General features: G+C 54.3%; 118 protein-coding genes and 1 tRNA gene (1 of these 119 cut by a window edge). 58 read left to right on the forward strand and 61 right to left on the reverse strand.

The features are described from left to right. The coding region (locus D7D48_RS00005; RefSeq protein WP_425452493.1) for a beta strand repeat-containing protein at positions 1-1,715 on the forward strand (1,715 nt) is incomplete at its 5' end. Positions 1,716-2,088: 373 nt separating this feature from the next. Here D7D48_RS00005 and D7D48_RS00010 read toward each other — a convergent pair. Both D7D48_RS00010 and D7D48_RS10470 read right to left on the reverse strand, forming a co-directional pair. Continuing rightward, positions 2,089-2,295, reverse strand: a complete 207-nt coding sequence (locus D7D48_RS00010; RefSeq protein ID WP_125229358.1) for a DUF6447 family protein — start codon at positions 2,293-2,295, stop codon at positions 2,089-2,091. Between the two features lie 292 nt (positions 2,296-2,587). Continuing rightward, a complete protein-coding gene (locus tag D7D48_RS10470) occupies positions 2,588-2,881 on the reverse strand; it encodes a DUF6447 family protein (protein ID WP_185739730.1) in 294 nt (97 codons plus the stop codon). Between the two features lie 496 nt (positions 2,882-3,377). On the opposite strand from D7D48_RS10470, the gene D7D48_RS00020 reads away from it, so the two are divergent. The 3 genes from D7D48_RS00020 to D7D48_RS00030 are packed head-to-tail and all read left to right on the forward strand — an operon-like array spanning position 3,378 to position 8,097. Beyond that, on the forward strand, positions 3,378-4,787 hold the full coding sequence (locus tag D7D48_RS00020) for a TolC family protein (protein WP_125229359.1): 1,410 nt from the start codon (positions 3,378-3,380) through the stop codon (positions 4,785-4,787). After that, the gene (locus D7D48_RS00025; protein ID WP_125229360.1) at positions 4,784-6,931 is read left to right on the forward strand and encodes an ATP-binding cassette domain-containing protein; all 2,148 of its coding nucleotides are present in this window, start codon (positions 4,784-4,786) and stop codon (positions 6,929-6,931) included. The genes D7D48_RS00020 and D7D48_RS00025 overlap by 4 nt, the downstream gene beginning before the upstream one ends. Next, complete coding sequence (locus D7D48_RS00030; protein ID WP_125229361.1) at positions 6,928-8,097, forward strand: beta-barrel domain-containing protein; 1,170 nt, start codon at positions 6,928-6,930, stop codon at positions 8,095-8,097. The genes D7D48_RS00025 and D7D48_RS00030 overlap by 4 nt, the downstream gene beginning before the upstream one ends. Before the next feature lie 794 nt (positions 8,098-8,891). Here the strand turns inward: D7D48_RS00030 and D7D48_RS00035 are convergent. Both D7D48_RS00035 and recJ read right to left on the reverse strand, forming a co-directional pair. After that, positions 8,892-8,966: transfer RNA gene (locus D7D48_RS00035), tRNA-Glu, on the reverse strand. Positions 8,967-9,032: 66 nt separating this feature from the next. After that, complete coding sequence (gene recJ / locus D7D48_RS00040) at positions 9,033-10,799, reverse strand: single-stranded-DNA-specific exonuclease RecJ (protein WP_125229362.1); 1,767 nt, start codon at positions 10,797-10,799, stop codon at positions 9,033-9,035. Positions 10,800-10,840: 41 nt separating this feature from the next. Between recJ and D7D48_RS00045 the strand changes: the two genes are divergently transcribed. Further along, the gene (locus D7D48_RS00045) at positions 10,841-11,332 is read left to right on the forward strand and encodes a flavodoxin family protein (RefSeq protein ID WP_125229363.1); all 492 of its coding nucleotides are present in this window, start codon (positions 10,841-10,843) and stop codon (positions 11,330-11,332) included. A 3-nt stretch (positions 11,333-11,335) separates the two neighbouring features. Here D7D48_RS00045 and glpX read toward each other — a convergent pair whose 3' ends face one another. Continuing rightward, positions 11,336-12,319, reverse strand: a complete 984-nt coding sequence (gene glpX, locus D7D48_RS00050; protein ID WP_125229364.1) for a class II fructose-bisphosphatase — start codon at positions 12,317-12,319, stop codon at positions 11,336-11,338. A 93-nt stretch (positions 12,320-12,412) separates the two neighbouring features. Here glpX and D7D48_RS10610 point away from each other — a divergent pair, with 93 nt between their 5' ends. Then, positions 12,413-12,538 (forward strand): hypothetical protein, encoded by a 126-nt coding sequence (locus tag D7D48_RS10610; protein ID WP_281274240.1) that lies wholly within the window; start codon positions 12,413-12,415, stop codon positions 12,536-12,538. A gap of 22 nt (positions 12,539-12,560) precedes the next feature. Here the strand turns inward: D7D48_RS10610 and D7D48_RS00055 are convergent, their stop codons facing one another. Next, a complete protein-coding gene (locus D7D48_RS00055; RefSeq protein ID WP_125229365.1) occupies positions 12,561-13,880 on the reverse strand; it encodes a homoserine dehydrogenase in 1,320 nt (439 codons plus the stop codon). A 189-nt stretch (positions 13,881-14,069) separates the two neighbouring features. Between D7D48_RS00055 and D7D48_RS00060 the strand changes: the two genes are divergently transcribed. Further along, positions 14,070-14,939 carry a 3-hydroxyacyl-CoA dehydrogenase NAD-binding domain-containing protein gene (locus tag D7D48_RS00060; protein WP_125229366.1) on the forward strand — a complete coding sequence of 290 codons (870 nt, stop codon included), beginning with the start codon at positions 14,070-14,072 and terminating at the stop codon, positions 14,937-14,939. A gap of 3 nt (positions 14,940-14,942) precedes the next feature. On the opposite strand, the gene metC is transcribed toward D7D48_RS00060, so the two are convergent. The 3 genes from metC to D7D48_RS00075 all read right to left on the reverse strand — a co-directional run bounded on the left by metC (position 14,943) and on the right by D7D48_RS00075 (position 18,548). Further along, a complete protein-coding gene (metC, locus tag D7D48_RS00065) occupies positions 14,943-16,166 on the reverse strand; it encodes a cystathionine beta-lyase (protein WP_125229367.1) in 1,224 nt (407 codons plus the stop codon). Beyond that, the gene (gene sseA / locus D7D48_RS00070; RefSeq protein ID WP_125229368.1) at positions 16,121-16,963 is read right to left on the reverse strand and encodes a 3-mercaptopyruvate sulfurtransferase; all 843 of its coding nucleotides are present in this window, start codon (positions 16,961-16,963) and stop codon (positions 16,121-16,123) included. The genes metC and sseA overlap by 46 nt, the downstream gene beginning before the upstream one ends. A gap of 61 nt (positions 16,964-17,024) precedes the next feature. Next, the gene (locus D7D48_RS00075; RefSeq protein WP_125229369.1) at positions 17,025-18,548 is read right to left on the reverse strand and encodes a cryptochrome/photolyase family protein; all 1,524 of its coding nucleotides are present in this window, start codon (positions 18,546-18,548) and stop codon (positions 17,025-17,027) included. Between the two features lie 161 nt (positions 18,549-18,709). On the opposite strand from D7D48_RS00075, the gene queF reads away from it, so the two are divergent. Both queF and D7D48_RS00085 read left to right on the forward strand, forming a co-directional pair. Next, a complete protein-coding gene (queF, locus tag D7D48_RS00080) occupies positions 18,710-19,168 on the forward strand; it encodes a preQ(1) synthase (protein ID WP_125229370.1) in 459 nt (152 codons plus the stop codon). Positions 19,169-19,379: 211 nt separating this feature from the next. Then, positions 19,380-20,459, forward strand: coding sequence for a serine hydrolase (locus D7D48_RS00085; RefSeq protein ID WP_245964281.1), 1,080 nt, complete (start codon positions 19,380-19,382; stop codon positions 20,457-20,459). 104 nt (positions 20,460-20,563) lie between these two features. Here D7D48_RS00085 and D7D48_RS00090 read toward each other — a convergent pair whose 3' ends face one another. After that, complete coding sequence (locus D7D48_RS00090; RefSeq protein WP_185739731.1) at positions 20,564-20,815, reverse strand: hypothetical protein; 252 nt, start codon at positions 20,813-20,815, stop codon at positions 20,564-20,566. Between the two features lie 239 nt (positions 20,816-21,054). On the opposite strand from D7D48_RS00090, the gene D7D48_RS00095 reads away from it, so the two are divergent. From D7D48_RS00095 to metH, 4 genes are read left to right on the forward strand one after another with little or no spacing between them, the layout of a single operon-like run. After that, positions 21,055-22,053 (forward strand): ArsR/SmtB family transcription factor, encoded by a 999-nt coding sequence (locus D7D48_RS00095; protein ID WP_125229373.1) that lies wholly within the window; start codon positions 21,055-21,057, stop codon positions 22,051-22,053. Further along, positions 22,050-22,991 (forward strand): methylenetetrahydrofolate reductase, encoded by a 942-nt coding sequence (gene metF, locus D7D48_RS00100; protein WP_125229374.1) that lies wholly within the window; start codon positions 22,050-22,052, stop codon positions 22,989-22,991. Before D7D48_RS00095 ends, metF begins: the two co-directional genes overlap by 4 nt. Further along, the gene (locus D7D48_RS00105; RefSeq protein ID WP_125229375.1) at positions 22,988-24,034 is read left to right on the forward strand and encodes a homocysteine S-methyltransferase family protein; all 1,047 of its coding nucleotides are present in this window, start codon (positions 22,988-22,990) and stop codon (positions 24,032-24,034) included. The genes metF and D7D48_RS00105 overlap by 4 nt, the downstream gene beginning before the upstream one ends. A gap of 22 nt (positions 24,035-24,056) precedes the next feature. Further along, entirely contained in the window at positions 24,057-26,681 is a 2,625-nt protein-coding gene (gene metH / locus D7D48_RS00110; protein ID WP_125229376.1) for a methionine synthase, read from the forward strand. A gap of 42 nt (positions 26,682-26,723) precedes the next feature. Here metH and D7D48_RS00115 read toward each other — a convergent pair whose 3' ends face one another. The 8 genes from D7D48_RS00115 to D7D48_RS10550 form a co-directional block, all read right to left on the reverse strand. Then, positions 26,724-27,488 carry a TIGR02186 family protein gene (locus tag D7D48_RS00115; RefSeq protein ID WP_185739732.1) on the reverse strand — a complete coding sequence of 255 codons (765 nt, stop codon included), beginning with the start codon at positions 27,486-27,488 and terminating at the stop codon, positions 26,724-26,726. Next, positions 27,485-28,399 (reverse strand): sulfite exporter TauE/SafE family protein, encoded by a 915-nt coding sequence (locus tag D7D48_RS00120; RefSeq protein WP_125229377.1) that lies wholly within the window; start codon positions 28,397-28,399, stop codon positions 27,485-27,487. The genes D7D48_RS00115 and D7D48_RS00120 overlap by 4 nt, the downstream gene beginning before the upstream one ends. A gap of 51 nt (positions 28,400-28,450) precedes the next feature. Beyond that, the gene (locus tag D7D48_RS10475) at positions 28,451-29,104 is read right to left on the reverse strand and encodes a hypothetical protein (RefSeq protein ID WP_125229378.1); all 654 of its coding nucleotides are present in this window, start codon (positions 29,102-29,104) and stop codon (positions 28,451-28,453) included. Positions 29,105-29,475: 371 nt separating this feature from the next. Continuing rightward, complete coding sequence (locus D7D48_RS00130) at positions 29,476-30,876, reverse strand: glycosyl transferase family protein (protein WP_245964282.1); 1,401 nt, start codon at positions 30,874-30,876, stop codon at positions 29,476-29,478. Between the two features lie 74 nt (positions 30,877-30,950). After that, positions 30,951-31,373, reverse strand: a complete 423-nt coding sequence (locus D7D48_RS00135) for a hypothetical protein (RefSeq protein WP_125229379.1) — start codon at positions 31,371-31,373, stop codon at positions 30,951-30,953. 52 nt (positions 31,374-31,425) lie between these two features. Next, a complete protein-coding gene (locus D7D48_RS00140; protein WP_125229380.1) occupies positions 31,426-31,761 on the reverse strand; it encodes a hypothetical protein in 336 nt (111 codons plus the stop codon). A gap of 49 nt (positions 31,762-31,810) precedes the next feature. Further along, positions 31,811-32,329 carry a response regulator transcription factor gene (locus D7D48_RS00145; protein WP_125229381.1) on the reverse strand — a complete coding sequence of 173 codons (519 nt, stop codon included), beginning with the start codon at positions 32,327-32,329 and terminating at the stop codon, positions 31,811-31,813. Between the two features lie 43 nt (positions 32,330-32,372). Next, the gene (locus tag D7D48_RS10550) at positions 32,373-32,552 is read right to left on the reverse strand and encodes a hypothetical protein (protein ID WP_245964407.1); all 180 of its coding nucleotides are present in this window, start codon (positions 32,550-32,552) and stop codon (positions 32,373-32,375) included. Between D7D48_RS10550 and nhaA the strand changes: the two genes are divergently transcribed. Beyond that, positions 32,530-33,666, forward strand: a complete 1,137-nt coding sequence (gene nhaA, locus D7D48_RS00150) for a Na+/H+ antiporter NhaA (RefSeq protein ID WP_245964384.1) — start codon at positions 32,530-32,532, stop codon at positions 33,664-33,666. The genes D7D48_RS10550 and nhaA overlap by 23 nt on opposite strands. Next, positions 33,663-34,976: a hypothetical protein gene (locus D7D48_RS00155; RefSeq protein ID WP_185739733.1), complete on the forward strand. Its 1,314-nt coding sequence runs from the start codon at positions 33,663-33,665 to the stop codon at positions 34,974-34,976. The genes nhaA and D7D48_RS00155 overlap by 4 nt, the downstream gene beginning before the upstream one ends. Positions 34,977-35,109: 133 nt before the next feature. Here the strand turns inward: D7D48_RS00155 and D7D48_RS00160 are convergent, their stop codons facing one another. The 5 genes from D7D48_RS00160 to ykgO all read right to left on the reverse strand — a co-directional run bounded on the left by D7D48_RS00160 (position 35,110) and on the right by ykgO (position 39,194). After that, the gene (locus D7D48_RS00160; protein ID WP_125229382.1) at positions 35,110-36,039 is read right to left on the reverse strand and encodes an electron transfer flavoprotein subunit alpha/FixB family protein; all 930 of its coding nucleotides are present in this window, start codon (positions 36,037-36,039) and stop codon (positions 35,110-35,112) included. Beyond that, on the reverse strand, positions 36,036-36,782 hold the full coding sequence (locus tag D7D48_RS00165) for an electron transfer flavoprotein subunit beta/FixA family protein (protein WP_125229383.1): 747 nt from the start codon (positions 36,780-36,782) through the stop codon (positions 36,036-36,038). The genes D7D48_RS00160 and D7D48_RS00165 overlap by 4 nt, the downstream gene beginning before the upstream one ends. A gap of 167 nt (positions 36,783-36,949) precedes the next feature. Next, a complete protein-coding gene (gene sucC, locus D7D48_RS00170) occupies positions 36,950-38,158 on the reverse strand; it encodes an ADP-forming succinate--CoA ligase subunit beta (protein WP_125229384.1) in 1,209 nt (402 codons plus the stop codon). Between the two features lie 175 nt (positions 38,159-38,333). Next, positions 38,334-38,945, reverse strand: a complete 612-nt coding sequence (locus tag D7D48_RS00175) for an HAD family hydrolase (protein ID WP_125229385.1) — start codon at positions 38,943-38,945, stop codon at positions 38,334-38,336. Between the two features lie 123 nt (positions 38,946-39,068). Further along, positions 39,069-39,194 carry a type B 50S ribosomal protein L36 gene (gene ykgO, locus D7D48_RS00180; RefSeq protein WP_125229386.1) on the reverse strand — a complete coding sequence of 42 codons (126 nt, stop codon included), beginning with the start codon at positions 39,192-39,194 and terminating at the stop codon, positions 39,069-39,071. Between the two features lie 153 nt (positions 39,195-39,347). On the opposite strand from ykgO, the gene D7D48_RS00185 reads away from it, so the two are divergent. The 12 genes from D7D48_RS00185 (at position 39,348) to D7D48_RS00240 (ending at position 50,415) form a co-directional block, all read left to right on the forward strand. Then, positions 39,348-39,941, forward strand: a complete 594-nt coding sequence (locus D7D48_RS00185) for a DUF4136 domain-containing protein (protein WP_185739734.1) — start codon at positions 39,348-39,350, stop codon at positions 39,939-39,941. A gap of 25 nt (positions 39,942-39,966) precedes the next feature. Then, entirely contained in the window at positions 39,967-41,103 is a 1,137-nt protein-coding gene (locus tag D7D48_RS00190) for a M14 family metallopeptidase (RefSeq protein WP_125229388.1), read from the forward strand. A gap of 98 nt (positions 41,104-41,201) precedes the next feature. Beyond that, positions 41,202-41,885: a 2,3-diphosphoglycerate-dependent phosphoglycerate mutase gene (gpmA, locus tag D7D48_RS00195; protein ID WP_125229389.1), complete on the forward strand. Its 684-nt coding sequence runs from the start codon at positions 41,202-41,204 to the stop codon at positions 41,883-41,885. 103 nt (positions 41,886-41,988) lie between these two features. After that, entirely contained in the window at positions 41,989-42,477 is a 489-nt protein-coding gene (gene purE, locus D7D48_RS00200) for a 5-(carboxyamino)imidazole ribonucleotide mutase (protein WP_125229390.1), read from the forward strand. Positions 42,478-42,486: 9 nt separating this feature from the next. Further along, positions 42,487-43,557 carry a 5-(carboxyamino)imidazole ribonucleotide synthase gene (locus D7D48_RS00205; RefSeq protein WP_125229391.1) on the forward strand — a complete coding sequence of 357 codons (1,071 nt, stop codon included), beginning with the start codon at positions 42,487-42,489 and terminating at the stop codon, positions 43,555-43,557. Between the two features lie 23 nt (positions 43,558-43,580). Continuing rightward, a complete protein-coding gene (locus D7D48_RS00210) occupies positions 43,581-44,078 on the forward strand; it encodes a dihydrofolate reductase (protein ID WP_125229392.1) in 498 nt (165 codons plus the stop codon). A 23-nt stretch (positions 44,079-44,101) separates the two neighbouring features. After that, complete coding sequence (locus D7D48_RS00215; RefSeq protein WP_125229393.1) at positions 44,102-45,280, forward strand: dipeptidase; 1,179 nt, start codon at positions 44,102-44,104, stop codon at positions 45,278-45,280. Then, a complete protein-coding gene (locus tag D7D48_RS00220) occupies positions 45,277-46,206 on the forward strand; it encodes a bifunctional riboflavin kinase/FAD synthetase (protein ID WP_245964283.1) in 930 nt (309 codons plus the stop codon). Before D7D48_RS00215 ends, D7D48_RS00220 begins: the two co-directional genes overlap by 4 nt. A gap of 91 nt (positions 46,207-46,297) precedes the next feature. Next, the gene (gene ileS / locus D7D48_RS00225) at positions 46,298-49,066 is read left to right on the forward strand and encodes an isoleucine--tRNA ligase (protein ID WP_125229394.1); all 2,769 of its coding nucleotides are present in this window, start codon (positions 46,298-46,300) and stop codon (positions 49,064-49,066) included. A 112-nt stretch (positions 49,067-49,178) separates the two neighbouring features. Then, complete coding sequence (gene lspA / locus D7D48_RS00230; RefSeq protein ID WP_425452536.1) at positions 49,179-49,724, forward strand: signal peptidase II; 546 nt, start codon at positions 49,179-49,181, stop codon at positions 49,722-49,724. Continuing rightward, positions 49,721-49,978: a DUF3035 domain-containing protein gene (locus D7D48_RS00235; protein WP_125229396.1), complete on the forward strand. Its 258-nt coding sequence runs from the start codon at positions 49,721-49,723 to the stop codon at positions 49,976-49,978. Before lspA ends, D7D48_RS00235 begins: the two co-directional genes overlap by 4 nt. A gap of 23 nt (positions 49,979-50,001) precedes the next feature. After that, the gene (locus D7D48_RS00240) at positions 50,002-50,415 is read left to right on the forward strand and encodes a DUF3035 domain-containing protein (RefSeq protein WP_125229397.1); all 414 of its coding nucleotides are present in this window, start codon (positions 50,002-50,004) and stop codon (positions 50,413-50,415) included. A 21-nt stretch (positions 50,416-50,436) separates the two neighbouring features. On the opposite strand, the gene dxs is transcribed toward D7D48_RS00240, so the two are convergent. The 3 genes from dxs to D7D48_RS00255 are packed head-to-tail and all read right to left on the reverse strand — an operon-like array spanning position 50,437 to position 53,300. Next, entirely contained in the window at positions 50,437-52,368 is a 1,932-nt protein-coding gene (dxs, locus tag D7D48_RS00245; RefSeq protein ID WP_125229398.1) for a 1-deoxy-D-xylulose-5-phosphate synthase, read from the reverse strand. Between the two features lie 54 nt (positions 52,369-52,422). Next, the gene (locus D7D48_RS00250) at positions 52,423-52,881 is read right to left on the reverse strand and encodes a Fur family transcriptional regulator (protein WP_125229399.1); all 459 of its coding nucleotides are present in this window, start codon (positions 52,879-52,881) and stop codon (positions 52,423-52,425) included. 35 nt (positions 52,882-52,916) lie between these two features. After that, the gene (locus tag D7D48_RS00255; RefSeq protein WP_125229400.1) at positions 52,917-53,300 is read right to left on the reverse strand and encodes a MerC domain-containing protein; all 384 of its coding nucleotides are present in this window, start codon (positions 53,298-53,300) and stop codon (positions 52,917-52,919) included. A gap of 124 nt (positions 53,301-53,424) precedes the next feature. On the opposite strand from D7D48_RS00255, the gene D7D48_RS00260 reads away from it, so the two are divergent. From D7D48_RS00260 to rpsI, 3 genes are all read left to right on the forward strand, one after another. Continuing rightward, positions 53,425-54,483, forward strand: coding sequence for a COX15/CtaA family protein (locus tag D7D48_RS00260; RefSeq protein WP_125229401.1), 1,059 nt, complete (start codon positions 53,425-53,427; stop codon positions 54,481-54,483). Positions 54,484-54,626: 143 nt separating this feature from the next. After that, on the forward strand, positions 54,627-55,106 hold the full coding sequence (gene rplM, locus D7D48_RS00265; RefSeq protein ID WP_125229402.1) for a 50S ribosomal protein L13: 480 nt from the start codon (positions 54,627-54,629) through the stop codon (positions 55,104-55,106). Continuing rightward, a complete protein-coding gene (rpsI, locus tag D7D48_RS00270) occupies positions 55,106-55,597 on the forward strand; it encodes a 30S ribosomal protein S9 (protein ID WP_125229403.1) in 492 nt (163 codons plus the stop codon). Before rplM ends, rpsI begins: the two co-directional genes overlap by 1 nt. Positions 55,598-56,018: 421 nt before the next feature. On the opposite strand, the gene D7D48_RS00275 is transcribed toward rpsI, so the two are convergent. After that, positions 56,019-56,330: a hypothetical protein gene (locus tag D7D48_RS00275; RefSeq protein WP_125229404.1), complete on the reverse strand. Its 312-nt coding sequence runs from the start codon at positions 56,328-56,330 to the stop codon at positions 56,019-56,021. 426 nt (positions 56,331-56,756) lie between these two features. Between D7D48_RS00275 and D7D48_RS00280 the strand changes: the two genes are divergently transcribed. Continuing rightward, positions 56,757-57,638, forward strand: coding sequence for an alpha/beta hydrolase (locus tag D7D48_RS00280; RefSeq protein WP_125229405.1), 882 nt, complete (start codon positions 56,757-56,759; stop codon positions 57,636-57,638). A gap of 3 nt (positions 57,639-57,641) precedes the next feature. On the opposite strand, the gene D7D48_RS00285 is transcribed toward D7D48_RS00280, so the two are convergent. From D7D48_RS00285 to D7D48_RS00300, 4 genes are read right to left on the reverse strand one after another with little or no spacing between them, the layout of a single operon-like run. Beyond that, positions 57,642-58,424: an FkbM family methyltransferase gene (locus tag D7D48_RS00285; protein ID WP_125229406.1), complete on the reverse strand. Its 783-nt coding sequence runs from the start codon at positions 58,422-58,424 to the stop codon at positions 57,642-57,644. A gap of 33 nt (positions 58,425-58,457) precedes the next feature. After that, entirely contained in the window at positions 58,458-59,894 is a 1,437-nt protein-coding gene (locus D7D48_RS00290; protein WP_185739735.1) for a lipopolysaccharide biosynthesis protein, read from the reverse strand. Continuing rightward, the gene (locus tag D7D48_RS00295) at positions 59,785-60,945 is read right to left on the reverse strand and encodes a hypothetical protein (protein WP_185739736.1); all 1,161 of its coding nucleotides are present in this window, start codon (positions 60,943-60,945) and stop codon (positions 59,785-59,787) included. Before D7D48_RS00295 ends, D7D48_RS00290 begins: the two co-directional genes overlap by 110 nt. Positions 60,946-60,950: 5 nt before the next feature. Then, positions 60,951-61,634 (reverse strand): HAD family hydrolase, encoded by a 684-nt coding sequence (locus tag D7D48_RS00300; protein ID WP_125229409.1) that lies wholly within the window; start codon positions 61,632-61,634, stop codon positions 60,951-60,953. A gap of 82 nt (positions 61,635-61,716) precedes the next feature. Between D7D48_RS00300 and D7D48_RS00305 the strand changes: the two genes are divergently transcribed. After that, entirely contained in the window at positions 61,717-62,502 is a 786-nt protein-coding gene (locus tag D7D48_RS00305) for a nucleotidyltransferase family protein (RefSeq protein WP_125229410.1), read from the forward strand. 22 nt (positions 62,503-62,524) lie between these two features. Here D7D48_RS00305 and rpoN read toward each other — a convergent pair whose 3' ends face one another. From rpoN to D7D48_RS00330, 5 genes are all read right to left on the reverse strand, one after another. Beyond that, entirely contained in the window at positions 62,525-64,018 is a 1,494-nt protein-coding gene (gene rpoN / locus D7D48_RS00310) for an RNA polymerase factor sigma-54 (protein ID WP_125229411.1), read from the reverse strand. Between the two features lie 29 nt (positions 64,019-64,047). Beyond that, positions 64,048-64,827, reverse strand: coding sequence for an LPS export ABC transporter ATP-binding protein (gene lptB / locus D7D48_RS00315; RefSeq protein WP_125229412.1), 780 nt, complete (start codon positions 64,825-64,827; stop codon positions 64,048-64,050). Between the two features lie 119 nt (positions 64,828-64,946). Then, positions 64,947-65,474, reverse strand: a complete 528-nt coding sequence (locus D7D48_RS00320) for an LptA/OstA family protein (RefSeq protein ID WP_125229413.1) — start codon at positions 65,472-65,474, stop codon at positions 64,947-64,949. Positions 65,475-65,481: 7 nt separating this feature from the next. Then, the gene (gene lptC / locus D7D48_RS00325) at positions 65,482-66,117 is read right to left on the reverse strand and encodes an LPS export ABC transporter periplasmic protein LptC (RefSeq protein ID WP_125229414.1); all 636 of its coding nucleotides are present in this window, start codon (positions 66,115-66,117) and stop codon (positions 65,482-65,484) included. A gap of 25 nt (positions 66,118-66,142) precedes the next feature. Further along, entirely contained in the window at positions 66,143-66,760 is a 618-nt protein-coding gene (locus D7D48_RS00330) for a ribonuclease D (RefSeq protein WP_125229415.1), read from the reverse strand. Between the two features lie 215 nt (positions 66,761-66,975). Between D7D48_RS00330 and D7D48_RS10615 the strand changes: the two genes are divergently transcribed. After that, entirely contained in the window at positions 66,976-67,773 is a 798-nt protein-coding gene (locus tag D7D48_RS10615; protein ID WP_125229416.1) for a cold-shock protein, read from the forward strand. A 67-nt stretch (positions 67,774-67,840) separates the two neighbouring features. Here the strand turns inward: D7D48_RS10615 and D7D48_RS00340 are convergent, their stop codons facing one another. After that, positions 67,841-68,305 carry a Dps family protein gene (locus D7D48_RS00340; protein ID WP_125229417.1) on the reverse strand — a complete coding sequence of 155 codons (465 nt, stop codon included), beginning with the start codon at positions 68,303-68,305 and terminating at the stop codon, positions 67,841-67,843. 374 nt (positions 68,306-68,679) lie between these two features. On the opposite strand from D7D48_RS00340, the gene rpmG reads away from it, so the two are divergent. The 13 genes from rpmG (at position 68,680) to D7D48_RS00405 (ending at position 80,493) form a co-directional block, all read left to right on the forward strand. Next, positions 68,680-68,847: a 50S ribosomal protein L33 gene (rpmG, locus tag D7D48_RS00345; RefSeq protein ID WP_125229418.1), complete on the forward strand. Its 168-nt coding sequence runs from the start codon at positions 68,680-68,682 to the stop codon at positions 68,845-68,847. 194 nt (positions 68,848-69,041) lie between these two features. Next, positions 69,042-69,311, forward strand: a complete 270-nt coding sequence (locus D7D48_RS00350; RefSeq protein ID WP_125229419.1) for a DUF3572 family protein — start codon at positions 69,042-69,044, stop codon at positions 69,309-69,311. Then, positions 69,308-69,964 (forward strand): HAD family hydrolase, encoded by a 657-nt coding sequence (locus tag D7D48_RS00355; protein ID WP_425452495.1) that lies wholly within the window; start codon positions 69,308-69,310, stop codon positions 69,962-69,964. Before D7D48_RS00350 ends, D7D48_RS00355 begins: the two co-directional genes overlap by 4 nt. Then, positions 69,961-70,425, forward strand: a complete 465-nt coding sequence (locus D7D48_RS00360) for a RidA family protein (protein ID WP_125229420.1) — start codon at positions 69,961-69,963, stop codon at positions 70,423-70,425. The genes D7D48_RS00355 and D7D48_RS00360 overlap by 4 nt, the downstream gene beginning before the upstream one ends. Next, on the forward strand, positions 70,425-71,558 hold the full coding sequence (locus D7D48_RS00365) for a GNAT family N-acetyltransferase (RefSeq protein WP_125229421.1): 1,134 nt from the start codon (positions 70,425-70,427) through the stop codon (positions 71,556-71,558). The genes D7D48_RS00360 and D7D48_RS00365 overlap by 1 nt, the downstream gene beginning before the upstream one ends. A 68-nt stretch (positions 71,559-71,626) precedes the next feature. Next, positions 71,627-72,838, forward strand: a complete 1,212-nt coding sequence (locus D7D48_RS00370; RefSeq protein WP_125229422.1) for an acyl-CoA dehydrogenase family protein — start codon at positions 71,627-71,629, stop codon at positions 72,836-72,838. 122 nt (positions 72,839-72,960) lie between these two features. Then, positions 72,961-73,719 (forward strand): crotonase/enoyl-CoA hydratase family protein, encoded by a 759-nt coding sequence (locus D7D48_RS00375; RefSeq protein WP_125229423.1) that lies wholly within the window; start codon positions 72,961-72,963, stop codon positions 73,717-73,719. 1 nt (position 73,720) lies between these two features. After that, positions 73,721-75,256: an acyl-CoA synthetase gene (locus D7D48_RS00380; RefSeq protein ID WP_125229424.1), complete on the forward strand. Its 1,536-nt coding sequence runs from the start codon at positions 73,721-73,723 to the stop codon at positions 75,254-75,256. A gap of 35 nt (positions 75,257-75,291) precedes the next feature. Continuing rightward, complete coding sequence (locus D7D48_RS00385; protein WP_125229425.1) at positions 75,292-76,713, forward strand: aldehyde dehydrogenase family protein; 1,422 nt, start codon at positions 75,292-75,294, stop codon at positions 76,711-76,713. A 99-nt stretch (positions 76,714-76,812) separates the two neighbouring features. After that, positions 76,813-77,982 (forward strand): acetyl-CoA C-acetyltransferase, encoded by a 1,170-nt coding sequence (locus D7D48_RS00390; RefSeq protein ID WP_125229426.1) that lies wholly within the window; start codon positions 76,813-76,815, stop codon positions 77,980-77,982. 55 nt (positions 77,983-78,037) lie between these two features. Beyond that, the gene (locus tag D7D48_RS00395; RefSeq protein ID WP_125229427.1) at positions 78,038-78,820 is read left to right on the forward strand and encodes an SDR family NAD(P)-dependent oxidoreductase; all 783 of its coding nucleotides are present in this window, start codon (positions 78,038-78,040) and stop codon (positions 78,818-78,820) included. A gap of 134 nt (positions 78,821-78,954) precedes the next feature. Beyond that, positions 78,955-79,827, forward strand: a complete 873-nt coding sequence (locus tag D7D48_RS00400; RefSeq protein ID WP_125229428.1) for a crotonase/enoyl-CoA hydratase family protein — start codon at positions 78,955-78,957, stop codon at positions 79,825-79,827. 27 nt (positions 79,828-79,854) lie between these two features. After that, positions 79,855-80,493, forward strand: a complete 639-nt coding sequence (locus D7D48_RS00405) for a TetR family transcriptional regulator (RefSeq protein WP_125229429.1) — start codon at positions 79,855-79,857, stop codon at positions 80,491-80,493. A gap of 28 nt (positions 80,494-80,521) precedes the next feature. Here D7D48_RS00405 and D7D48_RS00410 read toward each other — a convergent pair whose 3' ends face one another. Then, a complete protein-coding gene (locus D7D48_RS00410; protein WP_125229430.1) occupies positions 80,522-81,715 on the reverse strand; it encodes a CaiB/BaiF CoA transferase family protein in 1,194 nt (397 codons plus the stop codon). A 75-nt stretch (positions 81,716-81,790) separates the two neighbouring features. On the opposite strand from D7D48_RS00410, the gene D7D48_RS00415 reads away from it, so the two are divergent. The 5 genes from D7D48_RS00415 to D7D48_RS00435 all read left to right on the forward strand — a co-directional run bounded on the left by D7D48_RS00415 (position 81,791) and on the right by D7D48_RS00435 (position 87,069). Next, positions 81,791-83,281 carry a hypothetical protein gene (locus tag D7D48_RS00415; RefSeq protein ID WP_125229431.1) on the forward strand — a complete coding sequence of 497 codons (1,491 nt, stop codon included), beginning with the start codon at positions 81,791-81,793 and terminating at the stop codon, positions 83,279-83,281. Between the two features lie 61 nt (positions 83,282-83,342). After that, entirely contained in the window at positions 83,343-83,768 is a 426-nt protein-coding gene (locus tag D7D48_RS00420) for a hypothetical protein (protein ID WP_245964284.1), read from the forward strand. Between the two features lie 113 nt (positions 83,769-83,881). Then, positions 83,882-85,879: a threonine--tRNA ligase gene (gene thrS, locus D7D48_RS00425; RefSeq protein ID WP_185739737.1), complete on the forward strand. Its 1,998-nt coding sequence runs from the start codon at positions 83,882-83,884 to the stop codon at positions 85,877-85,879. Between the two features lie 21 nt (positions 85,880-85,900). Beyond that, on the forward strand, positions 85,901-86,317 hold the full coding sequence (gene copM, locus D7D48_RS00430) for a CopM family metallochaperone (protein ID WP_125229432.1): 417 nt from the start codon (positions 85,901-85,903) through the stop codon (positions 86,315-86,317). 35 nt (positions 86,318-86,352) lie between these two features. Then, the gene (locus D7D48_RS00435) at positions 86,353-87,069 is read left to right on the forward strand and encodes a sulfite exporter TauE/SafE family protein (protein ID WP_245964285.1); all 717 of its coding nucleotides are present in this window, start codon (positions 86,353-86,355) and stop codon (positions 87,067-87,069) included. Between the two features lie 3 nt (positions 87,070-87,072). Here the strand turns inward: D7D48_RS00435 and uvrB are convergent, their stop codons facing one another. Next, positions 87,073-89,259, reverse strand: a complete 2,187-nt coding sequence (gene uvrB, locus D7D48_RS00440; RefSeq protein ID WP_125229434.1) for an excinuclease ABC subunit UvrB — start codon at positions 89,257-89,259, stop codon at positions 87,073-87,075. Between the two features lie 165 nt (positions 89,260-89,424). Between uvrB and D7D48_RS00445 the strand changes: the two genes are divergently transcribed. The 4 genes from D7D48_RS00445 (at position 89,425) to D7D48_RS00460 (ending at position 92,873) form a co-directional block, all read left to right on the forward strand. After that, positions 89,425-89,982, forward strand: coding sequence for a DUF3617 domain-containing protein (locus tag D7D48_RS00445; RefSeq protein WP_125229435.1), 558 nt, complete (start codon positions 89,425-89,427; stop codon positions 89,980-89,982). Between the two features lie 77 nt (positions 89,983-90,059). Then, positions 90,060-91,136 carry a serine hydrolase domain-containing protein gene (locus tag D7D48_RS00450; protein ID WP_185739738.1) on the forward strand — a complete coding sequence of 359 codons (1,077 nt, stop codon included), beginning with the start codon at positions 90,060-90,062 and terminating at the stop codon, positions 91,134-91,136. 48 nt (positions 91,137-91,184) lie between these two features. After that, the gene (locus D7D48_RS00455; protein ID WP_245964286.1) at positions 91,185-92,519 is read left to right on the forward strand and encodes an amidohydrolase; all 1,335 of its coding nucleotides are present in this window, start codon (positions 91,185-91,187) and stop codon (positions 92,517-92,519) included. Between the two features lie 33 nt (positions 92,520-92,552). Next, positions 92,553-92,873: an HNH endonuclease gene (locus D7D48_RS00460; protein WP_245964287.1), complete on the forward strand. Its 321-nt coding sequence runs from the start codon at positions 92,553-92,555 to the stop codon at positions 92,871-92,873. Between the two features lie 30 nt (positions 92,874-92,903). Here the strand turns inward: D7D48_RS00460 and D7D48_RS00465 are convergent, their stop codons facing one another. The 4 genes from D7D48_RS00465 to D7D48_RS00480 form a co-directional block, all read right to left on the reverse strand. Then, positions 92,904-93,893, reverse strand: a complete 990-nt coding sequence (locus D7D48_RS00465) for a TerC family protein (protein ID WP_125229437.1) — start codon at positions 93,891-93,893, stop codon at positions 92,904-92,906. A 73-nt stretch (positions 93,894-93,966) separates the two neighbouring features. After that, entirely contained in the window at positions 93,967-94,161 is a 195-nt protein-coding gene (locus tag D7D48_RS00470) for a DUF465 domain-containing protein (protein ID WP_125229438.1), read from the reverse strand. 236 nt (positions 94,162-94,397) lie between these two features. Next, positions 94,398-95,237, reverse strand: a complete 840-nt coding sequence (gene dapD / locus D7D48_RS00475; protein WP_125229439.1) for a 2,3,4,5-tetrahydropyridine-2,6-dicarboxylate N-succinyltransferase — start codon at positions 95,235-95,237, stop codon at positions 94,398-94,400. Further along, positions 95,234-95,908 (reverse strand): pyrimidine 5'-nucleotidase, encoded by a 675-nt coding sequence (locus D7D48_RS00480; protein WP_125229440.1) that lies wholly within the window; start codon positions 95,906-95,908, stop codon positions 95,234-95,236. Before D7D48_RS00480 ends, dapD begins: the two co-directional genes overlap by 4 nt. 104 nt (positions 95,909-96,012) lie before the next feature. Here D7D48_RS00480 and D7D48_RS00485 point away from each other — a divergent pair, with 104 nt between their 5' ends. Further along, entirely contained in the window at positions 96,013-98,397 is a 2,385-nt protein-coding gene (locus tag D7D48_RS00485) for a S8 family peptidase (RefSeq protein ID WP_245964388.1), read from the forward strand. On the opposite strand, the gene D7D48_RS00490 is transcribed toward D7D48_RS00485, so the two are convergent. The 9 genes from D7D48_RS00490 to D7D48_RS00530 form a co-directional block, all read right to left on the reverse strand. Then, positions 98,394-98,750 carry a HesB/IscA family protein gene (locus tag D7D48_RS00490; protein WP_125229442.1) on the reverse strand — a complete coding sequence of 119 codons (357 nt, stop codon included), beginning with the start codon at positions 98,748-98,750 and terminating at the stop codon, positions 98,394-98,396. The two genes, D7D48_RS00485 and D7D48_RS00490, sit on opposite strands and share 4 nt — an antisense overlap. Beyond that, positions 98,747-99,202 carry an SUF system Fe-S cluster assembly protein gene (locus tag D7D48_RS00495; RefSeq protein ID WP_125229443.1) on the reverse strand — a complete coding sequence of 152 codons (456 nt, stop codon included), beginning with the start codon at positions 99,200-99,202 and terminating at the stop codon, positions 98,747-98,749. Before D7D48_RS00495 ends, D7D48_RS00490 begins: the two co-directional genes overlap by 4 nt. After that, positions 99,199-100,407 (reverse strand): aminotransferase class V-fold PLP-dependent enzyme, encoded by a 1,209-nt coding sequence (locus tag D7D48_RS00500; protein ID WP_125230809.1) that lies wholly within the window; start codon positions 100,405-100,407, stop codon positions 99,199-99,201. Before D7D48_RS00500 ends, D7D48_RS00495 begins: the two co-directional genes overlap by 4 nt. A 14-nt stretch (positions 100,408-100,421) precedes the next feature. Continuing rightward, complete coding sequence (locus tag D7D48_RS00505; RefSeq protein WP_125230810.1) at positions 100,422-101,144, reverse strand: SufD family Fe-S cluster assembly protein; 723 nt, start codon at positions 101,142-101,144, stop codon at positions 100,422-100,424. 2 nt (positions 101,145-101,146) lie between these two features. Next, entirely contained in the window at positions 101,147-101,890 is a 744-nt protein-coding gene (sufC, locus tag D7D48_RS00510) for a Fe-S cluster assembly ATPase SufC (RefSeq protein WP_125229444.1), read from the reverse strand. Between the two features lie 53 nt (positions 101,891-101,943). Then, on the reverse strand, positions 101,944-103,434 hold the full coding sequence (sufB, locus tag D7D48_RS00515; protein WP_425452537.1) for a Fe-S cluster assembly protein SufB: 1,491 nt from the start codon (positions 103,432-103,434) through the stop codon (positions 101,944-101,946). An 8-nt stretch (positions 103,435-103,442) separates the two neighbouring features. Then, the gene (locus D7D48_RS00520) at positions 103,443-103,856 is read right to left on the reverse strand and encodes an SUF system Fe-S cluster assembly regulator (RefSeq protein WP_125229446.1); all 414 of its coding nucleotides are present in this window, start codon (positions 103,854-103,856) and stop codon (positions 103,443-103,445) included. A 65-nt stretch (positions 103,857-103,921) separates the two neighbouring features. Next, the gene (gene glpD / locus D7D48_RS00525; RefSeq protein WP_125229447.1) at positions 103,922-105,472 is read right to left on the reverse strand and encodes a glycerol-3-phosphate dehydrogenase; all 1,551 of its coding nucleotides are present in this window, start codon (positions 105,470-105,472) and stop codon (positions 103,922-103,924) included. Further along, the gene (locus D7D48_RS00530) at positions 105,469-106,542 is read right to left on the reverse strand and encodes a YeiH family protein (protein WP_125229448.1); all 1,074 of its coding nucleotides are present in this window, start codon (positions 106,540-106,542) and stop codon (positions 105,469-105,471) included. The genes glpD and D7D48_RS00530 overlap by 4 nt, the downstream gene beginning before the upstream one ends. Before the next feature lie 47 nt (positions 106,543-106,589). On the opposite strand from D7D48_RS00530, the gene D7D48_RS00535 reads away from it, so the two are divergent. Next, complete coding sequence (locus D7D48_RS00535; protein ID WP_125229449.1) at positions 106,590-107,885, forward strand: MFS transporter; 1,296 nt, start codon at positions 106,590-106,592, stop codon at positions 107,883-107,885. Between the two features lie 62 nt (positions 107,886-107,947). On the opposite strand, the gene grxD is transcribed toward D7D48_RS00535, so the two are convergent. The 7 genes from grxD to leuC form a co-directional block, all read right to left on the reverse strand. Next, positions 107,948-108,274 carry a Grx4 family monothiol glutaredoxin gene (grxD, locus tag D7D48_RS00540; RefSeq protein WP_125229450.1) on the reverse strand — a complete coding sequence of 109 codons (327 nt, stop codon included), beginning with the start codon at positions 108,272-108,274 and terminating at the stop codon, positions 107,948-107,950. Between the two features lie 18 nt (positions 108,275-108,292). Then, entirely contained in the window at positions 108,293-108,529 is a 237-nt protein-coding gene (locus D7D48_RS00545) for a BolA family protein (protein ID WP_125229451.1), read from the reverse strand. Then, positions 108,529-108,852: a DUF1476 domain-containing protein gene (locus D7D48_RS00550; protein ID WP_125229452.1), complete on the reverse strand. Its 324-nt coding sequence runs from the start codon at positions 108,850-108,852 to the stop codon at positions 108,529-108,531. Before D7D48_RS00550 ends, D7D48_RS00545 begins: the two co-directional genes overlap by 1 nt. 67 nt (positions 108,853-108,919) lie before the next feature. Further along, positions 108,920-109,915, reverse strand: a complete 996-nt coding sequence (locus tag D7D48_RS00555; RefSeq protein WP_125229453.1) for an NADPH:quinone oxidoreductase family protein — start codon at positions 109,913-109,915, stop codon at positions 108,920-108,922. 9 nt (positions 109,916-109,924) lie between these two features. After that, the gene (gene leuD, locus D7D48_RS00560; protein ID WP_125229454.1) at positions 109,925-110,518 is read right to left on the reverse strand and encodes a 3-isopropylmalate dehydratase small subunit; all 594 of its coding nucleotides are present in this window, start codon (positions 110,516-110,518) and stop codon (positions 109,925-109,927) included. A gap of 4 nt (positions 110,519-110,522) precedes the next feature. Next, positions 110,523-110,729: an isopropylmalate isomerase gene (locus D7D48_RS00565; protein ID WP_125229455.1), complete on the reverse strand. Its 207-nt coding sequence runs from the start codon at positions 110,727-110,729 to the stop codon at positions 110,523-110,525. A 117-nt stretch (positions 110,730-110,846) separates the two neighbouring features. After that, on the reverse strand, positions 110,847-112,277 hold the full coding sequence (gene leuC / locus D7D48_RS00570; protein WP_125229456.1) for a 3-isopropylmalate dehydratase large subunit: 1,431 nt from the start codon (positions 112,275-112,277) through the stop codon (positions 110,847-110,849). A 94-nt stretch (positions 112,278-112,371) separates the two neighbouring features. Between leuC and D7D48_RS00575 the strand changes: the two genes are divergently transcribed. After that, on the forward strand, positions 112,372-112,887 hold the full coding sequence (locus D7D48_RS00575; RefSeq protein WP_125229457.1) for a sterol desaturase family protein: 516 nt from the start codon (positions 112,372-112,374) through the stop codon (positions 112,885-112,887). On the opposite strand, the gene D7D48_RS00580 is transcribed toward D7D48_RS00575, so the two are convergent. Both D7D48_RS00580 and D7D48_RS00585 read right to left on the reverse strand, forming a co-directional pair. Then, positions 112,884-113,237 (reverse strand): YbaN family protein, encoded by a 354-nt coding sequence (locus D7D48_RS00580; protein WP_125230811.1) that lies wholly within the window; start codon positions 113,235-113,237, stop codon positions 112,884-112,886. The genes D7D48_RS00575 and D7D48_RS00580 overlap by 4 nt on opposite strands. Next, positions 113,237-113,875, reverse strand: the final stretch of a protein-coding gene (locus D7D48_RS00585; protein WP_125229458.1) for an NAD-dependent succinate-semialdehyde dehydrogenase. The gene runs 789 nt beyond the window's last position; the window shows 639 of its 1,428 coding nt (coding positions 790-1,428); its start codon lies off the right edge, out of view; the stop codon is at positions 113,237-113,239. Before D7D48_RS00585 ends, D7D48_RS00580 begins: the two co-directional genes overlap by 1 nt.

Here is a 113,875-nt window from a genome sequence, read left to right on the forward strand (position 1 = left end):
GCGCAGCGATGTCCGCCACGGCGGTGGCTGCTTGGACCGCAACGAGCGCAAGCTACAACAAGGCTGCGGCGGCCTCTGCTGCCACCATCACAGCGTCGGGCTATAATATCGACGTTTCGGCGGCAACCGGGACTAGCGGCTGGACTATAACCAACCAAGGAGGTGCGTCTGCTGTAACGCTGACTGGATCAAGTTTGGCTGATATCATCACGGGTGGTTCCGACAATGATACCCTGACCGGTGGCGCCGGCGATGATACACTAACCGGTGGAAGTGGTGCAGATACACTCACTGGCGGCACAGGCGCCGACACTATAGTGCTAACTGGGGACAGCGCTTCCGATCTGGTCGTCACTGCTTCAGGCGATGGCGCAGGCTTCGGCGAAACTTCGGGATGGGATGTCATAACCGGCTTCAGCGGAAGTGGTGCGAATGCCGATCGTGTTCAAGTTTCTGGTTGGACAAATCGTAGCAGTGGATCCTTCATTGGCGAAAACAACACAACCGTTACCGCAAGCAATCTTGGCTATCTGACCTCGACAATGAGCAGCAACTCAACTGTTGTTGACGAAACCGAACTACTAATTGTCTCGAATTCCACGGTCTCTTCGCTAGCGGATGTCAAAACTGCGCTTGGGAGCGCTTATAATTTGACCAACCTGGACGATGGCCAGGTCCTTTTCTCTGTGAAGGGTGCCAACGCCAATGAGTGGTGGTATGGCATTTATCAGGACAGTGGCAACGACGACTCTATCAATAACTCTGAAATCAATATTCTAGGGGTTGTGACAGTCGCGTCTGGCCAATTTGGCGCCGATGCTTTCTGGCAGTCTGGCGTCCTGCTCAACTTGCCGCCCGTAGTAAACGCGCGCGCGATAGAGAATGGTGTTCAGGTGTCGAGTAATGACGCGGGCACAATCAACATCGGCGGAACGCAGGTTGACAATCCGAATATCTCTGCAGGCGGCACTGCAACTGTGGGTGTACAGGCAGCAGCCATAAGCGGTACAGCTTCGGTCACCGACACATTTGGTGCTACAGGCAACGCGAATGGTGATTCCGGATGGTTGCCTGCAGACACGATTTATGGATTGGGTACGTCTGGTGCCGACACAATCACCGGCAACTTTGCCTGGGGCTTTGGTGGCGACGATATTTTGACTGGTACAGCCACAACGGATTATCTTTTCGGTGGTCCCGGCGCCGATTTGTTTAGCCCTGGCGATGGTGCAGATTATGTTTATACCGGTGGCGGTTCCGAAACAGTGAATCTCTCAGTTGACGGAGATACCGATCGAATTGTGTTTTCCGCGGCCACTTCGCCCCAAATCAGTACAAGTGGAAACCGCGTTGACGTCGGAACATTCTTTGATTTCTCGACGGACGCGCCTTCGAGCGGCGGTGACCTGCTTGTTATGTCTGGAGTAGCACTCGGCAACCAGCAAATCATTGTCCAAAATGACCCTGTCAGTAATCCTTACGATCAAGATTCTCTTATAGCTGCATTCAGCGGTAACTATGGTGGCCATGTCCAAGCAATTTTGATCATGATCAATGACGACCCTAATGATGCATATACTGATGGGGCTTACATCTACTTCTGGGATGACGCCGGTTCGGGTGATATGACAACTGCCGATGATGTTTATCTTCTTGGTATCGTTGCGGGGGTAACGAATGCCTCATTTCTCTCAGATAACGTGACATTTGGATAGCAGTAAGACCAAAGGGGAATTGCTACACGCGGGAGCCAGCGCAGTTTGCGCCTAGCTCCCGCCAGTATTTCTCTTCAGCTGAAAGCAGTTTACGATATAAGCCTCTCGCACTATTGGGCGATTCAGCAGATGCGGGTACTGAAGGTGATCTAAGCCGATCATAATCTGACCGAGGATTGCATTAAACTTGTCGGCTGCGGCACCGCGCATGTGTGCCGCCCACACGGGTTCAGTCCAGCAAGCTTATACTACAGCGGGTTTCGAATTGTCTGGATATAAATAGCGTGGTCCGCCGACTATTTTATGTGGCGGACCCTGAAAAACAGATTTGGATGCTGGCACATACCAGCTGGTTCAAATAAGTGCTGCGGCCTTATGCCGCATTAGCTGCTAAGCTTGTCTCAATTTCCTCTTTCAAGCTCCGTACATATGCCGAGCGGGCAGTTTGATAGATAGCTGTCTGAGCACGGAAACGATCGATTTCGACGTTCACGGCATGAAGGTGAGCGGCGATAGCCTTCGCCTTATCCGACAGGCTATCGAGCTCGTATTCGGTATCATCAATTTTTACTTTGGTCATAAACGGAAGTCCTCTTTCCTGTAAAAGTCTAGTTATTGGCTGAGATGCCGGTTTGTTTTGGGACGTGCGTGCTTGGCGGTAACATAATTCCAAAATTATGGAACTCAACGCGCCGCACGTCAAAGACCAAGTTCAAAAATGTGCCAGCTCCATGGCTTTTGACCTGCCAAAGTTACGGCCCGACCCCAGCGCATATTTTTTGCCAAAATACCTTATAAGGAGGGTCAGAGCTGGTCTCTGGGGATACGCCGCACGCACAATTTCTATGGTCGGTGCGCGATCTGTTTGTGGGTTAATGTGCCTTGGCCTTACTACCGCGCTTGCGCTTTGCCGCTGCAGCTGGTGCTGCATTTACGGCAGGCGCTGCTTTTGCCGCTGGTAGCGTTTTGGGTTCTGTTGAGATGGCCTCGATATCTTCCTTCAAGCTGCGCACATAAGCGGCGCGGGCGGTATGGTAGATAGCGGTCTGCGCTTGGAGGCGATCAATTTCGAAATTAACGGCCTGAAGATGAGCAGCGATAGCCTTTGCCTTGTCAGACAGGCTATCCAGTTCATACTCGTTGTCATCGATTTTGACTTTGGTCATTTAACGGATCCCTTGGTTCTCTTTGAAAAGTCTGCGCTCAACATATTTTTATCAAATAATTTACAATAAGCTATTCGCTTAGAAATTGTTTTATATAGAAAAAATATCTTAGACTTTATGATTTAACCGGAGGCACGGGGCGTGTAAAGCGCCATGTAAAATTGTCTTCTTTACGCCGAGGCGCGGTCGAGGGCCGATGCAAATTGCTGACTGGCCCATTGGGTACCCGGTACCGATTTCCACTGCCTACGCGTCATCCGAGCCATGCAGCACTTTGCGGAGCATCGATCGATGGCCGACGCCAGACGTTCGCGGTTGTCCCACTCGGACAGGCTCGCATCCATATGCAAAAAGAAATCCAACGCTGAGTATAAAAATGCAAATGTTATTATTTGTTAAATAACTCGGATAATCGATAAGTTAATTGCTTGCAGAAAGCATTGGCGTTAGTTGCGCAGCCGAGACAATTCAAAAACATCTAGGGAATATCTCTATCATGCGATCCCTTGTTTATTTCGACATGCGTGTTTGGCTTTCTGTCTTTGGTGCTTTGTTAGTTTCAGGATCGCCCGCCGTTGCCGGCGTACTCGGTAATGCCGGTTCACCGCTAAAGCAGGATTTAGCCACAGGTACAGGTTTAGCCTCAGGCAAGGGCGTATATGGGCCGCCCAGTCCAAAGACGGTCTCTACTGATCTTGCGAATGCCTCCTGGCAAGATCCGCCCTCTGAGGTGTCGCAAGTTCTTCTCGATGTAGTGCGGTCGACATCTGCTAGCCATCCGGCAGCTCGCGCTGCGCAGGCTCAATTTCGTGCCGCAACTAGTGACGTGTCGGCGGCGCAATGGCAGCGCTTTCCGACGCTTTCGACCCAGCTAAGTTACGGAAACTTAAGTCAGCAGTCCCAGAGCTATTCGATTGCTCCAACGGTTACTGTTGATATGCCACTCTGGGCGGGCGGTAAGATCGATGCTACACTGAACCGGACACGTGCTCAGCAATGGGCTGCCTTCATGGCCCTTAACGAGACGCTTCAGGTACTGGCGCTAAATGTCTCACAAACCTACTTTGATATTTTAAGGTTGTCGCGCCGCGAGAGTTTGCTCGGAGAAAGTATTCGAGAACATGAGCAGCTTGTTGAAACCATGGAGCGCAGGGTCCGGCAGGAAGTCAGCCCCTTTTCCGACCTAGAACTTGCTCAATCTCGTCTTGCGCAAATTCGGCAGGAGGCGGACATTATGCGCGCGCAGCGGCTAGCGTCACAACGCTTCTTTATCGAATTGGCTGGCAACGAGGCGTTCGATTTTACAAGCTTTCCATCAACGCCGCCGGAAGTTGTCGCCTATGAATGGAGTGGCGTTGAGAACGAGGCGCTCGCGTATGATCCGTCTCTTCGAAGGCAAAGCGCCTTGGCAGACGTAGCGAAAGCTGAAGGAGATATGACTAAGGCGTCAATTTTCCCTCAGGTGAGTGCGCAGTATAGTCACAATGATTTATTCGGCAGCCGTGTTGGATTGGTTGTAAAGCTGCAGTCAGTTGGGGGCCTTTCCCAATTTTCAGCGGTAGAAAGTGCCCGTCTGCGGCTTGAGGGAGCAATTGACCAGATCGCTGGGGTACAGAGGCAAGTGCGTCAACAGGTCAGTAATGATGTCATTGAAAACGACGCTGCCCTCGCTCGTCTAAAAAATAGTTCGGTCGCGGCGGCGACTGCGGGACGAATTAAGGATAGCTACATGCGGCAGTTTATCTCCGGTCGCCGTTCGTGGCTCGATGTCATGAATTCATTGCGCGAAAGCGTGAATGCACAGCTGAATGAGGTGGATGCTATAGTTTCTGCTTCTGCGTCCGCTGTTCGCATTGCTATCCGCACAGGCGCCTGGCGGCCCTTCAAAGATCCTAGCTCGGAGTGACGACCATTACTGTTTCCATATCGCAAATTGTTGGCCGAATAGCGTCGCTTCGTCGGATCGATCTGAGCCCAGACTGGGCAGAAAACGCCCTGCTAATATCGGCTGATTATGAATTTGCACTCTTTGATCTTTGCGAAGCTGTAGGCTGGCCGGAGCCCACAGTTCTTCTGCACGTGCCGGGTGCGCACGAATTTCCTTTAATGGCTTTTCATCCGGTACATGGTTGGGCGATCGCCGAGCGGCTAGAAGATGGAGGCGAAGTCCGTGTGCTTTTAGGCGTGGGTAGCGCCCTCTGGTCAGTCTCTGACGGCTGTTGTTTATACGACATTGTTATCCCAGCGCCGGTGCGTCAGCTGGCTTACACCAAGGCTATTGATGTTTTCCGAGATGCTGTATTCAAACGCAAGTCAACGCTAGTGTTGGCTGCACTCGCAACAATAGTCGTCAATCTAATTGCGCTTGTGACCTCAATCTATTCAATGCAGGTTTATGATCGGGTTGTTCCATTAGGCGCATTCTCGACCTTGCTTGTCCTTAGCTTAGGTACTCTAGTTGCGCTCGGATTTGACTATATGATCCGAATAATTCGGTCAAATATGCTGGAGCAAGAGGCTGCAAAGATTGATAGTGAGATTTCTGAGTATTTCTTCGCTCGCGCTGCTGATGTGCGGCTCGATGCTCGCCCACCTTCGATTGGCACGATGGCAGCCCAGCTTAGAGGCCTTGAGCAGGTGCGTGCTCTTATGTCGTCGGCGGTTCTGTTTGTTTTCGCCGATCTCCCGTTTGCAATATTTTTTATATATGTAGTTTATTTGCTTGGCGGGGTCGTAGCTGCCGTCATGTTGGTCAGTTTTCCTGTGGCAATATGCGCAGCTTTGATCTTTGCCCGTTTGATCCGCGAAGATACATATAAGTCGCAAGTTACTAGCAACCAAAAGAACGGTCTGCTGGTTGAAGCACTTGATGCAGCAGAAACAATAAAAAGTAATCGCGGTCAGTGGTCAATGCAGGCAAGATGGAACGCGCTTGTTGAACAAGTGCATGCCACAGAGCTTCCTGTTCGCTATCGTCAGGCAACCGCCAGTACATTATTCGGTACTATCCAGCATATTAGTTATATTTTCGTAATAGCGTTAGGTGCGTATGAGGTGTACGAGCAAAACATGACTATGGGGGCGCTGATTGCGTGCTCGATTTTATCAAGCCGAATTAACGGGCCTATGATATCGCAGTTGCCCAGTCTTCTCGTTCAGTCGAGCTATGCTCGGACGTCGCTTCAGATGCTAGATAGCATCATGAATCTTCCAACGGATCGTCCAGGCGGCATGGTGCAATTGCGGCCAAGCCGTTTGAAACCTCGGCTTGCGTTAAAGGATGTCGCGTTCGTGTACCCTGCTGCCCGCGCCGGGATTTCGGTTCCCTCGCTAGAAATTAAAGCAGGCGAACGCGTGGCGATTATTGGCGGAATAGGTTCGGGTAAGTCAACGTTACTGCGCATGCTGGCGGGCCTTTATGCGCCTATGCAGGGTTCTGTCATGATTGATAACCTTGATTTGTGGCAGGTCTCGGAAGACGTATTGCGAACGCACATCGGCTACCTCCCGCAGGACTACCGTCTCGTCAATGGGACACTCCGGGACAATCTTTTGCTGGGCCTCACTGAGCCTGGAGATGATGCTATGATGGCGGTGGCGGATGAAATTGGCCTTGCCGCTATGATTGCTACCCACCCTATGGGGGTAGATCTTCCAATCGCCGAGGGCGGGCGAGGTCTATCTGGCGGCCAGCGTGTACTAACAGGGCTCACGCGGATTATGCTCGCAAAACCGAAACTTTGGCTGCTCGATGAACCAACATCAAGTCTCGATGTCGATACTGAATTGAAGGTTGTCAAGGCGCTCAACAATCGCGTGCAGCCTGATGACACGCTTGTGATAGTGACTCATAAGCTGAGCCTCCTCAATCTTGTGCAGAGAGTGATAGTCATGGCTAATGGTCAGATTGTTATGTCTGGTCCAACATCAGAAGTCGTCGCTAGGTTACAGGGTAAAAGCAAACCTAATAATAACCAAGAGCCTTCCCCCGGCCCAGTGACAAATGGTGACATTAACAGCACGGCCAAACCTGCAGGAGCTGACGCGTGAGCCTTTCCTTTAAATCTAGAAGCGGTTGGCTAACGCCCGCAGCCGTGCTTATCTATCTCGTCGTGGGCTTTTTGATCGCCGCGTTCGTTTGGTCGCTATATGCTGAACTAGACCAGACTAGCCGTGCGACTGGGCAAGTTATTCCGACGGGGCGCGTCCAGGTCGTTCAAAGTAATGATGGCGGTGTAATCAAAGCGATAAATGTACTTGAAGGCGACAGCGTCCGTTCCGGACAGGTCCTGGTCCAGCTCGACGAGATCAAGATAAAGGCATCAGTCGATGAGGCACAAGGTAAGGTTGCATCACTGAAATCTTCTATGGCGCGCATTAATGCAGAACTGTTCGATAGGCCGTTAGTTTTCGATGAGGATGTAAGGAATTTTTCGGAGTTTGTTTCCAATCAGACCCAACTTTATAAGCAGCGCCGTCGCGCACTAACCGACCAGTTAGCTTCGCTTGAAGCAATGCTTACACTTCAGCAACAAGAATTAGACATGAACCTGCCGCTTTTAGAGCAGGGAGATGTCAGCCGAGCTGATGTCCTGCGGCTGCGTCGCGGCGTAACAGATATTCGTGCGCAGATGGTAAATGTTAAAAATAAGTATCTTCAGGATCTTCAGGCCGAATATACCAAGACTGAAGAAGATCTGGTTACCGCGCGTGAAATTTTAGCTCAGCGGCAAGATGCGTTGAACGATACCATAATTCGTGCACCTACAGATGGTGTAGTCAAAAACGTGCGCCTGACTACCTTGGGCGGGGTATTGAGGCCAGGTGATGAGGTGCTCACTATCGTTCCTACTGGGCAGAAGCTGATTGTTGAAGCAAAAGTTTCACCCTCAGATATCGCTTATCTTCGTGTCGGTCAGACAGTGTCAATCAAGTTCGACGCCTATGACTCGTCGATTTATAGTTCGGCTCAAGGTCTGGTTAGTTATATTGGTGCAGATACGCTGACCGAGCAAAAAGCAGGCGGCGAAATCGTTTATTACAGGGTTCATGTTACTGTTGATACGTCCCGTATGAAACCTAGGCCTGGAGAAAAAGTCGAAATACAGCCTGGAATGACTGCAACAGTTGAAATAAAGACAGGGCGTAACACTGTATTCCGGTATCTAACGAAGCCCCTTACTCAAGCTGTGGGTGAAGCGATGACAGAGCGATAATCGGGTAGCAGCGGCAGGGATTTTTAAAGATTTGGTTCCTGCCGCTTGCCAATCATTATATTACCTTACCTTACCTTTAAAAGCTTAGGCGCTTATGCATCCAGATTTAAACGCCTCTTTTCGGGCACTGCAGACCCTTTGACGTATTGGAAGAAGTCAGTTTCACTCTGGCAGCATTCTAGTCAGCTTTACCGCCCATTAGATCTTTATTGATTGCTTCAACAAACATTTCAACCGAGGCATTGTTGTAGCAGTTGCCTTTACAACTCATTGACGGGGCAGGCCATGACTATGCGAGACCGCTCATAGCTGCCCAAGCTTAGCTCTATTGCGCACGAATGTGAGTTAGCACTTTCAGATCTCGGCGCTGGCACTAACTTGACGCAGTGTAGGCCAATTACGGAAGCCACGCGGCGTCATCTGTATTAGCCCGCAAAGCAGCGCCGCTGACCAAATATGCCGCCGCTCCTTTAGTGATGCCGATTGCCTCACGTGAACAGAACCAAATCGTTAAAAGTCCAGTCTGAGCTCCACGGTGGGAGTAGAGCTATAAATTTTGACGATCGTTTCAAGCCAGTATTGCATACGTCATTTAAGAAGGGCTGTTTCTAAGCAAAACGAAACAGCCCCAGCAATCAATCACTTGCCATCAGATTGTCCTCGTAGTTTTTGATACGTAATAATCTATAGCATTAGCAAAAAGGTCGAAACTACTATTCAGGTCGACAGAAAGTGCGAAAATTTGGCCTGATTTGAAGTGGCATTGCCCGCACTAACTCTTTGAGTTCGATAGTTGGTGACCCCTACGGGAATCGAACCCGTGTTTCAGCCGTGAAAGGGCCGCGTCCTAACCGCTAGACGAAGGGGCCAATCACTTGGCGAGCCGCGCCTTTACGGGTTCGTTTTGCACTCGTCAAGGCCAAGTTCGCGCAAATTCAGTCTGCAAAGGCAATGTCGTCGACATGCAGCTCCGCTTTTGGCGTTGCGCCCCAGTCATCAACCTTCGCACGGCCTGCAAGCCAGTAGCGGCGGCCGCGGTCAGCGTGGAGCATCGTCTGGCCAAGAACGGTCTCGCCCTGACGAAAAGCCATGGCTTTGAACGATTGGCCATCGTCGCCTGCGACAATCGCGCGGACATGGTCCTTGCCGACAATATCGCACTTGATGATTCGTAATGGCCCCGTGACCACCCGCGGCCCTGGCCAGCCCATACCATAAGGTCCAGCCGACTCCATGGCATCGACAAAAATGGGGTTCAGGCCGCGTGGCGCGACTATGGCATCGATTAACAACGCCTTGGTCCCCGATGCCTTGGCGACGTCCGTTGCGAGCCTTTCGTCTAACCAATCGGCCAAGGCGTCAATTTTATCGCGCGCTACGGTCAAGCCCGCCGCCATGGCATGCCCACCGCCTGCGACCAGCAATCCAGCCTCCCGCGCAGAAATAATTGCCGCGCCTAGATCAACACCGGCGATAGACCGACCCGATCCTTTGCCGACGCCATTTTCGTCGACCGCAATGACAATCGATGGTTTGCCGGTCTTTTCCTTGATGCGCCCAGCGACGATACCAATGACGCCGGGGTGCCAACCTTCGCCAGACAACAATGCCACCGCGCGGTTGTGCTGGCCCGCCAGCATAGCCTCGGCCTCTTCCTGCACCACCGATTCAATCGCGCGGCGCTCTTCATTCAGACGGTCCAGCTCCATCGCGATATCTTGCGCTTCGATTGGATCTTCTGTGATGAGCAACCGCACGCCTAGGTCCGATTTGCCAACGCGGCCTCCCGCGTTGATACGTGGGCCTAAGGCAAAGCCGAGGTCAGAGCATATTGGCGCGCGGGTCAAGCGGCTCGCTTGAATGAGAGCAGAAAGGCCAATGTTACGGCGCGCGGCCATGACCTTTAGTCCTTGCGCAACGAACGCACGATTCAGCCCGCGCAACTGCGCTACATCGGCCACGGTGCCCAAGGCCACGATGTCGAGTAGCTCCATGATTTTGGGTTCGGGCCGTTCGGCGAAATAGCCACGGGTGCGCAATGTCCGGATCAGCGCTGCTCCCAAAAGGAATGCCACGCCAACAGCCGCCAGATGCCCGTGAGATGCTGCTTCGTCGGTTTCGTCGAGACGGTTCGGATTGACCAAAGCAAAGGCTGCAGGAAGCTCTGACGCGCATTTATGATGGTCGACGACAATGACCTCAAGGCCAGCGGCTTTGGCCTGCGACAAAGCGTCATAGGCCATAGCCCCGCAGTCGACGGTAATGATCAAGCGGCTACCGCCATCACCAATGCGCACGAGCGCCTCGCCGGAAGGACCATAACCCTCCATCAAACGATCCGGGATATAATAGCCTGCGTTCAACCCTAAGTTGCGCAGCAAGCGGATGAGGAGTGCCGCGCTGGTCGCGCCATCGACATCATAATCACCATAGACGGTGATTTGCTCCCCTGCCTCTACGGCCTGCGCCAGTCGCTGCGCGGCATTTTCCATATCCTGAAAAATGGACGGGTCGGGCATGAAATTGCGGATGGTCGGGTTGCGGTGTCGCTCGATATCATCGCGCGGGACACCGCGGGCCATTAGCAATTGGGTGACCAGATCATCGGGCTGAAAATCGGGGTCGCGGCTATCGGTACCGCTACCACGCCAATGCCAGGCTTGTTCAAGGACGGAATGATGGATGTTCAGGACAGACGACATGATGCTTCCCTATGGTGCGCTGCTGGTGCTAGCAAGTGGCGATGAAGCAACTCGCAATAATCTGGCACAGCATGACGGGCGGGTCTGAGGCCCTAGCGCAGGCGGCTTATGCGGGCGCGGCGCGAGGGCAGGGCGTGAAAGTGCTAATGCTGAACGCTGCAGAGGCGGACGCTGAACATATGTTGGCGGCAGACGGATATCTGTTCGTCTTTCCCGAGAATCTCGCGGCGATCAGCGGGGGCATGAAAAGCTTTTTCGACCGATGTTATTATCCGTGCCTTGGCGCGCTAAACGGGCGGCCTTATGCCATGATCGTGTGCGCAGGTTCCGATGGGCGAAATGCCGTCGCGCAGGCGGAGCGTATTGCCACGGGCTGGCGGCTGCGACAGATTGCGCCCAGCGTGATTGTGTGCACGCAAGCGCAGACCCAACAGGAAATATTGGCGGCCAAGATTATCGATAGTCATCACTTGTCCGCCGCTGCGGAACTGGGTGAACAGATGGCAACTGGGCTGCAAATGGGTATTTATTAAAAATCAGCCGAGATGGTCAGCCTTGCGATGTTCGCTCTTGACCCAGCGCACGGTGCCGGATGAGGCGCGCATCACGACACTTTCGGTGGTTATGCGGCCATCACGCAGGGTCTTCACGCCTTCCAGCAAGGAACCATGGGTCACGCCCGTGGCGGCAAAGATGCAGTCACCCTTGGCCAATTCCTCCAGGTCGTAGATCTTGTCCAAATCTTCGATGCCCCATTTGCGTGCGCGTAAGCGTTCGTCATCGTTTCGGAAAAGCAAGCGCCCCTTAAACTGGCCACCGACGCAACGCAAAGCTGCGGCAGCCAATACGCCCTCTGGCGCGCCGCCGCTGCCCATATAGATGTCGACTGTCGTATCGGGGTTCGTTGTCGCTATTACGCCCGCGACGTCGCCATCGGGGATAAGCATAACGCCGCAGCCAATTTCGCGCAGTTCGGCAATCATCTTTTCATGGCGAGGCCGGTCAAGGACGCAGACAATAAGCTCATGTGGCGGCACGCCTTTTTCGGCGGCAACGGCTGCGACATTTTCGGCCACAGATTTGTTGAGATTGACAATATTGGGCGAGTAGCCGGGGCCAACCGCGATTTTGTCCATGTACACGTCGGGCGCGTTGAGCAAATTGCCTTCTTCGGCCACGGCCAACACCGCAAGCGCATTCGGGCCAGCCTTTGCGGTGATCGTCGTGCCTTCTAATGGATCGAGCGCGATGTCGATCTTGGGACCAGTACCAATCGCGGAACCGACCTTTTCACCAATGAATAGCATCGGTGCTTCGTCTCGTTCGCCTTCGCCGATGACGACCGTTCCATCCATATATAGCTCGTTCAAGGCAGCGCGCATTGCTTCGACAGCGGCAGCATCAGCGGCCTTTTCATCGCCGCGACCAATCAGCTTCGCTGCTGCAATGGCTGCAGCTTCCGTCACGCGCACCATTTCCAAAACAAGGACGCGGTCGAGGATTTTACTTGCTGTAGTCATTTGAATTCCTAGCTATCTTATAATGATGGTGCGCGATCGGGGCACCCTCAACGGAACGACATTTCGGGGCTTAAATTCCGATAGGGAAGGCAAATGCCATTGTCGAGATTGCTTATCGCAATTTGCCTTCTCACCGAGATAGCAACGAAGGCTGCTGGGCAGGCAGCGATCAACGCAGATCAAACCGCCGCCGCACAAATCGATGATAACGGGCAGTAAGGAACCTGAGCAAATCCTTGGTTTAGGCGCCCAATATATGCATCACCATGGGTTCACCAAGCAAGCTATCGGAGCTTGCCAGCGCATCGATTGTATCATTGATCGCCTGCTCCGGTCCGGCATGCGTAACCATGGCAATTAACGCTGAGCCATCGTCGCTTGCCTCGGTTTGGATGAGGCTTTCAATCGACAATCCCGCATCGCGCATGGCCGCCGTGATTTCCGCGAGCACACCGACCCGGTCCGCCACCAGCATGCGCAAATAAGTTTTACCAATCCGATGGGCTGAGGCTGCACGCGGAAGCTTTTCAAGTTCAGCCGATGGCATGGAGAATGCGGGGCCGGTTTCCTTGCGCGCAATGTCGACCAAATCGGCAACGACCGCGGATGCCGTGGGCTTATCGCCGGCGCCTGCACCTTGAAATAAGAGGCGGCCGGAGAAATTGCCTTCGGCAACGACGGCGTTGGTTGCGCCAGTGACATGCGCGAGCGGATGGCTCAGTGGGACGAGGCAAGGTTGCACGCGCTGAAAAATAGTCGACGATCCATTGTCGCCATCAATCTCGGCAAGACCAATGAGCCGGATGCGATAGCCTAATGTCTTGGCTTGGGCGATGTCCGCCGCCAATATTTTGCGTACGCCGCGAGCTTCAACGCCACCAAAATCAATGACCGTACCAAAACTTAAAGACGCGAGAATCGAAAGCTTGTGCGCAGCATCTATGCCGTCAATGTCGAACGAGGGATCGGCTTCGGCAAAACCCTTTGCCTGCGCATCGGCCAGCACCTGGGCAAAGTCCAGGCCGTCGCGCTCCATCGTGGATAGGATAAAATTGCAAGTGCCGTTTAGAATACCATAGACGCGATCAATGCGGTTGGCGGCGGCACCATCGCGCAGACCTTGAATGACCGGAATACCGCCAGCAACCGCTGCTTCAAATTTGAGCGCGGTATGCTTGCTTTCGGCCAAAGCGGCAAGTTCTGCGCCATGATGCGCGATCATTGCCTTGTTGGCGGTCACCAAAGCGCGCCCGTTGGACAAAGTCTCCCGCGCAAGGGCCAAAGCCGGGCCGTCGGATCCGCCGACAAGTTCGACCACAACGTCAATGTCTTCAATGGTCGCAAGCGCAGCCATGTCGTCGACCCAACGATAAGGCGACAGATCAACGCCGCGATCCTTTGTCCGGTCGCGTGCGGTAATGGCTACAATCTTAATTTCGCGACCGGCCCTGCGGGCAATAAGCGCCGTATTTTCTTCAATCAGCCGAATGACTCCGCTACCCACGGTTCCAAGTCCCGCGAGGCCCACTTTAAGGGGTGCATGACGAACGGATGTGGACATTGTTAAATGACTTTCTGCCTAGAATCTGTTGGATTTATGCCGCGCTTAAGTGGAATTTGATGGAAACGCTAGCCCAAGCTTGCGTTGCCCTTGTGAGTGCACGCGCGAAAGGCATAAGACAATCGCAAGGCTGGCGCTAGGGCATGGCGTTCGCTAGAGCCGAGATATATAAGAAATCGGAGCAAAAAAATGCGTGCAGTTGGTATCATCGGGGCGGGTCAAATGGGCGCAGGCATTGCGCAAGTGAGTGCTGCTGCTGGCTATCATGTCTATCTATCGGACCTTGACCTTGCCAAGGCCGAAGCAGGCAAAGCGTGCATTGCAAAGGCGCTTGCCCGGCTGGTTGCCAAAGAGAAAATGGGGCAGGACGAAGCCGACGCATTATTGTCACGCATTGAACCCGTCGCCAGCTATGCACCCATGGCGGATGCAGGGTTGATCATCGAAGCTGCGACTGAGCGTGAGGACATTAAGCGCAAGATATTTGAGGCGGTGGGTGCAGTTCTTAGCGAGCAAGCGGTTCTGGCATCGAACACATCATCCATTCCCATCACGCGGCTGGCGCAGTCATCGCCCGACCCCACACGCTTTATTGGCGTCCATTTCTTCAATCCCGTGCCCGTCATGGGCCTGATTGAGATCATTCGCGGGCTTGCGACCACCGACGCCACTGTCGACGTCGTGCGCCAATATGGCGAGGCGCTGGGCAAGCAATTGGTCTTTGCCAATGATGCGCCGGGCTTCATCGTCAACCGCGTCTTGATGCCGATGATCAACGAAGCAATCTTTGCGCTTGGTGAAGGCGTGGCCAACATGCGTGATATCGATACCGCGTGCCAGCTTGGCCTCAATCACCCGATGGGACCTTTGACTTTGGCGGATTTTATCGGGCTCGATACCTGTCTTGAAATCACCAATGTGCTGTTTCAATCGACGGGTGATCCCAAATTCCGTCCTGCGCCCTTGCTACAAAAATATGTGGAAGCCGGATGGTATGGCCGCAAGGTGAAGCGCGGATTTTACGATTATTCCGGGGACGTGCCCGTGCCGACACGCTGAGGCTTACGCGCGTCGCGCCTTCACAAAAGCTGCCTCAAGATCAGCGATCAAATCGTCGGTGTTTTCCAAACCGATTTGCAGCCGAATGAGCGTGCCGTCTTTTTCCCAAGCCACGGCCGACCGGTATTTTTCAGGCTGGACGGGCAAAGCCAAGCTTTCAAAGCCACCCCAGCTATAGCCGATGCCGAACAGGCCGAGGGCGTCTACAAAGGCGGCGGCAGTGGCGGCGTCGCCCTTATGAATGAACGAAAACAAGCCTGACGCGCCGGTAAAGTCACGCTTCCAAATTTCGTGCCCCGGGCATTCTGGCAGTGCGGGGTGGAAGACGTTTGCAACGTCTGGCTGTGTTTGTAACCATCGCGCAACCTGGAGCGCCGACGCCGCATGTGCCTTCATCCGCACGGATAAGGTGCGTAGGCCGCGGCTGGCGAGATAGGCATCATCTGGGGACACTGTCTGGCCAAGCTGTTGCGCGGTTTGGCGCAATCGCGTCCAATATTTCGCATGCGTGGTGACGCTGCCCATCATGACGTCGCTATGGCCCACAATATATTTGGTGCATGATAAGATTGCCATATCGATGCCCTTATCGAGCGCCGTGTGGAAATAAGATGTCGCCCAAGTGTTGTCGAGCACAGTGACAACATTATTTTTTTTGGCCGCTGCGCATATGGCGGGAATATCTTGCACCTCAAAGGTCAGGCTTCCGGGCGATTCCAACAAGATCGCCTTAGTACGGTCACAAAATAATGTGTCATAGTCAGTGGTAAGCGGGTCGAAATAGCGCGTCTCAACCCCGAAACGCTTCAGAAATCCGTCGGCCAAAGAGCGGCTTGGATCATAAGCATTGTCCGTCATTAACAAGATGTCACCGGCTTTTAAGACCGATAACAATGCGCAGGCAATAGCAGCTACACCGGAGGGGTAAAGCATCGTTCCATGTGCGCCGGGCTCCATCTCTGTGAGCGCCTCAGCCAACGACCACTGCGTCGGCGACCCGCGCCGCCCGTAGAAAAAGCGACCATCTTCGTTCGACGTCTTGCCAGCTTCAAGCGCGGCGACATTGGGGTATAAATGCGTACTCGCGCGCCAAATGGGGGCGTTGACAACGGGGCCAGTTAACGCTTCCCGTCGTCCCGCGGTGACTATTTTCGTAGAGGGCTTTTGGGGCTTGTCAGAGCTCAAGCCGCACCCTGCGCTTTTGGGGTGTTCGCGTCGAGGCCCCATTCGGACCAGCTTCCATCATATAACGCCACATCGGTTTTGCCGGTCATGCGTGCGCCAAACAGAACAACCGCCGCCGTCATGCCGGACCCGCAAGTGGTGATCATCGGTTTGTTCAGATCCACGCCTGCGTCGGTAAAGGCCCCAGTCAATTCCGCGCCGCGCTTCCATGTTCCATCTGCTTTGAAAAGCTGACCAAAAGGTAAGTTACGGCTGCCCGGAATATGTCCCGAAGCCATTTCGGGCCGTGGCTCGGCCTCTTCACCCGTAAAGCGGCCAGCACCGCGTGCATCGACCACAACTGCGTCTTTGCTGTGCAAATTGGCTAGCATGTCGGCCTTGTTGCGCACGGCCTTGTCATCTTTCCACACCGTAAAGTGGCGGTGGCGCAAATTGGGCTTACCTGCCTCCAATGGCCGGCCTTCAGCCTTCCACTTGGCGATGCCGCCATCGAGAATTGCCACATCATGCGCACCGAATAGCGTGAGCATCCACCACGCGCGGGTAGCAGACTTGAAGGGGCTGTCATCATACACAACGATACGGCTGCCATCACCAAGCCCAAGCGATTGCATACGGCTCGCGAATTTTTCGGGTGGCGGTAATGTGTTTGGCAGGCTGCTATTGGCGTCAGCAAGCTCTTCCAAATCCATGAACACGGCCGATGGAATATGCCCGCCTTCATATTCTGCCTGCGCATTGCGACCCGCATCGAGCATAAACCATGTTGCATCGACGACGCGAAGGTCGGACGCGCCGATTTCATTCGCCAACCAATCGGTGCTTACTAACAATTCCATGATGTCGTCCTTGCCCGCATGTTTGATTCTTATTCGGGGCAGGATAAGCCGCTTTTACAAACTATCCAAGCGTTTCCAGAAATTGTTGCGCCTGTGTCCGAAGCTTTACTTTATCTGTATCCGCCATCCGGTCCCAATTTTTATATGGCATTGCCATGCGTGGGTTTTTGCGCAATTCCCCTTCGTTGCGTGCAATGAATTCCCAATATAAAGCGTTGAAAGGGCATGCTTTTGGTCCAATGCGTTGCTTCACGTCATAACGGCAATGTGTGCAATAATCGGACATGCGATTGATATAAGCGCCGCTCGCCGCATAAGGTTTGGAAGCGAGCATGCCGCCATCGGCAAACTGGCTCATGCCCAGACTGTTGGGCAATTCTACCCATTCATAGGCATCAGCATAGACCGCGAGATACCAAGTATGCACCTGTTTGGGGTCCAACCCCGCCAACAAAGCGAAATTGCCGGTGATCATCAGCCGCTGAATATGATGCGCGTAGCTATGCGCGATTGTCTGGCCAATGGCTTGCGATAGGCAATGCATGTCGGTTTCGCCCGTCCAGTAAAATTCGGGCAGAGATCGCGTTGCGTCCAGCGCGTTGCTGTCCACATATTCGGGGCCAGCATGCCAGTAAATGCCGCGCACATATTCGCGCCAGCCAATGACTTGCCGGATAAAGCCCTCGGCTGCATTAATCGGAACCTTTCCAGCCCGATATTCCATCTCAACCGCGCGGCACAATTCTAGCGGGTCAAGCAAACCCGAGTTGATATAGGGGGAGAGGATCGAGTGCCATAAAAACGGCTCGTCCGTGAGCATCGCGTCCTGATAATCGCCAAAATAGGGCAAAGCATACGCCAGGAAATGTTGCTGCTGCCGCAATGCATCTGCACGGGTCACCGCAAAGCCGAATGTGTCCGTCAGTCCTATGTTATCCCCATAACGATCCTCGACCATCTGGATGACCTCTTTCGTCACGGCATTGGGCGGAAAATGCAGCGGCTTTGGCATAGTCAGGTCGCGCTTGGCGGGCTTGCGATTCTCAGCGTCAAAATTCCATTGCCCACCTTCGGGCACATCGCCGTTCATGAGAAAGCCGGACTTGCGGCGCATATCGCGATAGAAAAATTCCATGCGCAATTGCTTGCGGTCCTTGGCCCAGCTTTCAAATTCGCCATGGGTGCACAAAAATCTATCGTCGGGCAGGATGGTTACCGGAATATCAAAGCGGTCGGGCCAGCTATCGAGCATGGCCTTTACGCGCCATTCGCCCGCTTCTGTCACACGCAGCGCGGAGATTTTGCGCCGCTCAATGGCGCGCGCAACTTCCCCGGTGAGGCTCCCGCTATTATTTGCATCGCTTAGTTTTACGTAATCGACCGTCCAGCCTGCCGCACCCAGATCCTCGGCATGGTGGCGCATAGCAGAGAGAATATACGCCATTTTGGATTTATGGTGTGGTACATATTCCGTTTCTTCGTCCACCTCCGCCATCAAGATGACGCATGCTTTTTTGTCCTGCCCCGTCAAAGAGGACAGGCCGTGGCTGAGTTGGTCACCAAATATGGGAATCAAAATTGTCATGTTGGCGCCATAGCGCGGGGCGCATGCAAGGACGATACAGGGTTTCCAGAAAGACAAAGGCGTGCTGTTTGGATGGCGCCTGCTATATTTATTCCCGTGTCATTGGCGATATCTGGCATCACCCGTTTGCTTCGCGCCGCGAAACGGCTAAATGCGGCATCATGACTGATATATTAAAGCCTAAATTTCTTGGTGCGCAAAGCGCGCTGCCCCAAACGCCAGAAGAAGCGCAACTGGATTATGTGCCCAATCCACGCCCAGGCACGCTGTATCTCGCGCGCTTCGCAGTGCCTGAATTTACCTCGCTCTGCCCCGTCACGGCACAGCCGGATTTTGCGCATTTGGTGATCGATTATGCGCCAGATGCGACTATCGTAGAATCAAAATCATTAAAGCTTTTCTTGGGTTCATTCCGCAATCACGCTGCCTTTCATGAAGACTGCACCGTTGGCATCGGCCAGCGTCTTTTCTCGGAAATGAAGCCCCATTGGTTGCGGATCGGCGGCTATTGGTATCCGCGCGGCGGCATACCGATTGATGTGTTCTGGCAATCCGGCGAGCCGCCCAAGGGTTTGTGGATCCCCGATCAAGGTGTTCAGCCCTATCGCGGCCGCGGCTAGGATAGATATTCGGCCCGCTAAATTATGTGTCAGTAGCCATGCAGTTCACCGTTGCCGCATGCTAGTTCCTCATCTCGTCGACGCTCAAGAATCGTTCGTCGCAAAAAATCGGTAAATGCTGTTCTCGACTGAGGGCCTGCTTTATCACTTCTGCATGGCCCATATCTTAAAAGTTCGAGGAAACCGTATCCAAAGTTTCGGCCGCAAAGGCATGGCCTCATTGGCGATATTGTCCCTGTTGTCGGCATGCGTTGCTGCAGAACGCGCACCATCACGAACACCTGCGCCAGCCGCGAAAAATGCACTGCCTTCGCAAAAGCCTACGACGCCCGCCCTTCCGGTTCGTCCGTCGGTTGTTCGCGCACCTGTCGGATTGGAAAATCTTCTAGATGACCAATGGCGCGCTTTTCCTGGCCGCACGGGCGTTGCTATTATGCGTATTGATGGTGGCGAATGGATAACCGGCAAACGCGCAGATGAGCTTTTTCCCCAACAAAGCGTATCCAAAACATGGGTGGCACTGACGATTTTGGACTTGGTCGACCAAGGGAAAATCCGCCTGGACCAAAAAATACGTATCACGCGCGATGACCTTGCGGTCTTTCATCAACCCATTCGGGACCGCGTTATCGCTAATGGCGAGATTGACGTCACGGTGCTGTCGCTTCTCGAACAAGCGATTATCGGCAGCGACAACACCGCCAATGATTCTCTGCTACGCACGGCGGGTGGTCCGCAGGCTGTGCAAAATTTCCTGCTGCGTAAAAAATTGGGTGCCATTCGCTTTGGACCAGGGGAGCGTGCGATGCAAAGCGCGATAGCAGGGCTGGAATGGCGCCAAGAATATGCGATTGGACAGCGCTTTTATGCTGCGCGTGCAGAGGTGCCTTTGGCGACACGGAAAGCAGCATTGGATCGCTATCTTGCCGATCCCATCGACGGGGCTAGTCCTGAGGCGATTGTCCGCGCACTTGCGAAATTGGCAAAGGGCGAATTGCTTTCTCCTGCATCGACGCGCCTTATTTTGGGGATAATGTCACGCACATCAAGTGGTCCGAACCGGCTGAAGGCAGGGGTGCCTGCGGGCTGGCAGTTTGTGCACAAGACAGGCACGGGGCAAATTCTGCCACCGGTTGCAACGGGCTATAATGATATCGGCCTAATGACGGCACCTGACGGGACACGCTATGCAGTGGCTGTTATGATGGGCAGCACCACCGCATCTATTCCGCAGCGCATGGCATTCATGCAGTTTGTGTCACGTACGGTTGCTACATATCACGGACAATAATCGCCGACACGCATTCTGTTTAGCAAAGACATAGCCCATCTGTGCCGCAGACAAAGAAAAGGGCCGCCCTGTAAACAGGACAGCCCTTATCAAAATGCTTTCGTTTAGAAAGCGCGAATATTACTTCGCAGCTTCTTTCGCAGCGTCTGCAGCGGCGCCAGCTTCTGCAGCAGGTGCAGCAGCGTCAGCAGCAGGTGCAGCAGCGTCTGCAGCAGCAGCGTCAGTTGCAGCAGCGTCAGCAGCTGGTGCTTCAACAGCGGCGTCAGCAGCTTCTGTTGTTGCTTCTGTTGTTGCTTCTTCAGCACCTGAGCAAGCGGCCAAACCGAGCGAAGCGGCAAGAACGAGAGATACAGCAATTTTCTTCATATGGGAAACCCCCTAGCAAAACTTATGAAAACCTGACAGGCACGTTGCAAGATTTGCAGCTTGCCTGCGAAAAGCCCTCTAGCTCGTTCATAATTCGCTGGCAATGCGCTTTTTCACTTCAGCAAAAGGTTATCTAGCTGATTTGGACTTATGTCTACTATAACGGTAGAAAATGTGGCGAATTTGTGCGGATTGACTTGATATAAAGAATTCTTTATATCCCTAACAAATGATCAATTTATTAAATATCATGCGGGCCTTGGCCGACCCTACGCGATTACGAATCGTGTTTCTAGTGCGTCGGTTGGAGCTGTCTGTGGGTGAATTGGTCCAGATACTCGACCAAAGCCAGCCCCGTGTATCCCGGCATATCCGTATTCTGGATGAGGCGGGGCTTTTGGAGCGTCGCAAGGAAGGAAGTTGGGTATTTTTAAGGCCAAGTGGCCTGTTAACGGACGGCTCGCTCGCATCTTTACTAGCAGAGGCTGATGTCTCGCAGGCAAAGGCGTTCCAGCGGGATCTACTGCGACTGGATGAAGTCCGCAACGCGCGCACCGCCATGGCGGCACATTATTTTGCAGCGCATGCGGATGAGTGGGATTCACTGAGATCATTACACATTGCCGATTCGGAAGTTGAGGCGCGCTTGGCGCAAGTTCTGCACAGCGCCCCCTTGGGCCGCGTTCTTGACGTCGGCACGGGCACCGGGCGCATTGTTGAATTGTTCGCAGCAGACGCCAGTCGGCTTGTGGCGATAGATAGCAGCCCCGAAATGCTCCGGCTGGCGCGGGCGAAAATTGCCAATTTAAGTCCCGAAATCGCTAGTAAAGTTGATATAAAGCTAGGCGACTTCAACATGCTGCCCGTGGGGAATGGTGAATTTGACACGGTCATCTTCCACCAAGTCTTGCATTATGCCCAGCACCCCGAAGCTGTCATCGCCGAAGCAATCCGCACGCTTGCACCCGGTGGCCGGCTCGTGATTGTTGATTTTGCGGCGCATGATCTAGAAGAACTCCGCACGGTCCATGCCCATGCCCGCCTTGGCTTTTCGGATGAATTCATGAAAAAGGCATTTACCAATCACGGCCTCCAGATGGTGCACCAAACCGCACTTGAAGCTGGCGCATTGGTGGTCAAAGTCTGGATGGGCGAAAAAATCTCGGCCCAGCAACCGCGCCCCACGAATAACATCAACCCCAAAAACAATTTAAGGATCGTCGCATGATTCTCCCACTTGCACAGATGCAGGAGGCCAGCAGGGCTATTGCCTCTCCCCTTTTTGCGGGGCTTCCCGGTGATTGCGAGATCAGTTTCGAATTCTTCCCGCCTAAAACGGAAAAGATGGAAGAGCAATTATGGGATTCGGTCGTGACCCTATCACCGCTGGGGCCACGCTTTGTCTCGGTCACTTATGGTGCAGGCGGGACAACCCGCGAACGCACGCATAACACGGTTGCGCGTATTGCCCGCGAAACCCAAATTCCGGCTGCCGCTCATTTAACCTGTGTTGAAGCATCCAAGAGCGAAATTGCTGATGTCGCCAACGCTTATTGGGAAGCCGGGGTTCGCCATATTGTCGCACTGCGCGGGGACGCCCCTAATTCTGACGGCAAATTTGTGCCACATCCCGACGGCTATGCCAGCGCTGCGGAATTGGTCGAAGGTTTGCGCAAACTGCATCCGTTTGAAATATCGGTCAGCGCCTATCCCGAAACCCATCCCGAGGCCCTTTCAGCAGCTTCAGACATTGATTTTCTGAAGCGCAAGCTGGATGCCGGCGCGAGCCGCGCGATTACACAATTCTTTTTTGAACCCGAAACTTTCTTCCGTTTCCGGGATGCGGTTGCAGCGGCCGGTATTGATGCAGAGATTGTGCCGGGTATCATGCCTGTGTCGAACTTCGCCGCGATTACCCGTATGTCGCATCTGACGGGCACGGCGATACCTGATTGGATGGCGGACGTGTTCAATGGATTGGATGATCATCCGTCCGCACGGCAATTGGTGGCGGCTACTGTTTCGGCCGAAATGTGCCGGAAATTATATGCAGGCGGTGTTCGGGAATTTCACTTTTACACGTTAAACCGTGCCGAATTGTCCTACGCCATTTGCCATTTGCTGGGCAAGCGACCCACTGCTTTAGCGCAAAAGGCCGCAGCATGAGCGCGCGTGAAACCTTCGTCGCCCGCGCGGCGCAACAGATATTGGTGTTCGACGGGGGCTATGGCACCGCGATCCAAGGCTATAAATTGTCCGAGGCGGATTATCGCGGCGAGCTTGAACTGACGCATGATCAAAAGGGCAATAATGACCTATTGTCGATCACGCGTCCGGATGTCGTTGGCGCAATCCATAGCGCCTATCTCGACGCTGGCGCTGATATGATCGAGACCAACACGTTCAGCGCAACCAAAATCAGCATGGCCGATTATGGCTGCGAACATTTGGTACGGCAGTTGAACATGGAGTCAGCGAAGCTAGCCCGCGCCTGTTGCGACGCGGCAGAGGCGAAAGATGGCATAAAGCGGTTCGTCGCGGGATCGATTGGCCCGACTAACAAAACCCTGTCCTTGTCGCCTGATGTCAACGACCCCGGCTATCGTGAGATAGACTTTGATTATCTGAAAGATGTCTATCGCGAACAATGCGACGCGTTGATTGAAGGTGGTGTCGATTTCCTGTTAATCGAAACCATTTTCGACACGCTCAACGCCAAATGCGCGGCGATGGCGGCGCAAGAGGCTGCTGCAGCCTGTGGGCGCGATGTACCGTTGATGATATCCATGACCATTACCGATATGGCAGGCCGGAATCTCTCAGGCCATACAGTGGAAGCATTCTGGGCTGCGATCCGCCATGTCAAACCGCTGACCATCGGGTTGAATTGCTCCTTTGGCGCAGATCTGTTGCGACCGCATCTGGCTGCCTTGTCCAAACAAGCCGACACGCTTGTGATGGCCTACCCCAATGCAGGCCTGCCTAACGATTTGGCGGAATATGATGAGCTACCCGAAACCACGGCGCAATTGATTGGGCAATGGCTTGACGATGGGTTGGTGAATATCGTTGGCGGCTGTTGCGGCACCACGCCTGCGCATATCGCCGCAATTGCCAAGGCGGTGGCGCATCGTGCACCGCGCGCCATTCCCAAGGCAGATATTGTCACCCGGCTGGCGGGGCTTGAACCCTTCGTCATGGCCGCTTGAACCTTATAAAGCAGAACAAAAAATGTCCTCCACCACGTCCTCTTCCCGCTTCGTCAACATTGGCGAGCGCACCAACGTCACAGGCAGTGCCAAGTTCAAAAAATTGATCCTCGCAGGCGATTATGAAGCCGCGGTTGAGGTGGCACGCGACCAGGTCGAAAATGGCGCGCAGATTATTGATATCAACATGGATGAAGGCCTGCTGGACGCGCATGAAGCGATGACCACTTTCATCAAGCGCATCGCGGCGGAACCCGATATTGCGCGCGTCCCGTTAATGATCGACAGCTCCAAATGGAGCGTGATTGAGGCCGGGCTGAAATGCGTTTCGGGTAAGCCCATTGTGAATTCGATCTCGATGAAAGAAGGCGAAGAGGCTTTCTTGCATCACGCGCGCCTCTGCATGGCTTATGGTGCTGCGGTTGTGGTCATGGCGTTCGATGAAACCGGGCAGGCTGACACGCAAGCGCGCAAGGTCGAGATTTGCAAACGTGCGTATGACTTGCTGATCGGCATCGGCTTTCCGCCGGAGGACATTATCTTCGATCCCAATATCTTTGCTGTGGCAACGGGGATTGAGGAGCATAATAATTACGGTGTCGACTTTATCGAGGCGGTACGGGAATTGCGTATCCTATGCCCACATGCGCATTATTCGGGCGGGCTTTCCAACCTGTCTTTCAGCTTCCGTGGCAATGAACCCGTGCGCCGTGCAATGCACTCCATCTTCCTCTATCACGCTATTCCTGCTGGCTTGGACATGGCCATCGTTAATGCCGGGCAGTTGGACATTTACGATGACATTGACGCAGAACTGCGCGTGGCGTGCGAAGATGTCATCCTCAACCGCGACCCTGATGCGACTGAGCGCCTGATCGCGCTAGCCGAAAGATATCGCGGTACTGATGTTGCACAGGAAAAAGCCGAGGCTGAATGGCGCGGCTGGCCTGTGACCAAAAGGTTGGAGCATGCCTTGGTCAAGGGCATCGATGCCCATATCGTCGAGGACACCGAAGAAGCGCGACTGGCCATCAAAACGTCTGGCGGTCGCCCGATTGAGGTGATTGAAGGGCCGTTGATGGACGGCATGAATGTCGTGGGCGACCTGTTTGGGTCAGGCCGTATGTTCCTGCCGCAAGTGGTGAAGTCTGCGCGCGTGATGAAGAAAGCGGTCGCGCATCTGTTCCCTTATATTGAGGCCGAAAAAGAGGCTGGTGCCAAAGGCAAGGGTAAGATCATCATGGCGACCGTGAAGGGCGACGTGCATGACATTGGCAAGAACATTGTGGGCGTTGTCTTACAATGTAATGGCTTTGAGATTGTCGATCTCGGCGTCATGGTTCCGTGGCCGACAATCTTGCAAGCAGCGGTCGAACATGATGCCGATATGATCGGGCTGTCGGGCCTTATCACCCCTTCGCTCGACGAAATGGTGACCGTTGCCGAGGAAATGGAAAAAGCGGGCATGTCGATGCCGTTGATGATCGGCGGCGCTACCACCTCGAAAACGCATACGGCCTTGCGCATTGAACCCGTCTATTCTGGCCCCGTCATTCATGTGCTGGATGCCTCGCGCGCTGTCGGGGTCGCCGGTACATTGGTCAGCGACACTATGGCGGACAAGTTCGTTGCCGACACCCGCGCCGAATACAGTCATATTCGCGATGCCCGCGCGGGCAAGACGGCGAAGCCGCTCGCTACGTTGGAAGAAGCGCGCGCCAATGCCTTTGAAATAGATGAAAGTCTAAAACCAGCGGCGCCGCAAAAGCCGGGCGTTCATGTCTATGATGATTGGGATCTGGCTGACCTGCGCAACTATATCGATTGGACCCCCTTTTTCCGCGCGTGGGAATTGCACGGTAATTATCCCGCGATTTTGACGGATGAAGTTGTCGGTGAAAGCGCGACCAACTTGTTTGCCGATGCCAATGCGATGCTCGACAAGATCATCAACGAGAAATGGTTACGCGCCAAGGGTGTGGCTGGCCTGTGGCCCTGTCGGCGCGATGGCGACGATGTGCTTGTTTATTACGACAAGACGCAGGCGCATGTCCGCTTGCCGTTCTTGCGCCAGCAAATCACGAAGCGCGAAGGCAAAGCGAACATGTGCTTGGCCGATTTCATCAGCCGCGATGGCGATTGGATTGGCGGATTTGCAGTGACTACAGGCCATGGTATCGAAACGCATCTGGCGGGGTTCAAAGCCAATATCGACGATTATTCGGACATCATGCTGAAGGCGTTGGCTGACCGCTTGGCGGAGGCCTTTGCCGAGCGGATGCACGAACATGTCCGCAAAGATCTATGGGGCTATGCCCCCGATGAACAATTCACGCCTGAGGCACTGAACCGTGAAGAGTATCGCGGTATACGGCCAGCACCTGGCTACCCAGCCTGTCCAGACCATAGCCTGAAGCCGACATTGTTCGATCTGTTGGATGCGACATCCACGACGGGCATCGCCTTGACCGAAAGCTTTGCCATGTTGCCGACCGCTGCTGTGAGCGGTCTGTATTTTGGTCACCCGCAATCTGAATATTTTGGTGTCGCGCGTATTGGCGATGATCAGGTGTCAGATTATGCAGCGCGCCGTGGGTTGAACCTTGACCGTGCACGGCAATATTTGCGGCCCAATCTCAACGAATAAGGATTTCAGTTGTCCTAACCCAAAGCGCGCTTCGGGAATGGTTTATAGCCGGTTGAAAACAAATCCGGCAAACCAACCGAGCAGCAGCGAGACAAGCACCGCCATTGCGCCATAAAGCAGCGCATAATCCTGTGCCAAGATAGTGACCAATTGTTCGAACCCGGTTTTCCGGATCCGGACTTCAACATTGTCGTCGGCGACAATCACGCGGCCATCACGAATGAGCAATGTTTCCGCCGTATAGACACCGACCGGCACGCTGGATGGAATGTTGAGGCGCGCGCGATATAGCACCTGATCAGTAATCTCGACTGTGCCGGCCTCTTGGCGGAAAAGGCCGTTACGGCGATTTAAATCGACTAATCCATCGACAAAACGTCGTTGTTCGGTGGCGTTGACCTCCCCACTGGGGGATAATTGTAGGCGATCAAGGCCAAGCTCGTAAATCGCGGCTGTTTTGCTGTTGACGATTTGATTCAGCGGCCGTGACGACGCAATGGCATAATATGCGGGAACGGACCGAAAATCGGTGCTGTCGGCGTTGACCCAGATGCCAGCAATTTTCTGCTTTTCCCGTAATGTTACGGAGCGCATTGGTCCGCGTAGAACAACAGCAACATCCACTTGCCCCTCTGGTGCCACGCCGCGCGGGTAGATGATGGCCCCGAATAACAGCATTTCGGCGCCGGTGAATCCGGACTGAATATTGATTTGCCGTTGCGAGACATCCGGCACCAGCTTGGGCACATTTTGCGCGCTCGCGCTTATCGGCAGCAAAAGGATTAAAAGGACGAAGAAGCGGATCATAGGGCCTGCAACGTGTAAATTTCGTCAGGACGCCAGCCGAGGCCAAGCGCCATGCGGATGGCCACAAGCAGAACGATCGCGGCGAGAAAAAGACGCAAATATTCTGGGCGCATACGCTGCGCCAGACGCGCGCCGATTTGCGCACCAGTCACACTGCCGATAAGCAAAAACACCGCGAGCACGATATCAACCGCTTTGGTTGTCAGGCTGTGCATCATCGTTGATGCCATCGTTACAAACAAAATTTGAAACAAGGATGTCCCCACCACGACCTGTGCGCCCATGCCCAACAGATAGAGCATGGCTGGGACCATGATGAAGCCGCCGCCCACGCCAAGCAGCATGGTCATGATACCTGTGATAAAGCCCAATATCAGCGGCGCGATAGGCGAAATATACAGACCGGAACGATAGAAACGCCAGCGCATGGGCAAATTGGCGACCAACGGATGGTGTCGGCGTTTGGCCGCAGCAACCGGTTTCCCTGCCCGCACGGCCAAAACGCTAGTTAAGCTTTCCTTGGCCATCAAGCCACCGATGCTGCTCAACATCAGCACATAAAGGATGTTGATGACGGTATCGATCTGGCCAAGCGATTCCAATATTTCAAATATCGCTGCGCCTGCGCCCGTGCCGAATATACCGCCGACCACGAGCACGCCGCCCATCTGAAAATCGACCCCGCCGCGTTTCATATGTGCAAAAACGCCCGAGACGCTAGCTCCGGTCACTTGCGTGGATGCTGACGCAGCGGCAACCGCTGGCGGGATACCGTAGAATATCAGCAAAGGTGTTGTCAGGAACCCGCCACCGACGCCGAACATACCCGACAGCACGCCGACGCCGCCACCCAGTAGGATGATCACCAGCGCGTTGACCGACAGATTGGCTATGGGAAGATAAATATCCATGATCGACTACCGGACCCTAACGGCATTTGACGGCAGGATAAAGGCGGCGTTTTAGAAACTGGTGGACAAGGTGACAGTCGGACCATCGCCGGGCGTTGCCTTGCCCGCAACACGAAAGCGCCAGCTTGCGTCAAGCCGCAGTGATGCAGCACCAGCCTGCAGGTTCGCGCGGACAGATGGCCCCATGTCGACCCGCATGATGTTGCCTTGGCCGCCCGCCCATGCGCCGGCACCTGCGTTCAACGAAAAGCCTTCGTTGCGGGCCAGGTTTTTCAATGCGTGCAATTGCGCATCGGCAAATGCACCGCCAGATTTGCCCGTGACAAACCCGGCCTGTCCATATCCGTCGAGCGCAAAGCCCAAGGGCAATGAAGCGCCTTCATGTCCGCCAGATACAAAAGCCGCAACGACGTCGGGGCGATCTGGCCGAAAGCGTTGTTCTATCGATAATTGTGCTGGAAACCTGTTCGATAGATGCCACAACAGTCCCGTGGCCCATTCACGTTCGCGCGGGGCATTATGGGCAACCGACGCACGCCCGACAAATGAAACAGGCGTAACGCTGCCATAACCTTTATGTCGCAGCAGCGGGACTGTCACCAACAGCGCGCTTTGACTACCGCCATATTGTCCGTTGCCAAGCACCCCTGGCGTTGTATCGCCCTGCCGCCAGAAGCTATACGCATATATCTGGATTGGATGCATGGAACCGCGCTTTTTCGGGGACTCAACTAAGGCCGAGGATATAGGATATGGGGTCTTCTCATCAGGCACCCAATCACCACCGATTTTGTATATTGTCTGTTTTGAATCAACGTAAAGAGGCTCAATGATCTCTGGGAGCAGAGCCGCAACACGACCTTTTTTGTTATTGGCAGCGCTTTTGGTTTTTGCAGCCATATTGCCGAGCAGCCTTCCCCGGACCAGTTGAGTGACAGGTTGGGCAATTGCGTTAGCTGAAGTATATTGCCGAGCTGTGACTTGCTTTGCGCCGTCGGTGATGAGGGTAAATCCAACCCGCACAGTCACCCAAGTTGTGCATAATAAGGCGACAAATCCAAAGGCCTTGCCGCGCATCAGCCGCTATGCGCCAACTTATCAGGCATGAAGTGATGCGCAGTCTTGTCCCATGTCAGCGGCGCACCAAAACAATGCCGCAGATAATTGGTGCAGGCGCGCCGCATAGCCATGATGGCAATGACATTGCTGACGATGCTTCGGGGGACGGATAGCAAAGCCTCTTTCGGGCCGTATAATGCAGCCACAAATCCGGCACGCACCGCAAGCCGCCACAGCAAAAAAGCCGAGTTTAGCCAGAGCAATATGATAATTTCCGCACGCATTGCGGGTGGTTGATATAAGCCTTGAACTTGCGCAGCGGCCAATATGGCGGTGAGCAAGAGGCAGATATATCCAGCGATGACTACAATCGTTCCGAAAATCGATTTGCGATCTTGGCATAGCATCCATTTCTGCGCGATGTTTCCTTTCCAACCGAGCCTGTCCCACCCCGCCAGTGCAATACCTGTCAGCCAACGGGTTTTTTGGCGCACTGACGTTTGCAGCGTATCGGGGAAGCATGATCTGGTGCCGACCAATCTGCCTTCATGGTCCCATATCCGCGCCATGATGGTGCGCCCGCCCGCCGCACCCATTCTGATGCCGAGTTCATAATCCTCTGTCAGGCTGTGTGCATCGAAGGGCCTACCGCCGTTTATCTGTGCAAGATGTCCCATGAGCCTGCGTTCAATGGCACATGCTACACCGGCCAGCGGCAAGGACGCGCCTAATGTTTCGCGTACCACCAAATTTTTGCCATGCGCTTCGGCAAATTCGTCGCAATAATGACCGCTAATCCATCGGGAGCTGGCGGTGCGTATTGGGATCACCGGTAATTGCACAGCGCCCACCCGCGATATTAAGCAATTGAAAACCAGCAGTTCATCCGCGTGCACGGAGTCTTCTGCATCATGCAATATAACGGCCTTTGCTGTATATCCTTCGGCAATTTCGTCTGCGCGCAATGCGCGCCATAATCGGTTGAGACAATCGGCTTTGGTGGTGGGGCCGTCATGTTCGACTAAGACGAGGCGGATGTCGGCATTACCACGAGCTGCGTCAATAATCGCGGTCGCCGTATAAGGATCATTCGGGTAGCAGCCGACGAATATGCGATACCGACCTGCCCATGTGGACCATTGGCGCATGCAGTTTTGTAGCATATCGCCAATGACGTCCGCCTCCCTCCAAGCAGGCACAAAAACCGCAAGTCGTTTATGGTCAACTGGGTCTGCAAGTTGGTTCACCGTCAGGGGCAGCGCGTGCCGGCAAAGGTGCAGCCGCCGACAGATGTAGCGGCCAATCCAGATGACGTCGACACACAGATCATCGATCGCGCCAATCAATATCCAGAAGGCGCTGAACAGAAACAGCTCATATTGTAGCATTTCTAGAAAAGGCAAAATCCATTCTGACAAAGGTGCAGCCCCATTGTGGCCGCAACCTCAGTCACGCCCACCATTAAGTGAATTTATTGATCACCAAGCGTGAATTACCGACCTATGCTCAGTTCATATTGGCGGTCTTTGTGCGTGCCGGTCACCATCACCCACAATATCGGGATTGCCCAAAAAGACAGCAGTGCTTGGAAGGATTTTGGTACAACATCGGGGATAAACAGCGTTGCAAGATGCGTCGCAACCGCGACGATTTGAAACCCTAATGCCCAAATTGGCCAAAATCGGTTGCTGGCCAGCGCCAGCATGACCAACGCGAACAGGCACCCAGCGTCGACTGCAAACAGCCCCAGCGAGGTTCCCGCCCAGCTGGGGCTCATGCGTACCGCCGCCACGGTAGATATAGATGCCACGATAAAGATGGCCGATCCTGCCTTCCCCGTGCGGCCACCATTTTTGCTGGCATAGGCAGCGCACAACAAAAGCGCAGAGTAAAATGCCAGCAATATCGTATCCATGCTTTTGCCTGTCTTCTTTATGCTAGCCGATAACGGGCAAGCATATCTTAACTCAGCCGTTTACAACCCGAAGAGCGGACGGCCGGGTTAGCGGACCTGGAGCGCATCCAAAGTTAATCTCTTGCAAGTTGCTATCCCGTTGCGCGACCGCAATCTTGCGGTGGGCATGCATAAATCCTTTGCGCGCATCGACCATTTTGGTGAGACCATTGGCGACACCTTCAATGGCAGCCTGCGACTGGGCCAAGGATGCGTCGGAATGACGGCATGCATCAATAACGGAATATGTAAGGGTGGCGAGATCCGCGAGAGCCTTATCAATGGCCAAATGTGTGGAGGTAATGTCCAATGCCAATTGCTTGGCTGTCTCATGCTCAATATGTACCATGTCGAAGTTTCCTCATGTTCGAGGCATCTTCAACCGATGGGGAGGCAGCTTATTGAAGCAGTCGAAACGTTCCCGTCAAAACAACAACAACAAAAGCCATCACCACCGTGCTGAAAAATGCCAAATTCAGCGCAAGAACCAGAATTTCCCTGCTGGATAATTCATGTCTTTCCCCCCCGATGGGCGGCACGGAAATGAACGAAAGTATTTTCGACAATTTCCGCCGCCACTCGTCGGGAAGAGTGTTTTGGCTACCGGCATCGTCGGTCGATTCAAGCATCGACGTCTCGTATACGAACCGTTGGGATATCCCGTTCTGGTCGAGCGCTGCGAAAATCTTGGCCGCCTCTATGCGACTGGCAGCATTTAACTTGCGTCTTGCGGCATCAAGCCGTTGATCCACAGTGAATGGAGATATGCCCAATGTCCGGGCTATTTCTTTAGAAGTGTGGTGCTGCTCCACCAGCCGGAGGCATGCCTTTTGACCCTCGGTCAAGTGAAGAGGTGACTGTGCGCTCATCGAAATGTTTTTTTCGACAAAAGACTTTTTGGGCATTATTTTGGCCATGGTCCTTGCCCCCTTAACCAAGGTTATAAACAGAGATAAGTTGCTAAGGCAAGGCAATTGCAGCATTTTTCGCCTTTGCTTGCCATCTTTTGGTCGAGTCGCCATAAGCAATGATGATGATAGAAACTATAAAACAACCCCCCAAAAATTCTGCTTTACGGGCCTTTTTGTCGAGTGAAGCGGCGGGCGGCATTTTGTTAATGGCGGCCGCGGCATTGGCCATGATTTTTGCGAATTCACCAATTGCTGAAAGCTATACTCATTTTTTAAATTTGGTAATCGGGCCTGAGTTGACACCAAAGCTTGGCCCGATGACCGTACACCTTTGGATTAATGACGGTCTGATGGCGATATTCTTCTTGCTCGTTGGGCTGGAGATTAAGCGCGAATTTGTGGACGGACATTTGTCGACTTGGGCTGACCGCACGCTTCCAATGGTTGCGGCTGCGGCAGGGATGATAGTTCCGGCGGTAATATATCTTGCGGTTGCAGGCGGCGACCTCACGTTGCAGCGTGGATGGGCTATACCGGCTGCTACTGACATTGCCTTTGCTATTGGCGTGCTTGCCCTTTTGGGCAGTCGAGCGCCCGCTTCACTGAAACTGTTCCTGACGACCGTTGCCATTGTTGACGACATGGGCGCAGTGGCGATCATAGCTTTATTTTATACAGCTGAGTTAAACATGACCGCGCTGATCGCGGCAGGTGGCATTTGGGTCGCGATGATGTTGCTGAACCGTTTTCGGGTAAATGCCCTGTGGCCCTATCTCATCCTCGCTGCCTTATTATGGTATGCGACATTATTGTCCGGCGTACATGCTACTATTGCGGGCGTGATGGCGGCATTTACCATTCCTTTCCGCCGGACGCTGGCCGCACCTGACGCCGAAGATTCGGCACTTCACCGGCTGGAGCATGGGCTGGTAAAGCCCGTTGCCTTTCTTATCGTACCTATTTTTGGGTTCGCCAATGCGGGTGTCTCTTTGGCGGGTATCAGCTTTGCTGCGCTTGCCGCACCGCTGCCGCTTGGTATCGCTATGGGCCTGTTTTTAGGTAAACAACTTGGGATATTCACCAGCGTCTGGCTGTCTGTCAAACTTGGCATTGCTGCACGTCCGGCACATGCAAGCTGGCTGCAAGTCTATGGCGTCGCCTTGCTATGCGGTATTGGCTTTACGATGAGCTTATTTATTGGCGGCCTTGCCTTCACGGGGCCGGATCAGGCCGATGATGTGAAAATCGGGGTTCTCATGGGTTCGCTTCTGTCTGCTATTCTGGGCTATCTTGTTTTGCGCTTTGCCGCGCCACAAAAAATTATTTCTGAAAGCACTATATGAACCTTCGCCACCTCATCCTTCTGCTCGCTTTGCTTGCGTCGGGTTACGCCATTGTTGCTCCTATTGTCCCTGTAAATACGGCTGCACCAGCGATGTCGATTGCTGATATTTCCGATGCCTATATTCGTTTGACGCTTGAGGCAGGTACGCATGAAGCGGAATATGTGGATGCTTATTATGGTCCGCCCGCATTGCAAGCGGCAGCCAAAGCAAATCCGAGGTCATTGGTACAATTGATTGCAGAAGCCCGCACACTGACCGCGGCGATTGATGCCGCTTTGCCTTCAATCACAGTAGATTCAGATCGCCGCCGTGCGGTTGCGTTGCGCGGCATGTTGATTGCGGCGGATACGCGGTTGCAAATGCTTCAGGGGCGGAAATTTGCATTTAATGATGAAGCCCGAGGCCAGTTTGCAACTGTGCCCGACTTGAAACCTTTAGCGCATTTTGACGCCATATTGGCCAATCTGGAAACCTTGATTCCCGGCTATGGGCCGCTCGCCGCACGCGTTGATGCCTTTAATGAGCGCTATGTCATTCCTAAGGACCGCTTGCAGCCTGTGTTTGATGCCGCAATTGCCGAATGTAGGCGCCGCACAGCGCAATATATTCAATTGCCAGCAGGCGAGGCATTCGTGATGGAGTTCGTCACGGGTAAGCCTTGGTCAGGCTATAATTATTATAAGGGCAATTATAAAAGCCTGATCCAAATCAATACCGACCTTCCCATCCGCATTAGCCGCGCGGTCGATCTGGGTTGTCATGAAGGCTATCCAGGCCACCATGTGCTGAACCTGATGGTTGAAGAACAAATGGCACGCAAAAACGGGTGGAAGGAATATGAAGTTAATCCGCTCTACAGCCCGACCAGTGTGTTATCCGAAGGCAGCGCTAATTATGGCATCGATCTGGCCTTTCCTGCGGAGGAACGCTTGGCTTTTGAGCGCGATATTCTCTACCCCATTGCTGGCCTTGACCCCAAATCTGCACAAGCCTTTTGGCAAATGCAGCAAATGACAGAAGCATTGTTGGGCGCGCGATTGACCATTGCAAGAATGTATCTCGATGGCGAAATTACAAGGCCGCAGGCACTCGAATTAACGCAGAAATATCTCTTGCTCTCCCCCGCGCGCGCGGAACAATCGGTAAAATTCACCGACCATTATCGCAGCTATGTGATCAACTATGGCTGGGGCAAAGATCTGGTCCGAGCTTATATTGAACGCGGCAATCCAGATACGACCGAGCGGTGGCGCAGGATGGAGAAAATATTGAGCGAGCCCACCGTGCCAGCGGACCTTCTGCCTTAACCCCAGTGTTTGCGAAAATAGACGGGCAGGCATATTTGTAGCTCGCGCGCGGGTAATCGCAATGTCGTCGCCACAAGCAAAAAGGGCGGACATTGCTGCCCGCCCTTGATTTTTTACATATTAATACAGCTTATTAAAGCTTGCCAACCAGCTCCGGTACGACCGTAAACAGGTCGCCAACGAGACCGATATCCGCGACTTGGAATATTGGCGCGTCTTCGTCCTTGTTGATTGCGATGATGACTTTGGAGTCTTTCATGCCGGCGAGATGCTGGATCGCGCCGGAGATGCCGACCGCGACATATACTTCTGGCGCAACGATCTTACCCGTTTGGCCGACCTGATAATCATTGGGCACAAAGCCTGCGTCCACGGCTGCGCGGCTTGCGCCAACGCCTGCACCAAGCTTGTCGGCCAAGGGCAAGATAGTCGCGGCAAAGGTTTCCGCATCCTTCAACGCACGACCACCTGATACGATGATCTTGGCTGAGGTGAGTTCAGGGCGTTCTTGCTTGGCAATCTCTGCCGACAGGAATTTTGAAGTGCCGGCGTCGCCAGTGCTAGCGACAGCTGCAATAGTTGCTGAACCACCGGTTTCTTGTGCCTTGGCAAAGGCTGTCCCGCGTACGGTGATAACCTTCTTGGCATCCGATGATTGCACCGTCGCAATCGCGTTACCGGCATATATCGGACGCGTGAACGTATCTGCGCTTTCAACTGAAAGAATGTCCGAGATTTGCATGACATCCAGCAAAGCCGCAACACGCGGTGCGATATTCTTGCCATTTGATGTGGCAGGCGCAAGGAACGCATCATGCGTTGTCATCAACGAAGCAACCAAGGGTGCAACATTTTCCGCCAATTGCTGTGCATAAGCCGCGTCATCGGCAACATGCACCGTGCTGACGCCAGCGATCTTAGCCGCTTCATCCGCAACCGCGCCACAGCCTGCGCCAGCAACGAGGATATGTACTTCGCCCAATTGCGATGCAGCGGTAACAACAGCTAATGTGGCATCCTTTAATGATGCATTGTCATGTTCGGCATAAACGAGGGTCTTCATGCGGCCACTCCCATTTCCTTGAGCTTTGCTACCAACGCATCAACGTCGGCAACCTTGATACCGGCGCTGCGCACGGGTGGTTCGACAACCTTCAACGTCTTGAGGCGCGGGCTGACGTCAACGCCATAATCGGCAGGTGTTTTCTGCACGAGAGGCTTTGCCTTTGCCTTCATGATGTTCGGCAAGGACGCATAACGTGGTTCGTTCAAGCGCAGGTCGGTTGTAATGATCGCTGGCATCTTCAACGCTACTGTCTGCAAACCGCCATCGACTTCGCGTGCGACATGCACTTCGTCGCTCGATACATTCACCGTATTGGCAAAAGTACCCTGCGGACGACCCGTCAACGCGGCGAGCATTTGGCCGGTTTGGTTGGAGTCATCGTCAATCGCTTGCTTGCCAACAATGACAAGACCAGGCTGTTCTTCTTCAACGATTTTTGCGAGGATCTTCGCAACGCCCAAAGGCTCAACATCTTCAGCAATAACCAAGATTGCGCGATCTGCGCCCATGGCCAATGCCGTACGCAGCGTTTCTTGTGCCTTATCCGGCCCAATCGACACAGCAATAACTTCGGTCGCAATGCCCTTTTCACGCAAACGCAACGCTTCTTCAACGGCGATTTCGTCAAACGGGTTCATGCTCATTTTGACATTTGCCAAATCAACACCCGAACCATCGGGCTTAACCCGCGGCTTTACGTTATAATCGATGACCCGCTTAACGGGGACGATGATCTTCATGTGCTCATCCTTCCATACCGACTCAATTAGGCAATTGGATGCCCGCTTAATCTGTTGCGCCTATGCTTAACGTTTACGTGAACGTCAAGTGCCTGATCTACGCATCCTATCAAGCATCTAACATGCTGACGATTCTTGCATCTTGCAGGAACCGTCAGGGGTAAGTTTTATGCCGCCTTGCGCACTTCCGCGACAATCTTCTCCGCTGCATCGCCAAGGTCGTTGGCCGATACGATGGGCAGGCCGCTATTGGCCAAAATGTCCTTGCCCTGCTGCACATTGGTGCCTTCAAGGCGCACAACCAGCGGAACCGACAGGTTCACTTCCTTGGCCGCGGCAACAATACCATCGGCGATGATGTCGCATTTCATGATACCACCGAAGATGTTAACCAAGATGCCCTTGACGGCAGGGTCCTTCAAAATGATTTTGAACGCAGCCGTGACCTTTTCCTTCGATGCGCCGCCGCCGACGTCCAAGAAGTTGGCAGGGAATTCACCGTTTAGCTTGATGATGTCCATTGTTGCCATGGCAAGGCCAGCGCCATTGACCATGCAGCCAATGTTGCCGTCGAGTTTAATATAAGCCAAATCATATTCCGAAGCTTCAACCTCTGCTGGGTCTTCCTCGGTCAAGTCGCGCAGTTCGGCGAGGTCCTTGTGACGGAACATCGCGTTGCCGTCAAAACCGACCTTGGCATCAAGCACCAGAAGCTCGTCGCCATTCTTACCTTCGCAAACCGCCAGCGGATTGATTTCGATCTGTTCGGCATCGGTGCCGATGAATGCGTTGTAAAGGCCGGCAAGAACGGTTTGCGCTTGCTTGGCCAAATCACCGGTCAGGCCAAGTGCCTTGGCAACGCTACGGCCATGATGGGGCTGCAGACCAGCGGCCGGATCGATGACGATAGTGTGGATCTTCTCGGGGCTGTCATGCGCCACGTCTTCGATGTTCATGCCGCCTTCAGTAGACGCCACAACCGCGATGCGGCTGGTCGCGCGATCCACGAGCAAAGCGAGGTAGAATTCCTGCTTAATGTCGGCGCCATCGGTGATGTAGAGACGGTTGACTTGCTTGCCTTCAGGGCCAGTCTGTATAGTCACGAGCGTGTTGCCCAACATGTCTTTGGCATGTGCCTCAACCTCATCCAAATTAAAGGCCAAACGCACGCCGCCCTTCGCGTCGGGACCCAACTCCTTGAACTTGCCCTTGCCGCGTCCACCAGCATGGATCTGCGATTTCACCACGTAAAGCGGGCCAGGAAGTTGTTTCGCGGCGGCAACCGCCTCTTCCACGCTTAATGCCGCAATACCAGCGGGCACAGCCACACCGAATTTTGCGAGCAGTTCTTTGGCCTGATATTCATGGATATTCATGGGAGATTACGTCCTCGATTATAAAGAGTTTCATCGGTTGCTTAAGCACAGACGGGCACTGAATGGAAGGGCTTGCGCGGATGTTTTTTGGTCCACGCAGAGGCGCAGAGCGCGCAGAGCGCGCAGAGGAGCATGGCTAAATCTCTGTGTCCTCTGCGCCTCTGCGTGAAAAATTTCAAAGCAGTAAATCAAGCGTCACCAAATCGCGGCGGAGCGAAGCTGCATCCGTAAAATGATGCGCAACAAAACCGTTGGCGCGGGCGCTAACGACATTGTCATGATTATCATCAATGAAGATCGCTTCGTCCGGCTTTAACCCGAAGCGTTTCAGTGCAAGCGCATAGATCGCCGGATCAGGCTTCACCAATTTTTCGACGCCCGATACGATTATGTCCTGAAAATGGTCGAATATCGGCTGGGTGGGGTGGAAACAATCCCAGAATTCTGCGCCAAAATTGGTTATGGCAAATAATGGCACGCCGCGTTGGGCGAGCTCTTGCACAATCTCCAGCGACCCTGACACGGGCCCTGGAATGGTCTCGTTAAAACGGGTGGGGTAAGCCGCAATCAACGCAGCATATTCTGGAAATTCAGCAATGCGCTCTGCAACCATGTCAGTTAAGGCGCGGCCTGCGTCATGCTGAAAATGCCATTCGGGAGTCACAACATGCGTGACGAAATATTCCAACATGTCCTTGTCGGCGATAAGCTTGGCAAAAAGATATCGGAGATCCCATTCGAACAATACTTTGCCGACATCAAAGACCACGGTGGTTATCTTCGTCATGCATTGCACCTCTTTGCAGGAAGGACGGAGACGGGGTTTGGGCGCAAAAAAACCGCCCGCGAATCAGATTCGGAGCGGCGTTTTGCCTGAACCATCTGCCCGCTTAGTGCGGGCAGGGCCAAATTAGCCCTGGCGCGCCTTGAAGCGTGGTTGGGTCTTGTTGATGACATAAGTGCGACCACGGCGACGAATCACGCGGTTATCGCGATGGCGGCCTTTGAGCGACTTAAGAGAATTAACGACTTTCATCGGATTTACCCGTCTAATAAATGCATAAAGCTTGAATTGAAGGCGCGCTCCTATGGGTCGGGCTTTAGAAAGTCAAGCGGGATTGGCCTTTTTTGCGGATTCAGCGCCCATACATCGTAGGATGTGGTAAAGGGTGACCCTAAGGATATGCTTATGATGAAAAATGCCCGGCTGACGCCGCTTCTTGCACTTCTTGTGCTAACCGCTTGCGTCGTGCCCACGGGGCCGGTCGAGGTCACCCGTTTTAACCGCGCTGCCGAAGGTATTCCTTATGGGACAGGAAGTTTTGCGGTCGCGCTAGTAAGCGAATCGGTTTCGGACCAGTCACTTGCAGGATCGCCCTATCTGGCCGCTGTGGCGCGCGAAATGCAGCGCATCGGCTATCGGGATAATATAGGAAATTCAGATGTGATCGCCGAGGTGCGTTTTGGCGCAACTGTGATTCGCTCCGACCGTCGTGCGCCAGTGTCCGTTGGCGTGGGCGGATCGACAGGGAGCTATGGCTCGGGCGTTGGTGTTAGTCTTGGTATCAATCTGGGCAATGATTCTGCGGCGCTGTTACAATCCAGCTTGGCTGTTCGCATTGTCCGACGCAGCGACCAGATGGTGATTTGGGAAGGCACGGCAGTGCAATCCGCAAAAGCGGGGTCACCCGCCGCACAGCCGGGTATCGCGGCATCAAAATTGGCAGAAGCCCTGTTTAAGGACTTCCCCGGCGTGTCGGGTGAGACTATCCGCGTGCCATAAACTTCATTGCGAGAGCGAAACTAAAATGCCGATTACTGACATCAACGCCGCGTTCGATAGCGGCAACATCATCGTTCATGCCGTCGATGGCCATGTTGCGACACTAGGCATCCGTAAGGACAAGGATTCGGAATTCGCGCAATGGTTCCACTTTCGCGTGGCATGTACCGCAGGCGAAGAGCTTGAGTTGCGGATTACCGGACTGGAAAGTAGCGCCTATCCCGGTGGCTGGCCCGATTATCGCGCGTGCGTGTCCGAAGACCGCGATTATTGGGGGCGCGCCGATACGAGTTATGACAAGTCCAAGGACGGCGGCACGTTGACCATCCGTTACACCCCAGCAAGCAATCTTGCATGGTTTGCCTATTTCGCGCCTTATAGCATGGAACGGCACCATGACCTGATTGCGGAGACAGCATCGTTGGAAGGCGTAAGCTATCGCTGCCTCGGCCACAGTATTGAAGGCCAGCCGATTGATTGCCTCGAAATAGGCCATGGCGACACGCAGGTCTGGCTATATGCGCGGCAGCATCCCGGTGAGACTCAGGCGGAATATTGGATGGAAGGTGCCATCGATATGCTTACCGACCTCAGCGACCCGCATACACGCGTGCTGCTTGAAAAATGCCGCTTTTATATTGTGCCCAATTGCAATCCAGATGGAAGCTGCCGTGGACATTTGCGGACCAATTATCTGGGCATAAACCTGAACCGCGAATGGGCCGAACCCTCGGCAGAGCGCAGCCCCGAAGTATTGGCCATTCGCAACGCAATGGATGAATCCGGCGTGCATTGGGCCATCGATGTGCATGGCGACGAAGCCATTCCCGCAGCGTTTATGGCGGGTTTTGAAGGCATCCCTTCATGGACCGATGATCAGGGTGATCGGCATAACGCCTTCATCAACCGTCTTTCGGCGCGCACACCCGATTTCCAGACGGAACTAGGTTATACCAAGGCTGGTCCCGGCAAAGCCAATCTGTCGATGTCGACCAACCAATTGGCGGAACGATTTGGCCCTTCGCACCAATGCGTCTCCATGACGTTGGAAATGCCCTATAAAGACACCGTTCACGGTAATGACCCTGATCAAGGCTGGTCCCCCGAGCGCTGCCGCTTACTGGCGCGCGAATGTCTCGCGACCCTTGCGGAGATGGTGTAGATTTTTGACCTCGCTAAAAACCCTTTCTTCGGTTTCATGACCTTGGCGATTTGACCAACTTGCGTTAGGGCGCCGGCAAACAATTTAGGAAAGTAAATATGCCGAAACTCATCCTCATCCGTCACGGCCAATCGCAGTGGAACCTCGAAAACCGCTTTACTGGCTGGTGGGATGTGGATGTCACTGAAAAAGGTGCGGCTGAGGCTTGGGCAGCGGGCGTGTTGATGAAGGAAAAGAGCATCGCGCCCGATACCGCTTTTACCAGCGTGCAGACGCGGGCAATAAAGACGCTCAATTTGGCACTTGAGGCGATGGGGCGTTTGTGGGTTCCAGTAACCAAGAACTGGCAATTGAATGAACGGCATTATGGAGGGCTAACGGGCCTGGATAAGGCAGAGACAGCGGCAAAGCATGGCGAAGATCAGGTGAAGATCTGGCGCCGCAGCTTCGACATTCCGCCGCCGCGGCTTGCGGTAGGGTCGCCATATGATCTGTCGTCTGATCCGCGTTATGCCGGCATCAATATTCCAGCTTCAGAAAGCCTGAAAGACACCATCAACCGTGTGCTGCCTTATTGGGAAAGCGCGATTGTACCTGAGTTGCAGGCCGGGAAAACTGTTTTAATTTCGGCGCACGGCAATAGCCTGCGCGCGCTCGTCAAGCATCTGTCGGGCATTTCGGACGCCGATATTAACGGCTTGGAAATCCCCACGGGTCAGCCAATCATATATGAATTGGACGACCATCTGAACGGCGAATATTATTATCTTTCGGAGCGGTAAATTCTCTTTACCCGCGCGGGTGTTTAACGCCGCGTTGCTGGATTGCGCCATTTGCACCACAAGGCTAAGGCCATTGCCATCGAACTTGTCAGGGGAGTGACATATGACTGACGCAGCGCCGATCATTGGCATCATCATGGGAAGCCGTTCGGATTGGGAAACGATGCGAGAGGCTTCGGCGACACTTGCTGCGCTGCACATTCCCCATGAATGCAAAGTGGTGTCTGCGCATCGCACGCCCGAACGTCTTTATGACTATGCCAAGGGGGCCGTTGGTCGCGGCCTGAAATGCATCATTGCTGGCGCGGGCGGCGCGGCGCATCTGCCCGGCATGGCAGCATCCATGACGCGCTTGCCTGTGCTGGGCGTACCCGTACAGTCCAAGGCGCTGGACGGTATGGATAGCCTTTTGTCCATCGTGCAAATGCCCGCTGGCATTCCTGTTGGCACATTGGCAATCGGCAAAGCGGGCGCAACAAATGCGGCGCTTTTGGCGGCGGCAATGCTGGCCAATGAAGACACCGCGCTCGCCGAACGGTTGGATGCCTGGCGCACGGCTCAGACGGCTTCGGTCGCCGAAACACCTGAATAAGGTTCGGTTATGGCCGCGTTACCCCCCGGATCGACTATTGGTATATTGGGCGGTGGTCAGCTTGGCCGCATGCTGGCGACTGCCGCTGCGCAATTGGGCTATCGTTGCCATATTTATGCGCCGCCGGGGGATAATGTGGCTTTCGATGTCGCCGCCGCTAATACAGTCGCCGCATATGATGATCTGGTCGCGCTGAAGGCATTTGCAACAGCTTGCGACGTGGTGACTTTCGAATTTGAAAATGTGCCCGTGACGCCGCTGGAATCCATCACGGGCCTTGTTCCGGTCTATCCGCCGCTTAAGGCACTGGAAGTGGCGCAGGATCGTGCTGCCGAAAAGCAGTTTGTCCGCGCGCTTGGCGGGAAAACGGCGGAGTTTGCTGTGGCACAGGACGAAAGCGCGGTGCCCGCCGCGATTGCGGCAGTTGGCATACCGTGCATCCTCAAAACCATACGCATGGGCTATGACGGCAAAGGCCAGTCTAGGATCATGGCTGATGCTGACATCACGGGTGCGTGGGAACGCACAGGCGGGCTTCCCCTTATTGCCGAGGCCATGGTGTCGTTTGATGCGGAATTTTCGGTCATATTGACGCGCGGCCAAAACGGTGAAATCCGCTTTTGGGACAGTTCGCAAAATCTCCATGTCGGCGGGATTCTCGCGAAATCGACTCTGCCATCCGGGCCATTGATCGAAAGCCAGCAGCAAACAGCACGTGATATGGCCGCGGCGGTCGCATCGGCGCTCGATTATGTTGGCGTGTTTACCGCCGAGTTTTTTGCCAGTACGACGGGTCCCTTGTTCAACGAAATTGCGCCCCGCGTGCACAATAGCGGACATTGGACCATCGAAGGCGCGGCCACTAGCCAGTTTGAGAACCATATTCGGGCCATTTGCGGGCTCCCGCTTGGAGCCACCGAAACGATTGCTGCGCGCGTGGAAATGGAAAATCTGATTGGCGCCGATGGCGACCGTTTTGAACAAATTCTGGCGGACCCTGCGGCGCATCTGCATCTATATGGCAAGGCAGAAGCACGCCCAGGCCGAAAAATAGGCCATGTCACACGCTTGTATAGGTGAGAAAAAGTCGGCAAGACGGGCGCATGAATCATCCCGAAATCGTTCTTGTCCTCGCCCGCGCCGCAAATGGAACAATCGGGAAAGATGGCGGTATGCCATGGCATATCCCGGCTGACCTGCGCCATTTTAAACAAGTGACTAAGGGCCGGCCGATGATCATGGGCCGCAAGACTTTTGACAGTCTGCCGGGCTTATTAGAGGGTCGCCGCCATATTGTCCTGACCCGCGACCGGGACTGGAGGGAGGAGGGCGCTGAAGTTGTGTATTCGGTCGAGGAAGCGTTAAAGCGCGCCAATGGGCCGCATGTCTGCATCATTGGGGGCGCCGAAATCTACAGCCTATTTCTGTCACTGGCCGACCGCATTGAGCTCACCGAAATTGCGGCCAGCCCGGATGGTGACGCCACCGTCCCCGCGTTTGACATGTCGATCTGGCAAGAAATTGCGCGGGAGAGCCATGAAGCTCAAGGCGGTGCTCCAGCCTATGATTTTGTAACGTTATTGCGGCGGGTGGCGACCTAAAAGTCGTCGCCATAAGGGGGATTATGCGTAAGAGAATTTGGATACCGGCGACGTTGATCGCAGCGGCTGCTTTGGGCTTTTTTGGCTTTGCGCCCGGTTATGTCGAAGGGGCCATGAACCAGATTGATGGTAAGCCGCTGATCGCCGTCAGCGACGAAGCTAAGGCCTTGCACAAGACGCTGAACATTGTTGACCTGCACAGCGACACATTGATGTGGAACCGCGACCTAAACGACAGCGTCTCGCGCGGCCATATGGATTTGCCGCGTTTGCAAGAGGGCAATGTCGCGCTGCAATTATTCTCGTCGGTGACAAAGACACCCAAGAACCAGAATTATGATGGCAATGGGGCTGACACCGACAACATCACCTTGTTGACCATTGCGCAGCTGCAACCCGTGAAGACTTGGAGCTCGTTGGTTGAGCGATCACTATACCATGCACAAAAACGTGATGCGGCGGTTGCGGGATCGAGCGGGGCGATCAAGGCAGTTGATACGGCAGGCCAGCTGGACGCGTTACTATCCGCGCGGCAGAAAGATAAGCGCGCCGTGGGCGCTATGCTGACCATTGAAGGCCTCCAAAATCTGGAAGGGAAGGCGGCTAATTTGGACCGGTTGTATGACGCTGGTTTTCGCATGGCTGGCCTGACACATTTTTTTGACAACGAACTGGCAGGTTCGATGCATGGCCTGAAAAAAGGCGGGTTGAGCCCTTTTGGCCGTGACATTGTTAAGCGTATGGAATCGAAGGGTATGATTATCGACATCGCCCATTTGTCGCATACCGGTGTTGCCGAAGTGTTGGCAATGGCCACGCGGCCGGTTGTATCCAGCCATGGCGGTGTGCAGGCGACATGTAAGGTCAACCGCAACCTGACCGATGACGAAGTGCGCGGTGTGGCCAAAACGGGCGGCGTCATTGGCATTGGCTATTGGGATGGCGCCTTATGCGACACCAGCCCACGCGCGGCAGCCAAGGCCATGAAGCATGTCCGCGATCTGGTGGGCATAGAACATGTCGCCTTGGGATCGGATTATGATGGCGCGACCACCGTGCGGTTCGACACCTCGCAATTGGTTCAGGTGACGCAAGCCTTGATGGACGAAGGGTTCACGCCAGCCGAAATCCGGGCCGTCATGGGCGAAAATGCCCTGCGTGTTATCCGCGCTGGCTTGGTGCCAAGGGCAAGTGCCCAATGATGATTCCCCGCCTTTCTGCCAAGGACCGGATGCCTGACGCGCTTCGTGGAGGCGTGGTTGCCTTGGGCAATTTTGATGGCTTCCATCTCGGGCATCAGGCCGTTGCGGGCGAAGCGATCGCGCAGGCGAACGCGGCAGGCCGCCCGGCTATCATCGCGACTTTTGACCCACACCCTGTGCGTTTTTTCGCACCGCAATCACCTTGGTTCCGGCTGACAACATTGGATCAACGGCAGCGGCTTTTTGAAGATGCGGGCGCGGACGCCATGTTGGTGTTTGATTTTGATGCTGAATTGGCGGCGACCAGCGCGGAAGATTTCATCGTCAAATTGCTCATTGAGCGACTTGGGGTTTCGGCTGTTGTCACGGGCGAAGACTTCACTTTTGGCAAAGCGCGCGGCGGCAATATCGATGTGCTGCATTACATTGGCCGCGCGCACGGGCTGTCCTCGACGGCGATGGGCCCTGTGGTCGATAATGGAGGGGTGATCTCCTCAAGCCGCATCCGCACAGCATTACAAGACGGCGACTGCGCAACCGCGACCGCCTTGCTGACGCGGCCCTTTACGGTAGCGGGCATTGTCCAGCATGGTGACAAAAACGGTCGACTTCTGGGCTTTCCCACCGCCAATATCGACATGGGCCATTATCTGCGTCCGCGGTACGGCATTTATGCGGTGAAGGGCCGCCTGCCCGATGGCCGCGTTTTGAACGGTGCGGCAAATCTGGGTATTCGTCCAACCTTTAACCCGCCCAAAGAATTGCTGGAGCCGCATTTCTTTGACTTTGCCGAAGATCTCTATGGCCAAAATATTGAGATTGAATTCCATGCCTTCATTCGTGGCGAGGCCAAATTTGACAGCCTAGATGCGCTTATGGCGCAGATGGCAAAGGATTGTGATCAGGCGCGCGATATTTTGGCGTGACATTCAATGGGTCAGAGCGACCCTCTCGTTCGGTAGTACTGCGCTCAAATAGTTGTCTAAAGCGCCAACCTCCCCTAAGCACCCGCACGATATGACCGAAACTCCTGACTCACCGAAACAAGACTATCGCGACAGCGTCTTCTTGCCCAAAACCGATTTTCCGATGAAGGCTGGCCTTCCGCAGAAAGAGCCCGGGATATTAAAGCGCTGGCAGGCGCAGGATTTTTATGCGGAGCTGCGCAATCGCCGTCGCGGGCGTGAGAAGTTCATTCTGCATGATGGCCCGCCTTATGCGAATGGCGACATGCATATCGGCCACGCGCTGAACCATATTCTGAAGGATATGGTTGTCCGCACGCAGACATTGCTGGGCAAAGATGCGCCTTATGTGCCCGGTTGGGATTGCCATGGCTTGCCCATTGAATGGAAGGTTGAGGAGCAATATCGCAAGAAAAAGCGCAACAAGGACGAAGTTCCGGCGCAAGAATTCCGAGCCGAATGCCGGGCCTATGCGCAAAATTGGGTCGATACACAGCGCGAGCAATTGAAGCGTTTGGGCATCAATGCCGATTGGGACAATCCCTATCTGACGATGGATTTTCAGGCCGAAGCAACGATTGTTTCGGAGCTTTTGAAATTTGCCGAAAGCGGCCAGCTCTATCGCGGCGCGAAGCCCGTCATGTGGTCGCCCGTTGAGAAGACCGCGTTGGCCGAAGCCGAAATTGAGTATGAGGACATCACATCAACGCAGATCGATGTGGCGTTTGAGATTATCGAGAGCCCTATTGACGCGTTGAAGGGCGCTTACGCAGTTATCTGGACAACGACACCGTGGACGATTCCGGTCAATCAGGCGATCGCTTATGGGCCGGATGTTGAGTATCGGATTTGCCGTAAACGCCAAGATGACGGTCGCCAATATATTGTTGGGTTGGAGCTCTTGGGAGCATTCGGAGCGCGTCTGGGTGATGAGTTGGTTCCACTTAAGGCCATCAAAGGCTCAGACCTAGCCGGAACCATGGTTCGCCACCCAATGCACGCGCTCGGCGGTTTCTTTGCCAAGCCCCGACCAATGCTCGCGGGCGATTTCGTTACCACCGACAGCGGTACGGGCCTTGTCCATATGGCCCCCGACCATGGCGAAGATGACTTTGACCTGTGCAAGGCCAATGGCATTGAGCCGTTGTTCGCAGTTGAAGGCGATGGCAAATATCGCGCCGACTGGCTCTGGCTCGGCGGTGAGGGTAGCGTCATCAACCCCAAGTTTAACGCGCCTGACGGCCCGATCTGCGCGGCTTTGCACGAAGCTGGTGGATTGCTCGCGGCGTCGGCGGATTATAAGCACAGCTATCCGCATAGCTGGCGGTCGAAGGCGAAGGTCATCTACCGCTGCACCCCGCAATGGTTTGTGCCGATGGACAAGGCGTCGGCCGATGGCGCGCTGCGTGAAAAGGCGATGACCGCGATTTCGCAAACCCGTTGGGTACCTGAAAAGGGCCAAAATCGTATCACCGCAATGGTCGAAGGCCGCCCCGATTGGGTGCTGTCGCGCCAACGCGCATGGGGCGTTCCGATTACTTTGTTCGTGGATCGCAAATCTGGCCAATATCTCTGCGACGCGGGTGTTAACGCACGCATCATCGCGGGCGTGCGTGAAATGGGCGTCGATGCCTGGTCCGATGAACGCGCACAGGCATATTTGGGCAGCGATTATGCCTTGGCTGATTATGAGCGCGTCACCGATATTTTGGACGTGTGGTTCGATTCGGGCTGCACCCATGCATTTGTGCTTGAAAGCGGGCGCTGGCCTGACCTGTCATGGCCTGCGGATCTCTATTTGGAAGGCAGCGACCAACATCGTGGTTGGTTCCAATCGTCCTTGCTGCAAAGTTGCGGCACGCGCGGCCGTGCGCCCTATAATGCCGTGCTAACGCATGGTTTTACTATGGATCAAAAGGGCATGAAAATGTCCAAGTCGCTGGGCAACACCATCAACCCGTTGGACCTGATGCGCGATAATGGCGCGGATATCTTGCGCTTATGGGCGTTGACCGTGGACTTCACGGAGGATCATCGCATCGGTAAGGAAATCCTTGCTGGCGTGTCCGACCAATATCGCAAATTGCGCAACACCTTCCGCTATTTGCTTGGCGCACTCGATGGATTTTCCGATGCGGAAAAGGTTGCAGTTACCGATATGCCAGAGCTGGAGCGTTATATGCTTCATCTGCTCGCCGACATGGACGCGAAGTTGAAGACGGCGGTCAATGACTTTGACTTTAACAGTTATGTCCGCTTGCTGACCGAGTTTTGCAACGAAGATCTGTCGGCCTTCTTCTTCGATATCCGCAAAGATTGCCTCTATTGCGATGCCGCGACTGATCCGAAGCGGATGGCTTATCGCACAGTACTGGACACGCTGTTCCACGCGCTCGTCCGCTATGCTGCCCCGGTGTTGGTGTTTACCAGCGAAGAAGTTTGGCAGACGCGCTTCCCCGATGCGGACAGCGTGCATTTTTCGGAATGGCCCGATGTTAATGCTGGTTGGATTGATGCAAAATTGTCCGAAAATTGGCTTAGCATAAGGGGAAGCCGTATGCTGGCAAATGAGGTGATCGAGCCTATGCGCCGCAACAAGGAAATCGGCTCAAGTCTGGAAGTCGAATATAGCTATAATGGCGATCCGGGTGAGGTCGACCTAGCAGAAATATTTATCGTGTCGGCGGTGCATCATGGTCGCGAGACAAGCGCAGTCAAAACCACCAACCACAAATGTGGTCGCTGCTGGCGACATTTGCCTCAGGTTGTTGAAGACGGCGCGCTTTGTGGTCGGTGTGCGGATGTTGTGGGTGGGGAATAACCATACTCCCATGATCGTGATCCTGAACTTGTTTCAGGATAACGCACGGCGGCAGTTTGTTATGCTGAAACAAGTTCAGCATGACGCGAAATTGAGTTAGGACGCGCTCATGATCCCAAATCCCAAATTCCGCCTTCAGGGCCTCATGCTCGCTAGCCTTGTGTTCATCGCCGATCAAATGGTGAAATTCGCAATGCTTGGGCCGTTGCAGTTGAAAGAGCGCGGCGTCATTCACATCGTGTCGTTTTTTGACTTACGCTACGCAGAAAATCGGGGCGTTTCGATGAGTTTCCTAACCGCGGATAGCGATGGCGAACGTTGGGCGCTGGTTGCGCTGACTTCAGTAATTGCAGCGGGTGTAGGGGTGTGGATGTGGCGTGAGAAATTGCGCGGTGATGTCCTGGCTTTGTCATTGGTCTTAGGCGGTGCACTTGGAAACATCGTTGATCGGGCGCGTTATGGTTATGTCGTGGATTATGCAGATCTGCATTTTGGGGCATTCCGACCTTTTTACATATTCAATCTGGCCGACGCCTGCATCAGCATGGGCGTATTGATATTGCTTGCCCGCGCGTTCCTGATAGGTGACAAGGAAACCGGTCGCGGCCCTGATGTTCAGGAATCTGCAAGTAATGCCGACATAGTGGAGAAGTCATGAAGCGGATATCTATCTTAGCGGCGGCGTCAGTTGCTTTTCTTGTGCTTTCGGGATGCGGTACAACCAGCATCTATGACCGTGAGCGGCCCGATGAATTCGCGGTGAGCCGCTCAAAGCCAATCGAAGTTCCCAAGAACTTCACCTTGCCAACGCCGACCCCTAATGCGCCGCGTCCGCAGGATGGCGACACTAAACAGCAGGTTTTGGACGCCATGTTTGGTGGCGCTGCGCCTGCGACTGCTCCCCGCCCATAACTCGGCCTGAAATGGATATATATATGAACACCAAACCTGTCCTTTTTGCCGTTGCGATGATGACGCTTCCTATGCTGTCGGGATGTGGATCTATGGGGAGCATATTAGGTGGCGATCAGGCCGCTGCCCCATCGGTTGGCCGCGCTGCGCCATTGGTAGTTCCGCCCGACTTTGCTCTTGAGCCGACAGTGGCCTCTGCCATCCGCCCCGCCGAATCCGGTCAGGAACAGATGCTGGAGACTTTATTCGGCGGTACCGCTGCGCGCTCTGCTGCCGAACGTGCGATTTCGACGACATCAGGCGCTGCCGAATTAGGCATTCGCTCATCTGTCGGTGATCCGCAGACTACGACCGTAAATAAGGGCAGCATCACGCGCGATATCGTCGCCGCACCCGAAGGTGATGGTCAAACCGCGCAGGCTGTTATTCCGGGTTAATGAAGTGGGAGCGGCGCGACCTTAAGCGCGCACGCTTGCCTCTTCAACACCTGCGCTATTGTGGCGCAGCGCCTTCAATACAGTTTCGACGATTTGCGGCGCATTGAGCCCTGCTTCGTCATATTGTTTCTGCGGGCTATCATGTTCTTGGAATATATCGGGCAGGCGCATCGTGCGGATTTTTAGGCCTGTGTCCATCAAACCAGCGTCGCTGGCTAAGGTCAGTACATGTGCGCCAAGGCCGCCAACGGCTGCTTCTTCAACTGTCACGACAACTTCATGCGTGGCAATGAGGTGGCGGATCATTTTTTCGTCCAGCGGCTTGGCAAAGCGTAAGTCTGCAACGGTGGTGCTAAGACCCTTTGCGTCCAGCATATCTGCTGCCTTCATCGCTTCGGCCAGACGGGTGCCGAGTGACAAGATCGCGACCTTCTTGCCCTCACGAACGATACGACCTTTGCCTATTTCGAGCTGCTGGGGCACTTCGGGCAAAGGAACGCCCGTGCCATTGCCGCGCGGATAGCGGAACGCGATTGGGCCGCTGTCGTGCAAAACGGCGGTGTAGGTCATGTGGACCAACTCTGCCTCATCCGCAGGGGACATGACGACCATATTAGGCAGCGTTGCAAGATATGTAATGTCGAATGACCCGGCATGGGTGCTGCCGTCGGCGCCCACCAAACCGGCGCGGTCAATGGCGAAACGGACGGGCAGATTCTGGATCGCGACATCATGCACGACTTGGTCATAAGCGCGTTGCAGGAAGGTCGAGTAAATCGCGCAGAAGGGACGCATGCCTTGCGCGGCGAGGCCAGCGGCGAAAGTTACGGCATGTTGTTCTGCGATGCCCACATCAAATGAGCGTTCAGGGTGCGCGGCGGAGAATTTGTCGACACCCGTGCCGCCGGGCATGGCAGCGGTAATTGCACAGATTTTGGGATCGGTTTCCGCAAGCTTGGCCAGCGTTTCGCCAAACACATTTTGATAGGCAGGTGGACCGCCACCGGGGCCCTTATCTTGTTTGCCCGTCATTACGTCGAATTTCACAACGCCATGATATTTGTCGGCTGCCGCTTCGGCTGGGGCGTAACCCTTGCCCTTTTGCGTGACGACATGAATCAGGACCGGACCTTCGGCATTGTCGCGCACATTTTCGAGGACCGGGATCAGCTGGTCGAGATTATGGCCATCGATAGGGCCGACATAGTAAAAGCCAAGCTCTTCAAACAATGTGCCGCCCATCGCCATGCCACGCGCGAATTCTTCGGCCTTTGATGCGGCCGAATAAATGCGGCGCGACAGGCGCTTGGCGACCTTGCTCGCCAGACTGCGCAGGCCCAGATATTCGCTCGAGGACACGAGCCGTGACAAATAAGCCGACAGGCCACCTACGGGCGGGGCGATCGACATATCATTGTCGTTCAGTATGACGACCAAGCGATTGCCAGCGGCTTGCGCATTGTTCATCGCCTCATAGGCCATGCCAGCGGACATGGACCCATCGCCAATGACGGCAATAGCTTTACCGGGCTTGCCAGCAATCTTGTTGGCGACAGCAAAGCCCAAGGCGGCGGAAATGGATGTTGAGCTATGTGCCGCGCCGAACGGATCATATTCGCTTTCGCTGCGCTTTGTGAAGCCCGAGAGCCCGCCGCCTGTGCGCAAAGTGCGGATGCGGTCGCGGCGTCCGGTGAGGATTTTATGCGGGTAGCATTGATGGCCTACATCCCAGACCAACCGGTCATCGGGCGTGTTGAAAACATAATGGATGGCGGTGGTTAGTTCCACAACGCCAAGACCTGCGCCCAAATGCCCCCCTGTGACCGATACGGCAGAAATGGTCTCTGCGCGCAATTCGTCGGCAAGCTGGCGAAGCTGCGACGCGGCAAGATTACGTAGGTCCGAGGGCACTTTAACCGTATCAAGTAACGGCGTGTCAGGCGAATGTGTCATGCTTTAAGCTTAGCGGTGTTTTATCGGGCTGTCGAACGGGTAATTGCGGCTATATCAATCACAATCGGCACATTTGCCACGTACTTCGATGACGGGGCGTACTTGCGCAAAGCCAGCATGTTCCGCCGCTGCCCGAACACTCATGGTCAATGCATCATCGTCAATATGCGTTGCGGTGCCGCAGCTATCGCAGATCAGGAAAATGCAATCATGCAAGCACCCCGGGTGCGAGTTAGCGATATACGCATTCGCGCTTTCCACGCGGCGCGCGAGGTTCGTCGTCACAAATAGGTCCAATATACGATAGACGCTGTTGGGGGCTACGCGTTTGCCGCGCCTTTGCGACACAAGATCAGCAATATCATAAGCTGACGCTGGCTTTTCAAATGTTGCGAGCACTGCGAATATATCTGACCGCATATCGGTCCATTGTTCGCCAGCCTCGACAAGCGCGGCTTCTGCGGCTTGCGCAAGCGACGCGCCTGCATGCTTATGATGGTGATGTGCTGCCATATGACCGATGTAGGCGTTGGCATGCGGCGGGTCAATCACCGCGCGATTGCAGGTCCGCCTCTAGCCCGGTGGTTCAGTAAATGGCCAAATCCAAGAAGAACAACGCCAATGACTGTCCATGCGATCTCCATGATGCCATGTGGCAGGGTCAGTGCGCCGCCCATCATGCCGATACCTAGCGCGCCAACAAAGGCGGGTAAGAACAAGCCATGTGCACGAAAGCCCTTTCCCAATGCCACAACACCAAGAAGAATTGCGAGGCCCAATCCAGCCTCATGGATCATGGGATTAAGCAACACACCGCTGCCAGACGCAAGAATCGCCAGCAAAACGGTTGTTATAAGGCAATGAAACAGACACAGTCCGGCGATGCTGAGGCCCAGCCCGTCCCAACGCCATTTTTGCCATACTTGTGCCATGAATTGGTTACTACACTGATTCGATGCACGTTACAACATTACATCGCTAAATTGCAGCTTGGTTGACATTTTTTGCAATCTCCTTTGCTTGCGGCAATCTGCATTAAGCGGCATATCAACGCACATGGATACTGCGCTCAAATCAACCTCCGCGTCTGAAACCTTGCCAGCACTACCTGCTGCCTTGATTAACTGGCTCATGGGTGTCGCTGCCTTGGTCTTTGCAATGGTCGTTGTTGGAGGGATTACGCGCCTGACCGAATCGGGGTTATCGATTACCGAATGGAAACCCATTACCGGCACGCTTCCCCCACTAAGCGAGGCTGCCTGGGTATCAGAATTTGAGAAATATAAGCAGATACCGGAATATACGCAGATTAACGGCCCTGCAGGCATGACCATGGCAGAATTTAAATTCATCTATTTCTGGGAATGGGTGCACCGCTTACTTGGACGGGTCATTGGACTTGCCTTTGCACTTCCGCTGGCATGGTTTTGGATAAAGCAAGCCATACCAAAAGGGTATAAGCCACGTTTACTTGCGTTGCTGGCCTTGGGCGGGCTTCAGGGTACGATTGGTTGGTGGATGGTGTCTTCGGGCCTTTCTGCGCGCACCGATGTCAGTCATTACCGCCTTGCAGTCCATTTGCTCACCGCTTTTATCATTCTGGGTGGGTTGGTTTGGACTGCGCTCGACCTAAAGGCGCTGGTCAAAAACCCAGCTGCAAAGTCAGCGAGAATCAACCCCTTTACCGCGGCAGTTTTTGCGATTCTATTTATCCAGATGCTGTTGGGTGCATGGGTCGCAGGTTTGAACGCGGGTTATGTGTCCAACACCTGGCCTTTGATGAATGACCGACTATATCCCGACGGCGTCGATACCGCTAAAGGCGTTTTCTATGCGTTGGTGAATGATCCTTATTTGACGCATTTCGTGCATCGCTGGTGGGCGTGGGTTGCGGTGGTCGCCTTGATCCTGCTGTCGCGCCGCGTCAAGCAGACAGGTGCGCGTAGCGCATCCATTGCCATCCACATCACTTTTGGTGTTCAAATCATCTTGGGTATCGCGACGGTTATGACCGGCGTGAACATCGTGCTGGCGGTATTGCATCAGGCGGTCGGCGCTTTGTTGGTCGCATCTACTGTCTGGGGCGCGCATATATTGGGGCGCGAGGCGGCATAACTTTTCAAGAGGTATTATTATACCCGTCGCAAAACCCCTGCTTTTGCTTGACTGTTGGGGCTTTAATCGCCATTGGCTCCGCTTCGCATGTGGGTCAGTGATGATTCTACATAATTACAAAATTTCGAAAGGTGCGATTAGCGATGAAAACGCTATCCAGAGTTACGAAATCGATTCGTCCACAGGACGTCGAGAAATCGTGGATCCTCATTGACGCAGAAGGTTTGGTTGTTGGTCGTGTGGCCAGCCTTATCGCCAACATCCTGCGTGGTAAGACCAAGCCAAGCTACACTCCGCACGTTGACTGCGGCGACCATGTTGTTGTCATCAACGCGGACAAGGTAAAGTTCACCGGCAAGAAATTGACCGACAAGGTCTATTATCGCCACACCGGCTATATCGGCGGTATCAAGGGCATCACTGCTGGCAAAGTGCTGGATAGCAAGTTCCCTGAGCGCGTCCTTGAAAAAGCCGTTGAGCGCATGGTTCCGCGTGGTCCTTTGGGACGTGCGCAAATGCGTGCGCTGCATTTGTACAATGGCACCGAGCATCCGCATGCTGGTCAACAGCCAAAGACGCTCGACGTCGCTTCCATGAACCGCAAGAATAAGGTGGGTGCATAATGTCTGATACTGCAAATTCGCTCGCTGATCTCGAAACTTTGGGCGCTGACGTTCAAGCACCCGTACAGATCGCTGCCGTCATTCGTGAACAGGAAATTGATGCCCAAGGCCGCGCTTATGCAACTGGCCGCCGCAAGGACGCAGTTGCCCGCGTATGGTTGAAGCCTGGCACTGGCAAGATTGTCGTCAATGGCCGCGACCAGGAAATCTATTTCGCACGTCCTTCGCTGCGCCTCGTCATCAACCAACCGTTCGGCGTTACTGAGCGTACTGGTCAGTATGATGTTATCGCAACCGTCAAGGGCGGTGGCCTTTCGGGTCAAGCCGGCGCGGTAAAGCACGGCATCGCGCAAGCACTGTCGAAATATGAGCCAATGCTGCGTAGCGCCGTGAAGTCGGAAGGCTTCCTGACCCGCGACAGCCGGGTGGTCGAGCGTAAGAAATACGGCAAGGCCAAGGCGCGTAAGAGCTTCCAATTCTCGAAGCGCTAAACCGAAAACTCGGTTTTTCCGAACAAAATCAAGGGGTTGCGAGAAATCGCGGCCCCTTTTTCTATGTAATGGAGTTAGGCAGTCTCCGCTCCTTTTGAAGATACCTAAGATGGCATGTGATTTAACAAGGAAAATGGCAAGCGTTTGCTCTCATGTTCAGAGCAACATATGTGACGATCTTGCGGTGACCTAATGTGCTTGGTGCTGTTTTAGGCGGGCGCACTTTACTTGAAATAGGCGCTGACCATAAGGTTTGAGATGCGCGCACTGCGTTGGAGAATTGTTCGGAAAACCAGTGTTTTCATGTCAATCATTGAGACGCAGAGGGCAGATTCTAAGCGTCGGATAGCGCGCTCGGTGCTTAAGGTTGGAAGTTTAAGAGATTGTATATGTATCTCAGGTACAGATTTTTGGCTGTCATTCATCGTATATCATCGGCTCTGAGTTTATCAATTTTCTCACTGATAAATGCCGCTCTTAAATCATCCGATACATCATATATTCTTTTTCTCTTATCAGTTTTGGAGCCTTTTAAAGTTAAAGCTTCTATGTCTAATAATCTCTTTAAATCTTGATTGTGACCAGAAATAGATCTGCCAGTACGCTTCATTAAATCTAAAGAAGGAAGTGGCCCATCTATCAGAATTTCATTTATAATTCTTATTTCATTATGCAGGCATTTAATATTAGTTTTATTTTGAAAATCTAATATTTTCCTAATCTCATCAATCATAGAACGCCTCTGACGATATATGTTAAACAATTCATCGTGAGATTGAAAAAAATGTATCGTATTTCAATATTGATGGACAATAGTATAAAAAACTAGCGATAGTAAAATTTACATTATGCCATGGGCCCTAAAAGCTATCGGCGGCCAGATTTGATGGAGCGCATAGTTCGATATGTGTAGTCCACAGAGTATTTTTCAAAATTGGCACTTTTCATGCGCAAAAAGCGTCCTCAAGGCGTATGCCAACAACCCAATTCTCAAAAAAAGTGACTGCCATTCACATTTACAACTCTTTAGCAGAGCCTGTGTATTGTCCCAAACTGCTAGACTCGCATGCGCGAACCAAACCTACACACAAGCATTGCCGTTGCGCTATTTAGATTGTTTTTCGTTGTGGATCTGCGCGTTGAAGGGCAGATGTAGCGGATGATCAAAACTATCCTTATCACCCTATTGCTCGCCTTATTTGGCTTCGGTCTATGGTTTTGGAGCAAGACTGATCCCCAAAAGTTGGATTTTGCCGACCGGATGGCATTTGGTACTGCCGAGCATCACCAAGCCCCGATGACAAATATCGCATATGGCGATGACGCGCGGCAAAAGCTTGATATCTACCTGCCTAATCAAAATGCCAATGACGCTTCTCCGGTGCTGATCTTTTTCCATGGCGGCTCTTGGCGTGATGGCGAACGCGAAGGCTACGGCTTTTTGGGTCGTGCTTTTGCATCGCGGGGTTTTGTCACGGTCATTGCCGATTATCGCAAGACACCGCGCGTGCGCTTTCCCGCCTTTGTCGAGGATACGGCAGCGGCCATTGCATGGGTACATGCCAATATCGCCAAGCATGACGGTGATGCAGAACGCATCTTCATCATGGGGCATAGTGCGGGTGCCCACATCGCCATGATGACGGCGCTTAATCCGCAATGGCTGGCTGCGCAAAATCTCACGACGGATGTGATTAAAGGGGTCATTGGCCTTGCCGGGCCTTATGATTTTTTACCCCTGACAAGCGATTCGTCAAAAATTGCCTTGGGCCATTGGCCTGACCTCACTGAAACGCAACCGATCACTTTTGCCCGCGGGGATGCGCCGCCGCTGCTGCTACTGACAGGCGACAAAGACACTGTCGTCAAGCCGCGCAACAGCAAAAATCTATCGGCGAAAATTCAAGCGCTCGGGGGAAAGCAGCAACTGCAGATTTATCCTGATGTAGACCACGCCGATATCATCATGGCCGTCGCGCGTCCGTTTCGGCAAAAGGCACCTGTTGTCGCCGATGTTGTGAGATTCATCAACGCCCGCTGACGTCTAAACTTCCTTGTGGGTGGCTGATGGTTGGCGCGTAGCTAACACGTCATAATGCTTTCCGCGACCTACAGTCTCGAAATGGGTAAAACCACCGCTTTCCAAAATGGCACGCAAGCCGTTGGCGTCGCTCCATTTCGCATCGACTTCGTAAAATACAGATTCGATACGCGATAGAAACCGTGACTTCACAAGCTCAGCCATGACCGCGGCTTCATGGCCTTCGACATCGACCTTGATGACCAACATTTCGGGATCGCCAAGTAGATCATCGAAAGCTGGCATATTGATGGTAGTGATGTCCAAACCATCTGCGCCGTCATTTCGTAGCGAGGCAAGCCCGCTATGCGCGGCATCAAAGACAATTTTGGCGGTGCCCGCTTGGTTTGACAGGGCGGCCTGCACCGCTTGGACTTTATCTTGCAGCTTATTGGCTTTGATATTCTGGCTTAGCCGCACAAAAGTATCTGGAACTGGCTCAAGCGCAATCGCGCGGGTGCAGTGCGGGTTCTGTCCGGCAATCAGGCTGTAGAGGCCTTGGTTTGCACCAATGTCTAAGAAAACGAAAGGCCGCGAAAGACCTTTCAGATAATCTGACAGTCCGTGCCCATAGACAGCGAAACGGCAGTAAATAAATGTCCGATCGCGCCAGTTTGTCTTCATCAGCACGCCATAACTTGAGCGGCTAAAACCAGTGCCTTCGCCGCCAAGTTTTGCCCGCAATTTGGCATATGGCAGAAACACAGCCTTTTTCAGCTGCTTGATGAGAAAATCTGCGCTTGTCATTTCTATTCCCCCGGCCCGAATATGGGCGCGTAATCACATCCCGCTGCTTGGCGCAAGGCGGGATTGGTTATAACTCCAAATCAATAGGCTTAGAAGGACCAGGCTTTGCAATATGCCATGCACGCCAGCACCGTTCAGACCGAACCACCAAATCATGAGGGGTAGTATCGGTAACATGCCTACATTGCTGGTTAAATTGGCGCGGGCACTGATCCAGGGGCGACCTTGCGCAGTGAGCGCCGCCGACAGCGTCGGCATGCCTGCAATCATCGCCCGACCAAGCAGGACCAAAATGAGCAACGACGCGCCGCCTGCAAAGCTTGCGCCGCCAAGCAGCACCAGAACTTTTCCGGCGAATAGACACATGATAACTGCGGCCAGCAATGCAATGCCGGTAGCGAATATCGCCGAACGCCGAACAGCTTTTCCAGCGGCCTTGTTATCGCCGCTAATCAACAGACGGGTTACGACTGGATAGGCGGCCTCCCCAAGCATTTGTGCGGGCTGAATCAGAATGGCACTCGCCCGTTGCACGAGGGCATATAGGCCTGCGGCGGCTGGCCCGAGCATCCATCCGATGATTAAGGGTGTTGCCTTAGGCGCAATGTCCCGCAAGGTGAGGTCGAGATTGGTCGTCGCAATAAAGCGCACGATGCCAGGATTGTCGCGTCGTGTGCCCTTCAACGTCGGCCGCCCATCTGCGCCGATGGCCAGATGGCGCGTGCCAATCCAGCATAAGACCCACATGGAAAGCCCCTCAGCAATCGCTGAGGCGAGCCACACCCACAAAAATGCAGCCAGTCCGCCGTCCATAAACAGAATGGCCAGCGCCCCCGCCAAGCGAACTAATGGCATGATAACCGGATGTAGGCCGATGAGGTCAAAGCGTTCGGCCAATTGAAGCAAACCTTGTGGTGTGGCCCGAACCGTGGCGAGTATGGCGAAGCAATATAGACCGCCAAACTGGATGGCTTGCGGGCTCCACCCCAAGGATGCCCCGACCCATGGAACCAGCAGCATCGCCAAGGCAATGGCCACAGCGGCCATGCCGAGTTCAATTAGTGCCAGTAACAAGACGAGGTTACGGAACTGTGTGTGGGCACCACGGTTGAGCGCCTCTGCGCCATAGCGCACCATGCCGTGGAAGCCCGAAAATGCGATGGTCCCACCCATCAGCGTTGCAAAACCGTGCACCAGATTTAGGACACCATATTGCTCGACCCCAAGAATTCGGGCGGCGATAGCAATCGAACCAAGGCTGATGATGCCAGCGGCCGCCTTGCCCGAAAGCAACCGCCCCATATTACCAGCAATCCGGCGCAGTGGCGAATGGGCTGTTAACGGCAATTGGGGTGCATCTTCAACCAATGGCTTGATCCAGATAATCGATGATGGCTGCCGCTGCGCGCACGGATGCAGCCGTGTCGGTGACCGAAAAACTGTCTGCCAATGCGGTACGCTGGGCATCATTATACGAAGCCTGCGTCGCAAAAGCCGCATCTACAGCACCGATAATGTCTTTTGCGTCCGTCTTCACAGGTCCGGTAGTCCAGTGACGGTAATTAGGATTTCCCTGCCATTGTGTATCATGGGCATCCAAAAACAGGCAGGGACGTGGGCGATGTAGAAACTCATAGACCTGACTGCTCACATCGCCCAGATACAGGTCGGCCGCGTTGGTATAGGTCATGTCTGTGCAGGCGGGGCTGCCCAAATCCATTAACATATGCGGTGCATCATTATATCGGGGATCAGGTTTATTGGCGGACGCGATCGACAGCCTATCAATTGTGACTGTCCATGGCCGCGCAAACAGCATCACATGCGGCGCAAAAATAAGATTGTAGCGGCCGCTTTGGTAGAACTGTTCCAACACCTCTGCACCGAATTTGAACCAGCTTGAAAGATGTGGCGAAGGGTGGGGATTGTATAAAATGGTCCGGCGATCAGATGCTGGAAACAGCGGCTTCTGTTCAGGCACCACAATATCGAATTTCGCATATCCCGTGATGCGGATCTTTTCGGGTGGGACCCCTGCATCACAGATCAGGCGGTCGCGGATTTTTTCGCCCGATACCAAAATGAGATCGAATTGCGCGCTTTCTGCATTGAACCCTATCGCGCGGTCGCCTGCACCATGGCGTGTGTGGATGAACTTTACATCCTTCAAGCCATAACGCGTTTTTAGAATGAGGCTGGATTTTTCCGAAACTACTAGCGCGTCAAACTGCCTAAAAAAGTCGAGATTGTCGCGGTAGACGAGGAGCTTTCGCGCTGGCACCAGACTGTCCAATGCTCGGACGAGTATTTGCGATACCGTTGACTTTGTTTGCAGCGGGACAATTTTCATGCCCTCTAGCGCCGCACCGCTTAATCTGCGGATTTCCGCTTCAACTAAAGTATTGGTGACAGCGAGTGTCACATCGGCAGTACCGCTTTTAGCCATTTGCAATGCAATCGGTAGGCTGTGCGCAATCTGATGCGTTTGATCATGGTTGAACAGGAAACAGATTTTTTGCACGTGCTTCAATGCCCTTCAGCGCTCGAAAAGTCACGCACTTGCCAATTTTTTTGCGCTGCCAACTTGCGCAGCTTTTCCGACGGGTTGACGAGATATGCCGCATGTGCCCAATCCATCAATGGCGCATCGCTAGCATGGTCGGAATACACTGAAATATGGCAGTCTTCGCGCTTTAACCCTTGGGCATCAAACCATGTTTTGACCATTTTCAACTTTTCTGGGCCATAGCAGTTTTCGCCATCAATGAAGTGGCAGATTCTGCCGTCGGACCGCAATCGATGTTGCGTTGCCACAACCGCATCAAACCCCATCACGTCACCAATTTTATTGGCGTAAAATGCGGGGGCAGCTGTCGCTATTAATAGTTTTTGGTTTTGGCTTCGTTCATTTTCAATAGATTTGGCCGCGCCAGGTTGAATGTCGGTTAAAACGGCTTCTGACACGAAATTTGTCACCACTTCGGCAAGCGTTTCGGCATCCAAATTACGCCCCATGAACATGCTTATACCAAATTGCTTCAATGGCTTGCGGCCATATAGGCCAACGCGATATCCGATAAGGGCCATGATCCAAATAGGAAGCCCGACCAACCGAAAGGGCGCAGTTCGCCGTGCGTAAAATAGCAAAAAATGGGTGAAGGTCGGACGGCGCGTGATGGTTTTGTCGAGATCATATATTGCAATATTCATATTTGATGGCCAAGCCCCGCCTCAAGGTGCCGCCAGATAGACTGACGAACCCTTCTGATTTTTCGCGTTTAGGAGAAGCGACTTGCAAGCGCAATGGACCTGCATCGTCCTTGCCGGACAGCGGCCCGGCCCTGATATGCTTGCCCAGCATTTTGGCCTTGAACACAAGGCCTTAGTCCCGGTTTGCGGCGAACCGATGATTTGCCATGTTGTCCGCACACTGCATTTGTCACCGCATATCGGCAAAATCATCATATTATCGCAAGACATAGAGCATCTGCGGTCGGCTGTTGATGCAGCGGGCGGCGCTATTTTGGTGGAAAGCCAGAACAGCATTTCACTTAGCATTAAGGCGCAGGCCGAGACACTCGGTTTTTCTTCACCCTTATTGGTGACCACGGCGGACCATCCTTTGTTGACGGTGGCGATGATCGAGGAATTTCTGCGTCATGCGGATGGCGATGTTGCGGTCGCCATGGTTGAACGCCAAACTATGCTAAAGCAATTTCCGGATGCCCAGCGAACTTGGCTGCGCTTTTCCGATGGCGCATGGTCTGGGGCCAATCTGTTTGCGCTGATGACGCAGAAGTCATCGTTTGCGCTCGAATTATGGGCCGGTGCTGAGCAAGATCGCAAAAAGGCATGGCGGTTATTTCTGCATTTTGGTCTGCTTTTGGCGATACGTGCGCTTACGCGCTCCGTTGGCTTGCATCAGGCTCTGGAGAAGGCTGGGAAACGGCTTGGTCTAGACGCAAGGCTGGTTTCCATGTCTGACCCCGTTGCTGCCATAGATGTCGACAAGCTGAGCGATCATCTGCTTGCCGAAAACATACTCATGGAACGCGAAACACCAAGCGGCGATACCTAAGCGCCCTAGGCCCTGACCCTAATTATCGGCCCATTTTCTTTTGCCGACGCCGCTGCACGGACGAACCAATACCCATAGCCTCACGATATTTGGCAACGGTCCGTCGGGCAATGTCAAAGCCCTTTGCTGTAAGTAGCTCGACTAACGTATCGTCTGACAGGATTTTCTCGCCCTCGGCCTCAATCAGCGATTTGATATGGCTTTTCACTGCCTCGGCAGATACACCCTCGCCATCGGCAGACTGAACACCTGACGAAAAGAAATATTTGAGGTCAAATAGCCCGCGGCCGCAATGCAGATATTTGTTACTCGTCACCCGGCTGACGGTAGATTCGTGCATCTCGATGGCATCGGCAACCTGGCGCAGGGTCAGGGGGCGCAAATGCGCAACGCCGCGCCGAAAAAACCCGTCTTGCTGCTTTACGATTTCGGTCGCGACTTTGATGATCGTGCGCTGCCGTTGGTCCATGGCCTTGATCAACCAATTGGCGTCGGCCATGCAATCGCTGAGCCACGCCTTGGTAGCTTTGTCCTGCCCAAGCTCCGCCACATAGCTTCGGTTGATCAGCAAGCGGGGTAGGTTGGCGCTGTTCAATTCAATCGACCAACCATCGCCACGTGGTGTCACATAGATATCTGGTGTCACCGCGATACTGTTGTCGCTTTCAAATCGACAACCAGGTTTTGGATCATAACCGCGCAGCTCAATCAGCATATCGCGCAAATCTTCGTCATCGACGCGGCACATGCGTTTCAATTGATCAAAAGCGCCTTTGGCCACCAGATCGAGGTTATCAATCAGCCTTGCCATGCATGGGTCATAGCGGTCCGCCTCCTTGGCCTGAAGCGCAAGGCACTCGGCAAGATTGCGTGCGCCAACCCCCGTCGGGTCAAAGCGCTGAAGCGCAGTTAGCGCCGCCTCTACTTCGGCGAGGGGCACGCCAAGGCGCTGCGCCATAGCCAGTAAATCTTCACTCACATAACCTGTGGGTTCAATATGCTCGATAATCTGTTGAACCAGAAAAAGCTGATGCCCTGAAAGGCTTGCGCCCGCCTGCGCCATTAAATGCGTGCGCAAATCAATGTCGCGTGCTGCAAAGCTATCGAAATCTGTGCCGTCGACGTCAAAACTGCCTGTGGTCATCGCAATGCCCGACAGGCCAAGCATCCCATCGGCATCCCCCACGCTGTCGGATGGTGTATCATGATGGAAGGATTCTGCGCCAAAATCGACGTCAAGCGCTTCGGCGGCCGCGTGACTGTCATCGCCGATTATCTCGTCACTGCCGCGTTCGTTGCTCTCGATAATGGCGGTTTGCGGCAATGCATCAAGCGGTGTGTCGGATATGAAATCGTCGCCGCCGGCATCAAGGACTGGGTTGCGCTCGACTTCCTCGGCGATGAAGGCTTCTATTTCAATCGATGAAAGCGCCAATAGCTTAATAGCTTGCTGCAGCTGCGGCGTCATGACCAGCGACTGGCTTTGGCGGAGGTCGAGGCGCGGAGCTAATACCATGACCTTAGGTTTCCGTCATTTCCCCCACATTACATTGCAAAGCTCTCGCCCAAATACAGGCGGCGAACATTAGGATCGGCAACCAGCGCCTCTGGCGATCCGGCAAATAGGACCTGTCCACCGTAAATGATGCAGGCACGGTCAACGATATCCAAGGTTTCACGAACATTATGGTCCGTGATGAGCACGCCGATTCCGCGCGTCTTCAATTCCTTCACAAGATCGCGAATGTCAGAGATTGAAATCGGGTCAATGCCAGCAAAGGGTTCATCGAGCAGCATGATCGACGGGTTCGCGGCAAGTGCGCGGGCTATCTCGCATCGCCGCCGCTCTCCGCCGGACAAGGCCATGGCAGGCGCACTACGCAAACGGGTCAGGCCAAATTCGTCCAGCAGTTTCTCCAACCGATCGCCGCGCGATTCTACGTCGGGTTCCGACATTTCGAGAACCGCACTTATATTTTGCTCAACCGTCATGCCGCGAAAAATGGAGGTTTCCTGAGGTAGATAGCCGAGCCCCAAAATGGCGCGGCGATACATTGGCAATTTCGTAATGTCCGCGCCATCCAGCGTAATGCGGCCGCTATCGGGTTTAACCAGCCCCATGATCGAGTAAAAACAGGTGGTTTTGCCGGCGCCATTGGGACCGAGCAGGCCGACCACTTCGCCCTTGGCCACGGACAGCGATACATCTGTCAGAACGGCGCGTTTGTCATAGCTTTTGGCGATGGACACAACGCCCAATCCCGATTGCATACCTGCATCGGTCGTTGCATCAGCAGCAAGTGGGGGTGCCGTTATGCTTTCCATATTCAATGTTCGCCTGCAATGATTCTTTTGTTTTCTGGATGATAGCTAGTGACTAGCGAAACATTTTGCAATTGGCATGGTTCATGCTGCACGCAATTGTTTACAGCTTTAGCCCAAACCTAATTCTTGCGTTGCGGAACGCTGAAGGTACCCGTGACGCGGCCACCTGAAGCTGTTGTGCCGGATGTCCCGCCACCGTTGATTGTTGAGCGCCCGGCGTTGAGGTCAATGACTAAACGGCCTCCGGTGAGGCGGTTATTGCCTTGCACGAGGTTCACATTGCCGATCAGCGTGATGAGGCTGGAATCAAGATCATATATGGCAGAGCTGCTTGTAGCGCGCAGGTCATCTTTGGTTATTATCACGCCGCCTGTGGCATCCAGTCGGTTCACATCAACGCCTTCATTGCTGGAATATGCAGCTGTCACGCGATTTGCCTTCAGCGTAAGCCCAGCTTGGATCGCAGTTACGCCGCCAGACAAAACGACTCGATCCGCGCGGTCCTGCAGTTCCATAGAAGCGGCCGAAAAATCGACAGGGGCGTTGCTATCATGATTGCGAATGCTTTGGGCCGTCGAAGCTGTGGATAGCATGCTCATGCCAGCAATCGCCGCGCACAGGCCAAAGGAGAGAGAACGGATAGTCATTGCGCGCTCACTTAATCGCATTCTGGTCGATACGCAAACGAACGCCACCATCCAGACGCACAATGCGCGTGTCCAAGTCGGCGCGCAGCCGCCCTGCGTGGAAGGTGCCAACTTTCGTGCGACCGCTAACGGGACCAAAGCTTTGCATCGAACGATTTTTCAGCGATAGTTCTACATTACTGGCGACCATGTCATAGCCCGTCGATTCAACAGCCAGGGGGCCGTTCACGCGCATCGTTTCTTTATTCAGGTCGTAAACACCGCGCCGCGCGATGATAGACGCCGGTCCGTCATTCAGCATTATCCGGCCCGATAGGGATGTCATATCCAAGACAGGGGCAGCAGATGTTTTCTGCACAGCGCTACCCGCGCGCAAGGAAAAAGGTCGGCCTTTGCTGTCATCGCCGCGGTATAGGGCCTCGACGACGCGCAAACGCTCTCGTGACAAGTCTACTTCATCCTTGTTCAGTACGAAGCTTAGCTCCTGCTTGCCGGTAAAGGGGCTGAATGCCAAGACCGCCACCAAAAGGCCAATAATGATGGGCAAGCCAACGCGCAGCGAACGGATTAGGCGGTCATGCCGCCCGTCGGGCATAGCCCAACGCTGCCTTTGTGTGCGTTCAAGATCGGCTTGTGCTGACATGATCGATAGCTAACCCGATCAAACCTTAACTGTGCCCGAATATGTCGATTTCTGGCCAGCCCGCGAGATCAAGATCTGCACGGTGCGGTAGAAAGTCAAAGCATGCTTGCGCCAAGCCTGTGCGGCCTTCGCGTTCAAGACGGATAACAAATTCGGCATGCAGCCGGTGGAGATAGCGCACGTCGCTTGCCGCATAATCCTTTTGCGCTTCGGACAGCACGGGGCCACCCCAGTCGCTGGATTGTTGCTGTTTCGAAATATCGGTCGACAGCATTTCCTTCACCAATTCTTTCAGGCCGTGGCGGTCTGTATAAGTCCGGGTCAGGCGTGACGCGATTTTGGTGCAGAATAATGGTGTCGCAACGACATTCAAATAATGCGAAATGGCCGCTAAATCGAATCGGGCATAATGAAATAGCTTGAGGCGTGTAGGATCGGCAAGAACAGCGCGCAAGTTGGGCGCTTGATAGTCGCTGTTCCGGCCAAAGCGGATTAAATGTTCGTCCCCGCGGCCATCGGAAATCTGCAAGAGGCAGAGCCGGTCGCGTGGAGTAATCAACCCCATGGTTTCCGTGTCAACGGCCACAGGACCTTCTGCCAATACGCCAGTGGGAAGGTCTTCTTCATGTAAATATACGCTCATGCTTGCCCCTTGCCCGACAGTGCTGTCCAAGGCAAATGAAACTACAGTTATGACACCGCGAAATCCCGCCACAATATTTGCTATCGCGGCACATTGTATTACGATATAGATATAACTCGCGTAATCACCAACGGTTGCGCTTGTGACGTGCAGTACAGTCGCCCTCGACTGCATAACATAGTGGTTTAGGGCGATGAGAAGGCAAGCAAGAAGTTATGGGTTTTGATCGCAAGCGTGCTGGCAAGGGCCGGGACAAAAGAGACGGTTTCGGTGATGAAAGCTACGATGGTTATCGCGCACCATCCCCCTATCAAAGTGATTTTGGTGGCGGCCGTTCTGGCGGCGGTGGATATGGCGGCGGCGGTCATGGTGGCGGTGGCGGAGGTGGCTTTGGTGCCCCGCGCCGTGGTCCCGGTGGCCCACCAATGCCTGCGCAAGTCATCGGCTCAGGCAAGGGAATCGTTAAGTTTTTCAATGGTCAAAAGGGTTTTGGCTTCATTCAAGTAGATGGTCGTCCAGACGACGTCTTCGTGCACATCAGCGCTGTCGAACAGGCTGGCCTTGCCGGCCTTGCCGAGGGTCAACCGCTTGAGTTTCAGCTTGTGGAGCGTGGCGGCAAGGTGTCGGCAACCGATCTCGTAATCGACGGTGAACCAATGCCTGTCAGTGAACGCGCACCGCGTCCTGATCGTCCAGCTTTTGATCGTGACCGTGCACCACGCGGCGATGATCGTGGCGGCTTCCGTGGCGGCGATCGCGATTCGGCTCCTCGTGGTCCGCAGCGCGAATCGACAGGCGAACGCGCCAACGGCACTGTTAAATTCTTCAATGACATGAAGGGTTTTGGTTTTGTGCAACGTGATGATGGCGGCGAAGATGTGTTTGTGCACATTTCCGCGCTTGAGCGTTCGGGCATGGGTCAAGTAACCCAAGGCGACCGTTTGGCCTTCGATATCGAAATTGATCGTCGTGGCAAATATTCGGCAACAAACCTGAGCACGCTCTCCGAATAAACGCCCTTTAGACATTCAAAAAGGCGGGTGGAGTCATACGCTTCGCCCGCCCTTTTTGTTTCTGCCGTTATGCGTTACCCATCGTGGCGGCCAAGAACCAAGCGCGCTGCTCGGCTTGGTCCGTCCAATCGTCAAGCAATCCATCGGTGGCATTGTCGCCCGCTTCTTCCGCGAGGTCTTTGGCCTCCTTCAACGCTTTTATTAGCGTCTCATTATCGGTGTGCAGTGCCGCGAGCATCGCGGCCGCATCCGTTGACGTCGAATCATGATCAGCAATGCGCTGCTTTGCTGCAATCGAACCGATGGACGTGAGCGTATCCTGACCCAATTTGCGCACCCGTTCGGCCACAAGGTCGGTCGTCGCGATCAGCTCTGTCGCCTGTTCGTCAAACAGCAAATGATATTCCCGGAAATGCGGGCCTGTAACATGCCAGTGAAAATTCTTAGTTTTCAGATATAACGCATAATAATCGGCCAGAAGGCCATTTAACGCGTCCGCCAATGCCTTTTTGCTATTGTCGCCAGCTGCCATTGCAGTTCTCCTGTATCGGGGGGACTCTTAACATGGGGACGAAGGGACCGATTTCCAAGCTGTCGCTTGGGAGGGCAGCGCGTGATGCAGATATTTTGATGTTGGCGGGTTGAACGAATCGCTTTATTTGCGCGCACAGCCTACGCATCATCTGAGCCTGTTTCAGGAACTTGTGTACCGAGGTGTAGAAAAAGTAAGCTGCTGAAAAGCGTTCAGCATGGCAGCTAGGTACGAATTTGGCAGGTCTTCAATCCAGATACCAGCTTATTGGCTTGACTTTGGTCCCGCGAATCCGCATTGGCCCCCGTCTGTGAACAGCGCGGCTTTTTTCTGCGCAGTTTTTTACGAAATTTTTTGAATAAAAGGAATGGGCCATGGCGAAGCCAGCCACGATCAAGATCAAGCTGCTCAGCACCGCTGACACGGGCTTCTTTTACGTGACCAAGAAAAATCCGCGCAACATCACTGAAAAGATGACGTTCCGCAAATATGACCCCGTTGTGCGCAAGCATGTCGAGTTCAAGGAAGCCAAAATCAAGTAAGCCAACGCGGTTGCTTGAATAGGGTATCGATCAGGGCGCTTTTGGCGCCCTTTTTGATTTTTGTAATAAAAGTACTGGGGTGCGCGCGCCGTTCCATTGATCGCTGCACCGCTTCCCAAAACGGCATCAGCTTTTTATCCATATGGACCTTTTCTGGCTTTGCGTTCGGCTATGCCTTGGCTTAAGCGGAAGGCATGCATGAGAGAAACCACACATTAGACCCATCGGCGATGGCGTTCCAGGCATTGGCTTGGGCGTTGATGGAAGAATCACGTGCGGAGCGATTATTGTCGCTCACTGGCCTCACGCCAGAGGGATTGCGCAGCAGCGTTATGGAACGCAGCACGCAGGCCGCGATTCTGTCGTTTTTGGAGGCGTATGAACCCGACCTTGTCGCTTGCGCCGCGGTCATAGGGGTGTCGCCCGCTGTATTGGTGCAGGCACGGCAGGAGTTGGATGCATGAGTGTTATGAATTCCCGGCCATTGCTGATTTCCGATTGCGACGAAGTGTTGTTGCATATGATCGTGCCATTTCGTGACTGGCTCGATGGTGTCCACAATATCCATTTCGACCTTGTCCATGGTGACTGGGGTGAAGCGTTGCGCCACAAGCATGATGGCACAGTCGTTGAACGCGGTCAGGTTTGGGATTTGCTCAACGGATTTTTCGATACCGAAATGCACCGACAGCAGGCAATTGATGGCGCCGTAGAAGGTCTCAATCGCCTACGTGAACATGCCGATGTCGTGATCCTGACCAACCTGCTTGACCACCGCGCAGGGCCGCGGACTGAGCAATTGCGGGCCGTTGGCATCGACGCACCTGTTTATTGTAATCAAGGCGGCAAGGGGGAGGCGCTTGGACGGATCCTCGAAGAATATCGACCCAGCGTTGCGGTTTTTGTCGACGATCTGGGGCATCAGCATGAATCGGTAGGGGCGTTGCATCCCGACGTCTGGCGTCTGCATTTCGTTGGTGAGCCATTATTGTGGGAGCGCGTTAAGCCTTCGAAATCAGCGCATGCGCGGCTGGATCGGTGGGCGGACGCGGAAGTTTGGATTAGGGAAAAGCTGGTGGCGAACGTACCAGCGCCTGCATTGGAAAAGGTAGTATGATGATCGAAGCAAAATTGGCTGAACTGGGCATTACTCTTCCGGCACCCGCTGCGCCGGTCGCATCTTATGTGCCCGCTGTCGAAGCGAACGGGATGTTGTTCATTTCGGGACAGTTGCCTTTCGTAGATGGCAAGGTTGTTACCGGTAAAGTCGGCGACACGCGGACACTTGAAGACGGAAAGGCTGCGGCCAAAGCGTGCGCAGTCATGCTCATTGCGCAGATGAAAGCAGCCCTCGGTGGCGACCTCGACCGCGTGGAGCGGATCGTCAAGCTTGGCGTATTTGTCGCGTCGACCCCTGATTTCACAGATCAACCTGAAGCCGCCAATGGCGCTTCGGATTTGATGGAAGCTGTGTTTGGTGACGCCGGCAAGCATGCCCGCGCTGCGGTGTCCGTGCCAGTGCTACCACGCGATGCAACCGTTGAGATTGACTGCGTTGTAAAGGTGCGCGCGGTTTAATGACCGACGGCGTCACCGCCGAACTCTTAAACAAAGTTAGCGATATTCCCGCCGACCAGTGGGATGCGCTGAACCTACGGGGCAACCCGTTTGTCGGCCACGCGTTTTTGGTGGCGTTGGAGGAGTCTGGCAGCGTTGGCCCTGGGACGGGCTGGTCGCCTGCGCCAATCATGATCCGCGATGAAGGCGACATTCCTGCTGCTGCTCTGCCGGCCTATCTTAAAACCCACAGCCAAGGCGAATATGTGTTCGACCATCATTGGGCGGACGCATTTCACCGCGCGGGCGGGCAATATTATCCGAAGCTGCAGATTGCTGCGCCATTTTCGCCCGTGCCGGGACCGCGAGTGCTCTTGCGCGACCCCGCTCTTGCGCCAGCGATATTGGCCGCCGCCGAAGCGGTTGTGGACCAAAATGGCCTGTCGTCCGCGCATGCCACTTTTGTTGAAGAGGCGGAACTGGAGCTATTTCGCGCGGCAGGTTGGCTCACGCGCGTTGGAACGCAATTCCATTGGCAGAACCGCGATTATGCCGATTTTGAAGACTTTCTGGGTGCTTTATCGTCGCGTAAGCGCAAGGCCATCCGCAAGGAACGTGCAGGTGCACAAGAGGCCGTCCGGATACAACAGATTGCGGGCGCGGATATCACACCCGAACACTGGGATGCATTCTGGATATTCTATCAGGATACTGGCGCGCGCAAATGGGGCACGCCTTATCTGACGCGTTCTTTTTTCGACATTATCGGCACAAAAATGCGCGACAGCATTGTCCTTTTCCTCGCCTTTGATGATGACCGTCCGATTGCAGGTGCGCTCAATTTTGTCGGACCCGATTGCCTATATGGCCGCTATTGGGGCTGTACGCGCGACGTGCCCTTTTTGCATTTTGAATTATGTTATTATCAGGCGATTGATTACGCCATCAAACATGGTCTGGCCCGTGTTGAAGCTGGCGCACAAGGCGCGCATAAATTGGCGCGCGGTTATGAAGCGGTGCCGACCTATTCGGCGCATTATATTGCCAATGAAGGCTTTCGAGCAGCCGTGGCCGATTTTCTGGAGCGGGAAACTCAGGCGATGGAGCGCGAGATAGAATTTCTCGGTGAAATGGCACCGTTCAAGAAGGGCTGAACCTGTCAAACGGCTCTTGCAATCCTCTATTTAATCGCGCAATTAAATGCGGAGAGAGGAATCAGCCCATGAGCACACCAAGCCCGCAGGAACTCGCCACCTTTGAAAAGCAATGCGACGCGTGGTTCTCCGAAAATACGGTGCGCGATCCCGGCTTCATGCTGCCTTTGACCTTCATGGAAGTGTCGACCGATCAGCAGTTTGATTTTCTGCGGGATTGGCAACGCAAAGTTTACGAAGCAGGCTATTTCGGCATGTCTTGGCCCACCGAATATGGCGGCTATGGCATGCATCCCGAATATCAGCGTATCGCCACGCGGATCATGAAAAACCATGATGCACCTATCATGCTGAACGCGATTGCCAATGGTTGGACGGGGCCCTTGTTGCTCGACATTGGCCGTGAGGAGGATAAGCGCCGCTTCATCAAGCCTATGCTGTCTGCCGAAGAAATCTGGTGTCAGGGCTTTTCGGAACCGGAGCATGGGTCGGATCTTGGTAGCGCGCAAACCAAAGCGGTCCGTGATGGCGACGAATATGTCATCAATGGCTCCAAAATCTGGACATCTTTGGGCGATCGCGCAGATTATATGATCCTACTCGCGCGCACGTCGAATGACGGACCAAGCAAATATGCAGGGCTTTCGTTCTTCTTAGCGCCGATGAAAATTCCCGGTGTTGAAACGCGGCGGTTGAAGAAACTTACCGGCGAATATGGCTTCACCCAATGCTTTTTCACTGACGCGCGCATCCCGGCATCGGGCCTTGTTGGCGAAGAGGGCCAAGGCTGGATGGTCGCGATGAAGACGTTGGAATATGAACGCGGCGCGAAGGTGAACCCTGTTGGTGGCTATTTCGTTAAAGAAATGGACGTGATGGGCGTGATTGATATGGCGCGCTCGGCAAAGCGGGGCGGTAAACCCGTGCTGGATGATCCGGTCATGCGCGACAAGCTCGTGGATTATATGATCGAGATTCAGGCGCTGAACCTCAACAACCAACGCCGCCGCATGGCACCGCTGACCAGTGATCGTCCCATGGGGCTGGCGTTGATGAACAAGTTGGCACGCACCGAGTTAGTGCGGGAACTGACGGAATTTTCGCTGCAGTTTCAGGGCACGCGCGCGGGCTATTATGTTGGTGACGAAAATGCAGTCGATGACGGCTATTGGCACCGGTCGTATCTCAACAGCTTTTCCGCCACCATTGGTGGCGGCACGAGCCAGATTCAGAAGAATATCATCGGCGAACATGTGCTTGGCCTCCCCAAAGGCCGGTGAGCATTTAAGAATGTGTTAGCCCCGAGCCTGCAGAAGGGCGCGTCTCCACCGGGCACAGTCATTGCCTGACAAGTGACCTTCAACTGAGCGCGGGGTTATGGTTGTTGTTTAGGAGAGTATGCATGTCCGAAGTCCTAACTCAAACGCAGGACGGTGTCCTGATCATCACCATCAACCGGCCCGAGGCCAAGAACGCGGTTAACCAGGCTGTCGCCCAAGGTATCGCTGCGGCCATGGAGCAGTTGGATAACGATAAAAGCTTGAACGCGGGTATCATCACCGGCGCTGGCGGCACTTTCTGCTCGGGCATGGATCTGAAGGCTTTTCTGCGCGGGGAGCTACCTAGCATCAAGGGCAAGGGCTTTGCAGGCTTTATTGAGTCTCCACCGGCCAAGCCGTTAATTGGTGCGGTAGAGGGCTATGCGCTGGCTGGCGGCATGGAAATTGCAATTGCGTGCGACCTTTTGGTGGCGAATGACAAGGCGCAGTTTGGTATCCCTGAGGTGAAGCGCAGCCTTGTGGCTGCTGCTGGCGGTTTGCTGACGCTGCCATCAATCATCGGCAAGCGCATGGCGATGGAACTGGCGCTGACAGGTGATTTTATCTCTGCGCAGCGAGCATATGAAATGGGCTTTGTGAACCGCGTGACGGACGGCGCCGCCATTGATGCCGCGCTTGAACTTGCTGCCAAAGTAGCCGCCAATGGACCGCTTGCACTGATTGCGACGAAGCGCGTTATCAACGAGCGCCCCGACTGGAATTCTTCGGAAATATGGAAGAAGCAGAACGAGATTTGCGCGCCTGTTTTTGCGTCGAAGGACTCACGCGAAGGCGCGTTGGCCTTTGCCGAAAAGCGTAAACCGAATTGGCAGGGGGAATAACATGGGCCATCCAACCGTTCACGCCGCCGCAAATCCTCAAAAACCCGCCGTCATCATGGCGGGGTCCGGCGAGACCATATCATACAAGCAACTGGATGAACGTTCCAACCAGTGCGCCCATTTATTTCGGTCGCTGGGACTGGAGCATGGCGATACATTGGCAATTTGCCTCGAAAACCGCGCTGAATTTTTTGATCTTGTCTGGGGCGCGCAGCGGGCGGGCTTGATCTATGTGGCGATTAGCTCCCGTCTTACGGCGTCCGAAATCGATTATATCCTGAAGGACAGCGGGTCGAAGGCTTTGTTCGCCTCGCCTTATCTTGGTGCGGTGCTGGACCAGATTGAAAGCCCGGTGACGCGTTTCATCCTTGGTGGCGCTCATGCCGGGTGGCATAATTACGCCGCTGCAGTTGCCGATATGCCCATCACGCCGGTGGCCGATGAGCGCGCGGGTACTGACATGTTGTACAGTTCCGGCACTACGGGGCAACCGAAGGGTATTCGCTTTCCGTTGCCCGAAGACGCCAATATTGCCGCCCCCAATGTCCTTGCTGGCCTTGCCATGATGGCCTTCAAATTTTCGGGTGATAGTGTCTATTTGTCGCCAGCGCCGCTTTATCATGCCGCTCCCTTGCGCTGGTGTGCGGCGGTGCATCGCCTTGGCGGCACGGTCGTGGTGATGGAGAAATTCGATCCTGAAGCGGCTTTGGCGGCTATCGAGACCTATAAAATTACCGCCAGCCAATGGGTGCCAACGCATTTTGCACGCATGCTGAAGTTGCCCGAAGAAGTGCGCGCTAAATATGATGTGTCCAGTCTGGAAACAGCAGTCCATGCTGCCGCACCATGTCCTGTGCCCATTAAGGAGGCAATGATTGACTGGTGGGGCCCTGTATTGCGCGAATATTACGCCGGAACCGAGGGGCAGGGAATCACCTTCATCTCCAGCGAGGAGTGGCTGACTCATAAAGGTTCTGTTGGCCGAGCGTTGAACGCCACGATGCATATATGCGATGAAGAAGGTGACGATGTGCCCGTTGGCCAAGAAGGAACCGTGTTCTTCGAAAGCGCGGCATCATTCAGCTACCATAATGATCCTGATAAAACCAAAGGTGCGACCAATAAGCATGGCTGGACCACATTGGGCGATGTTGGACGGCTGGATGAAGAGGGTTATCTTTATCTCACCGACCGAAAAAGCTTCATGATCATTTCGGGCGGCGTGAACATTTACCCGCAGGAGATCGAAAACCATCTCCTCACGCATCCCCGCGTGCGCGACGTTGCCGTCATCGGCGGCCCGCATGACGAAATGGGCGAAGAGGTTATCGCCGTGGTGCAGCCACTCGATATGGCCGACGCTGGCGATGATTTGCGTGATGAACTGACCGCTTATGCGAGGGAGAAGCTATCGGGTATTAAAATCCCGCGCCGCATTGATTTCCGTGAAGAGCTTCCGCGTCACGATACTGGGAAACTATACAAGCGCCTGCTGCGCGATGAATATTGGGCAAAGCAGGACAAAGCGTCAACTTAAGGCTATAACGCCAAAGACTCATCAGGAGATAGACAATGACCACGCAATATAAAAATCTGATCAACGGCGAGCTGGTGGATAATGGCAAATGGATTGATGTCGTGAATCCAGCGACCGAGCAGGTCATTGGCCAAGTACCCGATTGCGGTCAGGCAGATCTTGACAAGGCGGTTGCCGCTGCGCGTGCTGCGTTTCAGACATGGAAGAAAACAAGCGTCGAGGAACGCCGCGCTTTGTTCGCAAAAATGGCAGAGGTGATCAAGACGAACAGCGATGAGCTGATGCGTTTGCTTACCGCTGAACAGGGCAAGCCGCATATGCAGGCGGGCAGTGAAATAGCCGGCTGCGTGGGTATGACGCGCGCTTTGCCAATGCTGAATTTGGAAGAGAAGATCACGGAGGACAGCGACAAGCGTCTCAGCCGTACCCGTCGTGTGCCTGTTGGCGTGGTGGGCGGTATAGTGCCGTGGAACTTCCCTGTGTTGATGGCAATCCAGAAGATTGTGCCTGCCTTATTGTCCGGCTGCACAATGGTGCTCAAGCCATCGCCGTTCACGCCGTTGGCGACGTTGCGCTTGGCCGAACTGGTTGCGGGCGTGTTCCCGCCCGGCGTGCTGAATATCATTACAGGCGGCGACGCGCTTGGTCCATTGCTCACCGCGCATCCTGACATCGATAAGATCACCTTCACGGGTTCAACGGCCACGGGCAAGCGCGTAATGGAGTCCGCGTCGAAGGATTTGAAACGCATCACGCTTGAACTGGGCGGTAATGACGCCGCAATTGTTCTGCCCGATGCCGATGTCAGCAAGGTTGCGGAAAAGCTGTTTTGGGCAAGCTTTTACAATGCAGGCCAAGTCTGCATTGCGGCCAAGCGTATCTATATTCACGAAGATATATATGACGAATTGTCGGGTGCGATTGCCGCCTATGCCAAGGCAGTTAAGGTTGGCGATGGCGCTGAACAGGGAACCGCAATTGGCCCCATTCAGAACAAGCCACAGTATAAGCGCGTGTTGGAACTTATTCAGGACGCGAAGGACAAGGGATATAAATTCCTCGCTGGTGGCGATCATGACCCATCGATCCCCGGCTATTTTGTGCCCGTCACAGTGCTGGATAATCCGCCCGAAGACGCGCGGATTGTAGCAGAGGAACAATTTGGCCCCGTCATGCCGTTGATGAAATTTTCAACAATTAATGAAGTTATCAGCCGCGCCAACGCGTCCGACTATGGACTTGCCGGATCTATCTGGACCAGCAATCCAGAAGCCGCTGTGGAGGTTGCCGAGCAATTGGAAACCGGCACGGTCTGGATTAACGAATCCATGCACCTTGCCCCCAACGCGCCTTTTGCCGGACATAAGCAGTCTGGTTTCGGTGCAGAATTGGGTGAGGAAGGTTTGCTTGAGTTCACCTATCCGCAAGTGATCACGATAGCCCGCGAAGCGGCCTAAACTTAAACCCTCCCCATCGGTTAAAGATGGGGAGGGCCTTGACTCTCCCCCTTCAAAGTTTAATCGTCTGATTAAATTTCGAACAAGAGGAGAGTGAAAATGGCAGACGCCTATATTGTGGATGCGGTCCGTACCGCAGGTGGCCGTCGCGGCGGTAAGCTTGCGGGTGTGCATCCGGTGGATTTGGGTGCTGCGGTTCTCGATTCTATTGCCGACCGCAATGATTTCGACCCTGCGGCGATTGAAGACGTTATCATGGGCTGCGTCATGCAAGGGGGCGAGCAAGCAGGTGACGTTGGCCGCAACATCGTGCTGGCCTCACGCCTTCCGAACTCTATCCCTTCGGTCAGCATTGACCGCCAATGCGGATCATCACAACAGTCGATGATGTTTGCCGCGCAAGGTGTTATGTCCGGTACGCAGGACATTGTCCTTGCCGCGGGTATCGAGAGCATGACGCGCGTGCCGATGGGCTCGACATCGATGCTGTTCAAAAAAGAAGGTATGGGCACTTACAAAAGTCCGCGTTTGGAGGAAGCCTATCCCGGCATCATGTTCAGCCAGTTCATGGGCGCTGAAATGCTGGTGAAGAAATATGGCTTTACCCGCGAAGATCTTGATCAGTTTGCTTTGGAATCGCATCAAAAGGCGATTGCCGCGACGCAAAGCGGTGCATTTGCCAATGAAATCGTCGGCATAGAAGTCGATACGCCAGAGGGCAAAATTGTCCACAATAGCGATGAAGGTATCCGCTTTGACGCGACCTTTGAAAGCCTGTCGGGCGTTAAGTTGCTACAGGAAGGCGGCTCGATCACTGCTGCCAATGCCAGCCAGATTTGCGATGGTGCATCGGCGGTTCTCATCGTGTCGGAAAAGGCGTTGAAAGAACATGGCCTGACCCCGCGCGCGCGGATCGTCAACCTGACAGTGACGGCGGGCGACCCGGTTATCATGCTGGAAGAACCATTGTTCGCAACCGACCGCGCGTTTCAGCGTTCGGGTATGAAAATTTCGGACATTGATTTGTATGAAGTAAACGAAGCGTTCGCGCCGGTGCCTTTGGCATGGCTTAAGCACATTGGTGGCGATCGTTCGAAGATCAACGTTCATGGCGGGGCGATTGCCTTGGGTCACCCGCTGGGTGCATCAGGAACGAAGTTGATGGCGACCTTATTGAATGCGCTGGAAGCACGCGGTGGGCGTTATGGTCTGCAAACGATGTGCGAAGGCGGCGGTCAGGCCAACGTTACGATTATTGAGCGGGTTTAACACCCCACCATCCACACGTTCAGAGTGACGATGTATATTTCGGAGATTTAAGAATATGAAATTGGATTCAACAGTCGCAGCAGTCGTCACCGGCGGCGCATCTGGCCTTGGCGAAGCAACCGCACGGGCGCTCGCCGCCAAGGGTGTAAAGGTCGCGATTTTCGATCTTCAAGCCGAAAAGGGCGAAGCATTGGCCGCAGAAATCGGTGGTGTGTTTTGCAACGTCAATGTCACCAGCGACGAAAGCGTTGACGCTGGCTTTGCCAAGGCACGCGCGGTGCACGGTCAGGAACGTATCTTGGTGAACTGCGCGGGCACGGGTAACGCTGCCAAAACGGCTAGCCGTTCGAAGGAAGACGGTTCGATCAAGCATTTTCCGCTCGACGCCTTTGACCGTATTATTCAAATCAATCTCGTTGGCACGTTCCGCTGCATCGCCAAGTCGGCAGCGGGTATGTTGACGCTTGAGCCAATAGAAGATGGCGAACGCGGTGCGATGGTAAACACCGCATCGGTTGCGGCTGAAGATGGTCAAATGGGTCAAGCGGCTTATTCGGCATCCAAGGGCGGCGTTGTTGGTATGACCTTGCCAATCGCGCGCGATTTGATGAGCGAAGGCATTCGCGTCAACACTATCTTGCCGGGCATTTTCAACACGCCGTTGATGAATGGTGCGCCGCAAGCCGTGAAAGATGCACTTGCGGCATCTGTGCCTTTCCCCAAGCGCCTTGGCCATCCGGAGGAATTCGCGCAAGTCGCCATGACAATGATTGAATGTGGATATTTCAACGGCGAAGACGTGCGTATCGACGGTGCTATCCGCATGGCGCCACGGTAAACGCAACGCATTCTGTTCGTGTCGCGCATCGTTGAGACATTTTGAGGTCGTGGACGACTGAGAGATGTCTAGACTGGGCGCGACACGGATAGATTATAGGGTGTGTTGGAACCTATTATAGAGGTGTGCAAGTGATGACCGAATTCACCCAAATCCAATATGCGGTCGCTGACGGCATCGCCACGATCACGATGCATCGTCCCGAAAAAATGAATGCATTTACCAATGTTATGATGCGCGAGATGTGCACGGCATTTGATTTGGTCGACGCAGATGATGCTGTGCGTGCTGTCATCGTTACGGGATCGGGTGAACGCGCTTTTTGTGCCGGCGCGGATCTTACGCCGGAGGCGGGCGGCGATGTGTTTGCTAGCCGATCGGAGGTGGAATCGCTTTCGGACGAGCGGGTGCGCGACTCTGGCGGGCGTCTGACGCTACGAATTTTCCAATGCAAAAAACCGGTTATCGGCGCAATCAATGGCGCCGCGGTGGGCATTGGCGCGACCATGCAATTGCCAATGGATTTTCGTTTGGCGAGCGACAATGCGCGCTTCGGCTTTGTCTTTGCCCGGCGCGGGATTGTGCCAGAGGCGGCCTCTAGTTGGTTTCTGCCCCGCTTGGTAGGCATGCAGCAGGCGTTGGAATGGTGTATGACGGGTAGGGTGTTTAACGCCGCGGAGGCCTTAAACGGTGGCCTTGTCCGCTCTGTTCATGCGCCCACCGAATTGATGGATGCGGCGCGGATGCTGGCGCGTGAGATTGCCGATAACACAGCGCCTGTATCTATTGCTCTGACGCGCGCTATGCTGTGGCGTCTGTCCGCTGCCGACCACCCAATGTCCGCACATGCGATTGATAGTCGGGCCATTTACCGCCGTTCGCGTTCCGGCGATGCGAAAGAGGGTATCGCCAGCTTTTTGGAAAAGCGTGCCCCAGATTATCCCGATAAAGTTTCCGCAGACTTACCAGACTTCTTCCCATGGTGGGACGAACCTGTCTATAAGTAACCTCACGCAAAGGGGGTGCGGACACCAATGGCAACAACAGGACCAAGACTGGCGAGCGATACATCCGATGGCAACAATGCGCGCGATCAATTGATCGAGGCAGCCAGCCAGATCATGCGCGAAGGTGACACGATTGACCTGTCGCTGTCCGAACTGTCGCTGCGTGCTGGGCTCAACAGCGCTTTGGTCAAATATTATTTTGGCAATAAAAACGGCCTAATGCTGGCGTTGCTTGATCGTGACATGGGCAATATCGTGCAAAGCTTGGGAGCTTTGGTCGCCAAAGACATGCAGCCTGCCGACAAATTGCGTATCCATATTGGCGCTGTAATCGACACTTATCATGCCTTTCCCTATCTCAACCGCCTGTTAATGCGCATGGTCCGCGACAGCGCCCCTGCTGAAGCGGCGCGCATTGCGGAATTGTATCTCAAGCCGATTTCGAACGTCTATGAAGTGCTTATTGCGCAAGGCATAAAAGCCGGTAAATTCCGCAAAACCGACCCGCAATTTTTCTACTTCACGGTAACTGGCGCGGCCGACCGTTTCTATTCATCGCGGTTGGTGCTGCGCCATTGTTACAATCAGGATGATTTTGACGAGAATATGCGCGATGCCTATCGCGAGCATACCATTGACCTGATCATGCGCGGACTGCTGGTTTAGGTTTATCCTTCCCCAAAGAGACAGGGGCTTACATCCCTAACGCGGCCTTAATTTCGTCTCCATCGGCATCCAGCATCGGCGGATGGGCATAATTGGACACAGGCGTCCCCGCATAATGCACGGGATGTTTCATCGACCGGTATTTACCAAGGTCCGGCGATTCCCGTTCTTCAAAAAAGCCGACATCAGCCAAATGTGGATCGGCCAGCACGTCGGCCATGCGGTTATACTTCATTGCTGGAATGTCATGCTGTGCTAACAGGTCAAGCCATTCGGCGGTGGTTCGCGTCGCGCTCACTTCTTCGATCAACGCATATAATTCGCCTGTGTGCTTGGTGCGTTCCTGATAGGTCGAAAAGCGCGGGTCATCGAAGACATTGGGCCGTCCACCCAGTTCAAAAAATGTGGCCCATTGCCGGTCATTATAAGGGACGATGGCAATGAAGCTGTCTTTGGTCGGGTAGGGCCGGCGACGCGGGTTGACCGAGCGTGTGTAGCCCATACGGCCATTGCCGGGGACGAAGGTTTCGCCCCACAGGTTTTCGACCATGTTGAACCAAGTGAAGCATTCAAACATCGGTACTTGAACAAACTGCCCACCTTGGCCCCCTGCGCGGCCAAGCAATGCTGCCATTGTGGCGTTGGCCGCGAACAGACCGCTGACCTTATCTGCGACAAGGCTTGGGGAATAAGTTGGTCGCCCGCCATCGCGCTGTTCGCTTAATGCGGCAAAGCCGGAGGCGGCCTGGATGAGGTCGTCATAGGCCTGCCGCTCCCCATAAGCACCGCCCGCACCAAAGCCCGCGCAATGCACATATACGATGTTGGGGTTGATAGCCTTCACGGCCTCATACCCAAAACCAAGTCGCTCGACGCCTGCCATGCGGACATTATGGATGAACACATCGGCCTCTTCCAACAAAGCTTCGAGCACGGCTTTGTCCTCAGGCTTTTTGATGTTGAGGTTAATGGCTTTTTTATTGCGGTTGAGCGCAGTGAAAATCGGACCATGTTGTTTGGTGGGCGAATCGCCGCCATGGCGCATCATGTCGCCAGGGGTGTTGCCCTCGCTATTTTCGATTTTGATTACTTCGGCACCTAAATCGGCTAATTGCACAGTAGCATAAGGCCCAAGCACGACGGTGGCCATATCCACAACCTTAATGCCCTTCAAAGGTCCGGTTGGTTCTGTGTCCCATGTCAATTTCGGCCATTTCGCCATGTGCGCTCTCCTTATTCCTTGCATAGCCTGCTAGCATATTTAAGCGTGCAGTTAAGAGATAATCGGGAGAGCAACATGAGCAATTTTGACGCGGGCGCGCCAGTAATCATCGGTGTAGGCGAAGCGAGCCGCAAGACCGTGGCTGGCGAATGGCCAGCTCCACGTGATTTGGCCGGCGCCGCAATCAAGGCAGCCCTTGGCGATACGGGGCAGCCGCAAGCCATCGCTGCCGCGATTCACACCATCGCCGCCATTCGGACCTTTGAGGATAGCGGTGTCAGCCTTGGTACAGGCTCTCCCGATAATACGCCCGAGGCCTTTGGCGCCGCGGGCGGGATCAGTGCCCAGCGTTTGATCTATGCCGATGTCGGCGGCCAAAGCCCGCAGGCGATGTTGAACGAGCTGGCCGGGGACATAAGGCGAGGTGCGTGCAGTCTGGCGGTGCTTGTTGCAGCAGAGGCTACGGGCACGGCCAAGCGTGCCCGCAAGGCGGGCATATCATTAGACTGGGGTTTGGCGTCGGACACGCCGTTCGATAACCGCCTGTCTACCTTTCCTATTTTGAGCCGTACCGAAATCCGCCATGGCATCATTTCCATGCCGCTGGCTTACAGTCTGATTGAAAATGCACGACGTATAGAAATTGGCCTCGATGGAGAGGCCTATGCCCGCGAGATGGCGGCCTTATGGTCTGCCTTTTCGGTGAAAGCCGCAACGCGCACCCATGCGCAGTTCCCCGGTTTACGATCCCCGGAGGCACTGCAGAGTGACGACAATGGCAATTATCCGCTAACCGACATTTACCGCCGCTGGCATGTCGCGCAAGACGCGGTCGACTTGGGCGGCGCGGTTATCCTGACCAGCGCAGGCAAGGCCCGCGAATTGGGCGTACCGCAAGATAAATGGGTGTGGTTGGCGGGCGCAGCCGAAGCAGCAGAGCCACCCTTGTCCGAACGCGCGGTCATTCACCGTTCCGCTGCGTTAGATTTTGCGATCACTGCTGCACTTAACCAAGCCGGTCTTGCGTCCGCTGACCTTGGCCCGGTGGACATTTATAGTTGCTTTCCCTGTGCGGTATTCGCGGCGGTGGACAGTATGCAAGATGCAGGCCGAGCGTTAGGCGACTATACGCTCACCGGCGGACTCAGCTTCTTTGGCGGCCCGGGCAATGGCTATGGCAACTATAACATCGCCGCGATGGTTGACGCGTTGCGCCGTGACGGAACTAAGCCAGCTTTGGTCACGGCCAATGGCGGCGTGATGTCGAAGCAGGCGGTCGGGATTTACGCGGCAACGCAGCCGCGGGTAGCGTGGTCCGGCGATGCGGTGAATGGCTATGCGCCAACGCCGCTGGCGCTTGACGATGCGCCCCAAGGCAAAGCGCGGGTGCTCAGCTTTGTGCGATCAGCGGGCAAGGACGGTTTCGGTGCGGCAACATTGTTGCTGGAAACCGAAGGCGGCGCGCGCGCCATGGCGGTGATGGATGGGCCAGTGGATGCTGACCTTAGCAACGCGGTCGTTCAGGTCACCGCGGGTGAAAAACGTCATAGTGCGACATTTATCTGATAATCTGTGGTTCATCCTGCCGCGTATATGATATGCCGCTCGCGTGATCCGGAGAAAATCGATGCATATATGTAAACTGGTCGCCTTTGCCTCTCCTTTGACATTGGTTGCTGCGTGCGGCCAAGTGGATAATATCCCAAAGCCGCTAACCGAAAAACAGAGCGCGGTCTTGATGAAAGAACTGAACGGCAAGGTCGCTGGCAAGCCGGTAAATTGCATTAGCGACTTTAACGGCACCAATACCATCCGCGTAAGTGACAATATCTTGCTCTACCGTGTGTCAGGCCGTTTGGTGTACCAAAACAATTTGCGATCCGCATGCAGCGGACTATCGCGTGACGATGACATCATCGTGTCCGAACAATTTGGCAGCCAAAAATGCAAAGGCGATCTCATCCGCCTCGTGGACAGGACCACCGGCATGACTGGCGGCGTGTGCAGCCTTGGGGAATTTGTTCCTTATCGTTCGGAGAAGACGACAGGCTAGTTGGATTGTCTATGATAAGTGGTTCTTGTTCAGGGACCATGGCTGCACACTTGCGACTTCGCCTCTGGGCTGGCAAAGGAGCGCTTCTAACCGCAGTTGAAAGCAAATAATCCATGTCCGAGATGATCCGTGTCACCCTTCCCGATGGCTCTGCCCGTGAAGTTGCGCGTGGCACTACCCCTGCGGATATTGCCGCCGCAATTGGTCCCGGCCTTGCGAAGGCGGCGATTGCAGCGCGTGTGGATGGCGAATTACGTGACATCATGCGCCCTATTGAGGCAGATGCGGAGCTGGCGTTGGTGACGACCCGTGATGAGGCCGACGCGCTTGAGCTCGCCCGCCACGATTTTGCGCATATATTGGCAGAAGCGGTGCAGACGCTGTTTCCCGGCACGCAAATCACATTTGGCCCATCGACGGATGACGGTTTTTATTATGACGTGATGGCGCCTGCCGAGCGTGGGCCGTTCACGATGGATGATTTGCCTGCGATTGAGGAACAAATGCGCGCAATCATACGCGCCGATAAGCCGCTTCGCCGCGAAGTGATGGCGCGCGATGCGTTGATTGCGACATGGCAAAAGGCTGGCGAAAAATTTAAAGCGGAATGGGCAGCGGAACTGCCCGCGGGCGAGGAGCTGTCGGTCTATTGGTCCGGCGATGACTGGATGGACATGTGCCGGGGGCCACATTTGGCATCGACCGGAAAGTTGGATCCGGCGGCGTTCAAGCTGACGCGGGTGGCTGGCGCTTATTGGCGCGGCGACCAGAACAATCCCCAATTAAGCCGCATTTACGGTACGGGCTGGTTAAACAAGAAACAGCTTGATGCCCATCTGCTCCGGCTGGAAGAAGCTGCCAAGCGGGACCATCGCCGTTTGGGCCAGGATATGGACCTTTTCCATCTGCAGCAAGAAGCGCATGGATCGGTCTTTTGGCATCCCAATGGCTATCTGATCTGGCGCGAACTTGAGGCTTATATGCGCAGGGCGATTGATGGCGCCGGTTATATGGAAGTCAAAACGCCGCAAGTCATGGACGCGCGCCAGTGGCAGCAATCGGGACATTGGGGCAAATATCGCGCCAATATGTTTGTCATCCCGGATGAAGTGCCCAATGTCGATGACGATGGCCCCGTAATTTCGGGCGATGCCGACTGGATGGCGCTGAAGCCCATGAACTGCCCGGCGCATGTTTTGATTTTCCGTCAGGGGATTAAATCTTATCGCGATCTGCCAATGCGCTTATACGAAAATGGCTGCTGCCACCGTAATGAACCGCATGGCGCGTTGCATGGCCTGATGCGGGTGCGTCAGTTTACGCAAGACGATGCGCATATTTTCTGCCGCGAGGACCAGATTGTCGAAGAGGTACAGGCCTTTTGTGTGCTTGCTGACCGAATCTATAAGGAATTTGGGTTTACCTATTCAATCAAGCTCGCTTTGCGTCCAGACCAACGCTTTGGTTCGGATGCCGATTGGGACAAGGCGGAAAATGAGCTTCGTGATGCCGTTGTTAGAGCGGGGCTCGCGACTGCAGAATATGGTTGGGAAGAATTGCCAGGCGAGGGGGCGTTTTATGCACCAAAACTGGAATGGCATCTGACCGACGCGATTGGCCGAACATGGCAGGTGGGCACAATTCAGTCGGATCGCGTAATGCCCGAACGTCTGGATGCAAGCTATGTTGGAGAGGATGGCGCACGCCACCGCCCCGTCATGCTGCACCGTGCAATCTTTGGCAGCTATGAACGCTTTATCGGCATCTTGATCGAACATTATGCAGGCCGGTTCCCAGTCTGGCTCGCGCCTGTGCAAGCCGTGGTCGCGACGATCACGTCGGAGGCTGATGGATATGCGCATGATGTTACCGCAAAGTTGCGGGCTGCGGGCATTCGCGTTGAAGCCGACACGCGCAACGAAAAAATCAATTACAAGGTGCGTGAGCATAGCGTGGCGAAGGTGCCGCACTTGCTTGTCGTTGGAATGCGCGAGGCAGAGGAAGGCAAAGTTGCGATCCGTAGCCTTGGCTCGGATGGCCAGCGCATCATGACACTGGACGAGGCGATAGCTATGTTGTCGCATGAAGCTACGCCGCCGGATTTACGTTAGACCATCTTTGAGGAGACAGTGATGAAAACGCTTCCATTGACGCTTTCTGCCCTATTATTCTTGGCTGCGTGTCAGCAACCCGCAGCGGATGAGAGTGCCGCTACACCAGAGGCAGCGGCAGATGCGACCGCAAGCTACAACGCCGCACAAAAGGCTTATGCAGCGGCCAATGACAAGATGCATGCCGGCATGGGTACGATAAACGCCGACGCCGATATTGCGTTCATGCAGGGCATGATTCCGCATCACATGGGAGCAGTCGACATGGCGAAGGTCGCGCTGGAGCATGGCAAGGACCCTGAAGTGCGCGCGCTTGCGCAGAAGGTCATCGCCGCACAAGAAGCCGAAATAAAAGACATGCAGGCATGGCTCGACAAAAAAGGCGTGGCTGCAGAAAAGCCGCTGACCGCGGCTGATCATGCCGCGATGGGGCACTGAGCATTCAAGAGCTGATTGGACTTACCACAGGGCAATTGTCACTGTTGGCGGCCATGACCTTTGGCGCGGCCTATATTCGTGGGCTGACCGGATTTGGCATGGCCATAATTCTCGTGCCCTTGTTCGGGTTAATTGTGAAGCCCGGCGAGGCCGTGGTCATCGGCATATTGCTTCAGGTTTTGATTGGGCCTGTCGGCTTGAAAGTTATATACGCTGACGCTCACCGCCAGAGCGCGTTGATGATTGCCGCTTTTGCCATGTTGGCAACGCCCCTTGGTATCTGGCTGTTGATGAACACCAGCCCGGATGTGGCGCGGTTGATGATTGCTGCCATCGCCATTGGTGCGTTTGTGCTCGTGCTGCTGCCGCAACGTGGGGAGCTGCGTCCCGGGCCAAAGGAGACTGCTTTAACAGGCATCGCCTCGGGCATTTTGACCGGTTTTGCAGCGATGCCGGGGCCGCCTGTCGTGCCCTTTTATTTACGGCAACCCATCCCACCAAAAGAGGCCCGCGCATCGATGATGCTCGTGTTTTTTGCGACCGCAATTGCAGGCACGATTTCGGCTTTTGTGCTCGGGCTGGCCGATGCGCGCCTGTTGTGGCTGTCTTTGCTGCTGTTCCCGTCGGTGTTGTTGGGCAACTGGCTTGGCGCCAAATCCTTTGGCAAGGTGCCGCCGGCTTTATGGCGCAGTTTTGTCGCGGGCGTTCTTGGCCTTGCGGGGCTTTCTGCCGTTTTGCGATTGCTCAGTTAAACCTTATTTCCCGAACTTACGCTGCGTTTTGCCATAACGCATTTTGCGGGTGCCAGGTTGGCCCTCGGTTGCGCGGCCCTTGGGTGCAGTAACATGTTGCTGGTGCGGCAGGCCAAGTTCATTTGCCTCAAGTGACCGAATTTCGTCACGCAGGCGGCCTGCCTCTTCGAACTCCAGATCGGCAGCAGCAGCGCGCATCTTCTTCTCCAGTTCGTCGATATAGGCGCGCAGATTATGCCCTACGAGGTTGTTGGCACCATCCGCGTCAATCTCGACCAGCACCGAATCGCGGCTGGCTGTGTCGGCGACTATGTCATGGATGTCGCGTTTTATTGTCGCAGGGGTGATGCCATGTTCGATGTTATATGCATGTTGTTTTTCGCGACGGCGGTCGGTTTCGCGAATGGCGCGTTCCATGCTGCCAGTCATACGATCGGCATAGAGAATTACGCGGCCCTCAACGTTGCGCGCTGCGCGACCAATTGTCTGGATTAACGACGTTTCGCTGCGCAAGAAGCCTTCCTTGTCGGCATCCAATATCGCAACCAACCCGCATTCGGGAATATCGAGACCTTCCCGTAGCAAGTTGATACCGACCAGCACGTCATACACGCCGCGCCGCAAATCCCGGATCAGTTCAATGCGTTCCAGCGTCTCGACATCGCTATGCATATATCGCACGCGCAGCCCTGCTTCATGCATGAACTCGGTCAGGTCCTCCGCCATGCGTTTGGTCAGCGTTGTGACCAATGTGCGGAAACCGGCTTCTGCCGTTTTGCGGCATTCATTGATGCAATCCTGCACCTGGTCTTCAACGGGCTTTATCTCAACTGGCGGGTCGATAAGCCCCGTTGGACGAATGACCTGTTCAGCAAATACGCCGCCCGATTGCTCCATCTCCCACCCGCCCGGCGTCGCTGATACGCACACCGTCTGTGGGCGCATAATGTCCCATTCGTTAAAGCGCAGTGGCCGGTTGTCGATGCAAGAAGGTAGGCGGAAACCATATTCGGCCAAGGTCAGCTTACGCCGGTGGTCGCCCTTGGCCATCGCACCGATTTGCGGCACTGTCTGGTGGCTTTCATCGACGAACAATAACGCATTGTCTGGCAAATATTCAAACAAGGTTGGTGGCGGTTCCCCGGGCAAGCGCCCCGTGAGAAAGCGTGAGTAATTTTCGATGCCAGCGCAAGATCCTGTTGCGGCAATCATCTCAAGATCGAAATTGGTTCGCTCTTCTAGCCGCTGCGCCTCGAGCAATTTGCCTTCGCCCACCAGCTCTTTCAATCGCTCGGTCAACTCAAAGCGGATTGCCTCGCTGGCCTGCTTCATCGTTGGCCCGGGGGTCACATAATGGCTATTAGCGTAGACGCGCACGCTGTTCAGCTTCGCGCCGGTAAGGCCGGTGAGCGGGTCGAACTCGGCAATTTCCTCAATCTCGTCGCCAAAGAAGCTAACACGCCATGCGGTATCCTCATAATGCGACGGGAAGATTTCGAGATTGTCGCCACGCACGCGGAAATTACCGCGCGCAAAGCCCATATCATTGCGCTTATATTGAAGCGCGACCAGCTTGCGGATCAACTCCCGCTGATCCACGCTTTCGCCCTTTTTCAGGTCGAAAATCATAGCCGAGTATGTTTCGACGGAACCGATACCGTAAATGCACGAAACGGAGGCCACAATGATGACATCATCACGTTCCAGCAAAGACCTGGTCGCCGAATGGCGCATCCGATCAATCGCTTCGTTTACGCTCGATTCTTTTTCGATATAGGTGTCGCTGCGCGGGACATAGGCTTCGGGCTGATAATAGTCGTAATAAGATACGAAATATTCGACGGCATTGTCGGGGAAAAAGCTTTTGAATTCGCCGTAAAGCTGCGCCGCTAAAATCTTATTTGGCGCCAGAATGAGCGCCGGGCGCTGCAATGCTTCAATCACCTTGGCAACGGTAAAGGTCTTACCTGATCCGGTGACGCCCAGCAGAACCTGATTTTTTTCGCCCGTCAGCGCTGTGTCGACAAGTTCGCGAATGGCTGTCGGCTGATCGCCCGCTGGTTCGTAATCCGACACGATCTTGAACGGCCTGCCACCCTCCAGCTTGGGCGGGCGTTCCGGGCGGTGCGGGGTAAAGGTGCCAACCGTGTCCGGTTCTTCCAGCCCACGGCGGATGATGAGCTCTGCCATGTTCGCTCTATGTGCTTTGTACGCTGTAAGGGCAAGAGGCCTGCGTCGGAATGCGGACCGATGCACCAAATTTACTTCGCTACATGGCGGATATTTTTTATCGCTGTTGCCTTTTGGCGGCAGCCGCGACACACATATAGTCGAGAGAAATGAGGAGGTGCGTCGATGCTTAAATTTGTCCTTCTGTGCGCATCCGCGCTGGCATTATCCGCATGTTCGGAGAAGGGATCCGGCGGCAGCGCGGATAAGAATGGCAATGGCATAATAGATAGCCAAGAGCGTGTCGCTGAAATGGATTATGATGCGTTTATTCCGATGAAGGCCGGACTTTGGGAAACTAATTTCGTCTTTACGGACATTAATGTTCCGACATTGGGTAAAGCCGAAAAGCAGCGGATCATGAACGAAGTGGCGAAAAGCACTTCCAGCCAGAGCTGCTTGACCGAGGCGCAAGCGCAAAAACCAGATGCGGGTTTCTTTGGCGGCAACAGTGCTGGGAAATGTGCTTATGAGGCGTTCGATGTTTCGGGGAAAAATGTCCGTATGAAATTGTCTTGCGGCATGGATAGCATGGGCAGCGTCGATATGGAGCTGGCCGGCGTCATGGGTGAAACCGAATTCAACTATGACAGCACAGTAAATGTCCGCCTGCCGATGGTTGGCAAGGTCGCCATGCAGGGCAACGCAAGGGGCAAATATATCGGTGCCTGTCCTGCGTCATGATGTATCTCCGTCGCTTAAAATTAGTCTGCGCCATGCTTGCGGTGGTGATAGTCTCGGGATGTGCAGCGACTAGCAACGTGCAAGCTTTATCTGACGAAGGCAATGTCCGGCCCGCAGTGGTCAAAATCGATTTCACATCGGACAGCATCACTCCTGCGATAGTCGAGGGCGATGCCGGTGTCGCGGGGCGGGCCGTCACCATAGACGATCCGGCGCGGGTTGCCTCTATTTCGAAATTGGTCGTTGCCATCGGCGTCATGCGCCTATCGGAGCAAGGCAAGCTTGATCTCGACCGTGACGTGAATGAGTATTTGGGTTGGCGGGTTCGCAATCCTGCATTCCCTAATGCGCCGATTACCTTGCGTGCCTTGTTATCGCATCAAAGCAGTTTGCGTGACACTGTAGATTATATCGTACCGCTGGACGGCAGCCTAGAGACTGTCCTTGCCAACCCAAAGGCATGGGATGTGGACCACGCGCCGGGCACGTATTTTTCTTACGCCAATATCAATTCGCCCTTGATTGCAGCAGTGTTGGAGAGCGCAACGGGTGAACGTTTTGACCGCTTGATGGCGCGGTTGGTGTTGACGCCGCTGGGGTTGGACGCCTGCTATAATTGGGGTGCGGGTTGCGGCGACGGGCGGCGGGTGCAGGCGGTTACATTGTTGCGGCCCAATGGAGACCTTGCGCGTGATGCACCGATGAACGGGCCTGATCCATGCGCGGTTTATCCGGCTAGCAACGGCAGTTGTGACGTCGATAAGCTTTATGTGCTGGGCCGCAATGGTTCTGCTTTTAGCCCGCAAGGCGGCTTGCGTATTTCGGCGCGCGATTTGGCAAAAATCGGTCAGTTGCTGTTACGCGACGGTGCGCCTTTGCTGTCGCGCGAGAGTTTTACTCAGATGATTGGTCCCGTCTGGACCTTTGACGGTAAAAATGGTGATGATGATAATGGCTATTTTACGGGCTATGGTCTTGGCGTGCATTGGTTGACGGACAAGGCTGGTCATCGCTGGTTCGGCCATGTGGGAGAGGCGTATTCGCTGCGCGCAGGCTTTTGGATCAACCCTACCGAACGCAGGGGCTTTTACCGCTACGTGACGATGGTCGACGAATTTTCGACGGTCGGGCATTGCTTTGACCGGTGCCCATGATAGCGTGGGCAACAGATAACCTAAAATTAGAATATCAGGGGGAATAAAATGATGAAAAAGACCATTTTGGGTGCATTATTGGCCAGCGCGTTGGTCGTAACGCCAGCAGCCGCGCAGCCAGATTACGCAGACTCGATTAAAGCTGACTATGATAAGTCGCTGGCGAGCCTTTGGGATCATTTCCATCGCAACCCTGAATTGTCGTTCCGCGAATTTAAGACTGCTGCGCGCATGGCGCAGGAACTGCGCGCTGTCCCCGGCATGCTCGTAACTGAAAAAGTAGGCGGCACGGGCGTCGTTGGCATGCTGAAAAATGGCGATGGCCCAGTCGTTCTGGTGCGCGCGGATATGGACGGTCTGCCTGTGCAAGAACGTTCGGGTCTTGCCAATGCGTCCACGGTGAAACAGGTCGGGGTCGATGGTCTTGAAATGCCTGTGATGCACGCGTGCGGTCATGATGTGCATATCACATCATTGGTCGGTACAGCCCGCCAGTTGGCACGGATGAAAGACCGCTGGAAAGGGACGGTATTGTTCATCGTCCAGCCTGCCGAAGAACGCGTCGGTGGTGCAAAGGCGATGATAGAAGATGGGCTCTACACCCGTTTCCCAAAGCCGAATTATGCATTGGCCTTCCATGTTGCAGCAGAGCTTGAGACCGGTAAAATTTCGGCCTCAGAAGGCATTCAATATTCATCGGCGGACAGCGTTGATATCCGCGTTCCTGGCATCGCTACACATGGCGCAGCGCCCCATTTGGGTCGCGACCCAGTCTTTATTGCCTCGCAGATCGTAGTTGGTTTGCAGTCGATCATCAGCCGCGAAAAGGGACCATTGGACCCCGGCGTGATTACTGTTGGTGCGTTCCATGCGGGGACAAAGCACAACATCATATCCGAATATGCCGATTTGCAAGTCACCGTGCGTTCAAACAGTCAGGCAGTGCGTGATGGGTTGATTGCCTCCATCGAACGCGTTGCCAAGGGTATTGGCGCGGCGCACGGCTTGCCCGCCGATAAGCTACCTGTCGTAACCGTTACGGAAAGCACGCCAGTCACGGTCAATGATGGCGCGCTTGCCCGCCGCTTAAATGGGGCTATCGCTAATGCCTTGGGCAAGGATGTGGTAACACCGTTCCGCCAGACAACAATGGGCGCGGAAGACTTCGCCTTCTTCGTGGACCAAAAACATGGCATTCCGGGCTATTATTTTGCCGTTGGCGGGAGCAATCCTGAATGGATAGCCGCTGCCAAAAATGGCGGAAAGCCAGTGGCGGGCCACCATTCGCCTTTGTTCAAAATTGATCCGGAACCATCTGTGCGTTTGGGGATTGAGGCAACAACCGCCGCTGTGCTCGATTTGCTTGGCCCCAGCAAAAACTAATCGGCAGGGCAGGTAGAGTGTAGGGAAGCCATTATGGCACGCAAAATTCGCGATCATTACGAAGCGGACGAAGTGTCAGCAGAGCCAGAATTAAGTTGCTGGCTCTGTTCCCGCCCGATGGGCAGCGTAACCGAATGGCATCACCCCATACCCAAAAGCCGGGGTGGGAAAGAGCGGCAACCGGTGCACCCGATCTGCCACCGGACCATCCACGCCAATTTCACCAACAGCGACCTTGAAAAGCGCTTTGCCACCGTGGATGCTTTATTGGCGCATGAAGAAATCGGACGGTTTGTCGACTGGATAGCCAACAAACCGACCGACTTTAACGCACCGACGAAAGACCGGCGTTAGTATGTTCGGCGCAGACGCGAGTTGCGCGCCTTAATGGGATGCTTGTGCGTGCACATCATCCTTGGTCTTCCAGAGGGAAAACAGGATGCCGCCCAATATAAGGCCAAAGGTAACGCCTAGGCTCAATACCGGCGGAAACTTGTCGCCGTCCAGAAGGAAGTCGGACACAAAAATCTTTGAACCGATGAAGACCAGAACGAGCGCCAGCGCGTATTTCAGATAATGGAAACGATGCACCATCGCTGCTAACGCAAAATATAAAGCGCGTAGGCCCAATATAGCCATGATGTTCGATGTGTAGACAATGAACGTATCGGTAGTGATTGCAAAGATAGCTGGCACCGAGTCTACTGCGAACACCAAGTCGGCCAAGTTGATAACGACTAACGCCAAGAATAAAGGCGTTGCCGCACGTACCATTTTGCCTGTCTTCTCGTCGGGCACCTTTACAAAGAACTTCTCGTCGTGAAGCTCCTTGGTCACCCGCATATGCGTTGAAATATATTTCACGACTGGGTTTTTGGCGACGTCCATTTCCTGTTCACCGCTGAACAGCATCTTGATGCCGGTTCCGATAAGGAAGACGGCAAAGATATAAAGCGTCCAATAATATTCCTGCACAATGGCTGCGCCAGCTGCTATCATGAGGCCGCGCAATACGATGACGGCGATAATGCCCCAAAGGAGCGCACGATATTGATATTTGCGCGGTATCGCGAAGAAGGTGAATATCAGGCTGATGACGAAGACATTGTCGATTGACAGCGCCTTTTCGATGAAAAAGCCTGTATAATATTTCATGCCCATGTCGGCGCCTTTTTGGAACCAGACCCATAGGCCAAAGAGCAATGCAATGCTGATGTAGAAAGCCGACAGCTTCAGGCTTTCGGCGATGCCCATTTCCTTGTCCTCCTTGTGCAGGATACCAAGATCAAAGGCTGTCAGCGCGACAACAATGCTCAGAAAAGCGAGCCAAAACCAGACTGGTGTCCCCAACCAGTCCATCGTCAAAAATTCCATGAAATATTCCCTGTTTTACGTAATGTGATACACCACGCGGACGAAAATCCGCGTGGTGGCTAAGTTTCAAATTTCAGATTTTGTTTAGGCGCAATGGCCGCCGTGCAGGCGCCTTTGCTTGGCCCTCAAGGCGATCTTTGATTGCCAGCTTGAGCCGCTTCAGTTTTTGCACGCGGAAGATATCCGGACAACGCCGCGTAATCTCAGCCCGCAGCTCTCGGTCTATCTTCTGATGATATTGCATCAATCGAAATGACGAAAATGTCATAACCTCATCCTCTTTGAACATTGTTTAAGTTCAATCGGATGTTCCGGGCTTGGTTAAGCGCATTTCGGGGGTATTTGAAGACCGCCTGACCACAGCACCGGAAACATCCGATGCGGCCGACATCACGTTCCTTCCGAAGAAGCGAGCGTCAGAGGGGCCCGGTCCGCATAATCCTTATGGAGCGATTTAGTCCTAATTGCAAGACGATTGCGACACAAGATACTCAGCTCGTCGAGTTAATCCCTCAACAGGTCGTTGATTGCCGTCTTTGCACGGGTCTGTGCATCGACGCGTTTGACGATGACGGCACAGGACAAGTTAGGTCCAGGGCTGCCATCGGGCAAAGCCTTTCCGGGTATCGAGCCGGGCACGACAACCGAATAAGCTGGAACGCGGCCAACGAATATCTCACCTGTCGTGCGATCGACAATTTTGCTGGTTGAGCTGATGAACACGCCCATGGCCAGCACAGCGCCTTCTTCCACAATTACGCCTTCAACAACTTCTGACCGCGCACCAATGAAGCAATTGTCTTCGATGATTACTGGTCCAGCCTGAAGTGGTTCCAGAACACCACCAATACCAACGCCACCCGACAAATGCACATTCTTACCGATTTGGGCGCAACTGCCGACGGTAGCCCATGTATCAACCATCGTTCCATCATCGACGCGCGCACCAATGTTGACAAAGCTGGGCATCAGGATGACGTTTTTGCCGACATAACTGCCATGGCGTGCAACAGCGCCGGGTACGACCCGAAAGCCTGCATTACGGAAACGGTCAGCATCCCAACCGCTGAATTTTGAAGGAACCTTATCATAAGCGGGCGCGCCGGAAGCGCCGCCATCGACCAAGATATTGTCATTGAGGCGGAACGACAAAAGCACCGCTTTTTTCAACCACTGGTTGACCTGCCAACTGCCATCCAGTTTCTCGGCCACGCGGAGTGATCCGTCGTCCAAGCCAGCCAAAGCCGTTTGCACCGCGTCACGGACTTCGCCTTGGGTGCCGCTGGAAATGCCATCGCGTGCGTCCCAAGCGGCATCAATAATTTTGGCAAGCTGATTGATCATATACTACTTTCACGTAATTGGAGCGATGAAAGCCATCCGCTGAGGTCGGCAATCTCATGGTCGACATAATCTTGTTTATCGCCGTTATCAGCTTCGATGCCGTGGTTCACCCAAATAGTTGTCATGCCCAAGTCTTTCGCTGGCGCAAGATTATGCGCCGAGTCCTCGACAAAAAGTGCGCGCGCTGGATCTATATCTAGCTCAGTACACAGCCTGTCATAACTCGCTGGGGCAGGTTTCGGCAGATGCTTCATCCGGTGGATATCAAATATATCTTCAAACACGCTATCTAGGCCCCGCATCGTCAAGACGCGCTGCGCATAAGGTGCATCTGCGTTGGTGAAGATAAGCTTGCGGCCCGGCAATGCTTCGATCAAGCCACGCAAATCGGCGGCAGGATGCAACAGGGTCATGTCCACATCATGGACGAAATCGAGGTAATCATGGGGGTCTACCGCATGTTCGGCCATCAATCCGCCCAGTGTCGTCCCATATTTTTTCCAATATGCGTGCCGGATTTGGTGGGCAGCGTCGGGCTCGATATTGAACAGTCGCTCAACATATAACGCAATCCGGTCCCGAACTTGCGCCATGATATTCGCCTCTGGCCCATAAAGGGTAAGGTCTAGGTCAAAAATCCAAATGTCGATATGTTCGAAACGCGAATGCATCCGACTGCGTAGCTAGAAATGCAGCTTTACTCAACGGGGACGTTAAGATTAGCAATGGCCAAACATACTTAAATTTATTCTCAATCGCTGGAAGTCGTGTCTTGATGCATGAAATGCGCGTTAGCCGTAAACTTGCGATCGGAAGTTCGGCCATTTTCGCACTTGCGCTGTCTGGTTGCGGCGGAGGGGGTGTAAGCTCGATACCCGTGCCGCCTCCCCCCACAGCCGACGTGCCACCACCGCCTCTACCAACTCCACCTCCGCCGCCACCGCCTCCGACAACGACAAGTTTCGCAACCTCGGAATATCTCCGCTCAGATGGTCCAGATTTTCATCGGGCGATCACGGCCTATCAAGCGGGTGCTAGTGGCCGCGGTGTTACCGTTGGTATAATTGATTCAGGAATTGACCCAAATAGCCACGAGTTTTCCGGTCGAATCCATGCCCAGTCCGGGGATGTAACCGGTGCAGACCGACCGCTTGGCGACGACGACGGCCACGGCACGAGCGTTTCTCGCGTTTTGGCTGCCGCGAAGAATGATCGAGATATCCACGGCATGGCGTTTAACGCAACAATATTGGCCTTGCGGGCAGATCAAGCGGGTAGCTGTATCTCCACAGACGCTGGCGTGGATGAAGCGGGATGTTCCTTCTTCGATTCTGCCATTGCCGCTGGCGTTGATCGCGCCGTCGACAATAAAGCGCGCGTCATCAATATTTCGCTCGGCGGCGCGGGTGGCGCCAGCAGCGCGCTGCGCAGTGCGATACATCGTGCGACATCGGCTGGCGTTGTGGTTGTCGTGTCAGCAGGAAATGAGGGGGATAAATTAGACCCCGCATTTGACCCGAATAGCCCAAGCCCCTTTGCACAAGCATTATTGGCTAATGGCAACGGGCTTGTCATCATTGCCACCGCCGTTGATGATGATGGCAACATAGCAAAATTCAGCAACAAGGCAGGGGTTGTGCAAAATGCGGTGCTGTCCGCCCTAGGCCAAAACATTTGCTGCGAATATCGCAACGACACGATTTACCGTTTAAATGCCAATGATGGGACGTCTGTGCGGGTGTATAATGGCACGTCCTATGCTGCGCCACAGATCGCTGGTGCCGCAGCTTTGCTGGCGCAGGCCTTTCCGAATTTGACCGGCGCACAGATTGTGAACTTGCTGCTGACATCGGCGCGTGATGCTGGGGCCCAAGACACCGATGCGATTTACGGGCGCGGCATATTGGATATTGGGCGCGCCTTCGCACCTGCAGGAACAACATTGCTGGCCGGTACAAACACAGCTGTTGCGCGGAACGGCAATGGCGGAACAACATCGATGTCCATGGGGGACGCGGCTTCTTCACTTATGTCAGTAAATGCAGTGGTGTTGGACAGCTATGGCCGGGCATATGACATCAATGTCGCCGAAGGGATAAGCCCAAGCGCGCCACGCCTTCAGCTCACACCTGCTTTGGCGGATCAGAGCCGATCTGTCAGCATGTTACGCGGAACAACCGAACTTGCCTTTTCAATCAGCGCAATCGACGCTGGAGGTCCGCGCTTTTCTCCATTGCTTTTGTCCGATGGCCAGCAGAACCAAGCGCGTATTTTGGCGGGCCGTGTGAGTGCCGCAATAGCACGCGAAACACGGTTTAGCCTTGGCATCCGCCAAGCGGCAGCAAGCCAAGTGGCGGCCTTGCAGGGCATGTCGCGGGCTGCGTTTCTTACCGCGACCGATGCGCAAATGGACGGCGGGTTCGATCGCGCACCGAGGCAGTCATTGGCGTTGCGCCGTCAACTTGGGGGCTTTGGCCTGACAGGAAGCGTTGAGACAGGTCAGGCACGGATATTCGAGCGCGGTGGCGCGACGTATATGCGTGGCGCAAACAAGCTTTATTCTTATTCCTCCCTCGGCCTATCGCTAGACCGCCAGATTGGCTCTGCTAAATTCGCTGTTGGCGCACATTGGATGCGTGAAGACGAAACCGTTCTTGGTGCACGGTTTGCCAACTTCATTGGCCAAAATGGCGCACGCAGCTTGTTTGTCGACGGTAGGGGCGATGTTTCACTGAACGGCGATTGGTCGCTTGGTGCAAGCTGGCGGCAGGGATGGACGAAGGCAAATGCCGGGGCATCGCTTGCGAGCCAAAGCTTAATGAAAAACAATGCCTTTTCGTTGGATCTGTCGGGTAGCAATGTTTTATCCCGCCATGACCGAGTTGCGTTTCGAATTGCCCAGCCGTTGCGCGTTACAAGCGGCGGGCTCGCGCTCCATCTACCTGTGGCCTATGATTATGCGACATTGGCGACGACATTCGCTGCCCGCCAGATTTCGCTGGCACCAAAGGGGCAAGAGATCACTAGCGAGCTTATATGGGGTATGCCGATATATGGCGGCCATTTGTCGTCAAATCTGTTCTGGCGTCAGGAGCCGGGGCATTTTGAAAACGCGCCCGATGACGTTGGCATTGCCTTCCGCCTGCAATTCGATTTTTAAACGGTAAAGCTTTCGCCACAACCGCAACTTCCCGTTGCATTGGGATTGGTAAACACAAAACCAGCGGCAAATTCATCCTCGACCCAGTCCATGATTGACCCGACGAGATATAGCACGGAGCCGCCGTCAATATACAAAACGCCACCCGGCGTTTCGATCTTTTCATCGAACGCGACGGCTTCAGTCACATAGTCGACTGAATAAGCAAGGCCCGAACAGCCGCGGCGCGGGGTGGACAGCTTCACGCCAATCGCCCCTTCGGGTGCCTTCGACATCAATTCCGCAATCCGCGCTTCGGAAGCGGGCGTAAGGACGACGGCCGCAGGGCGTGCACGTGTTTTCACATCGGTCATAGCATTCCAAGCTCCAAACGGGCTTCATCGGTCATATTGGCCGGGCTCCATGCTGGTTCCCATACCAAATTTACTTCCGCGTCCCCAATGCCAGGAACCGCACCCACGCGCAGCTCAACCTCACCGGGCATCGATTCCGCTACGGGACAGTGCGGCGTCGTGAGCGTCATGGAAACAACGGCATGGCCATCATTAATCTCGACATTGTAAATGAGGCCCAGATCATAAATGTTCACCGGAATTTCGGGATCATATATTTCCTTGAGCGCAGCAATCACCGCTTCGTATAGATCACCATCAGGTTCGCTTGATGCAGGCACAGAGGGTTTTTGCGCGAGGAATCCTTCCAGATAATCCTTTTTGCGTTCGATATTCTCGGTTGCGCTATCAACCCGCGCCTTGGGCGGCTTTTCGACGCTATCGACTTCTTCTATGCGGATGTTCTCGCTCATCCAAAAATCCTCTTCACCCGTTCGAGGCCGCGCACCAAAGCCGCGACATCATCTTCGTCATTATAAATCCCAAAGCTTGCCCGCGCGGTGGCCGGCACGCCTAAATGGTCCATCAAGGGTTGTGCACAATGATGGCCAGCGCGAATGGCGACATTTTCCTCGTCCAATATCGTGCCGATGTCATGCGGATGCACCCCCACCATTGAAAAGGAAACAATCCCCGCCGATTGTTCAGGGCCGTATAAAGTGATCGAACTGATCGCGCGCAAAGCATCGCACGTTTGCGCGGCGAGTGCGCTTTCATGTGCAAATAATGCGTCTGGTCCAAAGCTATCGATGAAGTCGATGGCGGCGTGCAATCCTATCACCTCAATGATCATCGGCGTCCCCGCCTCAAATCGCGATGGCGCGGGCGCATAAGTCGTTTTCTCGAACGTCACCCGGTCAATCATCGCGCCGCCGCCCTGATAAGGGGGCATGGCATTCAGCGTTTCTGCCTGCGCCCACAAAACGCCAACGCCGGTCGGGCCATATAATTTATGCCCGGACATGACATAAAAATCGCAACCCAAGGCCGCCATATCCAGATGCATTCGGGGCGCAGCCTGACAGCCGTCGAGCAATAGCTTCGCGCCAACGGCATGTGCTGCATGCGCAGCACGCTTTGCGTCGAGCACCGAACCAAGCACGTTCGAGACATGTGCGAGTGCAACCATCTTGTGCGCGGGTGTTAGATGGGCCTCTAACCAATCAAGATCAATCTGACCGTCCTTGGTCAACGGACACACATCAATAAACGCCCCAACCTTCTCGGCAACCATTTGCCATGGCACGATGTTACTGTGATGCTCCAGCTGGCTCAACATGATGCGGTCGCCTGCCGTCAGGTTCGCTGTGCCCCAGCTATGCGCGACAAGATTAATGCCCTCCGTTGCACCCCGAACAAACACAATTTCATCGGCCGAAGTCGCACCCATAAACCGCGCCACACGGGTCCGCGCGGCTTCGAACGCAACCGACATATTGGCCGACCGTGCATAAACGCCGCGATGGACGGTTGCGTAGTCAACGCCGCCTGCACGCATCATCGCGTCGAGCACCACCTTAGGTTTTTGCGCCGTTGCGGCGGTGTCTAGATAATGCCAGTTGTTTGCGAGGCCCGGGAATTGGTCGCGAATGTGCTCTACCTGCAAAAAGGGAGACATGGAGCTAGCAGTGCTCACACCAATTCGCCCAATTTCTGCAATGCGGCTTCAATGAGCATTTCCTCGTGCTCGGCGCCTTCAAACACACCAGCGACAAAAGCCTGCAGCATCAATTTTTTTGCGTCCGCTGGCGATAGGCCGCGGGCTTGCAGATAGAATAGCCCCATCGGGTCCAACTCACCAATCGCACAACCATGCGCGCATTTGACGTCGTCGGCGTAGATTTCAAGTTCAGGCTTGGCATTGGCGGTCGCGCTGCGGTCAAGCAGCATGGCCTTGACTGACTGCACGCTGTCGGTCAGTTGCGCGTTGCGCGCGACGGCGACTTTGCCCAGATAGGTTCCTATCGCCGTGCCAGCGAGGACCGAGCGAACGATTTGCGACGACGTCGCTTTGGGTTCGGCATGAGTGACGGTTGTGATGATTTCGAGCGTCTGCGCGTTCCCACCAATTTGTACGCCGCCGAGTTTGAAATCCGCGCCCTCATGCAAGGTCACATTCAATTCAATGCGGCCATATTCGCCGCCGATATTGAGCACATGGATAGCCGCCGTTGCGCCCTTGCCGATGGCGATATCAATTTGGTGGATTGCACCACTGTCCTGAACAATCGTGCGCGCATAATGACCGCCTGCGGGCACAATGATGTTTTCAGGCGCAGGAAGAGGCCACGCCGCAGCAACCGCGGCAATGTCGCTATAGCGCCATGCTTCATCGTGGCGGGTGGGCGCGGGCATGTTCAAGCAGCCAGTTCCTTATATCCGTCACGCTCGAGCTCCAGCGCGAGCTCAGGCCCGCCACTTCGCGTGATGCGCCCATCGGCGAGAACGTGGACAAAGTCCGGCTTCACATAATCGAGTAAGCGTTGATAATGGGTGATAAGCAACACGGCCTTGTCTGGCTTGCGCATGATCCGGTTGATGCCGTCGCCAACAATACGCAATGCGTCGATATCGAGCCCACTGTCGGTTTCATCAAGGATGGCGAGCGCCGGGTCGATGATGCCCATTTGCACCATTTCATTGCGCTTCTTTTCACCGCCGGAAAAGCCAACGTTTACAGGGCGTTTGAGCATTTCCATATCCATGCCGAGCGCTGTCGCCTGTTCGCGCGCAACTTTAAGAAATTCTGCGCCAGACAATGGTGCTTCACCACGGTTCTTGCGCTGCGCATTCAACGCTTCCCGCAGGAACTGAACATTTGATACGCCGGGAATTTCGACGGGATATTGAAAACCTAAAAACAACCCAGCCGCCGCGCGTTCATGCGGTTCGAGGTCGAGGAGATTTTGTCCGTTAAATGTTACCTCACCCTCAGTTACCTCATAACCTGGACGGCCGGACAGCACATAGCCAAGTGTGGATTTTCCTGCACCATTCGGACCCATGATCGCGTGGATTTCGCCTGCGTTCAGGGAAAGTGTGAGGCCCTTAAGAATAGGCTTGTCGCCTACATTGGCGTGGAGATTTGTAATTTGGAGCATGTTACTTCTTTTTTTCCATCAAAGCTTGGTTCGATCATTGAGCGCTGGTTGGTTTATCCAACCGATCCCTCTAAGCTAATTCCCAGCAGTTTTTGTGCCTCCACCGCAAATTCCATCGGCAGTTGCTGCAATACTTCCTTGGCAAAGCCATTCACAATCAACGTCACCGCTTCTTCCGTGTTTAAGCCGCGGGCCATTGCGTAGAACATCTGGTCATCGCTAATCTTGCTTGTCGTTGCTTCATGTTCAATCTGGGCGCTCGGGTTGCGCACTTCGATATAGGGCACGGTGTGCGCGCCGCTCAAAGACCCAAGCAGCAAGGAATCGCATTGTGTGAAATTGCGAACTCCCTCTGCATTGGGTGCGACGCGGACCAACCCGCGATAGGTGTTGTTGCTGTGTCCGGCGCTGATGCCCTTGCTGACAATGGTCGAGCGGCTGCCTTTGCCATTATGGATCATCTTGGTGCCGGTGTCGGCTTGCTGATAATTGTTGGTGACAGCAACCGAGTAAAATTCGCCCACTGAATTTTCGCCATTCAAAACGCAGCTTGGATATTTCCATGTGACGGCGCTGCCGGTTTCGACCTGAGTCCAGCTTACCTTACTGTTCCGGCCTTGGCACAATGCGCGTTTGGTCACGAAATTGTAGATGCCGCCTTTACCCTCGGCGTCGCCGGGGTACCAATTTTGTACCGTCGAATATTTGATTTCGGCATCGTCGAGCGCGACGAGTTCTACAACAGCAGCATGCAGCTGATTTTCATCGCGCATCGGCGCGGTGCAGCCTTCGAGATAGCTGACGTAACTGCCCCTGTCGGCGATAATCAATGTGCGTTCAAACTGGCCGGTGTTTTCAGCGTTAATCCGGAAATAGGTGCTGAGCTCCATCGGGCAGCGCACGCCTTCGGGGATGTACACGAACGTCCCGTCGGAAAAGACTGCGCAGTTTAATGTCGCGAAATAATTGTCGTGCATCGGCACAATCTTGCCGAGCCATTTTCTAACCAGCTCCGGATATTCCTTAATCGCTTCTGATATGCTGCGGAAGATAACGCCGGCGCGCTCCAGTTCGGCGCGAAAGGTGGTGGCGACCGAGACGCTGTCAAACACGGCATCAACAGCGACGCGGCGTTGCGGCAAGCCGCCATCTTCGCCGCCTTCTACACCAGCGAGCAACTTCTGCTCGGCAATTGGAATACCAAGCTTTTCATAAATGCGCAGAATTTCAGGATCAACCTCGTCCAGCGAACCAAGCTTTGGTTTCGCCTTTGGCTCGGCATAATAATAAGCGTCCTGATAATCGATGGGTGGCACGTTGAGCTTGGCCCAATCGGGCGGCGTCATCGTTTTCCAGCTTGCGAACGCCTTTAACCGCCATTCTAGCATCCATTCGGGTTCATTTTTCTTGGCAGAGATAAAGCGTACGGTATCCTCGGTCAGGCCCTTGGGCGCAAAGTCGGTTTCGATGTCCGATGACCAGCCATGCTCATAATCCGCGACGCGCTCTGCAGCATCCCAAGCGGCTTTATCCTTAATGTCCATGTCATCGCTCATCGCGTTAATCCCGCCAAATTGATTTGTGCTAAGGCACCGCGCACCGCATTGTTGACCACTGGCCAGTGCGCCTGGACATGGCAGCTGCCTTCCTTGGCGCAATGTTGCCCCATTGCCTGTTTGTGCGAATCGCAACATGTGGTCAGAGCAATCGGGCCTTCGACAGCTTCAATGATGTCGGCAATGGTGATTGCGGCTGCCGGACGGGCAAGCGTGATGCCGCCGCCCGTGCCGCGGGCCGACCGCAACAGGCCTGCTTTGGTCAATATGCTCACCAGCTTTTGCGTTGTCGGCAGGGCCAAGCCGGTTTCCGCAGCAAGGTCAGTGGCCGACACGCGCGCAAAGCCGCAATGACGCGACGCTGCGCTCATAATCACCACTGCGTAATCCGCCATATTCGACAAACGCATATTGCGTCCCCTAATCAGATAAATTTACTCCGATTGGGGGCAGATGGTCCCTTTATACTTGGAAATCAAGCCGGAAAGGACTCCGTGCCACTGAAATTATTTTTGTGCAGCGTAGCGTGCACATAATCTTCCAGCTTTTGTGTTTCCGCCTGTGCAAACCGAAGACCAAGCTTGCTGCGCCGCCACAATATATCTTCAGCGGAACGCGCCCATTCGCGGCTGATGAGATAATTGACCTCAACCGCATATAGACCATGCCCGAAATCCGCACCCAAATCTGCCAGCGAGCCAGACGCCGACAATCCGGCGTCGGATAATATCGAATGGATTAATGTTCCATAGCTCCGGACCCAACGATGGACGAGAAATTCTGGCACATAGGGATATGCGCGCTGAATATCTTGGGTGAGGCGTTCGATACCATCAATTGGAAAATCTCCGCCTGGTAATGGCTGTCGCAATGTCCAGCTTTCGCCTTTAAGTATAGCCAAATGCTTTGAAAGCCGTTCGACCGCACTCTCGGCTAAGTGCCGATAGGTGGTTATTTTGCCGCCAAAGACCGAGAGAATAGGTGCTGTTTCGTCTGCATCAACATCCAGTTCGAAATGATATCCACGCGATGCTGTTTCCGGTTTGCCGGAGCCGTCATCGACCAAGGGCCGGACGCCGGCAAAGCTGTACAGCACATCCGCAGCTGTGATGGTTTGTTTGAAATAGGCCGCGGCCGACGCGCAAATGTAATCAATCTCTTCTGCCGTCGCGTGAATGTCATCCAACGAACCTTTATGATCGGCATCGGTCGTCCCGATGAGGGTAAAGTCATCCTCATACGGAATGGCAAAGAATATCCGGCCGTCAGGGTTTTGGCAAAAATATGCCTGCGGCGTGTCGAACATCTTGCGGACCACGATATGCGATCCTCTTACCAAGCGGATTGTGCCGCCTGATGGCCGGTCATGCCCACTTGTCCGTGCGAGCAAGTCGAGTACCGCCGGTCCCGCTGCATTGGCAACCGCGCGCGCCACAATCGGTTCCTGCCCAGAAATCTGAATGTGCCACAATCCATCGCGTCTTTCGAGATGCGTCACTTCGGATCGGGTACGAATATCTGCCTTGTGCTCAGCCGCGTCCATAGCGTTCAAAACGACCAAGCGCGCGTCATCGACCCAGCAGTCCGAATATTCAAACGCCTTCACAAATTCGGGCCGAAGCGGTTTGCCCGCGGGCTCGGTTTTTAAATTGACTGTCCGGGTCGCGGGCAGCAATTTCCGGCCACCAATATGGTCGTACAGAAACAAACCAAGCCGCACGAGCCACGCAGGGCGAATTCCTTTTTGATGCGGCAAAATGAAACGTAGTGGCCAGATGATGTGCGGCGCGATGGCCCAAAGCCGCTCGCGTTCAATTAAGGATTCGCGCACCAACGCGAATTCATAATGCTCAAGATAGCGCAGTCCGCCATGGATGAGCTTCGTCGATGCTGATGATGTGCCCCGCGCCAAATCGCCGCGTTCCAGCAAAATGACTTTGGCGCCCCGACCAGCGGCGTCCCGTGCAATGCCTGCGCCGTTAATGCCGCCGCCTATAACGGCTAAATCATAAATTATCTGGTTCATAAAAACGCCCATGCAAATGCCGCTGCGGTTATAAAGGCGGTGAAGGTCGCCAGTATCACCGGAAGCAGCGCCCTCCACCCTTGGGTGAGTAATAGATCAAGCCGTGACCGCATCGCAGTAGCCGTGACCGCAAACAACAGCATCGCTTTGGAAGCTATGAGGCCATATTCCGCGACCCATTCGGGCGCGTCAACGATGGAATTTAAGGCAACGGCAACAAAGAAGGCGATGATGAACCATGGCAGTTTCAGTTTGGATATGAAACTTGTGGAGCGACCATCGGTTGAACCAATAGCAAGCCCGACCAAAGCGACTGCGGGTGCGAGAAGTGCAACGCGGGACAGTTTGACGATCGTCGCCGTCTCACCTGCCGATTGTGAGAAGCTGTAGCCGCCACCCAAAGATTGTGCGACATCATGCACCGCCGCGCCCATTAAGAAGCCCGCTTGTGTGTCCGTGAAATCGAGCTGCGCCGCAATGAGCGGGTAGAAGGTCATGGCGACGGCGCTTGCCAATGCAACGCCAACGAGAATGAGTGTAAACTGCGACTGATTCAGGCGCTCGCGGCCTATAACGGCGTAAATCGCCAAGGCTGCGGATGCGCCGCAAATGGCAGTCGCGCCGCCGGCTAACCAGCCAGCGTAGCGGCTTTGTCCGCCGAGGCGCGCACCTAAAAGCCCAGCACCCATGACCAAAGACATGATGCCCAGCAGTCCCAAAAATGCGATCGCGCCCAGCCCGCCAATTTGCATCGCGGTAACTTGAGTGCCCAACAGTACGATGCCCCAGCGCAAGCAAGAAGTGCCGCAGAAATCGAGGCCTGGATGCACCTTTTGCTCCGCCGACACAAAATTGAGCGCAAGGCCAAGCAGCAAACCTGCCAAGATTACAGGCATGCCATAATGCTCGGAAAACCAAGTCGCAGCCGCGGCAGCAACACCGACCACCGCAAGGCCTGGAAACAACGCGCTGAGCATCAGCCGCTTGGCGCGCGGGGCATTCTCCTCGGCAAGGTAGGTTTCGCCGTACAGGTCAGCGATGTAATTCGCGTTTATGTCTTGCGGTGTCATATGGCCTTCTATAGGCAAGTGGACGAGGAGTTCCAGCATAAAGCGGGATGCGCAATCGACCAATTGGGGACAATGATGCAGTGGGGGCAAGCGACATGAAGCCAATTACGCCAACGCTGCGCTGGATTTTATTTGGGCTCCTGTGTGTCGCCGGTATTTTCAATGCTATGGACCGGCCCGTTATCGCTATCTTGAAACCGGACATTTCGGCTGATCTTGGCTGGAGTGATACCGATTTTGCCAATCTCGCTTTTGTTACGCAGGTTGCCGCGGCGCTGTCTTTTTTATTCACTGGTTGGCTCGTTGATAGAATTGGCGTGCTGCGTTCAATGATCACTGGCGTAACAACATGGAGCCTTGCCGCCATGGCGCATGGCTGGGCAATTGCTGGTTGGCATGTTGTGGCCGCGCGCATTGGCCTTGGCGCGACAGAAGCGGTGCAAACACCGCTGACCATCAAAACTGTTGCTACGCTTTTCCCGCCCGATAAGCGGTCATTTGCTTTTGGGGTAGGCACGGCGATTGCCGGTATTGGTACCATCACCATGCCATTTTTTATCCCTGTAATTGCGGCTGTCTGGGGATGGCGCGGCGCGCTCATCTTTGGCGGGGTCGGTGGTTTTGTTACATTGGCACTGTGGCTGTGGTTCGCGCGCGGGGTAAAGTTTGATGATAAGGCGGAAGACGCCAATCGCGATTTTGCAGATGATGGTGCGCCTTATGGGCCGATATTGATGGAACGGCGCACATGGGCAATTGTGATTGCCAAAATGTTGTCTGATGCGACTTGGTGGCTCATCAATTTCTGGCTACCAGATTTTTACCGCAAGGAATTTGGTCTGACGACAAGCGAACTTGCGATTCCGCTTGCGATTGCGTTTTTCGGGTCGGGGGCTGGCGCATTGTTTGCAGGCTGGTTGTCAACGCGGCTTTTAGAGGCCGGGTGGAGCGTTAACCGCGTGCGTAAGACGATCATGTTCGGGTCGGCGGCGATTGTGGTGCCATTGCCTTTTGTTCTCACGCTGGACTCATTCTGGCCTGTGGCGATCATGATGGGTGTTGTGATGGCCGGGCATCAGGGTTTTTCGTTGTCGATATTCTCGATTATCACCGACGTCGTGCCGCGCGGCAAGGTTGGGCGCGTTACCGCCTTTGGCGCATTCATGGGCAATATGGGGGGCGCCTTGATTCAGCTGGTGACGGGCGCTGTCTTAGCCGCCGGATTGGGTTTCACACCGCTGTTTATTTTTGCGGCGGCGTCTTATTTACTCGCCTTGGGCTGGTTGCATTGGCTTCTGCCAAATATTCGGCGCGTTGAGAAAGGCGCAGAAATTCCCGCATGATAGATATGAAACCTTTATGTGACGCGTCAGCGCGCCACATGAAGTTCTAATGCATCTTAATATTATACGGGCTTTGCGAGACCTTCGGTTTCTACAATTTCCTGCAATTCGCCAGCTTCGTACATTTCCATCATAATGTCGGAACCGCCCAAAAACTCACCCTTAACGTAAAGCTGCGGGATTGTAGGCCAATCGCTATAGTCCTTAATTCCTGCACGGATTTCCATGTCTTGCAGCACATCGACGCTTTCATAAGCGACGTTGAGATGGTCAAGAATGGCTATCGCCTTGCTCGAAAAACCGCATTGCGGGAATAATGGGCTGCCCTTCATAAACAGAACAACATCATTACCTTTGACGATCTCTTCGATCCGTTCGTGAACGCTCATCTCTTATACTCCAAAATTCTAATTCTGAGGAATGGCTGTCGTAAGCTGCAAGGCATGCAAAACGCCGCCCATCCGTCCGCCTAACGCATCATAAACGGCTTTATGCTGCTTCACACGAGGTAACCCGCGAAAGCTCTCACTCACTACGCGTGCGGCATAATGGTTGCCGTCGCCTGCAAGGTCGGTAATTTCCACCAACGCGTCAGGCAAAGCGGCCTTAATCATGCCTTCAATTTCATCTGCCTGCATTGCCATTATGCTGGCTCGATAAACTGACGGCGCGCTTCGACCATCTTGTCTTCAAGTGCGGCACGGATCATGGCGTCGTCAATTTCAACACCTGCTGAGGTCAAATCACCCAACAGCTTGCGCACGACGTCTTCATCGCCCGCTTCTTCAAAGTCTGCTTGCACCACGGAAGTGGCATAAGCTGTGGTCTCTTCTGGCGTAAGGCCCATTTTTTCAGCGGCCCACTGCCCCAGTAGCTTGTTTCGGCGGGCGGTTATCTTGAACTGCGTTTCTGCGTCATGCGCAAACTTGTTTTCAAAGGCTGTTTCGCGGTTGTCGAAACTTGTCATGTTGCAGTTCCTATCTGTTACCTGCCCAAGATAATGGCTTTGCGTCCAATCAACAAGGCTGATGACGTCAAATATGCACTACCAATTTCCCTACAGCCGCGCGGTCGCCAAGTCGGGCAATCGCGGATCCAGCATAAGCCAGCACGAAAGTTTCGGAAATACGTGGCTTGATTTTGCCTGCGGCATAGAGGTCGAACAATTCCGAAATATTTGCATGGTTCTTTTGCGGCGTACGTGCGGCAAAGGCACCCCAGAAAACACCGCAAACGTCACAGCTTTTCAGCAATGTCAGGTTCAATGGCAGCTTGGCGATACCAGCGGGGAAGCCAACGACCAAAAACTTGCCTTCCCATGCAATAGCACGGACTGCAGGCTCGCTATAGTCTCCGCCGACCGTGTCATAGATAATGTTGTAACCATCGCGGCCAGCGGCAGCCTTAAACATCTCGGCCACGGCCTTGGATTGGTCTTTATCGAAGGGCTGATGCGGGTAAACTACAACTTCATCGGCGCCAGCTTCGCGTGCTATGTCCGCTTTTGCTTCGCTGGAAACACCGGCAACGACGCGTCCGCCATAGGCCTTGGCCAATTCAATCGCCGAAATGCCGATACCGCCAGCGCCACCAAGGACAAGGACATTGTCCCCAGCCTTCATGTGACCACGATCCTTCAGCGCATGAATGGACGTACCATAAGTCATGAGCAATGACGCACCATCGTCAAAAGACATGGCGTCTGGCATTTTAAAGCAATTGAATGCTGCGACCGCGACCTTTTCGGTTAGCCCGCCATTGCCGCACAGGCCAATAACGCGGTCGCCAATGGCAAATCCGCTGACGCCATCGCCAATCGCTTCGACGACACCCGCAATTTCACCGCCAGGGGCAAAGGGCCGTTCTGGTTTGAACTGATACAGGTCAACAATCATTAACGTGTCGGGAAAGTTGATCGAGCACGCCCTGACCGCAACGACGACTTGGCCAGGCCCGGCGATGGGTTCAGGCAGTTCACCCATTACTAGCGTTTCGGGGCCGCCGCTGGCGGTTGATAACAATGCGCGCATTTCTCTCTCCTAGTTTTGGTTGGGCGACAACCAAGGCTGGCTCGCCGATAACTTGTTTTCATAAGCCGAAATGGCGTCGCTGCTTTTGAGCGTCAGGCCGATTTCATCCACGCCGTTGATCAGGCAATGTTTGCGAAAGGGGTCGATTTCAAATGCAAAACGATCCTGAAACGGCGTGGTGACGGTCTGCGTTTCAAGATCGATGTGGATCTCATCGGTCTTTGCCACCTCCATCAGGCGGTCAATGGCTTCTTGCGGCAGCACGATGGCCAATAGACCATTTTTGAACGCGTTGCCGGAGAAAATGTCTGAAAAGCTGGGTGCGATGACTGCCGAGATGCCCAGATCAGCCATAGCCCAAGCCGCATGTTCGCGGCTTGACCCGCAACCGAAATTGTCACCCGCAATCAATATGGGCGCGCCTGCATATGCGGGATCGTCAAACACATTGCCTGGCACGCTTCGCAAGGTTTGAAACGCCCCTTTTCCAAGCCCAGAGCGGCTTATGGTTTTCAGCCATGCCGCCGGAATGATAATGTCGGTGTCGACATTTTTCAGTCCAAGCGGATAGGCTTTGCCCTGAACGCTGCTTATGGGCTGCATGCGTTTAGTCCGTTTCCGTTTTTGGCCGATTTTGGCTCGTGGGCCCGGCTTTGGGTTCCGGGGACATGGGCTCAAGCTTGCCCTTTTTTTGCGTTAGGCTGCGCCGTCCGGCATATAATAATGCGGCTACTAACGCAGCTGATCCTACGGCTGCGCCAACTTTTGCTGTGGTCGACCATTTGTCGTCGCCATCGGATTTTTTATTGATCATATATCTCTTCCTTGATGGGCTAAACCTTAGCTTTGGCTTCTGTAACAAGTAAAGAGAATAGCTTATTTTTGCGCAAGGTTGAACCTGCAACCGCAACGGCAAATTGTGGCATTTTTATCAGTCCATCAATGTACGGACATCGGTCAGCCTTCCAGTCACCGCTGCGGCGGCCGCCATAGCCGGGCTGACCAAATGCGTGCGCGCGCCGGGTCCTTGCCGCCCGACAAAGTTGCGATTGCTCGTCGATGCACAGCGCTCGCCAGCTGGCACCTTGTCCGGGTTCATGCCCAAGCAGGCCGAACAACCCGGTTCACGCCATTCAAGACCTGCCTCGATGAAGATCCGATCAAGCCCTTCGGCCTCCGCCATTTGCTTCACAAGGCCGCTGCCAGGCACGACGATTGCCCATTTGATATTATCCGCCTTTTTGCGGCCTTTCAGCACGGCGGCAGCAGCGCGCAGATCTTCAATACGGCTGTTGGTGCAACTGCCGATGAAGATATTTTCAACCGATATGTCGGTCATCGGCGTGCCAGGCGTTAGTCCCATATAATCCAGTGATTTTTGGGCCGCTGCTTGCTTGGATGGATCGGCAAAGGACGACGGTTCGGGCACGACGCCTGTGATAGGCAACACGTCCTCTGGGCTCGTGCCCCAAGTGACGCTTGGCGCGATATCGGCGGCATTGATGTGAACGACCTTGTCATAAACTGCGCCTGCATCGGTCGCGAGTGAACGCCAATAAGCAACAGCTGCGTCCCATTGGCTGCCTTTGGGCGCCATTGGGCGGCCCTTGAGATAGGCAAAGGTCACATCGTCTGGCGCGACGAGACCGGCGCGCGCGCCATGTTCGATTGCCATGTTAGAAATGGTCAAGCGGCCTTCAATACTTAGCGCGCGAATGACGGACCCTGTATATTCGATAACATGGCCCGTCCCACCAGATGCGCCGAGTACGCCTGTGATATGTAAAACAACGTCCTTTGCCGAAACGCCGGGGGCAAGTTCGCCCTCAACACGGACTTCCATCGACTTGGACTGGCTGAGCTGAAGTGTTTGGGTAGCCAAAACATGCTCGACCTCTGACGTACCAATGCCAAAGGCCAAAGCGCCCAAACCGCCATGGCAGGCGGTATGGCTGTCGCCGCAGACGATAGTGGTTCCGGGAAGCGAGAAGCCTTGTTCAGGTCCGACGACATGGACTATGCCCTGCTTAACATCGGTGGCGTCAATATACGTAATGCCAAACTCTGGCGCGTTACGTTCCAGTGCTTCCAATTGCTGTGCGCTTTCGGGGTCAGCAATCGGGATATTATTCCCGTTGCCGTCCAAGCGTGCCGTAGTTGGAAGATTGTGGTCCGGCACGGCCAAAGTCAGGTCTGGTCGCCTTACACGGCGTCCGGCAACGCGCAGGCCTTCAAAAGCCTGTGGACTCGTGACCTCGTGAACCAAATGGCGATCAATGAAGATCAGGCATGTTCCGTCGCTGCGTTGCTCCACGACATGGGCATTCCAGATTTTTTCGTACAGTGTTTGCGGTGCTGACATAATAAAAATGCCATAGAAGCGATTGCAGCGAAATCAAGTGAGGCGGCGCTGCTTGCACTTCAAAGTTACAAACTTTGCGTCTATTGGATGGAATATGAGCATAATCAGCATCATTCTTATCGTGATTGCGACAGTCTTAGTCATGGAATGGGTGGCGTGGTCCAGCCACAAATATATCATGCACGGCTGGGGCTGGGGTTGGCACCGCGACCATCATGAACCGCATGACAATGCGCTGGAGAAGAATGATCTTTACGGCATTGTGGGTGCAGTCACCAGCATCTCGCTGTTCGCGATCGGCAGCCCTTTCGTACTCGGCAATGACGCTTGGGAACCTGCGACATGGATTGGTCTTGGTGTCATGATTTACGGCATCATCTATACTGTCGTGCATGACGGCCTCGTACATCAGCGCTATTTCAAATATGTCCCACGCAGTGGCTATGCAAAGCGGTTGGTGCAGGCGCATAAATTGCACCACGCTACCATTGGCAAGGAAGGCGGTGTAAGCTTTGGCTTTGTATTCGCGCGTGACCCGGCCAAGTTAAAGGCTGATCTTAAAAAACAACGCGAAGCTGGCATCGCGATTGTCCGCGACGCCGCTATTTAATCTTCGGGTTTAAGCCAGATCCAGCTTAGGCAAACCCCAGCAACGCCTAATGGCAAAAGCGACCATGGCAAGGCCAAAGCTGTAAAGCCAATGGCGATGCTGACACCAAATGCGATCGTTGCCGACCATTTTCCGCGCCGGCTAATGGCGCCCTTGTCCCGCCATGCTACGAGATGCACGCCAAATTTCGGGTGATTCAAAAGCCGCGCTTCAAGCGCCGGGCTGCTGCGCGCGAAACAGAAGGCGGCCAATATCATGAACGGCACCGTCGGCAGGAGGGGCAGAGCAATGCCCGCTGTGCCCAAGGCCAGAGCCAGCAAGCCAGCCCACAGATACAGCTGCTGCTTTATCAATATTGGTGAACTGCCTTGGTCACATAATAGCTATCAAGCCCTTCGGGACCGCCCTCGCTGCCAAAGCCGGATTCCTTGACACCGCCAAAGGGCGCATCAGGCATCGAGATGACAAAGCTGTTGAGGCCAACCATCCCTGTATCGAGCGCGTCGGCAACCAGATTTGCCTGACGCGCGTTCTCGGTGAAGGCATAAGCAGCAAGGCCGAAGGGCAGGCGGTTTGCCTGTTCAATGGCTTCGTCAAAGGTCTTGAAAGGCCGCATCAATGCAACCGGACCAAAGGGTTCGTCGTCCATAACCTTGGCTGACATAGGCACATCGGACAGCACCGTTGGCGTAAAGAAAAAGCCATGATTTCCCCGCGACCCACCGGTGAGCAAATTGGCACCCTTTGACGTCGCATCTTCAACCAAGTCCGCAATGGCTGAAGGTCGCCGTGCGTTGGCCAATGGACCCATGATCGTTCCAGCCTCGAGGCCATTGCCTACCTTAATCTGTTTCGTATGCGCGGCAAAGCCAGCGACGAAGCGGTCATATACGCCCTCTTGCACATAGAAACGTGTGGGCGAAATACACACTTGGCCCGCGTTGCGGAATTTGGTGGTGGCCGACAAGTTGATCGCTTTTTCCAAGTC

Origin of the sequence: Sphingorhabdus wooponensis (genome assembly GCF_003933235.1) — a bacterium.
In the GTDB taxonomy this organism is placed as follows: domain Bacteria; phylum Pseudomonadota; class Alphaproteobacteria; order Sphingomonadales; family Sphingomonadaceae; genus Sphingorhabdus_B; species Sphingorhabdus_B wooponensis.

Coding starts and splice junctions, on each gene's coding strand:
- glpD (WP_125229447.1), bottom strand. CDS start 105,472: ATGAACCAGATAATTTATGATTTAGCCGTTATAGGCGGCGGCATTAAC.
- D7D48_RS00215 (WP_125229393.1), top strand. CDS start 44,102: ATGCGTAAGAGAATTTGGATACCGGCGACGTTGATCGCAGCGGCTGCT.
- D7D48_RS00500 (WP_125230809.1), bottom strand. CDS start 100,407: ATGTCTCCCTTTTTGCAGGTAGAGCACATTCGCGACCAATTCCCGGGC.
- D7D48_RS00485 (WP_245964388.1), top strand. CDS start 96,013: ATGCATGAAATGCGCGTTAGCCGTAAACTTGCGATCGGAAGTTCGGCC.
- D7D48_RS00545 (WP_125229451.1), bottom strand. CDS start 108,529: ATGGCAATGCAGGCAGATGAAATTGAAGGCATGATTAAGGCCGCTTTG.
- D7D48_RS00550 (WP_125229452.1), bottom strand. CDS start 108,852: ATGACAAGTTTCGACAACCGCGAAACAGCCTTTGAAAACAAGTTTGCG.
- D7D48_RS00405 (WP_125229429.1), top strand. CDS start 79,855: ATGGCAACAACAGGACCAAGACTGGCGAGCGATACATCCGATGGCAAC.
- D7D48_RS00105 (WP_125229375.1), top strand. CDS start 22,988: ATGAGCGCGCGTGAAACCTTCGTCGCCCGCGCGGCGCAACAGATATTG.
- D7D48_RS00365 (WP_125229421.1), top strand. CDS start 70,425: ATGACCGACGGCGTCACCGCCGAACTCTTAAACAAAGTTAGCGATATT.
- D7D48_RS00280 (WP_125229405.1), top strand. CDS start 56,757: ATGATCAAAACTATCCTTATCACCCTATTGCTCGCCTTATTTGGCTTC.
- D7D48_RS00255 (WP_125229400.1), bottom strand. CDS start 53,300: ATGGCACAAGTATGGCAAAAATGGCGTTGGGACGGGCTGGGCCTCAGC.
- D7D48_RS00530 (WP_125229448.1), bottom strand. CDS start 106,542: ATGACACCGCAAGACATAAACGCGAATTACATCGCTGACCTGTACGGC.
- D7D48_RS00520 (WP_125229446.1), bottom strand. CDS start 103,856: ATGCGTTTGTCGAATATGGCGGATTACGCAGTGGTGATTATGAGCGCA.
- metH (WP_125229376.1), top strand. CDS start 24,057: ATGTCCTCCACCACGTCCTCTTCCCGCTTCGTCAACATTGGCGAGCGC.
- D7D48_RS00445 (WP_125229435.1), top strand. CDS start 89,425: ATGCTTAAATTTGTCCTTCTGTGCGCATCCGCGCTGGCATTATCCGCA.
- purE (WP_125229390.1), top strand. CDS start 41,989: ATGACTGACGCAGCGCCGATCATTGGCATCATCATGGGAAGCCGTTCG.
- ileS (WP_125229394.1), top strand. CDS start 46,298: ATGACCGAAACTCCTGACTCACCGAAACAAGACTATCGCGACAGCGTC.
- D7D48_RS00055 (WP_125229365.1), bottom strand. CDS start 13,880: ATGTCCACATCCGTTCGTCATGCACCCCTTAAAGTGGGCCTCGCGGGA.
- leuD (WP_125229454.1), bottom strand. CDS start 110,518: ATGCAGCCCATAAGCAGCGTTCAGGGCAAAGCCTATCCGCTTGGACTG.
- D7D48_RS00290 (WP_185739735.1), bottom strand. CDS start 59,894: ATGATGCCCAGCGTACCGCATTGGCAGACAGTTTTTCGGTCACCGACA.
- D7D48_RS00190 (WP_125229388.1), top strand. CDS start 39,967: ATGCCGATTACTGACATCAACGCCGCGTTCGATAGCGGCAACATCATC.
- D7D48_RS00205 (WP_125229391.1), top strand. CDS start 42,487: ATGGCCGCGTTACCCCCCGGATCGACTATTGGTATATTGGGCGGTGGT.
- sucC (WP_125229384.1), bottom strand. CDS start 38,158: ATGAATATCCATGAATATCAGGCCAAAGAACTGCTCGCAAAATTCGGT.
- nhaA (WP_245964384.1), top strand. CDS start 32,530: ATGGCGGCCGCGGCATTGGCCATGATTTTTGCGAATTCACCAATTGCT.
- D7D48_RS00360 (WP_125229420.1), top strand. CDS start 69,961: ATGATGATCGAAGCAAAATTGGCTGAACTGGGCATTACTCTTCCGGCA.
- D7D48_RS00455 (WP_245964286.1), top strand. CDS start 91,185: ATGATGAAAAAGACCATTTTGGGTGCATTATTGGCCAGCGCGTTGGTC.
- lptB (WP_125229412.1), bottom strand. CDS start 64,827: ATGGAAAGCATAACGGCACCCCCACTTGCTGCTGATGCAACGACCGAT.
- gpmA (WP_125229389.1), top strand. CDS start 41,202: ATGCCGAAACTCATCCTCATCCGTCACGGCCAATCGCAGTGGAACCTC.
- D7D48_RS00010 (WP_125229358.1), bottom strand. CDS start 2,295: ATGACCAAAGTAAAAATTGATGATACCGAATACGAGCTCGATAGCCTG.
- D7D48_RS00535 (WP_125229449.1), top strand. CDS start 106,590: ATGCGCAATCGACCAATTGGGGACAATGATGCAGTGGGGGCAAGCGAC.
- D7D48_RS00330 (WP_125229415.1), bottom strand. CDS start 66,760: ATGAGCGTATATTTACATGAAGAAGACCTTCCCACTGGCGTATTGGCA.
- D7D48_RS00085 (WP_245964281.1), top strand. CDS start 19,380: ATGGCCTCATTGGCGATATTGTCCCTGTTGTCGGCATGCGTTGCTGCA.
- D7D48_RS00380 (WP_125229424.1), top strand. CDS start 73,721: ATGGGCCATCCAACCGTTCACGCCGCCGCAAATCCTCAAAAACCCGCC.
- lptC (WP_125229414.1), bottom strand. CDS start 66,117: ATGTCAGCACAAGCCGATCTTGAACGCACACAAAGGCAGCGTTGGGCT.
- D7D48_RS10550 (WP_245964407.1), bottom strand. CDS start 32,552: ATGGCCAATGCCGCGGCCGCCATTAACAAAATGCCGCCCGCCGCTTCA.
- uvrB (WP_125229434.1), bottom strand. CDS start 89,259: ATGGCAGAGCTCATCATCCGCCGTGGGCTGGAAGAACCGGACACGGTT.
- D7D48_RS00220 (WP_245964283.1), top strand. CDS start 45,277: ATGATGATTCCCCGCCTTTCTGCCAAGGACCGGATGCCTGACGCGCTT.
- rpoN (WP_125229411.1), bottom strand. CDS start 64,018: ATGGTATTAGCTCCGCGCCTCGACCTCCGCCAAAGCCAGTCGCTGGTC.
- D7D48_RS00020 (WP_125229359.1), top strand. CDS start 3,378: ATGCGATCCCTTGTTTATTTCGACATGCGTGTTTGGCTTTCTGTCTTT.
- D7D48_RS00370 (WP_125229422.1), top strand. CDS start 71,627: ATGAGCACACCAAGCCCGCAGGAACTCGCCACCTTTGAAAAGCAATGC.
- D7D48_RS00120 (WP_125229377.1), bottom strand. CDS start 28,399: ATGGATATTTATCTTCCCATAGCCAATCTGTCGGTCAACGCGCTGGTG.
- queF (WP_125229370.1), top strand. CDS start 18,710: ATGACTGATATATTAAAGCCTAAATTTCTTGGTGCGCAAAGCGCGCTG.
- leuC (WP_125229456.1), bottom strand. CDS start 112,277: ATGTCAGCACCGCAAACACTGTACGAAAAAATCTGGAATGCCCATGTC.
- D7D48_RS00275 (WP_125229404.1), bottom strand. CDS start 56,330: ATGATTGATGAGATTAGGAAAATATTAGATTTTCAAAATAAAACTAAT.
- D7D48_RS00355 (WP_425452495.1), top strand. CDS start 69,308: ATGAGTGTTATGAATTCCCGGCCATTGCTGATTTCCGATTGCGACGAA.
- thrS (WP_185739737.1), top strand. CDS start 83,882: ATGTCCGAGATGATCCGTGTCACCCTTCCCGATGGCTCTGCCCGTGAA.
- D7D48_RS00340 (WP_125229417.1), bottom strand. CDS start 68,305: ATGGCAGCTGGCGACAATAGCAAAAAGGCATTGGCGGACGCGTTAAAT.
- D7D48_RS00260 (WP_125229401.1), top strand. CDS start 53,425: ATGGATACTGCGCTCAAATCAACCTCCGCGTCTGAAACCTTGCCAGCA.
- D7D48_RS00375 (WP_125229423.1), top strand. CDS start 72,961: ATGTCCGAAGTCCTAACTCAAACGCAGGACGGTGTCCTGATCATCACC.
- D7D48_RS00060 (WP_125229366.1), top strand. CDS start 14,070: ATGCGTGCAGTTGGTATCATCGGGGCGGGTCAAATGGGCGCAGGCATT.
- D7D48_RS00300 (WP_125229409.1), bottom strand. CDS start 61,634: ATGAATATTGCAATATATGATCTCGACAAAACCATCACGCGCCGTCCG.
- D7D48_RS00575 (WP_125229457.1), top strand. CDS start 112,372: ATGAGCATAATCAGCATCATTCTTATCGTGATTGCGACAGTCTTAGTC.
- D7D48_RS10615 (WP_125229416.1), top strand. CDS start 66,976: ATGGGTTTTGATCGCAAGCGTGCTGGCAAGGGCCGGGACAAAAGAGAC.
- ykgO (WP_125229386.1), bottom strand. CDS start 39,194: ATGAAAGTCGTTAATTCTCTTAAGTCGCTCAAAGGCCGCCATCGCGAT.
- D7D48_RS00495 (WP_125229443.1), bottom strand. CDS start 99,202: ATGAGCGAGAACATCCGCATAGAAGAAGTCGATAGCGTCGAAAAGCCG.
- D7D48_RS00420 (WP_245964284.1), top strand. CDS start 83,343: ATGCATATATGTAAACTGGTCGCCTTTGCCTCTCCTTTGACATTGGTT.
- D7D48_RS00490 (WP_125229442.1), bottom strand. CDS start 98,750: ATGACCGATGTGAAAACACGTGCACGCCCTGCGGCCGTCGTCCTTACG.
- D7D48_RS00075 (WP_125229369.1), bottom strand. CDS start 18,548: ATGACAATTTTGATTCCCATATTTGGTGACCAACTCAGCCACGGCCTG.
- D7D48_RS10470 (WP_185739730.1), bottom strand. CDS start 2,881: ATGACCAAAGTCAAAATCGATGACAACGAGTATGAACTGGATAGCCTG.
- D7D48_RS00350 (WP_125229419.1), top strand. CDS start 69,042: ATGCATGAGAGAAACCACACATTAGACCCATCGGCGATGGCGTTCCAG.
- D7D48_RS00320 (WP_125229413.1), bottom strand. CDS start 65,474: ATGACTATCCGTTCTCTCTCCTTTGGCCTGTGCGCGGCGATTGCTGGC.
- rplM (WP_125229402.1), top strand. CDS start 54,627: ATGAAAACGCTATCCAGAGTTACGAAATCGATTCGTCCACAGGACGTC.
- D7D48_RS00155 (WP_185739733.1), top strand. CDS start 33,663: ATGAACCTTCGCCACCTCATCCTTCTGCTCGCTTTGCTTGCGTCGGGT.
- D7D48_RS00185 (WP_185739734.1), top strand. CDS start 39,348: ATGATGAAAAATGCCCGGCTGACGCCGCTTCTTGCACTTCTTGTGCTA.
- D7D48_RS00160 (WP_125229382.1), bottom strand. CDS start 36,039: ATGAAGACCCTCGTTTATGCCGAACATGACAATGCATCATTAAAGGAT.
- dxs (WP_125229398.1), bottom strand. CDS start 52,368: ATGACACATTCGCCTGACACGCCGTTACTTGATACGGTTAAAGTGCCC.
- recJ (WP_125229362.1), bottom strand. CDS start 10,799: ATGTCGTCTGTCCTGAACATCCATCATTCCGTCCTTGAACAAGCCTGG.
- rpsI (WP_125229403.1), top strand. CDS start 55,106: ATGTCTGATACTGCAAATTCGCTCGCTGATCTCGAAACTTTGGGCGCT.
- sufC (WP_125229444.1), bottom strand. CDS start 101,890: ATGCTCCAAATTACAAATCTCCACGCCAATGTAGGCGACAAGCCTATT.
- sufB (WP_425452537.1), bottom strand. CDS start 103,434: ATGGACATTAAGGATAAAGCCGCTTGGGATGCTGCAGAGCGCGTCGCG.
- D7D48_RS00415 (WP_125229431.1), top strand. CDS start 81,791: ATGAGCAATTTTGACGCGGGCGCGCCAGTAATCATCGGTGTAGGCGAA.
- dapD (WP_125229439.1), bottom strand. CDS start 95,237: ATGATCAATCAGCTTGCCAAAATTATTGATGCCGCTTGGGACGCACGC.
- glpX (WP_125229364.1), bottom strand. CDS start 12,319: ATGACTACAGCAAGTAAAATCCTCGACCGCGTCCTTGTTTTGGAAATG.
- D7D48_RS00240 (WP_125229397.1), top strand. CDS start 50,002: ATGAACACCAAACCTGTCCTTTTTGCCGTTGCGATGATGACGCTTCCT.
- D7D48_RS00210 (WP_125229392.1), top strand. CDS start 43,581: ATGAATCATCCCGAAATCGTTCTTGTCCTCGCCCGCGCCGCAAATGGA.
- D7D48_RS00410 (WP_125229430.1), bottom strand. CDS start 81,715: ATGGCGAAATGGCCGAAATTGACATGGGACACAGAACCAACCGGACCT.
- copM (WP_125229432.1), top strand. CDS start 85,901: ATGAAAACGCTTCCATTGACGCTTTCTGCCCTATTATTCTTGGCTGCG.
- metF (WP_125229374.1), top strand. CDS start 22,050: ATGATTCTCCCACTTGCACAGATGCAGGAGGCCAGCAGGGCTATTGCC.
- D7D48_RS00285 (WP_125229406.1), bottom strand. CDS start 58,424: ATGACAAGCGCAGATTTTCTCATCAAGCAGCTGAAAAAGGCTGTGTTT.
- D7D48_RS00470 (WP_125229438.1), bottom strand. CDS start 94,161: ATGACATTTTCGTCATTTCGATTGATGCAATATCATCAGAAGATAGAC.
- D7D48_RS00095 (WP_125229373.1), top strand. CDS start 21,055: ATGATCAATTTATTAAATATCATGCGGGCCTTGGCCGACCCTACGCGA.
- sseA (WP_125229368.1), bottom strand. CDS start 16,963: ATGGAATTGTTAGTAAGCACCGATTGGTTGGCGAATGAAATCGGCGCG.
- D7D48_RS00460 (WP_245964287.1), top strand. CDS start 92,553: ATGGCACGCAAAATTCGCGATCATTACGAAGCGGACGAAGTGTCAGCA.
- D7D48_RS00505 (WP_125230810.1), bottom strand. CDS start 101,144: ATGCCCGCGCCCACCCGCCACGATGAAGCATGGCGCTATAGCGACATT.
- D7D48_RS00235 (WP_125229396.1), top strand. CDS start 49,721: ATGAAGCGGATATCTATCTTAGCGGCGGCGTCAGTTGCTTTTCTTGTG.
- D7D48_RS00250 (WP_125229399.1), bottom strand. CDS start 52,881: ATGGCAGCACATCACCATCATAAGCATGCAGGCGCGTCGCTTGCGCAA.
- D7D48_RS00555 (WP_125229453.1), bottom strand. CDS start 109,915: ATGCGCGCATTGTTATCAACCGCCAGCGGCGGCCCCGAAACGCTAGTA.
- D7D48_RS00135 (WP_125229379.1), bottom strand. CDS start 31,373: ATGGATACGATATTGCTGGCATTTTACTCTGCGCTTTTGTTGTGCGCT.
- D7D48_RS00465 (WP_125229437.1), bottom strand. CDS start 93,893: ATGGAATTTTTGACGATGGACTGGTTGGGGACACCAGTCTGGTTTTGG.
- D7D48_RS00165 (WP_125229383.1), bottom strand. CDS start 36,782: ATGAAGATCATCGTCCCCGTTAAGCGGGTCATCGATTATAACGTAAAG.
- D7D48_RS00115 (WP_185739732.1), bottom strand. CDS start 27,488: ATGATCCGCTTCTTCGTCCTTTTAATCCTTTTGCTGCCGATAAGCGCG.
- D7D48_RS00390 (WP_125229426.1), top strand. CDS start 76,813: ATGGCAGACGCCTATATTGTGGATGCGGTCCGTACCGCAGGTGGCCGT.
- D7D48_RS00480 (WP_125229440.1), bottom strand. CDS start 95,908: ATGCATTCGCGTTTCGAACATATCGACATTTGGATTTTTGACCTAGAC.
- D7D48_RS00385 (WP_125229425.1), top strand. CDS start 75,292: ATGACCACGCAATATAAAAATCTGATCAACGGCGAGCTGGTGGATAAT.
- grxD (WP_125229450.1), bottom strand. CDS start 108,274: ATGAGCGTTCACGAACGGATCGAAGAGATCGTCAAAGGTAATGATGTT.
- D7D48_RS00145 (WP_125229381.1), bottom strand. CDS start 32,329: ATGGCCAAAATAATGCCCAAAAAGTCTTTTGTCGAAAAAAACATTTCG.
- rpmG (WP_125229418.1), top strand. CDS start 68,680: ATGGCGAAGCCAGCCACGATCAAGATCAAGCTGCTCAGCACCGCTGAC.
- metC (WP_125229367.1), bottom strand. CDS start 16,166: ATGGGGCCTCGACGCGAACACCCCAAAAGCGCAGGGTGCGGCTTGAGC.
- D7D48_RS00395 (WP_125229427.1), top strand. CDS start 78,038: ATGAAATTGGATTCAACAGTCGCAGCAGTCGTCACCGGCGGCGCATCT.
- D7D48_RS00565 (WP_125229455.1), bottom strand. CDS start 110,729: ATGATCAATAAAAAATCCGATGGCGACGACAAATGGTCGACCACAGCA.
- D7D48_RS00140 (WP_125229380.1), bottom strand. CDS start 31,761: ATGGTACATATTGAGCATGAGACAGCCAAGCAATTGGCATTGGACATT.
- D7D48_RS00175 (WP_125229385.1), bottom strand. CDS start 38,945: ATGACGAAGATAACCACCGTGGTCTTTGATGTCGGCAAAGTATTGTTC.
- D7D48_RS00045 (WP_125229363.1), top strand. CDS start 10,841: ATGAAGCAACTCGCAATAATCTGGCACAGCATGACGGGCGGGTCTGAG.
- D7D48_RS00400 (WP_125229428.1), top strand. CDS start 78,955: ATGACCGAATTCACCCAAATCCAATATGCGGTCGCTGACGGCATCGCC.
- D7D48_RS10475 (WP_125229378.1), bottom strand. CDS start 29,104: ATGCATCCAATCCAGATATATGCGTATAGCTTCTGGCGGCAGGGCGAT.
- D7D48_RS10610 (WP_281274240.1), top strand. CDS start 12,413: ATGCCATTGTCGAGATTGCTTATCGCAATTTGCCTTCTCACCGAGATA.